This is a genomic window from Streptomyces sp. ADI95-17, assembly GCF_003846175.1.
GTDB classification, from domain to species: domain Bacteria; phylum Actinomycetota; class Actinomycetes; order Streptomycetales; family Streptomycetaceae; genus Streptomyces; species Streptomyces sanglieri.
This window is the reverse complement of record NZ_ML123051.1, coordinates 57,672-153,782: the sequence shown is the minus strand read 5'-3', so window position 1 is coordinate 153,782 and position 96,111 is coordinate 57,672. Positions and strand designations below refer to the sequence as shown.

Below are 96,111 nucleotides of genomic sequence, written 5' to 3'. Positions count from 1 at the left end.
GTCAGGTTCCACCCGGCAGCGGTCTTGGGCGACGGCGGCCGGCCTTCCGGCGCTGCGTCCCGGAAGACCAGTCGAAGTACCGCGCTGCGGCTGACGGAGACACCGAGGATGTCCGCAAGGCGCAGGAGGCGTACGCGTAGCTGAGCGGGCGGTTCTGCCTCTGCTGGCGCAGAACTACCCGCCTTCCTGCGCTGGGTAGATCAGCGGGGAATCGCAGGTAGGACCCATGAACGCGGTTCGACCACCTTCCGCAGCCCGGACACTCAGCACCGGCCGACGTATGTGTGACGCCAATCCAAATCGTCCCGGCATTGTCCTCCGCCGACACCACCGACCCTTCAGGGTCCGACGGGAACAGAAGCTCTTCCAGCCGGAGCAGCTCTTCGTTCACGGCTCTGGGCTCTGGGCTCTGGGCTCTGGGCTCTGGGCTCTGGGCTCTGGGCTCTGGGCTCTCGGGCACGACACAGCAGCCATGGACACTTCTGGACTATCGAGGAGAGCGACTCCGGAGATCAACAGTTACGGATCGTCGCTGCTCCACAGAAGTTGAGCCCGAGCCGAAACTCATCGACAACCGTTGTCGCCGAAAGCAGACCAAGCCACCCTGCTCCCCCGCCCCACTACCACCACCGACGATCCCCGGTCGCGTACCTCACCCGTATACGCCCCTCACCAGAAGACCAAGCAGGCCGACAAACACCGAGCATCACGACCCAGCCACCCGAGAACCGTCACACCGTCACACCGTCACACCGGACGATCACACGTCCAACCCTACGCGGAGCGCCCTGCTCAACAGTTGCCTTCCGGTCGCTGCTCGACGACGGCATGAAACGGCGTGAACGTGATCGCGGACGCCGCGTGGGCGTCACCGGCTCCGGCCGCGCACAGCGTTCCGCGTCGTCCCACAGCTATGTCGTCCCCTCGATCGTCCTAGCAGGTCACCGGTGTGGGAGTCCCACAATGTCCCAGGTGTACCGGCCTCGGTGGCAGGGAGACCGACCCGGCCCGCACGCTCGGGGAAGCACAGCGGACAGGGCTACCCGTCCTGCACCGCCCCGACCACCGGGAGGAGGAATCCCCATGCACAACACGACCGCTCGCACACGAATCGGTCTCTTCACCGTGACCACGGTCCTGGGCGTCAGCTCGCTGCTGGCCTCGACAGCCACGGCGGGGGCCGCACCGGCACCGGCCGGCACGTACAGCGAGGAGGGGGTGGGGGCCCAGTCCGTCGTGTACATCCCCGGCAAGGACATCACCTCCGGCTCCTGCAAGGGCTGGCTGAACCGTCGGACCTCCGACGGGTATGTGCAGGCCCTGGTCCAATCGTGGGGAGCCCGGTGCGCCATGTGGCTGGAGCGCGCGGACACCTACCCTCACTACAAGCAGATCTCCAAGGTCTACGAGGCCCAGCTCAACAAGCGGTCCACCGGCTTCCATTGGAACGGCCGCGGGGCCGGAGCGCGGGTCTGCATCGTGAACCAGACCCTTGGCCAGACCACTCCCTACTGCGGCAACATCGCCTGGTAGCAGCCGCACACCACGGGGTGCGGCTGCTACCAGGGCGGTGCAGCACGTGGAACTCCGTGGCGCGGGGCGTCCCATGCCCTCGGCGGCCGAGGCGATGACCGAAGCACGATGCGAGAAGCTCTTCACGATCTCGCCGGGCTGCTCTCTCTGATGACGAATGGGCTCGGTTGGAGCCGCATCTCCCGAGGAGTGTGGGCCGGGGCGGGCGGTGGCAGTGTCACCGCCGGGTGATCAACGGGATCCTGTTCCGGCAGCGGACCGGCCTGCCGTGGCGGGACCTGCCATCCCGCTTCGGGAAGTGACAGACGGTCTGGTGAGGGCGGGCGTCGCCCACTCGCCCTCGTCGTCACGCACGACAAATCCTATTCGTCGCGACGCAACCGTCGTTACCTGCGGCGACGCCAGATCAAGCACCCCATTCCGCAACCCCGAGGCCAACGGGCTGACTGCCAAGGCCGCGGCAGCAGGGGTGGCCGTCCGACCGGGTTCAACAGAGATGTCTACGGGCGTCGCAATGAAGTGGAACGAACGATCAACCGGCTCAAGAACCTCCGCGCGGCCGTAACCCGCTCCGACAAACGGGCCTACGTATTCTACGTATTCCCCGGCACGGTCACGATCGCCTCGATCCGGCTGTGGCTCTGCACCTGAGACAGAGCCGCTCGCTCCCAATACACCGCTCACATGAGTGGACGATTGGAAGACGCGTACTCATCCGCGATGTTGAAGACGCTGGCACAGCGTGGGCATTCCGCCCGGCCGAAGAGATGGGCGATTCCGTCGGCGAGCACAACTTCCCCATCACGGGCTGCGGTCTCGTACATCCGACGACCGAAGCCGGAGAGCCCGTCGGAGGACGCCGGCCTCAGGTCACGTCGGTCCACGTCGCCCAGGTTCCAGTCCCGGATCGCTGAATAGCGTCCGTATCCGCCGATGGCGATCGTCACCTCCACAGCACAGTGAGGGCAGGCGACTTGGTAAAAGTCGTCCGCGAAGTCCCCCAGGACCGCACTCCAGTGGTAGTGCCCTTCGACCGCGACCAAGTCGCGGAAGGACGCGAGGTAGTCGTCCGGCCGTGACCGCAGGTGCCGATCCAGCAGCGAACGAAACTCCGCGAGCACATCGGCACAGCCCGCCAGCAGATCGTCGCAGCCATGGCCCCCTGCCGCGCACCGGACGATCGCCCCAGCCAGCACGCGCGCCCGCGCGCTCCGCGATGCCAGATGCACCAGACACGGCAGTGCGGCAAAGCTGGCGGGGAACACCAGGTCGTACTCAAGGATCAACCGGTAACCCAGCTCATCCCACACCTCTGCTCCGTCCTCGCGCTCTGCCCGCGCCAGGAGCTCGGGAACGCGATCGACGTCCCCGTAGCAGTCGTACATCAGTGCCCAGTTCACCACCTGAGCATTTAACCGCCCTGAGGCCGCCGGGGACGACTCCGCATCCATGAACGCCGTTGCACGACCCGTCGTACGTCCCGTCGTACGAGTTGCCCGATCCTGTGGTCCGGGGCAACGGCGCCCCGGCCACCCGGACGGCCGACTGGTGGCGCACCCGACGCCCCGAGCTTCTCGGACTCTTCGCGGAGCACATGTACGGACGGACGCCCAGCCTGCTCCCGGACGTCGAGTACGCCGAGATGGCGACCGATGTCCGGGCCCTGGACGGCGCCGCCACCCGCAGCGAAGTCGTCTGCGCATTCCAGACGGCCACCGGCCGGCACCGGATGACACTGTTGCTGTACATCCCCAACCACCGGGCGGCGGCGGGCCGGGGTGCGGAGCGGACCCGATGGCCGGTGCGGACCGTGAGCGCCCGGGGGTACGGGCTGGCCACCGTCTACTGCGGCGACCTCGCCCCGGATCACGACGCCGGGTTCGGCAACGGCATCCACCGGCTGTTCCCGGCCGGGGACGGCGGCGAGCAGGGCGACGGACGGGCCGCGTCCCATTCGTTGGGCGCCCTGGGCGCCTGGGCCGGGCCTCTCCCGTGCCCTGGACCACTTGGAGACGCGTCCCCGAGGTGGACCACACCAAGGTGGCCGTGACCGGTCATTCCCGGCTGGGCAAGGCCGCGCTGTGGGCCGGGGCGCAGGACCGTCGGTTCGCCATGGTCGTCAGCAACAACTCCGGTTGCGGCGGCGCATTCCTGATTCATGTCCGGTCGGTGGTCGCTCGGCGCCGGTTGTGCACTGCCGTACGCCACGTCCTTCCCCGCGTCGTTCATCGCTTCGAGACCTCCCTGTCCAAGGGTCCGGTAGGTGTCGGGGCCGCGAACGACCGGCCAGGCTGCCGAGGAAGCTTTCCGGCCGGTCGCCGCTTGCGACTGGTGTTCAGACGAGCGCCAGTGCGGAAGCGGGCAGGTAGGGGGTGATGTTGCGCCAGGCGCGCTCGATGTATTCCTCCTTCTCGCCGACCGGCGCGACATAGTGCAGTGCACCGTCGGCGGCCTCCTTGCCGTCAAGGCGGGCGATGATCCAGGCGGCGAGGTAGTGCGAGGCCAGGCAGCCGCCGGCGGTGGCGATGTTGTCCTTGGCGTAGAAGGGCTGGTTGAGTACCTCGACGCCGGCGGCAACGACCCAGGGCTTGGTGATCAGGTCGGTGCAGGCTGGGATGTCGTTGAGCAGACCGAGCCTGGCCAGCACTAGCGCGCCGGAGCACTGTGCCGCGATGAGCTGGCGCGAGGGGTCCAGGTTGCGCAGGATGTTCATGATCGCCGGGTCTTCGACGACCTCGCGGGTGGCGATGCCACTGCCGACGATCACGGCGTCAGCGGCGCACGCCTCCTCAAGAGTGGACATCTGCTCGATGACCACCCCGTTCATCGACGTCACCTTGGGGCTGGGAGTGGCGATGGTGACGCGCCAGTCGTCGGTCTTGATGCGGTTGAGCACACCGAGCGCGATCAGGGAGTCGAGCTCGTTGTAGCCCTCGAAGGTGAGGATGGCGATGTGCACGGCGGCTGTCCTTCCGGGTGAGTGGGGTGGGTCTTGACGGTAAGGAGCCTCGAACAGGACAGTCAAAGAATTGTCATGCGTACAATCCGGTGCATGCCAGCCTCGCGGTACAAAACACTGGTCGACGCGTTCGCCGCCGACATTCGGACCGGACGGCTCGCCGCTGGTACACGGCTGCCGACACACCGCGGGCTCGCCGCCCGTGAGGGCATCGCCGTGGTGACCGCGACCCGGGTGTACGCCGAGCTGGAAGCGATGGGTCTGGTGAGCCGGGAGCAGGGCCGCGGCACGTTCGTGCGTGATATCGCGGTTCCCGCCGGCCACGGCATCGACCAACAGACAGTCGCCACCGACGCGGTCGACCTCAACTTCAACTATCCGTCGCTGCCCGGACAGGCCGATCTCCTCCGGCAGGCCCTGCGCGAGGTGGCCACCTCCGGCGATCTCGACTCGCTGCTGCGCTACCAACCCCATCGAGGGCGCCCCCAGGACAGAGCCTCGATCGCACGGCACCTGAAACGTCGGGGAATCACCACCGACGCGGACCGGATCCTCATCACCAACGGTGCACAGCACGGCCTGGCCATCACTGTCATGGCCGCGCTCAACGCCGGCGACGTCGTCGCGGTAGACGCACTCACCTACCCGGGTTTCAAGGTGCTCGCGCACGCCTTCCATCTCGACCTGGAGCCCATACCCGCAACCGCCGACGGACCGGATCTCGATGCCCTCGAAGAGCTGTGCGCGACCCGCCCTGTGCGTGCGATCTACACGATGCCCACCTTGCACAACCCTCTGGGCTGGGTCATGCCGGCAGCCGATCGGACCCGCCTGATCAAGATCGCTCGACAGCACGGCCCGCTCCTCATCGAAGACGCCTCCTACGCCTACCTGGTCGAGAACCCACCACCGCCTCTGGCCGCAACCGCGCCGGACATCACCGTCTACGTCTCGGGACTGTCCAAGAGCGTCGCCACCGGCCTGCGGGTCGGCTTCGTCGTCGCCCCGCCCGCTGTGGTGCCGTCGCTCGAACGCGCGACTCGGGCGACCACCTGGAACACCCCGGCCCTCACCACCGCGATCGCCTGCCGCTGGCTCGACGACGGCACAGTGGACCACTTGGAGGCGCAGAAACGAGACGACGCCAAGGCACGCCAAACACTCGCCGGACAAGAGCTGGCGGGGCTCCCACTCATCAGCCATCCCTCGTCCTACTTCACCTGGCTGCCGCTGTCCGACGACGCACGCGCCGATCGTCTGACCGCCACCCTCGCCCGTCAGCACATCTCGGTATCCACGGCCGAGCCATTCACCATCTCGGTCCACACACCGCAGGCGATCCGTCTCGCCCTGGGCTCAACCGATCTGGACAGCCTCCGGTCGACGCTGCGTACAGTGCGACGAGTCGCTGTCGAGGACGCCTACGCTTGAACTCCCCTCGATCAGCCGATCGCTGCCCGCACCGGCGTCTGCCCTCGAAAGGCCGTCGGCACTGGAGGACCGCAGAAACCTCGTGGCGGATCTCTCGAAGTGCCCCCAGGAACTGGTCCCAATCCTCGGCGGTGGGCGTCCGGTACCCCTCCGCAGGTCGCAGGGCCCGTCGGCGAGCGATGAATGCCCGATGTACTTCGAACGCGTCGTTGGGATAGACCGATAGTGGCGAAGTCGGGTACGGAACTGTCCGAATGCCCCGGGTCACTGAGGTTCTCTCAGCGAAATGATCTTCGCGAACTGGTCTGAACCGCCGGACCGGTGCAGACCAGACGCGCTGGCCCTGACTGCGGACAGGCATGAAGCCCCTGGTAGGACAGGTCTCTCTCGCAAGATCGTCCGCTGAACCAGAGGCTTCACGTTGGTCACTTATGTTGCCACGCTCGAAGTCCCGCGCCACGCGGTGGAATTCCTTTCGCGACTGCTGGTCGCCCACCGGCGACAGATCGGGACTCCGAAAGGCCCCCGGGCACTTGGACCGTTCCGCCAAGCGGTCCTGGTGCTCCGCTGGTTCCGCGAACGCGGCTGCGTGCACTGCCTGGCCCGCGACGCCGGCGTCTCCCAGGCCACCGGCTATCGCTACCTGCACGAGGGCATCGATGTCCTCGCCGACCAGGCCCCCGACCTGCACGAAGTCCTTGAGCGATGCCAGCGCGATGGCATGACGCACGCCTTCTTGGACGGCACGCTGATCGCATCGGACCGCCTGGCAGGCGTTTGCGAGAACGGCAACGACCTGTGGTTCGGCCAGAAGCACAAGGCGTTCGGCGGCAACATCCAATTCCTGGCCGCCCCGGACGGCACTCCGCTGTGGATCTCCCATGTCGAGCCCGGCTCCACCCCGGACATCACTGCTGCCCGCATCCATGCCTTGCCGGCGCTCTACAAGGCGGCGGCCGAGGGCCTGCCCACCCCGGCAGACAAGGGCTACCTCGGTGCGAGCATCGGCATCCGCATCCCGGCCGCCGCCCAAAGGGCAAATCCGAACGGGCACTTCACGCCGATACCCGCACCGAGAACATGCTGATCAGAGACCTGCGTGCACTTGGCGAGCGGACCGCCGCCGAACTGAAGGAACGCTGGCGTGCACTCAGGCACATCACGCTCAGCCCGAGCCGGATCGGCGAGATCGCCCGCGCCGCCCTCGTCCTCAACGTCCATTCGAAATGATCTTTGCTGCAAATTCTCAGTGCCTGGCCGAGCTCCTCGCGGCCCTGCCTCTGATGGGGCGCTCACCAGTCCCAGGAGGCTTCCTCGAAGGTGTCGGGGTCGGTGACCCAGCCCGCGTTGAGGACGATTCTGGAGGTGCGGTGCAGGGCAAGGAACCCGAACGGTCGGTCGAAGCAGGCGCTGATCTCGCGGGCCCGGAAGGGGTAGCGCGGGACGCCACCGGCCACCGCGCCAAAGGCAGCGACGGCCGCGGAGCGAAAGCCGTGTGCGCCGAACGTCGCCGTCATCGCCTGTGCGGCGGCCTGGACGGCAAGTGGCCTGGCGCTGATGCCGGGAAAGTGGCCTCTTGAGGCGTCCGTCGCCGTGCGCAGGCCGAACAGGTCGGGGTGGTCGAGCAGGTCGTGCTGGGCTGTGATGGTGAACGGCACGGTGGATACGTGGAGCGTGGGTTCGCCGTCGACACTGGGGACGCGAGTCACGGACAGCCCGGGGCCCGGGGTGCCGTAGGGGATGTGATCGCCTGGGACCATGGCCCGGCGGTTGTGGAGTGTGCCCACGGCGGCAGTCAGTACCTGGCCTGCCGTCGCCTCAGGTGTTCCGAGGTACAGGTGGACGTCGATGCCGTGGGTGCCGATGACTTGGAGTTCGGTGAGGGGGCCGGTTGCCGTGTCCGCGATGCCGACTCGATTCAGGAGACTGGTGGTTCGGTGCAGGCCGGCCAGGTCCCTGTTCCGCCAGGGCCCTGCCTCGGCTTCCATACCGCCTGAGGTGAAGGGCCGGATCCAGTCGGTGCGGAGGGTCAGGGCGCTGGCCAGCACCAGCAGAGTCCCATCGTTCACCGTGACCGGCATCGCGTCGATCTGCCCGTCCGTGCACTTGGCCGCCCAGGCGTCAAGGTGCAACTGGTCGTTGTTGGGGTCGCCGGTGAGCTGCCCGTGCACGTCGGCGGGCAGTTGGTCCAGCCAGGCCGGTTCGACGGGCAGGGTGCCACGGGTCCACAGTCCCAGGGCCGTGCTCAGGCCACGCGTCGCTCCGAGCGTGGAGAGCAGGTCTCGGGCTGCCGTTGCGGCGCCGTCCGCCGGGATGCCGAGTACATCCGAGAGTTCCTGCCGGGCGGGACCTGCGGCTCCGTCGGCGAGGAGGCCGAGCAACGGCCACACCCCGGCTGCGGCGAGAACCGTGCCCTTCTGGGGCAGAGTCGCGGCCCACCGTGCGGTCAGTCCGTTGATGGCTTCGACTGTGCCGTGACTGGCCATGCTTGTCCTTTCGCTGCTCCCGGATCCTCGCGAGAGTAGAGCCGGACGTGCCGACTGGCGAGCGAATTGAACGTCGCGGTCACTGAGAAAACCTCGCTGTCCCTGTGCGCGTGGTGTTGCCGCGGCGAGGAGAGCGGACAGGGCGTCCTGAAGATCTTCGATCTGGCGGTGGTGAAGTGCGGTCAGCCCTACTCCGTCGTCGGCGTCCTCGATTCCGTCCAGTTCGATCAGGAGCTGGATGACGGTGTTACACCTGCCATTGCGCTGGGTTCGGCTGCGTTTGGCGCCGAGGGCGTCCAGTTCGTCGAGGAAGACGACGCACGGCGCCTTCCGGCGGGCGGTCTCGAAAACACCATGAGTATTGTGCTCGGAGTTTCCGACCCACGTGTCGAGCACGTCGCCGATCGCCAGGGAGATGAGATTCGCGCCGCGCTCCGCGGCAACGGCCTGGGATATGGCGGCGAACAGGTGTCGTACTCCCCGTAGAGGTTGTAGGTGGCACGGCGCCGTCGGCGTGGCTCGCGGTCGGGGGCTTTGTGACTGCTTCTGCGTTCGGCTCATTGTGGTCCGGGGTGGGGCCGAGGCGCTTGTGGTGATCAAGCTCGGCACATGACCCGACGCCGACCTCGACCGACCAGGAACCCGCTGGTGAGAGCAGGGCAGCGCACGAGCGGGGCATTCACCGGGCGACGAGTTCGTCGAGCGAGGGCGTGTTGGCGTCGGCCGCAGGACGCGCGAGATGGAGCGTGGTGTGGAAATGGCCCGCCGATTCCTTGCCCTCCGGGTCCTGCCCCTGGGCGGTCACCGCGTCGATGGCGTACTGCTGCTCGGCAGCGCCGGTGAAGCGGCGTTGGACGAAGGTGTGCCCGGTGTACGTCTCGGTGGTCAGGCCATGACCGGCCAAGTGCTCGGCGATGGGCTCGTAGGAGCCGGTACGCAGGACAAAGGCGGCGACCCACGGCAGTGTGCGGGCACTGTCCAGGAGTGGCTGGAATGTGGCTCGGGACAGGAAGCTGGCACCACCCGTGATGGTGATGAGCCGGATGCTCCGGGCTGCGTCCAGCAGGTCGCGGGTCGGCGGGGCGGTCTCCAGATTCTCGGCGTATCCGTCGTCGAGCAGGCCGACCGCTCGCGCGTAGGCGATGGCGTTCGGCGCGATGTCCAGGCCGATCACCGGGACGGCGTCCCGTCTGCGGCGGGCACGGAAGAACGACCTGTCGTGCTCGGCCAGTTCCTCCGTGGTCATGGCCGCCGCCCGCGGCGATGTGTAGTGGGCGTACAGGTCGTCCAGGGTCAGGTCGTGGTTGAGCAGGGCTGCGTTGATGCCGTACGAACAGCACAGGTCCAGCACCGCATCCCCCGGAGCCCGCAGCCGGAGTGCTGCCAGGCGGCGGAAGATGCGCTGGGCGTGATGCGGTGTCCTGTAGCCGAACGTGCCGAGTTCCGTGTAGAAGGCGCGGGGATCGGTCTGATCGTAGATGTCGTCGAACGGAGTCATCGTGCGCTGAGCGGGCTTCCCCGCGTCGTTTTCCCGTACCTTGGCCATCACATGCTCCGTTCTGCCCGGCCGGGCCGCCGACTGTGGTCGCCACAGCCTCCCGCACAGGGCGGGCCGGGGAAACAGGCCGCTGACGGATCCGGCCATGCTCGACGGGACGGCGGTGAGCAGGCCTCGGGCCGTTCCGCGGTCACGGCCTCGGTGTCCTCGCCCGGCGCTCGGGCTACGTTCGGACGGTGTGTTCGGCCTTGACCGTAAGCACAATGATTGCGGCTCGACGACTGACGACGAGACGGTCTTCTGACGCTGCGCCGGTCCCCGTCCAGGGGGCTGGGATGTCGCCGGCCTCCGGGTCCGTCGGCGGTGGGAGCTCTGGACCTCACGAGGCGTCGAGTGGGGCGGCAAGGCCGCCTGCACGTCCGCCTGCAGCGAACTCACCGGGCCGCACGAGCTCGATCGGACGGCGTGGCCGGGGACCACATGCCGAACCACTGCTCGGCGCCGTAGGCCTCGTACCGCTCCACCTCGGTGAATCCCAGCTTCGCCGCGAGGCGCATCGAGCGGACGTTGGCGGTCTGGGTGGCGAGTACCACCTGCTCGCCGGGAAACGCGTCGGCGAACCAGTCGAGTGCCGCGCCGCACGCCTCGGCGGCGTACCCGCATCCCCATGCCTCGGGCAGGAACAGGTAGCCGAGCTCGGCCCTCCCGGCAGCCTGACGAAGGTGCCCTGTCTCTCTGTAGAGCGTGATCTGGCCGATCATCGCTCCGTCGAGATCGACTATGAAGCGGCCCGGGCGCCGGCTGGGTGCGCCGGGCATGGCGCGCTCAAGCTCGTCACGCGGCTGGGGGCCACCGAGGTAGGTACCCACCTCTGGTGAGGCCAGCAGTTCGATGGCCGCCGCACGGTCCCTGGCCTCGGGCTCGCGGAGCACCAGCCGCTCGGTCTTGATCGGCGCGGGTGGCCAGGCGACAGATCCCAGTTCAGTCATGGCGGGCAAGCTATCGCATGCCCGACGGACATGAGTTTCGGACGGCCGCCGACGACAGCAGTTCCCTGCCCCGCCGTCCCGCAGAGGAACTCAGGGAACCACTGAGCACAATGGGTGTCTGCCGCCGCGGCTTCGTCGACGGGCTCAGCAGGAAGGCTGCCGTGCGCCTCCGAAGCGATCAAGCATGCCCAGCCCACACCCCTACGAGAGATCGAAGGGGGCGGGGCAGCAGCCTTCCCAGATCCGGCGGGAGGCCTGTTCGGGGTAGGGCAGAGTCTCCGACTCCGCATCCAGGACGCGGGTGAGCTGCTGGTCGGGTCGGTAGGCGGCCCAGCCCGCGTCGCCAGTGGTGACGAAGCGGATCCATGCCTCCTTGATTTCGTGGGAGAGCGCAACAGCCTCGGGGGTGGGCTCGCCGCCGATGAGTTGTGCGCCGATGGGGCTGTCCAGTGTGCCGAACGCCAGTGGGACGTCGAGGCTGTGGCAGGCGCCCAGGGCACCGCCGAGTGCCGGCGCGGTCCAGCGCAGTTCGAACAGGTACGAGGTGCCGCCGGCTGCGGCGTTCGCTTCGGCCAGCTTCTGTGACGGCATACGGAAAAGGGCGTCGGAGTACACCGCCTCCACCAGCTCCTCCGGGCCGGCCTGCGGAAACGCTGCACGGTACGCCTCTGCGCCGCCCGGCTGCGGGGCGAGCAGTTCCAGGGCGGCGCAGGCATCCTGCTCGGTGAAGGTGCCCTGTCGTCCGCTCATGACGCTGAACAGCCGGAATTCGTCTCGGGTATGGCCGACGAGCAGTTCGGTGCCGCTCGCGCGCGCGCCGGCCAGCGCGGGCCAGGGCGTTTCGGGGAGGACCTCTCCGTCGACGACGGGGCACAGGGCGGTGCCGGTCTCCGTGAGCCGTCCCCAGCTCTCCCGGTGTGCGTGGAGGCCGGCGTTGAAGGAGGTCAGCTCTGCGGCCAGGTGCCACGGACCGATGTCGCGCAGGGACGCGGCGGTGGGGGCCGCAGCACCGAGCCGGTCCGCGAACGCGGCGGTGACCTGCCGGGCCAGCGCGGGGGTGTTGTACAGCCCCGGCACCGAGTGGGCGATCGCCCGGCGGAACAGGCCGCGCGCCGACTCCATCGCGAGGAGGGCGGCGACCGAACCTGCCCCGGCAGACTGTCCGCCAACGGTGACCTGGTCGGGGTCGCCCCCGAAGGCGGCGATGTTCCGCTGCACCCACTCCAGCGCCGCGATCTGGTCGAGGAATCCGCGGTTGGGCGGCGCGTCGTCGAGGAACGCGAACCCCTCCGCGCCCACGCGTCAGTTGATGGTCACCACGACGAGTCCCGCCCCGGCCAGCGCTGCCGGGTCGTACATCGGGTCGCTCGACAACGCCGAGATGTAGCCGCCCACGGGAATCCACACCAGCACCGGCAGTCCTGCCGCGCCGGGATCCGGAGTGCCGACGTTCAGCGTCAGCCAGTCCGTGCCCTGCGGCGGACCCGTGTCGACCGGCAGCGACAGCGGCACCACGGCGCCGAACTCCGCCGCGTGCCTCGTACCCTCCCAGCGCTGCGGCGGGGCCGGCGCGGCGAAGCGGAACGCTCCCACCGGGGGCCGGGCGTAGGGAATTCCGCGGAACACCACGTGTCCCTGCCGTCGGCACCCCCGCACGACACCTTCCGTGGTACGCACCCTTGGCTCTTCAGGCAGTTGTCCAGGCATGACATCAGGGTTATAGGTCACATGTATTATGTCAACCGTATTGGAAAGATTTCGGGGCACGGCAGAACACGAGGGAAGGTCCGGCGATGCCGAAACAGGTGGATCACCGCGGACGCCGCGAGGCGATCGCCCGCGCGCTGTGGCGGGTGGTGGAGCAGCGCGGCGTCGCGCACCTGACGATGCGTGTGGTGGCGCAGGAGGCGGGCATCTCCCTCGGGCAGCTGCAGCACTATTTCGCTTCCCGGGCCGCCATGCTCTCCTTCGCCATGGACTTCGCGTCCGAGCAGACGTCGCTGCGCGTCGAGCGGGGACTCAAGAAGCTCGGCGACCGTCCGCACCCTCGCGACGTGCTGCGACTGACGCTCGCGGAAATGCTCCCCCTGCATGCCGACGCCCGCGCGACCAGCCGGATGAGTGCCGCCTACGTCCTGGAGGCGCTGCACGACGAGGCCGTCCACGAGCAGGCGCGCCGCGGCCTCGCCCAAGGACGGGCCCTGGCCGAGCAGTTGGTCCGCCATGCGATCGCGGACGGACACATCGGCTCCGACCGCGACCCGGCGACCGAGACCAACCTGCTGCTCGCCCTCACCGGCTTCACCCCCCTGATCGAACTGGGCGTGATCCGGCCGCAGGACGCGCTCGTCGCGATCGATTTGCATCTGGACAGGTTGTTCAGCGGGAACGATCGGAGTGCGTGACCTGCTCCCTGCGCGCAGGCACAAAAGCCCACGGTCCACGGGTGAGCACACCTGCCGGCCGCCGGCGGCGCCGGCCTCGGCAAGCCCCAACCCCGACGACAGCCATCAGCACGTTCGGCCCCGTCCAGTTCCGGCAGCAGACCACTGCTCGTCCAGGACTTGTCCGGCCGGTCATGCAACTGCTCCGTGACCGAATCATGGATGCAGGCATGGGCAGCGAGGTCCGCCACACAGCACCGGTCCCGGCCCACTCGGCGTACGCGGGCAAGCCCGTGACCTGGGCCGAACGACACCTTGACCTCGCGAGCGAGCCGGAGCCGCCCCAAGGACGCCTCCGGCTTCACCGCTCTGCCTGACTGCTGTGTCGTCGAGAGGGCGCCGCCCTGGATGATGCACGCTCGCCACCATGTGCCCGTGACAACGAACGGCTCGTCCAGCACGTGGTGCCTCACAGCGGCTCCAGGACCGACACAGCACCGAGCCGGCCGGCCTGGTGGCCGGCAGGACGGCCGACTCGTCCGCGGATGCCGGATACAGGACGCCGTCCTGCTCGATCTCGCTCGTCGATGAATGCCCGATGCTGTGCCGATTCAGCCGGTCATGGTGTAGTGCTGCAGATAGAGGAAGATCGACTTCCAGCCCGATCCCACATTGACGATGTGCAGCTGACCGCCCGACGGACCGAAGTCCCAGGCGGCGATCCCCTGAACCTCGTCTCCGGACTCGACGTCCTGATGGAACTCGTAGGCAACCTGACCGGTGCTGACATCGATCGAGTAGACCGACTTCGCCGAGTCGTCCACCGAGGCATAGAGCTTGCCCTGCCACATCGCGGCGCCCTGGATCCTGCTCAGGGGCTGCGACAGTGTCACGGTCCTCACCACAGGAAGCGTCGAACCGGCCGGAAGGCTCAGCAGGTCATTCAGGCTGTAGGCGACCAGTTTGTTCGTGCCCTTCGCGGCATCCTGATCCCAGGGCGAGGTGTAGACCAGTCCTGCGGCAGCGTCCACCGCGACCCACGGCACACCGCCCGGCATCTGTGCCAGGGGCAGTTGCACATAGCGACCCGTGTAGCTCAGGTCACTCGCGTTGTACAGCGCCAGCAGCGGATGCTGGTAGCCATCGCCATCCTCGATCGGCGCGATCACATAGCCGCCGTAGTACTCCACGTCCCCGATGTGATCGCTGCCGTACGTCCCGCTCAGCCCCCAGGGAATCGGGGCCACCGATGATGCGACCTCCGAGTCGTTGGCGACGGTGGCCTTCACCATCCCGCCGGGCCCGGCATAGTAGAAATGCGTACCGTCCGTCGCCACACCCTGCCCGCGCTCAAGCGCATTGAGCCCTGTCCACCGCTGATAGTCGGCCGTTCGTGTCCAGGTCGCGGCCATTGCGGGAGACGCCGCACTCCCGATGAGTGTCGCGGCCGCGATTGCCACGACCGCCGAGACCCTGCCCAGCTTCATCCGATTCCACCCTCTCTTTGTTCTGCATTGCGGAACGTCGATTTTCGGGGGCGAGTGGATTACAGCAGCGGCGGACGACTACAGTCAATGAGCCCTGGATGAACGGCAGTTGGATGCCCGACGCAGGATCGGTCGTCTGCTCGGCAGGGCCACCGGGGTTGCCGGGGACAGGAGCGAGGCGGATCGGTCTGCATCCGGCCGAAGGCCTCAGGCACGGGCCGTCGTGGCGGCGGTGATCCAGTTCCTGAACTCGACGGCGTAGTGCCGAAGGTGGTGCTCCGGGACGTCGCGCGGACGTGTGGTGGGCACGTAGACCGTCAGGCTTGCGGTGAAGCCGTCAGCGGTCGCCGAACCGGGTCAGCGTCCGCCCGACGACGGTGCCGTCCGCCAGGAAGAGGTTCGAGGACGTCTTGTGCGGTATCTCGGGCTCCGGGAGGAGTTCGGCCGCGCCCGCGGCCCAGGCCGCCGCGGGTGCGGCTGTCGGCCTTCTCACCGGCTGCGAAACCTCCCATGCCGTCCTTGCCGAGTCCCGCAGGACGATCGACCGGGCCTGGTCACCCCTCGAACGTCTCCTGCCCGCGACCCGGCAAAAGGCCATGCTCCACGCCTTGGGCCGGTACGCCGCGCAGCGAATCCCCGACGAGGCCACACCCCTTCCCTAGCCCCGGACACTGTAGGGCCACGGATCGGAAGGCCAGGAAGACGTCCGGGACCGGCCGGTGAGCCGGGCCTCGCGAGGCCCCGGACTCGATGTCCCGGGGCCTCCCGCGCGGTGCTCGCTGCCGCAGCGCAGTGCAACGGCGTCGCCCGTGCACGCCTCGGTGGTGTGGTGTGCCGTGCATGACTGCGGGTCCGCGCGGAGCCGGTCTCAGTCGGCGACGGAGCTCGGATCGTCGAGTTCGTGCAGCCCGGCCGGGTCCTCGTCGATCAGCACCTCCCCGGTCGCGGTGACGAAGCGCTGGGCGTGGCCCCGGTGGATGGACAGGAGTTGGTCGCGGGTGCCGGTCCGGTCCCGGTACACGGCCAGTGCTGCACCGTATTTGCTGCTGTGGCCGGGTATTTCGGTGTCCGTGCTCCACCCGGTGCCGTCGAAGGCGGACCACCACAGCTGCTGGCGGGCGGGGTCGCGGTGGACGCACATCAGCTTGCCGTCGAAGACGGCGAGGCCGATGTTGCTCCGGGTGCGGTGCCCGGGCAGTGCGCCCTCGGAGGTCCAGGTGGTGTCACGCAGCCGGGTCCAGTGGATCGCCCCGTCCTTGGGGTTGCTGTGCAGCATGTGCAGGGCACCGTCGTACACGGCGAGCGCCGGGGACCTCGTGGTGGCGCAGCCGGGGACCGGTTCGGGGGTGTCCCAGGTGCGGCCGTCCCGGCTGGTGGTGACCATGATGCGCTGGGCGGCGTCGGCGTAGGCGAGATGGAGGGCGTCGTGGAAAACGGCGAGCGCCGGGCCGTAGACGCTCCCGGCGTCGGGGACCGGCCGGTCCGGGCTCCAGCCGTCGCCGTCGTACGAGGTCAGCGCCATTCCCCAGTCACCCGAGCCGCCCCGGTGTGCGCAGTACAGCCGGTCCTGGAACACGGCCAGAGCCGGGCTGCCCAGGGTGTGGTGGGCGGGGAAGGGCCGGTCCTCGGACCAGCTTCCGTCCGCGCGGTGCGCGGTCCACCAGAGGGCGGGATTGTCGCCCCGGCCCTGGTAGACGCAGTACAGGTCCTCGTGGAAGACGGCCAGGGCCGGGGTTTCGGAGGCGTAGCGGGCTGTGAACTGCGTGTCGGATCCCCAGCCCGTGTGCGGTTCGAACACGCTGAACCACAGGCCGGTTTCGCTCGGCGGCGCGTCGCGGGCCATGGGGGCGAGGAGGGTGGGTGCGGCCCATGGCGAGAGCAGCTCGCATCCAGTGCCCCGGGCGGTCGGCCGGATCTGTTCGACGCGGCCGGGCAGCCGCGCGCCGGCGGTCTCGGCGAGCGCTGTGGGCAGGACTCCGGCGAGCACTTCCTGAACGAGGCCGGGGAATCCGCTGACGGGCCCGCTGCCGTCGGGAGGCGCCAGGCGGTCGACCGACCGCTGGTCGAGGCTGAGGGCGAAGCCCCACTCCAGCAGGCGGACGGAGACGGCCGCTCCTGTCCCGGCGAGTTCCTCGCGAGCCCGCTCCGCGCGTTCGACGGCCTTGACCGACGGGGTGTCCGCGCCGAAGTCCGGTGCCGTGTTGTTGTTCTTCCGCCCGGAGGCGGCGCCTTCGATCGCCATGCTTCTTCCTGCCTGCAGGGCCGCGGGCCGGTCGGTCCGCTCCCCGCGCGGTGCGCGGGCGAACCGTCCGGGGCCACGGACGTGGACGCTTGGGGCCCGTTCCTGGCGAGGTGTGCGCCGGACTGCGGGCTTCTTCACGATTCACCGGGCGTGCCGGTGCGACAAGTGGCCGGTCGGTCGCCTGCCGTCGGCGAACGCGCCTCCGGGTCAGGGGGCGATGCGGAGACGAAGAGGTGGGTGGCGACCAGGTCGGCGTCGGGAGGGGGGTGGGATGGCCGGCGTCCGCCGGGATGGCGAGCAGCGCGGTGGCGGCGGCCGGGGCTGGGGTGCCCGGGGCCTCGGATCGGTGGGCGTGGGCGGAGTCCGGGTGCGGCACGGCGTACCCGTGCCGGCCCTTCAGGGATGGTCTGCCGGGACGGGTGGCAGGTGTGGCCACGCTTCGTGCAGCAGCGGGTGGACCCGGTCGTCCACCCTGATCGTCCCGCCGCGGATCACCTCCGCCCGTAGTCCGCCGCGGTGCAGCAGGCCGCGGATCAGGCCGGAGCGTACCAACTGTTCGAGGCGGGCGCAGGGTTCGCTGAGTCCGAGACCGCGCAGGATCACGGTGCCGACCTGGAACTCCTGGTCCACCAGTGGGTTCAGTCTGATGTCGCGGCAGACCAGGTTGCGGCGGCATTCGGCGGGGGTGAGGGTGATGCCGTATTCGTGGGCCAGGGCGTCGAGGGTCTCGGTCTCGATGAGGGTGACGTCGCAGACTCCGGATGCCCGTCCGGTCCCCCGGCGCCGGGGCCGGGGGCCCGGACCCGCCCAGTAGTTGCGGTCACCTGCGAGGCCGCGGCCGGTCACCGCTTGGGCCTGCGCGACGCAGAAGGTGGGCTCGCCGGTGTGCGCGGCGAGGTGCAGGGAGGTGACCCGGCCGGGTCCGGGGGGCGGTGAGGCCTGCGTCATGGGCGGTTCACCTCTTCAGGAAGTGGTCCGTGAGGGAGCGGAGGGTGCGGAACTGGTCCACGTCGATCTGGTCGAGGTGCAGTTCCCGGCCGATCACGTCTTCCAGCAGCAGGATGAACTCCATGAAGGCGAGCGAGTCGATCAGCCGGTTCTCGATCAGATCGAGGTCCTCCGGGATCTCTTCGACGGTGGGGTTGCGTTCGCGCAGCCAGTCGACGACCGGCTTGATCGCATCGTCCATGGTCACCTCTCCTGGATCCGGTGCGGCTCTTCGGACCTGCTTGTGTGTGCTGCGGTGGTGGCGTTCGGGGCGCCTTTCGCGGTCTGCCGCTCGGCCTCGTACTCCCGCCGGATCCGGGCGACGACGACGGCGGCCGGGTGCGGAGCGGTGACGCGGGTGCAGGACCGGCCGCAGTACATGGCCATCTCCTCGATGCGGCCGGTGGTGGCGTCGCCCGGTGCCGCCGCGCTGTAGCGCGGGACCGGGTGGTTTCGGCCGTCCACCCTCGTAGTGGCTATGAAGGTGGCCGGCGCGCGGTCCGTGGTGGTGGTGAGGGGGTTGCGCAGGACGCGGTGCGGGCGGTGCGGCCAGCCGATGTCGAAGAGGGAGGTGATGAGGGTGTCGTCGGCCGCCGCTTCGATCACTCGCCGCTTGAACTCGGGGTGCGCGGTGGATTCTTCGGCGGGTACGAAGAGGGTTCCGGCCATGGCGCCGTCCGCGCCCCGGGCCACGGCGTCGGCGAGGTCCTTCCCGGTGGCGATCCCGCCCGCGACGGCCAGTACCGCCCGGGGGTGGCGGGCCCGGACGGTGACCAGCAGGCGGTCCACGGGGTCCTGGCCCAGCAGGTGGCCACCGGCTTCGGTGCCTTGGAGGACCAGAGCGGCCGCGCCCTGACCGAGAGCGGCCTCGGCGTCCGCGAGGGTGCCGGTCTGGACCACCAGCGGGTGTCCGGCGGCCTGCACGGCCCGTACCGCATCGGCGTTGCCGAGGAGCCCGAAAGTGGTGACGAAGCCGCCCCTGGGCAGTTCGGGCAGGACGGCGCGCAGCTGGTCCAGGCAGCGGGCCGGGCCGGTGACCTCGGGGACCACGTTCACCCCGAACGGGCGGTCGGTGGCCGCCGCCGCCTCCCGGACCAGACGGGCGGCCCGTGCGGGCGGTTCCTTGTACAGGGCGAGGGTGCCGCCCGCTCCGGCGCGGGACACTGCCGCGCACAGAGCGGGGCCGGCGACGGCGCCCATGCCGGCTTGCAGCAGCGGCAGTTCGAGCCCCAGCAGGGCGGCCAGCCGGGTCACGAGCGCTCCCCAGCCTGCCGTACCGCGCGGTGTGCGGCGGCCAGGTCCCCGTCGAAGCGGTCGCCGAGGGCATGCACCCAGCGTTCCAGGCCGAAGGCGACGCAGCCGGTGAAGGCCGGGCGGCCCGCGTGGCGGATGGTTCGGCGTTCACCGAAGAAGTTGCGGTGGTTGTTGGTGGAGGCGACGGCGGTGCCGTCGGTGTGCAGGTACTCGTCCTTGACCGGGGCGAGCAGTTGCATGACGGTGCGGGCCCCGTCCTTCTGGAAGAACGGGTCGGTGGCGGGCCGCCGGTCCAGGGTGAGGCCGAGGGCCGTGCCGAAGGCGAGGATCCGCTGCTGGTGCCGGTCGAGATGGGCGCGTACGTCCTCGGCGGAACCGACGCACACGATCTCCCGCATGGTGAACCCCCAGAGTCTGCGCAGCCCTTCGTGGTGGTCCTCCCCGCGGAAGCACTGCGCGACGGTGGTGATCAGGACCGGGTCGTCCGCGCTGGTGCCGGTGAGGTGCAGGAAACAGCCGTAGCAGGCCGCGGAGGGCAGCAGGTGGGTGGCGTCGGCCAGGTCGGCCGCGGGCAGTGCGGTGGCTCCGGACCGGTCCGCGGCGAGCGCGGCCAGCCGGTCGGTACGGATCCGGGTGACCGGGCTGCCCAGGTGCGGGAAGTTCCGGAAATAGTCGAGGGTGCGCAGGTCGTCGGCGCGCAGCAGTGGTGGGTAGCTCTGTTGCCGGGCTCCGGCCTCGGCGCCCCAACGGGTGAACACCTCGTCGAGTGCGGCCTTCAGCAGGACTGCGGGTTCGTCGAAGGTGGCCAGGCCGTCCCTGACCGACCAGGTGGTCCCGGTGTCACCCGGGGCCGTGGGGTCAGTGACGGGCATCGAACACCCCGATCCGGTGCAGGAAGTCGGTGGTCTTGTGCAGGACCTTGGCGTGGGCGGCCTGCCGGGCGGGGTGGGCGAGCAGCCGTCGGCGCAGCGCGAAGCCGTCCGTGAGGCCGGCGTCCCGGTAGACGGCCGGACTGTAGAAGGACTCCATGCTGGTGGTGAGGTAGCGGCCGAGGTAGTCGCGCAGGTCGAGCCGGTCCGCCTCGTTCAGGCCCCGGTCGAGAAGCCGTTCCCACAGCAGTTGCACCAGCCGGCAGCCGAACGCGATGTGGCGGGACTCGTCCTGGTGGTGGAGCCGGTTGATGTGCCGGACGGTCGGGTGCAGACGCTGGTCTGCGGCCAGGTGGACGTTGTAGTGGTCCACGATCTGCTCGAAGATCAGGATCCGTGCGAAGACCAGGAAGTTCTCGACGTCCTGTGCACGCGGGGCCTCGGGCAGCTTGACCGTTCTGTCGGGGTAGATCTTGTCGGCGTACTTGAGGCAGAAGGTGGCGAAGAACCACATGTGGTCGTTCTCCTCACCTATGAAGTGGTGGAAGAACTCGGAGGGCAGCTCGAAGCCGGTCGTGTGGATGCGCCGGGTGACTTCGATGAGCAGTTCACGGATGCCGTGCACGTTGAGGCTGTAGAAGTTGACGCTCTCCCACCGGCCCAGGGCCTGGAGCTGGGCGGGGCTGAGTTCGTCCATCAGCCCGGTGCCGTGGACGGAGAGCAGTTCGGGGGACATCCAGAGCCCGTCGGCGGGGATCGTGGGAGGCCAGTCGAAGGTGGTGAACGGGTTGTAGTAGTCCGCGGTGGCCTTGTCCGAGAGCCGGTCGAGCAGAGTACGGAACTCGGTGTCGTCCCCTGCGGTGGTGCCGGCCGGTCCGGTGGACGGCGTGTTCACGGAGGGCATGGGCATCACTGCCTCCATCGCACGGCCGACAGCAGGGCCTGGTGGAGTTCGGGCGTGGACGCGGCCACGCAGGACCGCTGGTTGGTGATGCTCAGGTCGGTCAGAACGGTTTCGCCGAGCGGCTGTCCGTAGCCGTCGGTGATGACCGCCCCGGCCCGCTCGGCGAGGAAGACGGCCGCCGCGATGTCGTACGGGAACAGGTGCAGGACCCGGCCGTTGCCGACGCGTTCGAACTCGGGCAGCAGCGCCTGGTCGTCGCGCAGCAGCCGGTTGCCGATGTCCACGTAGGCGTCGAGCTGGCCGGTGAGCAGCCGGGAGATGGACCAGGTGGCGCTGTTGAAGACGAAGACGCCGCCGGTGTTGGCCGAGCGGTCGATGAGGTGGCCGTAGGCCTCGGTCATCAGCTGGGCCGGGTGGCCGTTGAACTCCAGCGACCAGAACATCCGCGCGAGATCGGTGGTGCGGGTCAGCACCGGGACGGGACGGTCGTACCCGTGCGCGGTGATGCCGGGCACCGTCAGGTCCCCGTAGAGGTAGGCGCCCGTGCGCAGTTCCATCAGCAGCGCGTACTCGACGTCGGCGATGCGGGGCCGCGGTGCCATGCGGGCGACGGCGACCGAGACGGTCGCCGACTCCAGGCCGGCGACGGCGGGCCGTGTCCCGTCGATGGGGTCGACGACCAGCAGGTGTGCCGGGTCCTCGCCGTGGTACTGGAGGCCGCGGTCCTCGGAGTAGACGGCTACGGGCAGGTCGTGGTCGACGACGTACTTCCACACGGCCGCCTCCGCGACCTCGTCGAGACCGAACTGCGCGTCCCCGCCCGGTGAATGGCCCCGGACCAGGCGACTGCCGGACGAGTGCTGAGCGGCCAGTACGGCCTCGCGGACGGCACCGGCGAGGCCGGTCACGTAATTCCGCATGGCCGCGGCCTCCGGAGGGCTGTCGTGCTCGGGTCGGGTCATGCGGCGGCCTCCGCTGCGAAGAGGGCATCGAGCCGGTCGCAGAGCAGATCGGCCTCGGCGCGGGTGAGGATGAGTGGTGGGCGGATCTTGATCACGTTGCCTCGGCCGTATCGGGAGGTACGCAGGATCAGGCCGTGGTCCATGCCGCGGCGGGCCAGGGCCTGGGCCCGCTCGCTGTGCGGGCGGCCCTCGTCGTCGCCGATCTCCATCCCGATCATCAGGCCGAGGCCGCGCACGTCCACGACGGCGGGGTGCAGGGCGGCCAGTGCGCGGAGCCGGTCCATGATGTGTGCGCCCACCTCCCGTACGTTCTCCAGGAAACCGGGGCGCCCGATCACGTCGAGGGTCACTGCCGCGGCGGCAGCGGCGAGGACGTTACCGCCGTAGGTGAAGGAGTGGTGGTCGTTGCTGAGCCCGGACATCCGCTCGTCGGCAACGATCGCCGCGACCTGGGCGCCGGAGCCTCCGAGGCCCTTGGCGGTGGTCAGGATGTCGGGCCGGACCCCGTAGTGTTCGGCGGCGAACATCCGGCCGACCCGGCCGATACCGGTCTGGATCTCGTCGAAGACGAGGACGATGCCACGTTCGTCGCACAGGGCGCGCAGGGCGGGCAGGTAGCCGTCGGGCGGCACGATGTTGCCGCCGCTGCCGGAGACCGGTTCGACGACCACGCAGGCGACACTGCCGGAGCTGGCGTGGTCCAGGAAGTCGTGGATGCGTTCGACGCAGAGCATGCCGCAGCTGTCGGGGCCGGCCTGGCGGTAGAAGCAGCGCAGGCAGTAGGGGTCGGGGACCTGGAGCACACCGGGCATGAGGTGCGGGAACGGTGCCTTGCGAAAGGACTCGCCCGACATGGTGGTCGTCATCATGGTCTGGCCGTGATGACTGCGGAACAGGGTGATGACGTCGCGGCGGCCCGTGGCGACCTGCGCCATCTTGACCGCGCCCTCGTTGGCGGTGGAGCCGCCCGACACCTTGAGGTGCACCTTGGTCAGGTTCGGCGGGGTGACCTCGACCAGACGCCGGACCAGTTCGTTGACGGGGGCGGTCTGGAAGGTCGAGGTGGTGTGCACCAGCCGTTCGGTTTGATCACGCATGGCCTTGACCACTTCGGGGTGGCCGTATCCGAGGCTCAGGTTGAAGGTGCCGGACGCGCAGTCGAGGTACTCATTGCCGTCGTTGTCGTACAGGTGGACGCCCTCGCCGTGGTCCATCTCGAATGCGCTGACCGGGTAGTACAGGTGGTTCTGTGCGTAGCTCAGGGCATCACCGCGGACGTCGCTCCGGTCACCGCTCCGCGCGGCGCTCCGGACATCTTTCTGCGAATCGTGCTGGGCGCGCATGAGGTCGGCCATGTGTCTCCTGTCGACTTCCGTCCCGCGGAATCACGGACGACGGATACCGATATCTCCGGGCGGCGAAATTACGGGTTCCCTCCGGAATTCGGGTACCAGAATTCATACGTCCAGAACGAAGGTGAACGCGGCATCCCAGCCTTCGGGCGTCTCACGCACATCCATCAGGCATTCTGGCCGAAAATACTTGTCCAGGTGGTTTCGGCGTTCGCCGGGAAAGTAAAGCATCGTGGTCAATACGGCCCCGCCGGGCGGCTGCACCTTCACATGGACGTGCCGCGTCCGTCCCGGGTACACGGCGGGCAGCACCGTCTCCAGCCGCCACTGCCCCTCGGCGTCCGCGAACTGGTGGCCACGCAGCCCGAAGCCGTCGCCGTCGTAGACTCCGGCGTCCCCGACCTGCCAGAAGTCGAGCAGCGTACCGCCGATCGGCTTACCGTCAAGAGTGCGGACGGCGCCGTGCAACAGCAGTGGGATGCCCCCGTCGACATCGCCCCGGAAGCTGGTCCTCAAGGGGGTGTCGGGCTTGTAGTACGGCCCTTCGCGCAGGGCGGGGGTGGGCGGCGTCCCGTTGCAGCGAACGGTCGGCGTGAGCGTCTTCACGGCATCTTTCGGACTTCCGCTCTCCATTGCAGAATTCTCCCCTGATCAAGGGTATTCCGGGTTCGATCCAGGCAGACTAACCGACGTGTCCGACGTTGAGAAGAAGGCCGCGTGTCACCTCTCCGCCATTAACACGACGCTTATCGCCAAGGTCTGCGCGATCGGCGCGGACAGCAGTTGCCTTTCGGGAATGGAGCGGGGCACGAGACGCATGGGAAAGCTGGGAAAGGTAGGACGTACGGATGTGGCGCGCGCTCGGCCATGGTCGGACCCGGCTGTGGTCGGACCCGGCTGTGGTCGGACCCGGCTGTGCTCGGACCCGGCTGCGACTGATGCCGGCTTGCGCCAGTACCGGATTCCCTCAGTAGCGGCTTGCGTCAGTAGCGGCTTGCGTCAGCCGGTGGGCAGCGGCTTTGTGCAAGGCGGTGCGAGCGCGGGCGAAGTAGGCCGGGTCGGGCGGTGCGGTGAGGATGTCCGCGAGGGCGAAGAGGTCCAGCGTCCGGCTGAGCTGTCGCCAGTCCCCGGGCAGTCGGCCGTTCCCGCCCCGGAATCCCTGGAGGAAGCCCGTGGTGAAGGCGGGCGGGTACTCGTGGGCGAAGCGCAGCATGTTCCCGACGTCGAAGAGCGGGGAGCCGCTGAAGGCGAGCTCCCAGTCGAGCACGGCGGCCACCGCCCACTGCCCGGCGCGCCGTTCGACCAGGACGTTCTTCGGGTTGAAGTCGCAGTGCACCAGGCTTCGTTCACCGGACACGGCGGCCAGTGCCCGGGGCCCCTGGCGGGCCAGCGCGCGTAGTGCGGCCGCGTCCGTGCCGCTCAGCGGACCGTCCGCGGCCGCGGTGGCCAGACAACGGTCGACGAAGCCCGGCAGGTCTCCCAGCGGCACCGCTTCCTCCGGGGCCGGGACCAGCGATGCATCGCCGAAGGCACCCGGGTGGGGCAGTCTGACCCGGCCGATCCGTGCCAGTACCGCGCCGACGGCCCGCCCCAGGCCCCGCGCTTCGCCGCTCACCGGTCCGTCCGCGAGCACCTGGCTGAGCGGGGTCCCGTCCACGAACCGGTAGAGCAGGGTGGGGCGGCCGGTGGCCCGGCCGTGCGGATCGGAGGCGACCACCGCGGTCACCGGGACGGTGCGGGCCGCCGCCCGGCCGAGGACGGCGACCTCCACCGCACAGGTGTTGCGCGGGACTCGGCTGTCGCTCGGCCGGTAGCGGCGCAGTACGTAGCGCTCCGGGCCCGGCGCATCGGCGGGCTGGGCCGTGAGCAGGGCCATGTCGTTGGTGAACCCGCCGGGCAGCGGATCCACCTCGTGCAGCCGGGCCCCGGGCAGGGCGTGCCGGGTCAGCCAGGTGTGGGTGGCCGGGTCGAGGAGGCCGGCCCGGTCGGGGCTCGTCACACCGGCCAGCCTGCCCGGCCCGGGGCCGTCCTCATGCATCCGGTCCCTCCGACGGCCCACTCCGGGTCTGCGGCCGTGGCCGTGCTGCGGCGGCGGCTCCGGCCGCCAGGACCAGTCCACCTGCCGGGCCGGCGAGCCGGCCGAGCCGCGCCGGGACCACGAAGTCCTCGGCCGCGTGCTCGGGGAGCCCGGGATATCCGGCCAGTGTCGCGGTCAGTTCGGCACGGAGCAGCGGGAACAGCCCGGGGAGTTCGGTGACGCCGCCGCCGATCACGATCCGCTGGGGCGCGACCGTGTAGACGATGTTGCGCAGCCCCGCGGCCAGATAGGCCGCCTCCAGCCGCAGCGCCTCGCGCAGTGTGTCGCCGGTCAGTTCTTCGGCCGGACTCCCCCAGCGGATACTCATCGCCTCGCCGCCCGCCAGCCCCTCCCAGCAGTCTTCGTGGAAGGGGCAGGAGCCGGCGAAGGCGTCACCCGCGATCCGGGGCACGGCGAGGTGGCCCATCTCCGTGTGTATCAGGCCGCTGACCACCTTTCCGCCGATCACCGCGCCGCCGCCGATACCGGTGCCGACGGTCAGGTAGACGTAGGTGTCCAGGCCGCGCGCCGCGCCCCAGCGCCCCTCGCCCAGGGCCGCGCCGTTGACGTCGGTGTCGATGCCCACCGGCACACCGAGCGCGGCGGCGACCGGGCCGGCCACGTCCACACCGGTCCAGCCGGGTTTGGGAGTGGCGGCGAGGTGACCGAACTTCGCGTGGCCCGGGCGCAGTTCGAGGGGCCCGAAGGAGGCGATGCCGATCGCGTCCAGCGGTCCGGTCGCGGCGGCCGTCTCCTGGAAGAAGGCGATGGCGCGGGCCAGGGTGGGGCCCGGTTCGCCGGTCGGGAAACGGGTCTCGGCCTCGATCCGGTCGGGGGCGGAGCCGACCAGGCAGACGAACTTGGTCCCGCCGGACTCGATCGACCCGAGCCGCTGAGCGCTCACGCGTCCACCGGCCAGCCATCGGCACCGACCGGGCCGGAGTGTGAGCGGATGACGACCTTGAGCGCGTCGTAACCCGCCCGTCCGGTGCCGCCACCCCCGTCGCCGCCGTCCCGGGTGAGCCCGCCGAGCGCGGTGAAGGCCTCCGCGTAGCGTTCGAGCGGGAACTCGTGTGTCACCAGCCGCTCCAGGCCCGGCCCGGTGTCGGTGCCGGTGCCGGGCCGTTGCGGGCCGCCGAGTTCGACGGCCAGGTCCACGGCGACCGGGAAGATGTCGGCCCGGTAGTCCCCGGCGCCGATCAGCCGGATGCCCCGGTTGGTGAGCTGGAGCGGGCGCAGCTGCACGGCGTAGGAGTCGTCGAAGCCCATCACCACCACCCGGCCGCCGTCGTCGATCAACCGTAGCGCCGCGTCCAGGCCGGTTCCCGTGGTGTCGAAGACGACGGAGGGGCGCTCGCCGCCCGAGGCCTTCACCACGGCTTCGGCCGGATCCGTTCCAGCCACGTCCACCACGTGCGCGAACCGTTCGCGGGCCAGCTCCAGTCGGTAGCCGTCCGGTTCGGCGACGGTGACCCGGCGCGCCCGGCGGGCGGCGACCAGTGCGGTCAGCATCCCGATCGGGCCCGCGCCGAGCACCACCACGGTGTCGTCGAAGGTGAGGGAAGCGGCCCCGACATTGCTCAGTACGCAGGCGAGCGGTTCGATCAGGACCGCGCTGCGGAAGGGCAGCCCGGCGGGAACACGTTCGACGAAACGTTCCGGCAGGGTCACGGATTCCGCGTACGTGCCGTCGCGGTCGACGCCGACCTCGGTTCCGGCCTTGTGGCGGCAGAAGTTGGTCGCTCCCCGGCGGCACGGGACGCACCAGCCGCAGTACAGCGTGGGGTTGACCACCACCCGGTCCCCCACCACGACCGAACGCACCTGGGGCCCGGTCTCCCGAACCACGCCCACCGACTCGTGCCCGAGCACCACGCCCGGCCGGGCCGGGAATCGCCCCAGCAGGATCTTGCGGTCCGTTCCGCAGACCCCCGTGCCGACAACCTCCACCACGACATCGTCATCGTTCACGAGCTGACCGGCGGGCCGGTCCTGCAGTTCGGCGGAGCCTGGACCGAGATAGACGAGAGCGCGCACGGAACCTCCCCATCGGTGTTTGGGGGGCGACGCTAGCCCAGCCCGACGCGGCTGGATACAACGCCTCTGAGCCACTTCTCGGCCAGGGCGGTCCTGACGGCGGTCCACAGGCTCCGGGACGGCCGGGGCTCCGCCCGGAGTGCTGGCTGGTCAGCGCCTCCTGCCGCTGTACCGGCCCAAGATCCCGTCGTACGTGTCCATGCGCCGCTTCAGTCCGAGATTCGGCGGCGGCAGACAGTTGGTGACACGAACACATTCCTCCTGCCCGGCCGTCATCCCGTCGTCGGCCAAAGGGGGCAGGCGGCACGGGCGGGAATCGGCATGGGAGGGGAAGGCGCCCCGGCCACTGCCCCGTCACGCCTTCGGCGCCCACTGGAAGTATCCGTCCGGCCGACGGTTCAACCACCGACCGGTGCGCCTCTCTTCGGGGTGAGCCCGGCCTCCGGCCGGTCCGGACACGCGCAGAGGGCGCGGACGGGACGGGCACGGATCCGAACGCAGCGCGCGGTGCCCTCCGGCGCGCGGACAGCCGGCCCACCATAGAGGCCGTACATGACCGTGCGCGTTCCGATGTGCATGGCGGGCCTCGCCGCTGGAGCGTCTTCGCGCGCGGGCGACCGGCGGTCGCCACTGGGGGCCGCTCCGTCGTCGGCCCGGTCGTCCGGCTCCTCGCCTCGCTGACCGAGGAACCGGACGAAGCCCCGGTGCTGCGCGGCAGAGGCCGCGTTTTCGCTCGTTCCCGTCCGCGGCAGCAGGTTCTCTCAGCCTTTCGTTCAGCGCTGGGAGGTCATCGGAGCGCGCTCAGCCCGGTGAGTCTGCCGGAGAGTTCCCAGAGCCGGGATGCCGCGTCGGGGTCGGTGGCCCATGGCTTGACTCCGCCGATGAGCATGTCGTCGGTGGCAGCCGGTTCCGCGATGTCGCAGTCCTGGCAGTAGGCACCTCCGTGGCCGTCGAGCAGAGGAGACGTTGCCGCCCATACGGCTGTCGCCGCGCCCTGCTCCGGGGTTTTGAAACCGGCGGCCGGTTCGCCGTCCGGGGTCACCCAGCCTTGCGCGAGCCATTCCTGACGAGGGATGTGACGCTGCAACGGCGTGAGGATGCTGCCGGGGTGCACCGCGAAGGCGCTCAGGCCCCGGTCCGCACCGAGGCTGTCGAGGTGCAGGGCGAAGAGGGCGTTGGCGGTCTTGGACTGCGCATAGGCCAGCCAGCGGTCATAGCCTGTGCGGAAGTGGATGTCGTCCCAGCGGATGCCGGACAGGAAATGCCCAGACGAGGCAACGGACACCACCCGGGCCCCTCCTGAGGTCAAGGCCGGACGGAGGCGATTGACGAGCGCGAAGTGGCCGAGGTGGTTGATCGCGAAGTGTGCCTCCCAACCGGGACCGACACGTGTTTCCGGACAGGCCATCACACCGGCGCCGTTGATGAGGATGCGGAGGGGACGGCGAGTTTCCAGGAAGCGTTCGCAGAAGGCCCGGACACTTTCCAGATCTGCCAGATCGAGTGTGTGCACCTCCGTCCCGGGGATGTCACGCAGGGCGCGTTCGGCGACGACTGGGCGGCGGGCGGGGACGATGACGTGCGCTCCTGCGCCGGCGAGAGCGCGGGTGGTCTCCAGTCCGAGGCCCGAGTAGCCACCCGTGACCAGGGCAGTCGTGCCTGTCAGATCGATCCCTGAAAGAACATCGGCGGCCGTGCTGTGAGCACCGAATCCGGTGCCGATCCTGAGCTGCTTCGTGATCATGATCATGACGCTAGAACCTAGACCGCACGCTAGGTCAAGGTACGTTGCCGTGATGAGCAAGAACATGGGTGGTCTGCCCATCGGGAAGGTCGCCGAGATGACCGGCATGAGCGTGCACGCACTGCGGTTCTTCGAACGCGAGGGCCTGTTCCTGCGCGAGATCCCGCGTTCCAGCGGCGGGCAGCGGATCTATGAACAGGCAGATGTGGACTGGCTCGTGCTGTGCGGCCGACTCCGGGATTCGGATATGCCAATTGCCATGATCAAGAAGTTTGCCGAACTTGTGCGGTCCGGGCCCGGTAATGAGCCGGACCGCCTTGCGCTGCTACGCGATCACGAACGCAACGTGCGCTCCAGGATCGATGACCTGACCGCGAGCCTGGAAGTCATCCACGGCAAGGTCTTGACGTACGAGCAGCATCTCCGTGGCGGGACGGCCGTTGGACTCTGGTCGCCGGTGCCGGCACCGGCACATTGACCTACCCACTCTTCGGGAAGTGCAGGGTCACTTCCGCGCCCAGGCGTACGTGAACGACACATGGCTTCCGCCGGTCCGCAGCGGTTCGACGATGTAGGTGCCGTGGGCCAGTCGGCGGCCGCCCGCACTGACGTTCCGCTCGACGATGCACAGCGGCGGGTCGGCCTTGACGACCTCGATAGTGACGTCGGTCTTCTTGCCGCCCAGCGTGGCTGTGACCACGGCGCACGATCCGATGCCCTGGTCGGGGCCGCTGTAGCTCCATCCGGTCAGGTAGTGGTCGGTGAATCTCTCGTGGTGAGCCATGACATCGAGGAAGTCGCTGCGGGCACGCGCTGCGGGGCCGCCCCGAGGCCGCGCTGGTCCTCGACGGGTTCGTGAACGACTGGCTGGACCCGCTCATGGCCGCCGAGGTAGCCGCGGGTACGGACCCTGCGGTGGCCCGGAACCGCGCCAGGCTGGGACTCGCCACCGTCCGCGGTCTGCTGCTCGATCTGCTCGCCACCGGTGACCGCGCCGGTGTCGACGCGGCGATGGAGGAGTTCTTCCGGCTGTACTACGGCTCGGAGTGACGCGGTCGCCGGTCGGGCCGAGCGGCTGGGCCGACGACGACCACTGTTCGAACAACGGTCGCCGAGGCAGGCGTACGCCTCGGCCTGCTTCGCAGGCCTTCCGGGGCACATTCGCACCGCAGCCCCGGAATCCAAGGCGACTCACTCCCGGACCGCATTCCGGGGGCCGGGGGGACCTGGCGCCCCGTGCATCCCGATTTCCCGTAGCCAGTCGACAGCACCGCCGGGAGGCTGCGGTCCCCGGACGGACGGCGACGGCAGGCGAGCCTGGTGTGACCTCGGAAGCGTCGACAGCCTGCCGGCCGGGGCCCGTCACGTCGGATCGGAGAGGGGCCACCGGACCGGGCCGGAACTCCGTGGCCCGTCTCTCGCGGGCCCCACATCAGCGGTGGGACCCGCGAGGGGCGGGCGTGTTCCTTATGCACGGGGCAGGTCCGGCACCCGGTTGCAGAACCACCGTCGTAAAACCCCCGGTTGTAGAGCCACCGGTTGGCGGCGGGCCGCCGACCGGCACTCAGTACGTCTGGATCTCCAGGAGATTCCCGTCCGGGTCGCGCAGGTGTGCCGCTCGCAGTCCCCAACCCGGTAGATCCCGGGCCGGTGCCACCAGGACCGCACCATGTCGTTGGCACAGTGCGACCGCCGCATCCATCGCCGCAGCGTCCGCGACAGGCACCACGAAGGTCGCACCGCCCTCATCAGGAGCCGACGGAACCTCGCCGACAAACGCATCCCGCTGGATCACGGCGAACGCGGTCGCCCCCTCAGGCGCGTCCCAACTGGCGTACCCGGACACCGCGTCACCGTGCGCGAGCGCATATCCCGCCAGCTCGGGCAGTACGGCCGTGTAGAAGGCGAAGACGGCGGGATAGTCCCCTGCGAGTACGCGCGGATACAAAGCAAACATGAGTACCAACCTAATAGCCAGGTTCTCTCGACCGGGCCGGATCCCAGTAGCTACTGCTCATCAATCCGGGCCGGCTTCGCTGGGTCACCCATGCTCCACCTGGCCGGCCGGGAAACGGCTCGTGGCGAACTGATTCGATGTTCGCGATGTGCCGAACGTTGACGGACCGGGCAGACCTGTCCTCATTCGTTGGCGGGCCGTTCGATGTGCGCACGGTGGTGGCCGCTGTACGACCCGAGGTCAAGGACGGATTCCTGCTCGACGAAGTCCCTTGGGACAGCTTCCCGCAGGGGGATCATGTCAGGGAGGCCATTCACCTGCTCCACACCGGCAGTTCGTCCGTTCGCATCGGAACGGGTGTTGTGAGCGGCATGTGCGCCAACGGCATACGGGCCGCCGACGACCTGCGCGCCGCCGTCGACGACCTCGCCACCGGCTAGCGCGCCCACGCCATGGACGACCTGCCTTGGATGGTCGCCGTCGGCGGATCCAACGAGACGGGACTGCGGCGCTGCGTCCGAGAGATGTTCCACCCCGAACTGCCTGATCCGACGGAGCAAGACGGCCCATGGGCCCCGCGATCCTGACGACGGAAGCAGAGCCTGGAACCGCGGGAGCGTGAGGCTGTCCTCGGCGGTGGTATCCATGGTGATTCCGGCGACCATGGTCCTGCGGCCGCGTCGGATCTCCACAGCCGGGGTGAACGACAGTAACTTCCCCACAGCGGGACCGCCTTGTTCGCCGCCACCGTCCCGACCTGTCGGTCCGTAAGGGTCGGATTCCAGTGCCTCGGAAGGCGGTGGAGACGGTGTCGCCGACCGCCCGGCTGAACGACTCGGTCTGGTTCAGGTCGCCACTGGTCCAGGGCTCGGACGCGTCCGCGTGCGTCCACGTGCCGTCGTAGGCGATGTGTTGTGAGGTGTTGTCGGTGATCGGGGCGATCACGCGGAACGCGTCGACGACGGCATGGGCGCCCTTCGCCCACTTCCCCTTCCCGCCGGTGCACTCGACCTTGATCGTGTGCCGGCCGTAGGACAGTGGCGCACTGCGGAAGACGAGCTGGGCGGGAGACTTCCCGGGGCCGTAGAGGTCGACGGAGCGGGTTGGCCGTGTAGCGCCAGCCGGAGGTGACGGGGTTCCGTGGCTGGTCACGCCCGAGACGATGTCGGGCAGCGGAGGGATGGGCCAGCAGCACCAACCGGCGGGCGCTCTGCAACGGAGATGGACCTGGCAGGCGGAGGCCGCCCCCGGTGGTCAGCGCCTCTGCTGCCTGCGGAAGACGGAGGGCGCGACGCCCACGTGGCGGGTGAAAAGCCTGGTGAAGTAGGCGGGGTCGAGGTATCCGACGTCCCGTCCGACGAGCGCGACGGGCCGGTCGGTGTCGGTGAGCAGGGCCTTGGCCCGGTTGATCCGGCGACGTGTCAGGTACACCGTGGGCGGGGAGCCGGTGATCCGGCGGACGGCCGTGATGAGGGTGTCACGGGACACCGCCAGTTCCTGGGCGATGGCGCCGATCCGCACCGGGCCATCGGCGGCGTCGAGCAGTCGGAGTGCACGGCGGCCGATGTCGCGTCGGGCGCGCCCCGGATCCGCGGACCTGCCCCGGCCGCTTCCCACCGCCGTGATCAGCGCATGGAGCGAGCTGGTGGCCGCCATGTGGCTGTCGAGCGATTCGGCCTCGGTGAGCAGGTCCAGGACCCGGACGCACAGGGCGCGGGTCTCGTCGGGGTCTGCGGGCACGGCGACCGGGTGCTCCGCACCGAGATGGCCTAGATCCCGGTAGCCCGCGGCGGCGGAGCCCTCGAACAGCACCCAGTACTCGTCCCAGCCGTCCGGGGACGGGCCGTAGCGATGTCTGATCCCGGGCGGCAGCCAGAAGAACGATCCCGGCCGCACGTCGTGCCGGCCGCGGCCCTGGAGCTCCAGGAACCCCGAACCCCGGAGCACGAGGACCCCGGCGTAGCAGTTCAGGGTGCGTTCGGCCTGTAGGCGACGCTGGCCGAGGATTCGTCCGGCCCCGGTTACTGCGATCCCCAGCGCCCGCACGCCGTCCGGCGGAGTGCGGTACCGCGCTACGGAGTCCGCCCTGCCCTCCCCCTCGCTGGCCGCCACCTGCCACACCTCCGTCGACAATCGTCCAAGTTTCCTCGGAATCCGTGCATTGTGCCTCGTCAGCACCGGGGACGACGATTCCGTCATGAGTACGAGACGGCTGGACCGGCCGCTACCGGCCACCCTCAGTTCCAACGGCTACCGCCTGGACGCGAGCGACCGCAGGCTCGGCCGCCTGGAACCGGTACCGGCAGCCGAGCGGGACGACCGGGACGCCCTGCGGGTCCGCCTGGCCCGTGACGGCTACCTCTACCTGCCGGGTTTCTTCGACCGCACGACCGTCGAGGGCTTCCGCCGTCACTACTTCGCCACGCTGGCCGAGACCGGCCTGACCCGCCCGGGCTCCGATCCGTTCGAAGGCCTCGCCGCGTCTGCCGGAGACCTCGACCGGGCGCGCCTGCGCTCCCTGCTCTTCCGGCAGATCGTCCCCGGCCAGGAATACGAGACCTTCTGCCGGCACCCGGACCTGGTCGCCTTCTACCGCATGCTGCTCGGCACCGACGACGTGCACCTGCACCGCAGGAAGATCATCCGCCATGTCGGCCCGGGCGAATCGGGCATCGGCACCGCCACGCAAGCCCACTACGACCTCGTCTACCTCCGCGAAGGCACCGATCGGGTCGTCTCCTCCTGGATTCCGCTGGGCGACTGCCCGATCGCCCAGGGCCCGCTCGTCTACCTCGAAGGCAGCCACCACCGCGTCCTGGCGGACGAGGCCGCCGGCCGCCTGCGCCGCCCCGCAGCGTCGATCACCGCCGACCTGCCCGCCCTGGCCGAGGAGTACGACTCCCGGTGGCTCGTCACCGACTTCGCCGCTGGCGACCTCATGGTGCACAGCGCCCACATCATCCACGCCTCCCTCGACAATCAGGACCCCGCCGGCCGGTTCCGCCTCTCCACCGACATCCGCTACCAGGCGGCCTCGGACCCGATCGACACCCGATGGCAGAACCACTGGCACGACCAGGACGGCCTGTGATGCCCCGACTGCACTGCAGCCTCCTGACCCTGCCCCGCCGACCTGACCCTGGCCGAACGCCTCACCCGCATCGCACAGGCGGGCTTCAGCGGCGGGCAGACACCCCTGACCGCCACCTCCGACCCGCCGGACCACCCGGCCGCGGCGGCCGCTCCGACCGCAGGGGTGGTCGCGCTCCCCGGCGGCATCCTGGCGTCCGCGGCCGCGGACGCCCCCCTTGGACTCGCCGTTCGGCCAGGCCGCCGCACTTTGATGTCTGGGCAGGGCACAACGAGCCCGGCGTGGGAACGACCGGGTTCACCTGGCCATCACCACCGACAGGCACCAGGCACTGGGCACCAGGCACTGGGAGAAGTCCTGCTCAACCGAACCACCGGTAGCATCGGCTACATCGTGGGCGCCGCCCACCGGGGACAGCGGCTGGCAGTGCGCGCTCTCGGAGCGATGACCGAGTACGCGCACACCACCGTCGCCCGGCCGCAGGCGATCCTGGAGATCGAACCCGCCCCCCATCGCCGTCGCGCGATCCGCCGGGTTCCGACTCTCCAACTCGGCATCCGTCGAACTCCTCTTCCTGTGATGTCCGGCGGCCCACGCTCAGTCGCCGCTGAACCCACAGTCTCGGAACAGTCCTCAGCTCGCACTTGCGAGTGGCGAGGTCTCGGTGGGCCGCCGAGCCGGTGTTGGGGTCGCTGGTGCGATGCTTCGGATCGTCCGGCGGGCCGCAGGATCACGACCGGCTGCGGCCGGGACGCCCGATGGCGGCGTTACGGTCGGGCTTGTTCGCGAATACCCATCGGTTGCCCGCCAACGCGTCGTTCGGCTCGGGCAAGGGGCCGCGTCCGTGCCGGCGGGTGAAGTCGAAGGGGGTCCGAACCGACGTGTCCCAGCCCCGGCTCGTCAGGTGACCGGCGGAGTCCGGTCGCGGCTCTCTGTCGAACAGGTTGAGCAGGTCGATGCCGATGTGGTGTGCCGTCGCGGTGTAGATCGGGCTGTCGCGGTATTCCAGCAGGTCCTTGTCGAGCTTGACCTCGTACGCCAGCGCGCTTCCCCCCGTACTCAACCGGTCCACCGTGTCGATGAGGTCCGTCTCGGCGGCGGCGGGCAGGTAGAACAACAGCCCCTCGGCCAGCCAGACGCTCGGTGCGTTCATGTCGAATCCGGCGTCTGCCAGCGGTCCGGCCCAGTCGGCGCGCAGATCGATCGGGACGGGTATGCGCGCAGCCTTCGGAGTGGCCGACAGTCCGTCGAGCACCATGTGCTTGAACGCCAGCACGCCCTCCCTGTCGATCTCGAAGACCGCGCAGCCGGGAGGCCAGTCGAGTCGGAACGCCCGCGAATCCAACCCCGCCCCGAGCAGGACCACTTGCCTGGCGTCACCCGTGTGTACAGATCGGAGGAGAAAGTCGTCGAGGACCCTCGTCCGCAGACCGAAATAGCGGGCGAACCGGCCCCACAGCGGGTTGGTGTCGCCGTCCGGAACCTGTTGTATCCGGACCGGCCAGTCGGCGGACGCCGGTGCGGCGAGCACGAAGTGCTCCGCGTAGATGTCCCGTGCCAGTGTGTCGTGGCGGTGGGTCTCGATCGCCCGTGCCGCGGCGACCAGCAGAGCGGTCAGGCCGACACCTCCTTCCACGCCCTCCACGCCGGTGTTCCGAGACGTTGTGCCGACCACGTGTTCTCCTTTGGGCAGGCTGAGACCATGAACAACGAGAAATGCGGATGATGGATCAACGGTGGACGCGCGACGCCACCGCTCCGGGCGCCCTGTGCCTCGGGGCGCGCCCGACCGCGCGCAGTTCTGCGTCCGGCGGTCGGGCAGAGCTGTCGGGTGCCGCGGTCAACGGCCTCTCCCCGTCGGAAGCAGGACGGGTTTGACCACACGGCCCGCGTCGCAGTCCCGTTCGGCTTCGTTGATGTCGGCGAGTGGGTACGTACGAATCAGCTCGTCGAAGGGAAAACGCCCGCTCTGCCACAGCCCGGTCAGCCGCGGAATCATCAGCCCCGGCACCGCGTCCCCCTCACAGATGTGGGAGACCCTCCTGCCTCGGTCCAATGCCCCCGGTTCGAGCGGCAGCACGGTACGGAGCCGTGCCACGAGACCGAGATGACCGGTCGGGCGCAGGGCCCGTAGCGCGTCGTTGATCAATTGGACGGAGGCCGTGGTGTCGAGTGCGTACTGCGCGCCGCCGTCGGTCAGTCGCCGGATTCGGCCGGGCAGGTCGGCCGATGCGGCATGCAGCGGGATCGCGCCGAACCGTTCGGCGAGCGCCAGCCGTTCGGGGTGCCGGTCGACGGCCACGGTCACCGCTCCGGAGGCGGCGGCCGCCATCACCGCGGCCAGGCCCACCGCTCCTGCGCCGAAGACTGCGATGGTTTCGCCGGGTCCGGCGCCGAAGGAGTTGAAGACCGCTCCGGCGCCGGTGAGGAATCCGCAGCCGAGTGGTCCGAGCAGTTCGATGGGCAGTGAGGGGTCGACCCGGACGGCATTGCGGGCCGGGACCACCGCGTACTCCGCGAACGAGGACTGGCCGAACCACCGGGGGGCCAGTTCGTCCCCGGCCGCGTCGCTGAGCCGCGCGGCCTTCTCCTTGCGCCCTCCGAAGAGGTTGAGCGAGGCGAAGGAGTCGCAGTAGGCGGGAGCTGCGTTCATGCAGTTCCGGCAGTGTCCGCAGGAGTCGAAGCTCAGCACGACATGGTCGCCGTTGCTCAGGCCGGTGTGCGGGCCGCCCGTCTCGGCCACGACCCCGGACCCCTCATGGCCGAGAACCGCCGGCAACGGTGAGCGGCCGTCCGAATGCCGGACCGCGAGATCGGTGCGGCACATCCCGCAGCCCGCGATCCTGACCAGGATCTCGCCATCGGCCGGTCCCGCGTTCAGGATCACCTCCTCGACGGCGAATCGGCTGTCGTACGAGCGCAGTACGGCCGCGCCGAACCTCGACGTCATACCTCCTCCGGGCGGTGCACGACGAACGGTCTGAGGTTCCCGTAGAGCCCCCAGGGCCCACCCGCGACGCCGACACCGCTCTCCTTGATGCCCGCGAAGGGCTGGGCGAGGGACAGTTCGGCGTGGTGGTTGATCCACGCCGTCCCGCACTCCAGCCGGTCGGCCACCACTTCGGCCCGGTCGAGATCGGTCCCCCACACCGAGCCGCCCAGCCCGAAGCCGGTGTCGTTGGCAGCCTCGACGGCTTCGTCGAGGCTCCGGTACGGCAGAACCGGCAGAACCGGACCGAACTGCTCATCCGTCACCACCGGACTGTGGGGCGGGACATCGGCCAGGATCGTCGGTGCGTGGAAGTAGCCCGGCCGGTCCAGCCGGTGGCCGCCGGCCGCAGCTCGGGCGCCGTCCGCCAGGGCCTGTGCTGTGTAGCGCTCGACCCGGGCCAGTTGGGGAATGTTGTTGACGGGACCCAGCTGCGTGCCCGGGTCGAGGCCGGACCCGACGACGGTGGTCTTCGCGCGCTGCGCGAGGGCCTCGACCACGTCGGAGTAGAGCCGGGCCGGAGCGTAGACGCGCTTGACGGCCATGCAGACCTGCCCGCAGTTGCGGAACGCCGCCCAGAACAGCCGGTCCGCGATCCGCTCCACATCGACGTCCTCCAGCAGGATGGCGGCATCGTTGCCACCCAGCTCCAGGGTGACGCGGCCGAGCGACGCCGCCGCGCCTGCCGCGACCGCCCGTCCGGTGGGGACGGAACCGGTGAAGGTCACGTGACGGATCCCCGGGTGGGAGGCCAGCCGTGCCCCGAGGGGCTCCTGACCAGTGACGACCGTGAGCACGTCCTCGGGGAGAGCAGTGGAGATGACGGACCCCAGCAGCCGTGTGGCGAGGGGCGTGAAGGGCGAGGGCTTGAGCACCACCGTGTTGCCTGCGGCGAGCGCGGGCGCCAGCTTCGCCGACGCCAGTTGGAGCGGAAAGTTCCACGGGACGATCGCGGCGACGGGCCCGAGCGGTCGCCAGCGGATCTCGCTGCGTACCGGGCGGCCGTCAGTGATGGGCCTCGGCCTGGGGTCGAGTTCGGCGAAGTAGCGCAGGCGGGCGGCTGTGCGGGCGACCTCCGCGTACGACTCGGACAGTGGTTTGCCCTGTTCACGGGTGAGCAGGGCAGCGAGCTCCGCCCCGGCAGCCTCCGTGGCGTCGGCTGCCGCGAGCAGGACGGTGGCGCGGGCGCTGCGGTCGGTCCGCCAGTTGAGCCAGGCTTCGTGGGCCCGGCCGACAACGGCGTCCAACTCGTCCGGCTGCAGGTCGGGGGCCTCCTCGAATGCCTCGCCCGTTGCAGGATCGAGGACGGCGAAGCGCTCGCCGACGGTGCCAGGCAACGCCTGACGGGGCCGGCCTGTCGACATGCCGCGGTCAACTCGCGGCGGTGACGGCAGCGGTGTGTTCCCGGGCATGCCGGTCCATCTCCGCCCGGAAGGCGGCCACCAACTGTGGCTGAATCCTTCCGGTGGTACGGTCGCCCCCCGCGCAGACCGCTCCGCGCACTCCCACGATGTCCGTGCCGACGCGGGTCAGCGTGCCGAGATCTCCCACCTTCACACTGCCGGCGAGCGCGGCGAGCAGCCCGGCCTCGTGGGCCCGCCGGACGAACTCCGCACAGGCCTCCGGCGGAACGTGGTCGAACAGCCGGGTGCCGTCCTTGACCGCGGTGTCGAGCATGGCCGCGTCGGAGCCGGAGCGGAAGGCGATGTCGGGCAGTGCGAGCGGGTTGACGCAACCGATCCGATGGGCGTCGGCGTAGCCCGAGGCGACGACGAACGCGTCCGGCCGATAGTCCTTCACCGCCCGGACGACGCCCCGCATGACGTCGATGGCTTGCTCGGGCGTCGTGCATCCGTAGAGGCCGACCTTGATGTACGTGGCTCCGGAGACAGCCGCACCGAGCGCCGCCTGGGCCACCGTGCCCGGCTTGTACGGGACGTCTCCCACGGTGGCGGACACCGGCTTGTCCGCCGGTACCGCGTCACGGATCTCCTTGATGACCCACGGAAAGTTCGCGCCGAGCGATCCCTCGTCGGGCTTCTTGACATCGACGATGTCGAGGTGGTCCGCCGCCTTCGCGCAGTCGAGGGCTTCCTCGACGCTGTCCGGGGAGATGAGAAGCAACAATGTGGACTCCTTCCACCGCATGTCCACCTGGCCGCGAGGCAGGTGTGCGGTGTCGCCTGGATTCCTTGCGGTCGGCTCATCATTGCCGGGGCCCATGACCACCGGTAGGGCGCGCGGAGTCGGAGCGGTGTCGCCTCGGCGTTCCAGGTGCGCCGTGCACGCCGGTTCGAACCGGCACATGCGTCGAACCAGCACATGCCCGAGCCGCGGATGTTCCGGTTGTTCACGGACAGCTCGCTGCTCGGCTCCGCTCCGGTCGGCTCGGCTGGGCTCCGGTCGGCTCCGGCCTGATCGCAGATGTCTGCCCGGCTCAAAAACCGGGGCCCCGCCACCTGCTACGCCGTGCGCAAGACCGTACGCCGTCTCCGCCCCGGCCGGACCGGTCAGGCAGCCCGTCGACCGGTCGTCGATCCGACGAGGTCCTTCCGCCGAAGGCCGACGGACATTCCGTCGATGAGCGCGGCACGCTCCCCCGTCCCGGGCACCCATCGAACGATGGACCGGGACGGCCTCATACCTGACCACCAATGCCAGGTGACGCGGCCGGGGCATGGCCCGTCAACCCCGACCACCAGGGCATCGACTGTGCCGGCGTGCCTCGCCCGGCCTGCTCCAGCCCGGCAAGCAGGTTTCGGCGACGACAAGCTCCGCCAGGTTTCCCGCGGGCAGGCGGGCAGGTAGACACCGGGGCGGACGACTGCCTCGCGGCCTCCTGCCCCGAGGCTCGGGAGGCGGACGCCGGCGGGGCGCGGGCGTCCCAGGCCGTCTCCCGCCGGGGACCGCTGTGCAGTGGTTGCCGTCTCAGCCGTGACGATCCTGGGACATTCCCGGCGAGTGAGAGCGGGCACAGATCAGAGCGACCATGGCTCCTGTGGAGAACAGCCGCAGGGCCATCGAGCAAGGCAAGGAGTGCCCATGCATGTCAACCGCAAGACCGCTATCACCCTCACCGCCATGCTGCTGGCCGCCGCGGCCCCCACAGTTGCACAGGCTTCCCCGGCAACGGAAAGCGGTGCTGCCCCCTCCGCATGCCGTCCGGCCAACCACACCGCGAAGATCACCGATGCGCCCGCCAGCGCTGGCCATCACCACTACCGCGTCACCCTGACGGCGCCGCGCGGGTACGACCCCTGCGAACTCGCCGGTTCGCCGACCGACGTGCGGTTCTCCGACCACGGCTCGCAGACCCGGCTCACCGCCGGGCGCTACGGCGACCAGCACACCGCGGTGACCTTCGGCCCCGGTCACCCGGTGCACTTCGACATCCAGGTCCCCAACGACGCCCGCCAGGTCTCCGCGGACGAGGCGTCCTTCACACTCCAGGCTCCAGACGGGCAGATCCCCGGCACGTCCTTTGCTGAGGGCACGCTGAAGGTTGCCAAGGGAACTCTCATCGGCCCGCTGCGGCAAGGGGCCTGACCTGCCCCTCCGCACACACCCGGCGCGACACATCATGGCAGGACGCGGTTGCAGTATGCCGCCCTTCCTTCCACAGACGACGCGCATACCGGTGCCGGTGCCGATGTCGGCGTCGACGCCGAGGCCAGTTCCCGTGGGCAGGGCCACCGTCGGGTTTATGAGGCCGCCGGCCTCGTGCTGAACGGGGCCGGCGGCTGTAGGAGTGGGCTGCGCCACGAACTGGCTGTGGGCCGCCACCCAGGTCTCCGGCCGGGCTAGGGCCGGCACAACGGCCAAATCCAGGTCCCGGCCAAGGGATCTACCTCATCCACGCGGTGGAGCGAAAGTTCATCAACAAGCAAGGACTTGAGGCCTTTTGGAGGAGTGACTGGAAGTCCACCGACATGCTGCGTCGCCCCGCATTCTGATCCGAGGTTCTTGTTCCGTTCGACATGCCCTTCGCCGACTCCCGACCTCCAGGCCGGTCCAGGACGAACTGGTGCAGCTCGCTTACAGTAGGTGGCCGTAGCCGCCCGGCAACGGCCAGGCGATCTCAAGGGTGCGCAGGGCGATGCCGAGGTCGGCGAGGACGTTGTTCCCCACGCCACGACAGTCTTCCCGGCCAGGAACGTACGGATCGCTTCGGCGGCCCGGTCCGGGTCGACGGCATCGTCGGGGATCTTCTTGCAGCCGACCGGAAGGTGGTACTTCGGTCGTTGCAGGTGGCGTGGAGGACGGTGAGGTGCCCGTCGAGGAGCTCGGAGGACTGGCGCTGGACGTGGGCGTCTTCGTCAGACAGTGGAAAGTCGGTCCATCCAGGCGTCGAAGAGGTCCAAGTCATAGCGTTCGCGCCTCTTGCCCGACAACGGTTCTTCGGGCCACTCCCACACGACGCGTCCTGGATCCACGCCGTTCAGGGCTTCGTACCACTCCTTCAAGGGAACAGCCAGAAGTACATGCTCCTCGAAGTTCCGGCGTGTGCGGGTAGCGTCACCGGCCCGGTGCGTGCGCAGAACCGATTCGGACGGGACGACACAGGCGACCAGGTCAGCGATGCCGAGCGTCTTGCGTTTCAGGGAGTCGCGGATGAGCGTCAGTTGGCAGGTGAACTCTTCCGCCTTGGCATCCAGGCCTGCCCTCGCAAGGGTCCATGCGTAGTGCAGCTTGAGCGGATCGGTATCGCAGACCGCGATACGTTGCGCACCCTCGTCGTGGACGGCCTCTGCCCACCTCTCTTCGTTCCGACGGACCCAGAAGCGACTCGTCTCCTCAAGAGACGCCGCATCATCCGGTCGAAGATGCCCGTCAAGTTCGCAAACCACCTTCGGAATCTGCAGTGAGCCGACGTAGCGGCTTTTGCCTGCGGCGCTGGGCCCCTCAGCAACGTAGATCATCCTGTCAGTCTCGCAGGACCAGCCTCTGCCGGTTCGGTGGACCAAGCCGGCCCTCGATCAGACGCATCGGTCCACGCCGGATTCTCACGCCGTTCCCGCCGAGCTTCCGCGGCCTGGACATCGAAGGCCAGGAGGTGGTGCTGCTCGGCACGGACGCCTACGGCTGTGCCTACGGCGTGGCCGTTGGTGTCCTCGATGACCCGCTCGATCAGCAGCGCCGCGCCGGTCCGGTCGAAGGTCCGGTGAGGTTCACAGCGGCTATCGAGACCTTGCGCAACAAGTAGGCCTCAGCGCGCAGTTGTGTGACGGCGGCGCGACTGTGGTCGCTTTCCATGTCCCTTACCTCTCAGTCCACGACACCCCACCCATACGGGAGAAACACCTGCCCCCATCGTCCTCTGCAGCACGCTTTAAGCTCTCCCTTGATTCGAACAGGAGGGGGGAAGCGTGGCAATTTGGGGACTGGTCATCGAGACGACCGTGGGCGTCGGGGAGCGCAAGCACACGGAGGCGTACGTGCTGACGCATGTGGAGGGCACGCTCGAGGAGGCTCTGGTGGAGCTGGAGCGTCGTGCCCGGAGACATACGCCGGAGCACCCTAGAAGTCCGAAGCGACGTCGGCTCTTCCGAGAATGCGATGGCTTCCTTCTGGTGATCGACGGCGCCTGGCAGTCGTTCAGCACACGGTTCACGGTGGCGGAACTGCTGGACGACAGTGCCGCACCCGCCCCGCCGCCGACGACGGAGGTGGCCCCACCGGAGGCCGAACCGGATCCGGCAGACACGGTCCCGTCTCCACCTCCGCCCTCGACGCCGCCCTCGACGCCGCCGGTGGAACGCGATGCGGACGGAGTGCCGGTGCGGCCTGCCTGGTGGGGTCGTACTGACCTTCCGTGACGAGCGGCTGCACCCCGTCGGACCCCGGTCGGACTCCTCGCAGAGGCCTTCCACACTGCCGGCGGGGTCGCCCGCCGGCAGATTCTCGATGAGGGTGGGGATGTCGGCTGCGGCGAGAGCGGTGCCGAGCTGCTCGTGCAGCAGCGTGGGACTGGCCGGCGCCGCGGTCTACGCCGTCCCTCGCAACGATCGGATCCTCCAGTCGTCCGTCCTCCCTCCGTCCTCCCGGCGTCGTGCGAGCCCCGGTGGTCGCCCGATGCCCAAGCCTCGGCGCAGCCTCCCGGCTGCCGCACACCCGTCACCAGCGCGGACAGGGAGGAAGCCCCGGCTGCGCGGCCGGTACGCTGCCTGAGTGATCGAGCACACCGAGCAGGAAGGGCGCCGACCCGCGAACGACGGGCCGAAGGCCGCCGCCCGTAACCGGGCCGCTCTGGTCATCGCTGCCCGGGAGATCTTCGCCGAGCATGGTCTGGAGGCGCCCCTGTCCGCGATCGCGCGCAGGGCCGGGGTCGGGCAGGGCGTTCTCTACCGGCACTTCCCGGACCGAACCGCCGCGGTGGCTGCGGTTCTGGAGGAGAACGTGCGGCAGGTCGAGCAGGCGGCCGACGCCGATGGGGCGACTTTCGCCGATGTTCTCGGTGTGCTGACCTGGCATCTTGCGGAATCGGCAGCTTTCATCGGTCTTTTGCATGCCGACCGGGCGGGCAGCCGCTCCGGCATCCGAGCGCATGCCCTGGTCCTGTCCGAGCGCGTCGAACGTGCCCTGCGACGTCATCTGCCCGACGGTCATCGGCTGAGTGACGCGAACGACCTCGTACTCGCGGTCGCCATGGTCTCCGCCGCCGTCATCGGCCCCACCCGCGAGGAGCGGGAACTCCGGGCGTTGGCCGCCTGGCGGCTGCTCGGTGTCGAGGTGGGACCGGTGCGGGCCTTCGGAGGATGAGTGGAGGCCGGGTGTCAGCCGCCGTTGGACTGCCGGATGCCTTTCGCGAGCGCGTCGAAGCTGTACAGGTATCCCCCGGCGGGACCACTCACGGTCATGTACGCCTTGGTTCCGCCGGGCGTGATGGCCACGTTCGTCGCCGACTCCAGCCCTTCGGCCCGTGCGGGAAGTTCGACTGTCGCCAGTCGCTCGCCGTACCGGTCGTACACGGCCATCGCGGCCCGGCCGTGCAGTCCCTGGTAGAGGTTCCCGTCCGCGTCCACGGCGATCGAGTCGGTCTGGGCGATCCCGCCGTCGACGCGGATGGCCGTGTGCCGGGAAGCCACCTTGCCGTTCGGGTCGAGGCGCAGGTAGGAGATCCGGTTCTCGGTGAGTTCGCTGAACCACAGCCCGCGGTGGTCCGCGTCGAACGAGACCCCGTTCGGCGCGGCCAGCTCCTCGGCCAGAACGGTGGCCTTCGCGCCGTCGCGGCTGATCCGCACCACCCGTCCGTGCGCCTCGCCTTCGGACAGGCCCCGTGAATCGCTGACGTACAGGTTGCCCTCCTGGTCGAAGGCGATGTCATCGGGATTCATCTGCGCTCCGTCGACCTCGCCGGAGAAGAAGGTCCGCTTGTCGCCGCCACCGGGGGCCAGGCTCACGACCTCCCCGTGGGCGAAGTCGCTGAGGTAGAGCCGTCCGTCGTACGGGCTGAACTGCGCCGAGGTGTACGCACCCCGGCCGTCGGTGTGGACCGCCCGGGACGTCTTCTTCCTGACGTCGACGCGCATGACCTTGGGCTTCCCTTCCGGCGCGGTGACGTCCACGACGAACAGTCCGCCGTCCTTGCCGAACGTCGGGCCTTCCAGCAAGGTCATCCCGGTCTCGCTGTGCACCTGGGTCAACTGCATGAACTTCTGCGCGCGGATGGTCCTGCCCGCGGAGACGGACACCGCCCCTGCCTCGGGATCTCCGCTCTCCGTTCCGCATCCGGTCAACATCAGCGTGCCGATCGTGGCGAGCGCGGCAAAAGATCGGGCCGAAATTCGCTGCATGGGGGAACACCTTTCCTGTCCACTGCGCGGGTTCCGAAGGCCAGGGGGTACGGAGCGCGCCGGAGGCGTGAACGGGCCCTGGCCGAGTTTCGCTGTACCACCGGACTTCAACCGGACACCACTGTCCGGTAGTTGCTACCGTAGCGGACGGCCGCCCGCTCGTGGTGGCTCCACCGACCAGGATCGAGGCCCCGCATGACGACCCCTCACGCGCCGGCTCCCGACGAGCTCGCCGCACTGAGGCACCGCTACCGCCTCGAACGCGAGCGGCGCGTCCGCCCCGACGGCGCCGCCCAATACTGCGACGCCGACGCCGAGTTCGGCTATTACGCCGCCGACCCGTACACAGAGGGGCCGGTCGAGCGCGGCCCTCTCCACGACACCGTCGACGTCGCCGTGATCGGCGGCGGGTTCGGCGGCATCCTCGCCGGGGCGCGGCTACGGCAGCAGGGAGTCGAGCGCGTCCGGATCGTCGACAAGGGCGGCGACGTCGGGGGCACCTGGTACTGGAACCGGTACCCGGGCGTCCACTGCGACATCGAGGCGCACGTGTACCTGCCGATGCTCGACGAGACGGGATACGTACCGGAATGGAAGTACTCCCCCGGTGATGAGATCCGCCGCCACGCGATGCGGATCGCGCACAGGTTCGACCTCTACCCGGACGCACTGTTCTCCACCGCGGTCACTGCTCTGACCTGGGACGAGGCTTCCGAGTCATGGATCGTGGCCACGGACCGCGGGGACGCCTTCCGGGCCACGTACGTCGTCACCGCCACAGGCACCCTCACCGACCCGAAGCTCCCCGGGATACCCGGCATCGAGGACTTCAAGGGCCACACCTTCCACACTTCTCGGTGGGACTACGCCTACACCGGCGGCACGCCGGAGGGCGGCATGACCGGCCTCGCGGACAAGCGGGTGGGCATCGTCGGCACCGGGGCCACCGGCATCCAGGTCATCCCGCTGCTGGCCGAGGACGCCGCACACCTCTATGTCTTCCAGCGCACCCCCTCCACAGTGGACGTGCGGGCCAATCGCCGCACCACCGCAAGCGACGTCGGCGCCGACCGCGAGGGCTGGGCCCACGAACGACGCGAGAACTACCTCCGCATCGTCTCCGGCGAACCGGAGGACCGCGATCTCGTGGCCGACCAGTGGACCGCCTCGGCGGGCCTGCTGGAAAAGCTTCTGCCGAGCTTCCGGCGCCAGGGCGACCGGAAGACCTTCGAAGCCGCCTACGAGGTGGCCGACGCCGCCAAGATGAACGAACTGCGCGCCCGCATCGAGCAGACCGTCACCGACCCGGAGACAGCCAGGAAGCTCCAGCCCTGGTACCGCTACGCCTGCAAGCGACCCACCTTCTCCGACCTGTACTATCCGGCGTTCAACCGCGACAACGTCACCCTGGTCGACACCGCGGACACCCACGGCATCGAGCGCATCACCGAACACGGCGTCGTGGTCGGCGGCATGGCGTACGAACTTGACTGTCTGATCTTCGCCACCGGATTCAACGTCGGGACCTCCGGCATTCACTCCGGCAAGCTCCCGGTCCACGGCCGGGGCGGCGTCCAACTGCTGCACACCTGGGCGCAGCAGGGCCCGCGCACGCTCCACGGCCTCACCAGCAACGGCTTCCCGAACCTGATCCAGATGGGCCCCCTCCAGAACGCCAGCAGCGTCAACTTCACCCACATCCTCGACGAGCAGGCAGTCCACGCCGCAGCCCTCATCGCGGCCGCCGAAGCCGGGGGCGCCCTCATCGAACCGTCCCGGGAGACCGAGGACGCCTGGCTCGCCGTCCTGGCCGAGGGTGCCCCCGACCACGAGTGGTTCCACGCCGAGTGCACCCCCGGCTACTACAACCGTGAAGGACGCGGCCGGCCGAACGGCCCGAACGCCTACCCGCACGGCGCCGTCGCCTTCCATCAGCTCCTGGAGCAGTGGCGCGACGAGTCCGTGGGCGAAATCCTCCAGGCCAGGACTGCCCCTCGGTGAAGAGGTGGCCTGCGTCCGGTCCGAGGAGTTCCCGCAGGAGCGCCGAGCCCCAAGGAGATCCACGGCCGTACAGCGCCCGAGGGCATTGTCCGAGGCGGTGGGTACGATCCCGGGCATGCGTCTTGAAGATCAGCTGGACAGACTGGCAGAACTGGGGTTGCCGCTCGCGACCGGCCGGACCGTGGACGAGTTGCTGTACTCGTGGCCGCGGGTGGCATACGAGCGCAAGCCGTTCGACCTGTTGTTGTTCGCGCTGGGCTGCATGGTCGAGGACGAACCGTGGGAGCGGTGGTTCTGCAACCGGGCATGGCACTTCGATACCGAGTGCGTCCGCGGCCAGGGTTCGTACGTGTCGATCGCCAGGCAACTGTGCCGGATCTCAGGCCTGCCGGACGCGTTCTCCGGGCTGCGGGACCATGTCGACCTCGGCACGGAGGAAGCGTGGATCGAGTACACGGCCGACGGCCGGCGGGTCAACTGGCCCATCGAAGTCAGGGACGACTGGGCCGATCTGATGGTGGTCGGCTACCTCATCGACGAGCTGGAACACGGGGACCGGCGCTTCTACGTCCGGCACAACGGCCAGGCCATGACGCTCTTCTTCCTTGACGACAACGCAGCCGAACGACTCAACACACTCGCCGGGGAACGGGTAATCTCCCCGTTCCCCGGGTAGCGGGCCCGCTGCGACCGCCTCACCGTGCTGGTGCGGAATTCCCGGGCGCCCGGTGGCACAGTGGCTTCGGCCACTTCGGCCACTTCGGCCATGACCACAGGACCCGGAAGAACCTCTGTGGACGGTCCCGGAATCGGAGGGACTGCGCTGTCATGAGGTGTCAGGCTGCGTTGCGGAGACGATTCGAATCGGCCTCCGCTCCGACCCGGCCCCGGCCAGCCCCGTGAAGATGGATCACGTTGCCGAACTGAGGCCTCCCAGATCCGCCGAGAAGCGCCGTTGGCCCTCTTCATGCTCGGCAGCAGCGGCTGTCGATGACCTCCAGCAGCTGTCGACGCACACTTCTACGACGAACTACTGACCAGCGACATGATCGGCCGGACAAGTCCGAGCGGTTGCGCCGGAGGGCCCGGTGATGCGCGTGACGGCGTCGAGGGTCAGCAGGCGGTCGTGTGGTTCCGCGGCCAGGGCGCGGTGGAGGGTCAACCCCTCGATGAGGGCATCGAGTTGGCGAGCCGTGTCCGGGTCGAAGTGTTTCTCCAGGTGGCCGCGGCTGCGAGCCATCCATTCATGGGTGAGTTCCCGATAGCAGGGCCGGCGGGCGGCGAGGGTGTAGAGCTCCTGGGTGAGAATGAGGTCGCGTCGGCTTCCGTCGGACAGGGCATGGATGAGGTCGGCCACCGCCTCTCGGGCCTGGTCCCGGTCGGCCGGGACAGCGAGGTGCTCGTCGAAAAGCGCGACGATGTGCCCGGTGAAGTGGCGGAACGCCTCCCGGAGAACCTCGTCGATCCCGCTGAAGTGGTAGGTCATCGAGCCCAGCGGAACGTCCGCGCGCGCAGCGATCTTCCGGTGGGAGACCCCTGCGATGCCTTCCTCCGCAATGAGGTCGAGCGTGGCCGTGAGAATGCGGTCGCGGCGCTGCGGGTCGGTGTGTCCGGTAGCCATGGTCGTCGCGGCCTCAGAGGGCGCGGACAGAGCGGGCGGGGTTGCCGACGGCTACGACGTCCGCGGGGATGTCCTTGGTGACGACAGCGCCGGCACCGATGACGGAGTTGTCCCCGATGGTCACGCCGGGGAGCACGATCGCGCCTCCGCCGATCCATACGTTGTCGCCGATGGTGATCGGCTTGGCGGCTTCCAGCTTGTCGCGACGAGGCTGCGGCTCCAGAGGGTGCGTCGGGGTGAGCAGCTGGACATTGGGGCCGATCTGGCAGTCCTCGCCGATGGTGATGGCCGCGACATCCAGGGCGGTCAAGTTGTAGTTGACGAAGGTGCGCGCCCCGATCGTGATGTTGCTCCCGTAGTCCACGTACAGGGGCGGCCGCACGTGAACCTTGTCTCCCACCGAGCCGAGAAGTTCGGCGAGGAGGGGCTGAGCCGCGTCCGAGTCTTCGGTGTAGGCGGCCTGAAAGCGGGCGGCCAGACGTACGGCTTGCTGCTGGCGGCCGGCGATTTCGGGGTCGTCGGCGATGTAGAGGTCGCCCGCCACCATGCGTTCGAGGTTGGTGCGGGGGTCCTGTGCAAAGTAGTCCGTCGGCATGCGTACGACCGTACACCCCAGAGCGTACGTTCGTACGCTCCGGCTTCCGATGCAGCTGGGACAGCGCGGCATGGTGGGGGTGCCTGAGCCCTGCGGCTAGGCGAACCACGGCCGGTCGGCGCGGAAGGATGTCACTGATCGTGCCGAGGCCCTGCGGCGGATGGTCCAGGCGCTGCGCCTTGGCGGCCGGCTGCTCCTGGAGGATGCCGACCCGGGACTGCAGCCGTTGCTGTGTCCGGACGAGTCCGGCCCCGAACAGCGGCTCGCGAACCGGCTGCGGTCCGGCTTCCGCGACTTGATGGCGGCACGCGGCGCGGACCTCGCGTACGGGCGGACTCTCCCCCGGCTGCTGCGTGAGGCCGACCTTGAGGACGTCCAGGCCGACGCGTACTTCCCGATCACTTCACCGGCCTGCGCCGCCCTTGAGGCCGCGACCGTACGGCAGATCCGCAGCCGCCTGGTGGCGGCAGAGCTTGCCACCCACGAGGAGATCGACCGCCACCTGGCGAACGTCTCCACCGGACGCCTCGACCTTGCGACCGCTCCTATGGTGTCCGCATGGGGGCGCCGTCCCTCGGGCCTCTCGTTGGAGTGAGGTGCTCAAGATGCGATGCCTGCCCTCCATCCAGCTTTCCAGCCTTCCCGCCTTCCCGCCGTCCGTCCGTCCCGCCTTCCCGCCGTCCCGCCGTCCGTCCGTCCCTCCGTCCCTCCGTCCCTCCGTCCCTCCGTCCGGCGATGATCAATGCGAAGTCGCACGGTCCTCGGACGAGTTGTCGGCTGTCGACGGGATCGCGAAGAAGGCCAGTGCTGCGAGGACCGCCACGCTCGCTGCGAGTGCGAGAGCGCCACGCAGGGACCAGGTGGCGATCGGTCCGGCAACCGCAGCTCCCAGGGCGAATCCGGTGATCTTCAAGCTGGCGCCGGTGGTGAAGATCTGGCCGCGCAGATGTTCCGGGGCCTCCCGGTGGCGGACCGCGAACAATGCGGCCAGTTGAGGTCCTTCACCGATCCCGAGCGCCAGTACGGCCACGACCAGCAGCAATGGTTGCTCCGAGGTGGCCAGGACCAGGGCGGCGGCCTGAACCAGGGCGCTGGCCCAGATGATGGTGTCCGGGGAGAGCAGGTGCGGAAACCTCGCGAGTACGGCGTTGGCGACGAGGGCGGAGACCGCCGCGCAGGAGAGCAGCATCGTGCCACGACCGGCTCCGCCAAGGACATGCTCGCCGAGGAACACCGTGCAGGCGGTCAGCATGCCTTGTGCAACGCAGGAGACGACCGAGGTGAGAGTCGCTCGGGCCAGTGGCGGTCGCCTCGCAATGACCCGGAATCCGGCAACAAGGTCGCTGACCACTGAGGTCTTCCGAAGAACATGCTCCCGGACGGGACGGGCCGGAAGCATCAACGCAGTGGGCAGCGCCAAGCCGATGAGCCCCGCAGAGACAACCACAGCCGTCGGCGCCCCCAGCAACTCCGCCGTTCCGCCTGCAAGGGCCGGAGCGGCCAGGCTCGCCGCGCCGTACGTCATGGCGTCGAGCATGTTCGCCCGGGGCAGGCCGTCATCCGGTACGACCCGGGGCAGTTGGGCCGTCCATCCGCCTGACAGCGCCGGCGCCGGCATCCCCGTCAGAACTGCGATCAGGATGGTGACGGCGAACGGGAGGTGCCCGAGCCCCGCGAGGATCACCCCCAGGCCGGCCGCGTACACGACGAGCGCTCCGGATAGCAGACGGCCCGGTCGTCTCGCTCTGTCGAGGAGCGTCCCGAGCACTGGCCCTCCCACCGCGGCGGAGATCGTGATGCTCGCGAGCAGCGACGACGCGTCGGTGGTCGATCCGGTCAGCGCGAAGCCGGCCAGCATCAACGCCGGTCCTGACGCCTCGTCCCCGGCGCGAGCCGCCACTGCTCCGACGAAGTAGACGCGGAGTGAGTAACGCGTTTTCATGAGCAGGACGTTACGGACGTAACTCAAAACTCCGCAATATGCGTTACATTGTGCAGGTGTCCTCCACCATCGACGACTGGTCCACCAGGCACTCCGTATTGGCCATGGCTCGGCGAACCGCCACTCTGGTCAATGCTCTCGATGCCGACCGCCCCGACCCGGGCGAAATCGCCGATGTGCTCCGCGCACACGGTGAAGCGGGCGGCATCGAGCTCACAACTTGCGATGTCGACGGGATGCGTGCGGCTGCCGCCCTGCTGCGGGAAGTCTTCGCCGCCGAGACCGCCGACAGTGCGGCCGGCCACCTCAATCGTCTTCTGGCAGAACACACCGGACCGCTCCGCCTGACTTCTCACGGCGGCGGCTCCCCCTGGCACCCTCATCTCGACCACGATGACGACGCCCCCTGGGACGAGTGGCTTCTCGCCTCGTCGTGCATGGCCCTGACGGTGCTCGTCTGGGAACACCAACGCCCGCCCGGCAGGATCTGCTCATCACCCAGCTGCCGGAACGTCTTCGTCACGCACGGCAGCGGCCCGGAACGCCGCTACTGCTCCCGCCGATGCGCAACCCGCGAGCGGGTCTCCGCCCACCGACGCTCCCGCTCCGTCGAGCAGTCGGGCGGTACGAGGTAGGAGCGTGTCCCACGTGCTCGTGATCTACGTGTGACGTTGTGGTTGTCCCGTCCCGCCCGATCCATACTTCGCAGGTAGTTCGTTCAGGTCTGTAGTTGGCCGGTCCGAGCGTCCCCCCGGACAGCACTTCCGCGTCATCAGCGCCGGGGACGGCCCTGCCGGTAGTGTCGCTTCGAGGAGAGTGCTGATCTGGGGGAGTCATGACGGCAGCGGATACACCGCCCATCGTCTTGGTACACGGGACACGGTTCAGCGCGGGACAGTGGAGCCCGCAGCTCACCGCGCTTCAAAAGGACTTCGCGGTAGCCGCCGTTGACCTACCGGGCCACGGCGCCCGTTCTGCTCAGTCATGGAGCCTGAACGCGGCGACGGAGATCATCGCTTCCGCGGTGGACTCGCTCGACCGCGGACCGGCTCTGGTCGTCGGGCACTCGCTCGGCGGATACGCCTCACTGGAGTTCGCGCGGCGCTGCCCGGAGCGGCTGCGCGGGCTCGTCCTGGCGGGGGCCAGCGCCTCAACTCGTGGCCCGTGGGCAACGCCGTATCGGTGGGTCGCCGGGATCGTCCCTCGCATACCGGCGGACCGGTTGGCCCGGTGGAACGACCGGTTGCTGCGCCGACGCTATCCACCCGCGGTGGTGGAAGCGACCATCCGTTCCGGCTACGCCTTCCACACTCTGCCGGCCGCCTGGGGCGAGGTGCTGGGCTGCTTCGACGCGGGTGCGATGCGTCATGTGGCGGCTCCTGTGCTCATCCTGAACGGCGAGAAGGACACCGTCTTCCGGTCCGGCGAGATGGACTTCGTCCGTGCGCATCCGCGTGCCCGCGTCGAGTTGATCCCGCGTGCAGGACATCTCGCGAACTTTGACGATCCAGATGCTTTCACCGAAGCCGTCTGCCGCTTCGCCCGGCACCTGTCTGTTCGCAGCTGAGTGCGCCGGAGTCAGGTCCGCCCTGTGGCGACGTCTTCCAGGACCCGGCAGGTCTCGCGTTCTGCGGCGGGGATGTCCTCGTCGCGGACCGGGCTATGATCCACAACGGTGGCCACTTCCAGGTCGAGGGCGGCGTAGACGGCGTCGTCGACCTGGAAGTGGGGGCCGGGGCGATGAAATCGGTCCCCTACCTTGATCAGGGCAGCCACGTTGCCGGAGGAGATCAGCTTGGAGTCGGCGATCGGCTGAAACTCCTTCGGCCCGGCTATCGCGCGCGGAGCGTTCATGGTGCCGATGATCTGGGAGATCTCCGCGGCTCCACCGTCGATGACGCGGGACAGCAGCGGGATGCCGCCGTCGCCGGTCACCCCCGGGCCCGATCCGGATCTGCTTGAGCCGAACTCGCCGATCGCCAGGACCCCGACGCTGTCGGTGAGCTTCCTCAGGTGCGGGGCGATGGCGTCCGCAGCCTGGCCCAGACGGTCGTCGTCGAGCGGCTGCGCCTCCGTCCCGAAGTCATCCTCCACGGCCCACTCCCGGGCCCAGCGATCCACCCGCCGCCAGGGCGCGGCCGACCGGTTGACCATCAGCACCTCGATGACCTGGCCGTGTGTCACATGGGCGATGTCGCGGCCCGGGCGCAGCCGGTCGACGGTCCCGGCCACATCTAAACCTCGCAGAAACCGGGCAGCAACAGACAGAGCACCAAGGTGCTTCTCCACCACGGAGGTGACCACATTCCATGCGCGGGCGCACCGTCCGCACCCACGGGGACCGGGATGACCACGTCACACCCCGGTCAACACGGCGCCCCCGACCGGACACGGTCAGACAGCAACTCCACCCGGCTCAGCCACCCGCGAAATACGGTGCCGGACGTTCTCCCTGTCGAGCCTGATCTCGATCGTTTTGCTGTCCAGGCACTTCACTATCAGGGGCGGCCGATTGTTACTCTTCCCGATCATGAGAGCCCTCTTCCCAGGATCCTTCGACCCGGTCACTCAAGGGCACAAGGACATACTCCGGCGCGCTGCCCTCCTGTTCGACGAGGTTGTCGTGTGCGTGATGTTCAATTCGAACAAGACCGGCCGCTCCCCGGTCACGGAACGGCTGGACCGGCTCTGCGCGGCAGCAACTGACTTGAGCAACGTCACGGTCGACTCCCACACGGGCGGCCTGCTGGTCGACTACTGCCGCCGAGTCGGAATCGATGTCGTCATCCGCGGAGTCCGCGGCGTTGCCGACCTGGACTACGAAATGCCGATGGCCCGCATGAACCACGAACTGGCCGGAGTCGAAACGTTCTTCATCGCTGCAGACCCCGCCCTGGCTCACATCTCCTCGACCCTCGTCACCACGATGAGTCAACAGGACCCTGTCCCCAAATGATGATTTGAGACAGTGCTGGGTCGCATGAAGCCATCCCACCACCGGCGCCCCGGAGCTCGTGCGGTGGTCCGTAAGAGACCGCCTAGAGGCGGCGTGCCCCGATAACCACTGAACTAGCCGGTGTTATCAGTACCTCGGTGGCGTCCAAGTCCGGATGAGTGAGGTAGAACATGCGGAGTTCATCCACTTGACCCTCGAAACGAGGCGGCCAATCGGGCGAGGGAGTGAAGTCGTCCAGGATGAGGAGGCCACCGGGAGCCAGCTGCTCGACGACTCGCTGAGGGTCGTCACGCTTGCCCCCGCCATCGCAGAAGAAGACGTCGAACGGGGCGTGCTGCTCAAGCAGCTGCCAGTCCCCCGTGAGAACGCTGACGCGTTGGTCGTCCGCGAAGACGCCGGCCGCTCGGCGGGCCAGTTCCTCGTCACGCTCCACGGTGAACAGACGTGCGCCTGTACCGAGGCCACTGTGCAGCCAGGCTGTGCCCACTCCGGAGCCGGTGCCACTCTCCGCGATGGCCCCGTCGGGTTTCGCGGCAGCGGCCAGTTTGAGCAGCCTGCCCACTTCACGGATGCAGCTCTTTTTGAACCCCGCCTCGGAGGCGACACGCTCTGCGGTCACCACACGAGGCGGAACGGCACGTTCTTCCATGGCCACATCCCCTCTCAATGTGAATCATGACAATATCTGCCGGCAAGGGCGTCCAGACAGCCCATCTCCTGCGGGGCCTTGGTGATGGAACTCGTTCGCGCCCACACGAATCATCTGATGTGGTGGGCGCAGCAAGGGACTTGGAGCGCAAGGGGAAGTTCATGGTGGACGACGGATGTATCTTCTGCACGATTGTTCATGGTCGGGCGGATGCCAGCATCGTCCATGAAGACGAATCGGTGATCGCCTTCATGGATCTCCGGCCCGTCAACCCCGGTCACCTACTGGTCGTTCCCAAGACGCACTCGGTGGGACTGGAGGATCTCCCGGAGGACGTCGGCGTCCAGGTCTGGAAGGTGGCGCACCGGCTCGGGCGGGCGCTGCGGCGATCAGGTCTGCGGTGTGAGGGCGTCAACCTGCTTCTTGCGGACGGCGAAGCCGCGTTCCAAGAGGTTTTCCATGTGCACCTTCACGTCATCCCTCGCTTCACAGGCGATCCGTTTCGCATTGGCTCCGACTGGCGTGTTCATGAGCGTGAGCAGCTCGACAAGGCATCCGCCGCTGTCCGCGGCGGCCTCGCAGCACTGGACGCCTTGCAGCGTTGAGAGTCGGGGGGCGACGGCTCCCAACGGTCGTGTCAGCCGTCGGGAGCACATGCCGCTCACCAGTCCCTGGCCGCGATCAGCTCCTCCGCGTCTGCGTCCGAGAAGCCGTACGCCGTCGCCACGAACCAGAAGTCCTCGCCTATCTCCTCGCGCGCGACGGTCTCGATCTCGCTCCCTGCCGCCACGAACTCGGCCTCCAGCACATTGAACTGCTCCGTTGCCGCCTCCGTGAGCACGTACAGGGCCGGCAGATCCGCCGGCTGCTCAGCCTCGATCCGCTCGCACAGATTCAGCAGGATCGCCTTGCCCTTGTCGAGGACGTGGTCCGGAAAGTAGGCGTCCGCATACAGCGGCTGCAGAAAGGCGTGCTCAGCCACCTGCTGGTTCGTGATCGGCATGGTGCCCCATCTCCTCGAAGAGTCAACGCGCCGATCATGCACCACACCACTGACAGGCCCGGCGCACACCCGGAAGCAGCACTTTCCTGACTCGCCGATGGCGGCCGGCGATTCGGCGTCTTCCCCGCCGTAGCCCCTCGTGAGCGGCTGCCGCGCCTACCGCCCGTCGGTGGCGTGCTCCTTCAGGAATGCGCCCGCGTGGGCCGCGGCCTCTTCCTTCGTCGCGTAGTGCGAGGCGCAGTCGGCCTCATCGCGTGTGCCGTCGGCCCCCTGTCCGGTCCACCGCCAGCCGCCCGATGACGGATCCCGGGACAATTCGGCGCTGCCACCGCACAGTTCGATGAAGCTGGTCTCCGCCGCCGAGGCCGACCTGTCGATGGCTTCGGGCCACTTCTTGCGGGCACCCTGCCGGGTGATCCCCCAAGCAGCGCCCAACTGTTCATAGCTCGCACCGTAGGAGCCGGCGGTCCTTGCCGCGATCGCCGTCAATCGCTTGACCTCCGCGTCCACCACCTTCCAGGTGGTGAGGATCGACAGAGTGACGTCGATGGGGTCGGCATCCCACATGCGTTCTTCGGGAAGTCCGGTCGCTCGGGCGCGCATGGCCGAGGCGAGGGGATTGAGAGCGTCCAGAAGAGCCTTGTCGAGGGCCGTCTCTTCCGCGGTAGTGATCTCAGGCGGCATCATGCCGGTAACTTTAGTTACCAGATGGCGTATGCGCAACCAAAGTTACCGAGAGAATTACGTGCAGTCGACATTGATTCACGCTACACGCATATGCATAATGGGCTTATGGATAAGCGGGTTATGGATCTGGATCCCGAGGTGTCGGCCGAGACCCTGATGATCGCCGTGGAGCGGATGGTCCGCTATGTGCGACAGAGCGCCATCGCCGGAGGTCTGAGCACGGCCGCCTCCTCCGCGCTGGGCCGTCTGGGCCGCGAGGGACCGCACCGTATGACCGAGCTCGCGCGCGCCGAAGGCGCCTCCCAGCCGAACATGACCCAGCTCATCACCCGTATGGAGCGCGCCGGCCTCGTACGCCGTGTCGCCGATCCCCACGACGGCCGGGCCGTGCTGGTGGAAGCCACGGACACCGGCCTGGAGGTCTTCCGGCAGCGCCGCGCGGAGCGTGCGGACGCCCTCCGGTCGCTGGTCGAGGAGCTGAGCGAGCCGGAACAGCAAGCGGTGAAGGCCGCACTGCCCGCCCTCGCCCGCGCCATCCAGGACCGTCAAGCCCGGCAAGCCCGTCAGGACTGCTACTGACTCACGTCATTTCCGGTCCGCAGAACCTGTCCGCTCTCCCCCGTCACCTCTTCTCAACACTTGGAGAGAAACGCACATGAGTGCACCGCGTGGAAAGGCCGCCAGTCCGTTCAGGCAACCCAAGGCCGTCTGGGCCGTGGCGTTCGCCTGCGTGATCTCGTTCATGGGCATCGGCCTGGTCGACCCGATCCTGCCCGCTCTCGGCAAGAGCCTGCACGCCTCGCCCAGCCAGGTGTCCCTGCTGTTCAGCAGCTACCTGATCGTCACCGCCGTCGCCATGCTCTTCGTCGGCTGGGTATCCAGTCACCTCGGCGCCAAGCGCACCCTCGTCATAGGCCTGGCGGTCATCGTCGTCTTCGCCGCGCTGGCAGGCACCACCAACTCCATCAACGGCATCGTCGGCTTCCGTGCCGGCTGGGGCCTGGGCAACGCGCTGTTCATCGCGACCTCCCTCGCCGTCATCGTCGCCTCCGCCAGCGGCGGCTTCGGCGGCGCGATCATCCTGTACGAGACCGCGCTCGGCCTCGGCATCGCGGTCGGCCCCCTGCTGGGCGGCGAGTTGGGCGGCATCAGCTGGCGCGGTCCGTTCTTCGGCGTCGCCGTCCTGATGGCCGTCGCGCTGGTCGCGACGCTCGCCTTCGTTCCCTCGCTACCGAAGCCGAAACACGTGGTGTCACCGATCGCCCCGCTCAAGGCTCTGCGTCACCGCGGCCTGCTGACCATGGGCATCATGGCGCTCCTGTACAACTGGGGCTTCTTCACCATGTTGGGCTACGCCCCGTACCCCATGGAGCTGAGCGCCCACGAACTCGGCCTGGTCTTCACCGGCTGGGGTCTCCTGGTGGCCGCTTTCAGTGTCTTCGTCGCCCCGCGGCTGCAGGCCCGCTACGGCACCGCCCCCGTGCTCTACGCCAACCTGCTGGGCCTCGGCATCGTGATGGCGGTCATCGCGGCCGGTGTCGGCACGCCCACCGTGGTGATCGTGGCCGTCATCGTCAGCGGCGCCTTCATCGGCATCAACAACACCCTCACCACCCAGGCCGTCATGCTCGTCTCCCCCGTCGAGCGTCCTGTCGCCTCCTCCGCCTACGGCTTCCTGCGCTTCATCGGCGGCGGTCTGGCCCCCTTCGTCGCCGGCAAGCTCGCCGACGCCACCGACCTGAGCGTCCCGTTCTGTCTCGGCGCCGCCACCTTCCTCCTCGCCATCCCCGTTCTGGCCAGCGGCCACGGCCTGCTGCGCAAGGCCGAAGCGCACACCGGCGACAGTGAACCGGTCGCGCCGTCATTCACCCCCGTCGGCAGCCCGGCCACCACAAGTGATGCGCCTCCCGTCATCGTCGCCGTAGGCTCCCATGACCGGGCCTCCGCCATAGTGGACGCTGCGGCCCGGGTGGCTCGCGACACCGGCAGTCCGCTGGAGGTCGTCCACGTCCAGCAGACCGCCGTGATCGAGGAACAGGCCGTCGACACCGAGACCGCCGACCAGGCGCGCGCCGCGGTGACCGCTCATCTCGACCGGCTCACCGCCCACGGCATCGCCGCCACCGGCCAGATCCTCACCAGTGTCGGTGACCACGCCGCCGCGGGCCGCGCCCTCGCCCGGCACGCCGCGGACGTACACGCCCGCGCGGTCGCCATCGGGCACTCGCCGCGTGGGCCCGTCATGCAGTTCGCCGACGGCAGTTTCACCACCGCGCTCACCCATGCCGCCGCCTGTACCGTCATTCTCGTCGAACCGGACAGCACACCGCGTCCCCTCACGACGGATGCCCTGACAGAGCTGCGCAACAGCGCGGCTTGAGTCGCGCCCCTCGCACTGCCCCGATCGCGGGCTGCGGCGCCTGTCCGATGAGGCCGCCGCCGCCCGCGATGCTGGACGTGGAAGGGGCGGCCGCTCGGCCGGTCCGGAAGCGAACGCTGGAGGGTTGCGCGGATCAGTGGCAGGACCTGCGCGTCGGTCTCAACCGCTCGTCCTGCCGTCAGGTTGTGCCGCGATGTTCACAGGTCGGTCCAGACGTGCCCCGGGCAGTAGTTGGACTCGCCGCGGAAGAACCAGTCAGCGAGGTCGCCGATACGTTCGAGGCAATCCTCGTAGTAGGCGTCCGGGGCCGGTCTCGGAAACGAAGGGGCGGCTTCATGTCCCTCCGCGCGCAGGCTCCCGGCTATGCGCGATCGACGAGCAACTCGGCCAGGGAATCGGCAAATTGCGTGAGCCAGTCCAGTTGCTTCCCAGCCCGCGCTCTACGAAATCCGTGGCGGCGGCCCCAGAACGACGACTGGACAGCGTGGAACTGGGCCCAGCGTCGGGCGCGTTCACGATCGACTTCGGCTGCCTCGGCGAAGACGTGCAGAGTGTGGAACAGAGCTTTCCGCAGGTCGTCGGCCTCGATGAGCGTCAGTGCCTGCGACCTGAGCAGCGTGCCGCCGTCGTACGCGGGGTCGCCCGCGTACCCCTTGGGGTCGACGGCCAGCCATGGCTCACGGTCGGCTCGCAGGATGTTACGAGCATGCAGGTCGCCGTGGATGAGGCTGTCCGGCTGGTCGTGGCCCAGCTCCTCGGCGGTTGCCACGGCCGCGTCCACCGCGTACCCGGGCAGCGTATGCGTCAGCTCCTGGGCGTCCCGGCGGAGTTGGGCCGCCCAGGAGTCTGCCTGCTCCTGGAGCCGGGGAAGTCCAGGAGGTGCGGGGACGGCCAGCTGACAGCTGATCCGCCCTGCGACCCTCACCACCTCGTCGCCGTCCTTGAGTTCCGCGAGCGTCGACGGCCGTGCTCGCTCCAGCAGCATCGCGAAGCGCTCGTCGTCGCGCTCGTGCAACCGGACGGCCCCGCGCCCGCCCCAGGCCGCGAACGCGTCCGGCTCATGGACGTTGCCCGGGTGGGGGAAGGACACCTTCATCACGGCCGCTCCCTCCGCCGGCCGCAGCACCGGAACGATGATCCCGACGCCTCCGTGCATGACCTCGCCGTCCGGCACGCATTTCCAGCGCCCCAACAGCTCTTCCACGATCCCGGGCAGTTCGTCGAGCCAAGCCGCTCCGGGCTCGCCCTCGCGCTCGATCGTGCTCCTCGCGAACGTCTCAGGTACCTCGATCATCCCCGCACCCTACGCACCGGCCGAGCACCGAACCAGGCCGATGCCCCTCCCTGGTCTTCCCGATCCCGGCACGGGTGCTGTAGAAGTCCGCTCACATCACGGGGAACGCGTGCGGTGCGGGGCTCCCCGGAGGCAACTGCCAGCCCGTTGCCGCCGCCCAGCGCTCGGCCGCGATCATCAGGATCTCGGTGGCCGGGGCCTTGATCTGCCCGTTGTCCAGAAGGTCCGGCACGCTGTGGGCCAGCCGTCGTTTGAACGCCCCCCACTGCTGTCGGGCAGCCTCGTCGGCCCGCAGGTAGTCGCGGAACAGGAGCGCGTAACGGCAGTTCGGGTCGCCTTCCCGGCGCAGGTGTACGTTGCACATCCGCGCACCCGCCGGTGGGGCGAACACCAACTTGCGGCATTCCTGTCCGGCCGAGACCTCGGCTCGATTCCACGGCTCGGGCCGGCAACGGAAGCCGATCGCGGCGAGGAGCCCGACCTGCCGGGCTTCCTGGATCGCGGCGACGCGCACCTGGATGTCCACGCAGTCCTTGGCCGCCAGGCCCGGCACCGATGTGGATCCGATGTGGTCGATCGCGTGCGCCTCGCTTCCCAGAGCGTTGTACAACCCCCCGGCCGGCCGCTCGAAGTCCACCGGCCACCGCGGTTGATACTCCAGCACGGCCACCGGGGCCACTTCATCGGCAAAAGGCATGCTTCCAGCCTGGCCCCTCACGGGTGTTCCGGGCACCGGAAGGGCGAACAGAGTCGGAACGAACGAACAGAATCGGGCTGCTTCCCGGGGAGGAGTCAGCCCGTCGCACCGGAGGCTTCCGTACCAGGAGCTCCCACACCGGGGGCGCCCGCCCGCAGCCCGTCCATCACGAGGTCCAGGAGGCGCGTCGCGCGCGGCTGCCAGTCGGTGTGCGGGTCGATCTGCCAGAGCCCGGCGATGGCGAGTACGAAGTCGTCGGGGGTCACGCCCGGGCGGATGGTGCCGGCCTGCTCGTTCGCGGTCAGCAGCAGTGTGACCGCTCTGGTCACCGGACCGTGCCCCAGTTTGGCCAGGGTGCTGCCGGAGTTGCTGGTGGACTTGCGCAACGCGTCGGCCAGGCCGGCCTTGGCCATGGCGTACTGGGCCAGCCGGTCCATCCACTCCCTCAGGGCCCGGTCGGGTGCACGGGTGCTGAGCAGCTGGGCCGCGGTGTCTGCGACCTGCTGCATCTCGAAGCGGTAGACCTCCAGGACGAGGGCCTCGCGGTTGGGGAAGTTGCGGTAGAACGTCCCCTGCCCGACGCCGGCCTTCTTCGCGATGGTACTCAACGGCGCGTCCGCCGCCCGCGTCAGCTCGGCCAGTGCCACTTCCAGAATGCGTTCACGGTTCCGTTGCGCGTCCGGGCGCAGAGGCGTGCCCTGCCCGTCGCGCGTCTCGCCCCGTACCTCGTCCCGCATTCTTCCTCCTCGCGGAAAGGGCAGCCGAGCTCACCGAAAGGGCAACCGAGTCCGGCCTTGCTGAGCGGACAGCTGTCCGCTAGGTTCGACAACAAGTGGACAGCTGTCCGCTTGGACTCACCTTAGCGGCAGACCCGGCCGGTGTGGCTGACCTGCGCCCACCGCCATCGGTTCATTCATTCTCATCGCCCTCTCCCTCCCGTAATGTCCACCGGGATCGTCTCGCTCGACGCGCATCAGCAATGCGAAAGAAGGCTGATCATGACTCCATCGACGTCCAGTGCCATCACCCTGAACATCAATGGCGAAAAGTACACACTGCCCGTCGACCATCGCACCACCCTGCTCGACGCCCTGCGTGAGCATCTCGATCTGACGGGGTCCAAGAAGGGCTGTGACCTGGGTCAATGCGGCGCCTGCACGGTGCTGCTCGATGGGCGCCGAGCGGTTTCCTGCCTCCAGTTGGCGGTCGCGGCCGAGGGACGCGCGATCACCACCATCGAAGGTGTGGCCGATGGCGAGCGGCTTCATCCGGTCCAGCAGGCCTTTCTCGATCTCGACGGCTATCAGTGCGGTTACTGCACTCCCGGGCAGATCTGTTCGGCCATCGCGGTGATCGAGGAACACGCGGCGGGCTGGCCGAGCGCGGCGACCGACGATGTGCGGCCGGAGGCCGGGGTGCCCGCGCTCAGTGCCGAGGAGATCCGCGAGCGGATGAGCGGCAACCTGTGCCGCTGCGGTGCCTATGTGTCGATCGTGCAGGCAGTGGCACAGGCGGCCGAGGTCCAGGGCAAGGAGGCAGTGGCGTGAGGGAATTCGGCTACGAACGGGCCTTTGATGTTTCCGGAGCGGTCGCCCTGATCGGTTCCGACCCCGACGCCCGCTTCCTCGGCGGCGGCACCAACCTCGTGGACCTGATGAAGACCGGTGTGGAACGGCCCGCGCTCCTGGTCGACGTGCGCGAACTCCCGCTCGACAGGATCGAGTTGGAACGCGACGGAGGACTGCGGATCGGGGCGACCGTCACCAACAGCGACCTCGCGGCCCATCCCGACGTACGGCGTCACTACCCGGCACTGGCACAGGCCGTGCTGGCAGGAGCCTCGGGGCAGCTGCGCAACATGGCCACGGTCGGCGGGAATCTGCTCCAGCGGACCCGCTGCGGCTACTTCACCGACATCAGCAGGCCGTGCAACAGGCGTTCTCCCGGCAGTGGTTGTCCCGCCGTGGGCGGCGAGCACCACAACCACGCGATCCTCGGCGCGTCCGAACACTGCATCGCCACCCATCCCTCGGACATGGCGGTCGCGCTCGCCGCCTTCGACGCGGTCATCTCGTACGAAACGGCAGACGGGCCGGGCGAGTTGCCGATCGACGGGTTCTATCCGCCCGTGGGCGACACACCGCACATCGAGACCACGCTCCCGCCGGGCGCTCTGATCACCGGCGTCACGCTGCCGCCCGCCCCGGTCGCCGCCCGCTCGCGGTACCGGAAGGTGCGCGAGCGCGCCTCGTTCGCCTTCGCGATCGGGTCGATCGCCGGCGCGCTCGACGTCGAGGACGGAGTCGTACGCGAAGTCCGTCTCGCTCTCGGGGCTGTCGCCTCGATGCCGTGGCGGGCCCGTGCGGCCGAGCGCTTGCTGGTCGGCGGGCCGGCGAGCGCGGAGGCGTTCGCCGCCGCGGCGGATGCCGAGCTGGCGGCCGCCGAGGCCCTTCCCGACAACGGATACAAGGTGACGCTGATGCGCAACCTCATCGTGGCCGTGCTGACCGAGCTCACCGAGGAGGTCTCCCGATGACCACGACGACCGGGATCACCAGCGTGGCCGGAGCCATCGGCTCCGGCCGCACCCGGGTGGAGGGCCGTGACAAGGTCACCGGGGCGGCCCGCTACGCAGGAGAGGTCCCCTTCGCCGAACTCGCCCACGGGTGGCTGATGTTGTCCACCGTGGCCCGTGGCCGGATCCGCTCGGTGGAGGACGGTCCGGTCCTGGCCATGCCCGGGGTCCTGACCGTGCTGCACCACGGAAACGCACCTCGCGTCGACATCGATTACATGGGCATGCTGGGACGGCCGAACCCGATCGTCGGGATCTTCCAGCACGACCGCGTACCCTTCGCGGGCTGGCCGGTGGCGCTGGTGGTGGCCGAGACGTCGGAGCAGGCCAGGGAGGCCGCCGAGGCTCTGGTGGTCGAGTACGACGTGGAGCCGCACGATGTCGCGTTCCGCGCCGGCCGTCAGGATGCCTACACGCCGGAGAGCACTCCGATGGTGCAGCCGGAGACGGAGAAGGGGGATGTGGAGGCTCAACTCGACGCGTCCGCCGTCGTCGTGGATGCGGAGTACACCACTCCGGAGGAGCACCACAACCCGATGGAGCCGCATGCGGCCACGGCCCGCTGGGACGGCGGCCGGCTCGACGTCGTCGACTCCAACCAGGGCAGCAGCTGGGTGGCGAACGAGCTGGCGCAGCTCTTCTCCCTCGATCCGGCATCCGTGCGGGTGCGGTCGGAGCACGTCGGTGGCGCCTTCGGGTCGAAGGGGCTGAGCCCGCATCAAGTGGCGGCCGTGATGGCCACGACCGTCCTCCAACGCCCGGTCCGTGTCGTGCTGACCCGCCGCCAGATGTTCTCTCTCATCGGCTACCGCAGCCCCACGGCGCAGCGGATCAGGCTCGGTGCCGACGCCGACGGCCGGTTGCGTGCGCTCGACCACCAGGCGCAGAGCCTGACATCGACCGTGTACGAATTCATCGAGTCGAGCGCCGTCCTGGGGCGTGTGCTGTACGACGCCGACGCGCATCACACCCTTCACCGCCTCGTACGGCTCGACGTTCCGACCCCGACGTGGATGCGCGCGCCCGGCGAGGCACCCGGGTCCTTCGCCCTGGAGTCGGCGCTCGACGAACTGGCCGAGAAGTGCGGCGTGGACCCGATCGCCCTCCGCGTGCGCAACGAACCCGAGACCGGCCCCGTGTCCGGGTTGCCGTTCAGCAGCCGCAATGTGCTCGCCTGTTTCGAGGAGGGCGCCCGCAGGTTCGGCTGGGCGGACCGTGATCCTCGTCCCGGCCTGCGCCGCGAGGGGCGCTGGCTGATCGGGACGGGTACGGCGGCGGCCACCTACCCCTCGGGGGTCGGTCCCTCCACAGCGGCCGTGACCGCGGAGCCGGACGGCACCTTCACCGTGCGGATCAACGCGGCGGACGTCGGGACCGGGGCGCGGACCGCGATGCTCCTGGTCGCCGCGGACACGCTGGGGGTGGATCCGGACTCCGTACGGGTGCGTATCGCGGACAGCGATATCGGCCCGGCGATGATCGCCGGCGGCTCGATGGGAACGCGCTCCTGGGCGTGGGCCGTGACGATCGCCGCGAACGAGCTGCGGGAGCGTCTGGCACTGGGAGGCGGCATTCCGCCGGAGGGGATCACCGCCCGGTCGGACACGGCGGAGGCGATCGGCGCGCTCTCCAAGAAGGAGCGCCATTCCTTCGGTGCGCAGTTCGCCGAGGTCGCGGTGGACGTGGACACCGGTGAGGTGCGCGTACGACGGCTGCTCGGCATCTACGCGGCGGGCACGATCGTCAACCCGCTCACCGCGCGCAGCCAGTTCATCGGCGGAATGATCTGGGGCCTGTCCATGGCCCTCCACGAGGAGGCGGTCAGGGATCAGGTCTCGGGCGGCCACGTCGGCCCGGACCTCGCCGGCTACCACTTCGCCGCGCACGCCGATGTCCCGCTCATCGAGGCCGACTGGGTGGACGACCCCGTCCCGGGCGATCCGGTCGCGATCAAGGGCATCGGCGAGATCGGCATCGTGGGCGTCGCCGCCGCGATCGCCAACGCGGTGTGGCATGCGACCGGCGTACGTCACCGGGAGCTGCCGATCCGTCCGGACCGTGTCCTGCGTGCGGCGGACGAGGCCCGTCGCCGGGCGACGGATGGAATTCCGGTTGGCATGGAAGAGGGAGGAACCCGAGGTGGCCCGGCGGAGGGCGGAGCCCGGGGCGGCGGGGCGGAAGGAGGAGCGCCGGGTGCTTGACATCGCCGAGGAGCTGAGCCGGTGGTTCGAGGAGGGCCGGGACTTCGCCGTCGCCACCGTCGTGGCCGTCGGCGGCAGCGCACCGCGCGGTCCGGGCGCTGCCCTGGCCGTCGACGGTGACGGCACCGTCATCGGCTCCGTTTCCGGCGGATGCGTGGAGGGCGCGGTGTACGACCTGTGCGTCCGGGCGCTTCGGGACGGGCGACCGGTACGCGAACGGTTCGGCTACGACGACGAGGACGCCTTCGCGGTGGGGCTCACCTGTGGCGGCGTCATCGACATCCTGGTCACGCCGGTGCGCACGGACGCGCCGGTGTTCCGGGCGGGAGTGTCGGCCGCGGGCCGGAAAGAGGCTGCGGCGCTCGCCCGGGTGGCCAGGGGCCCGGTGGAACTGCTCGGCCGGGCGCTGCTCGTCCGCCCGGACGGATCGTACGAGGGCAGCTTCGACGGACCGCCGGAACTGGACCGCACTGCGGTGGCGGAAGCCCGCGCGATGCTGGACATCGGCCGCACCGGCACCGTGGAGATCGCGGAGGACGGGGCGCGCTGTCCGGGCGGTGTGGCGCTGTTCGTGGAGTCGAGGGTGCCGCCGCCCCGGATGATCGTGTTCGGTGCGGTGGACTTCGCGACGGCGTTGGTCCGGGCGGGCAAGTTCCTGGGCTATCACGTGACCGTGTGCGACGCCCGGCCGGTCTTCGCCACTCGCCTCCGCTTCCCGGAGGCCGACGACCTGGTGGTCGACTGGCCGCACCGCTACCTCCGGCGTACCGCGACCGATGCACGAACGGTCCTGTGTGTGCTCACCCATGACGCCAAGTTCGACATTCCCCTCCTGGAGGCGGCCCTGCGGCTGCCGGTCGCGTTCGTCGGCGCGATGGGCTCGCGCCGCACCCACGAGGACCGCAACCGCCGCCTGCGCGAAGTCGGCGTGACGAACCAGGAGTTGGCCCGTCTGCATTCCCCGATCGGCCTCGACCTCGGTGCCCGTACCCCCGAGGAGACCGCACTGTCGATCGCGGCGGAGATCGTCGCGGCGCGGCGCGGCGGGACAGGTGCTCCGCTGACCGGATCCGGGACGCCGATCCACCATGACACCGACGACGGGGAGGCCGGAGACACCCGCTCCCGGGCGGCGGCCTGATTCGGCGGGCCGGGCGGGCTCGGCAGGAGTTCACTCAGGGCAGGTCCGGCCGCCCTCCTCTGAGGCAGCGCGCCCGAGAGGCCCTCAGTGGTCGCGCCCGCTCAGCCCGACGCCGAGTTCCGCCAGGCCGTCGAGGACCAGGTCGATGCTGACCGCGGCGAGCAGAAGCCCCAGAAGCCGGCCGAGCAGTTCGATGGTCGCGTGATGCGTGGCGCGCAGTACACGTTCCAGGAGCAGGATGCAGACGAGGTCGAGCAGAATCACCGCCACGTACGCACCGGCCACCGTGGAGCGCCAGGTCCAGGACGAACGTGCTGTGGCCTCGATGAGCAGTGCTGTCATGGCCAGCGGGCTGACGACGAACGGTACGAGGAGCTCACGCAGGCCGCTGGTCACATCGGGGGCGTCCTGGTCCGGCGCGTCCATTCCGGTCGGAATCCCCAGGACGAGACCGACGGCGTAGAGAAAGAAGATGATGCCGCCGGCGAGCAGGAGCGCGGGTGTACTGATGTGGAAGAGGTCCAGGAGCAAAGGAGCGGTCAGGCTGGCCACCAGACCGATGAAGACCGCCGCGCCACAGGAAATGAAGGCGATGGTGCGCAGTTGGCGAGTCGGGTGGAGCTCGGCGAGGTGGGCAAAGGAGATCAGAACCTTGGGCGGCCCGACGACCGAGACGAAGGTGATCAGAGCGGCGGAGAAGGTGAGCGCGTTCACCTGCGAAATCTAGGCTGCGAGGACCGGATGCTCGTGGCAGGGCGGGGCTGGTGTCGCTCACTTCCTGGGCGGGATCCGCTTCGCAGCCGACGCACACCGCTGCCGGTGAGACCGGGTTCAATTGTCTCGGCTCCGCTCGGCCCGGATCGGTTCGGGTTGCCGAAAGCGTCGCGAGGGACACACGGCGTTCCACTCCTATGGGCCGCAGAGCCGGGCGGCGACCGGCGGATGGCCCGTGCCACCCGCCCGCAGGCGGGGACACGGGCCGACCGTACCTCGGACGCGGCCCAGACCTCGACCGCGACCTCGGCCTCGGTCGCAGCCGATGCTTCGCTCGGCGCGCGGAGGCCGGCTCAGAACACGAACGGTCCGGGCGACTGCGTGGATGTCGCGTTGCAGGTCGCCGTGATGCCGAAGACCACGACCTTGAGGGACGTGGCCACCAGGCTGTCGCCCGAGGCCACAGTCCCCTTGAGCGGCCCCGTCGAAACAGGGCTTCCGGCGGGTATGGCGGGGTTGGAGTTACCGGTGAACGTGACGGCTCCCGAGCCGTTGTTGGTGAGTGTGAGCGTCGACTTGACCGAGTTGGCCCCGACGCTGATCGGTGCCGTGATGGCAGATGTCGAGACATCGATGGTCGCGGTCGTGCCGCTCTGGGAGGCGGTGAGGGTCGCGCTGCCCGAACCGTAGGATCCACAGTCGAAGGAAATGGTCGCGGTGGTGGGGGTGACCGCGTCGGCCGTGGGTGCCAGTGCGAGCGTGCCTGCGGCGAGAGCGGAACAGAAGGCGAGTCGCCGTATGCCATGCCTCATGGTGATTGCCCTTCATGTGGGGGGACTGCCGACGCGTCGAATCGGGGAGCCGCGCCGGAATGCAGCAATTCTCTGACGAACCGTCAGCCTGGATTGCCTTCCTCATTGAGGCACGACGACCTTGAAGCAACAAGGCACGTCGCCATGATTCTTGACATGCTACGGCCAAATTCGGTCACGCTGGGCAGGCCTCCCTGGCATGGGACGTCCGGGCACGGGGCGCCCGGCGCGCGTCCAGAGCTCGCCGGGAATGCGAACCGCCGGCCGTCAGTCCCTACTGTCAGGAGGGCAGCTTCAGGTCGGTGCACCCATGGCGCTGCGCCGCCCGTTCGGCAAAGGCACGCAGGGCGGTACGGAGGTAGCCGCGCGGCGGGGCCGCGTACTCCGTGTCGTTGACGGTGAAGAGGGCGCGCGGGCCCTTGCCGCATGCGGCGCTCGCCCAGGCGCTGTGGCGGTCGGTGCCCGCGTCGCCTCGGTAGCCACCGGAGTCGCCGTCGTCGGAGGTCCGCAGGCGCTGCGCGTACGGTCCGAACGCGGCACCGAACCAGTAGAGTTCCTCGTCCCGCGCCTTGGTCTCGCCGAGTGCGCAGGTCTCCAGGAGCGCGGTGCCGGGGGCGGTGGTCTCACGGTGCCAGTCGACGGAGTCGTCGCCGGGGACGGGTACTCCCGCGCAGGTACCGGTGGCGTTCCCGGGCACCGGGCTGTCGGGTCGTACGGGGACGGTCGGCACCCGGGAGCCGTGCGGGGCGTCGCACGACCACCGTTCGGCGGCCCGCTCGGCGGTGGCCGTGGCCAGTCGGGCGATCCGCCGGGTCTCCTCGGCGTTCTCGTGCGACTCGTCGGCACTCACGGTCACCACGAGGGAGGCGGGCCGGTTGGTGCAGTTGAGCACGATGCCCGTGTCGCGGAAGTCGGTGTGGCCCTGCCAGCCACCGCCGACGGCAACGGGCAGATGGTCGGAACTCCCGTCGCGCAGCATCGAGAGCGGCTCCCCGGAGATGCGGCGGTTGCGGACGGCGTCGTGCGGGATCAGGGCGACCAGCAGCCGGGTGTCGGCCACGCCGCACTCGTCCCAGCGGTTGTCGTCCGCACCGCCCGTGCGGTCCCCCGGCAGTCCGGGGTCGATGGAGTACGAGGTCAGGGCGGCGGATTCGGCGGCCGGAATCAGACCCTCGCAGTACGTGGCGAGCCTGTCCTCGTACCGCCACCGTTTGCCGGTGTCGCTCATCCGGTACCAGCTGTAGCCGGCCGAGAGCAGCAGGACCAGTGGCAGCGCCACGTACAGCGCGATCCGGCGCATCGTCCTCATCGGGCGTCGCCCTCCCCGTATCGATCAGGCGCCCTGCCTATCATCCGCGCCCCGGGGTCCGGCAACCGCCGTAACCGAATTGAGCACTGCTGCGGGCTTTGAGCAGCGCAGATCACACCGCCCGTCCGTGCGGTCCGCCCGGGAGCTCGCAAGGCCCGGGGCACAGTACGGGCGCGGAGGGTCAGCAATTGGCCAGGGGGCGCCTGGCAAGGAAGACGAACTCGCGGCCGGGGCGGTCAGGAGCGTCGCGGACGTCGTCCACCACGAACCCCTGAGCGACCAGCTCCGCCTCGACCTCCCGCCGCTCGCGGAAACGCAACGTCGAATCCACTGTCAGCACCTGTCCATCCGCGGTGAACTCGATGGTCCCGCGGAAGGTCACCAACGGCCCACGCACTTCGAGCAGTTGGACCCAGCTCACGACCCCGCCGGCTCCCGGGATCTCCGTCACGCGGTACGAGGCCTCACGCTTCCACTCCTCCCAGGCGCGCCGGGCCGGATCCCGTGTCTCGAACGCAAGGATTCCGCCGGGTCGCAGTGCTTCGTACGCCGCCCGAAGAGTCATCCGCCACACCTGCGGGTCGACGATGGCCTGGGCCACGTTCGCCGTCATGGTCACGAGGTCCACCTGCAGAGGCGGCAGTGCCCCCGCATCACCGTAGATCCAGCGCACCCGTTCGCTGCCCGGTTTGCCCCGGGCCACATCGACGGACGCCGTGGCCGGATCCACGCCCACCACCTCGATCCCACGATCGGCCAGCAGAAGGGCGAACACTCCTGTCCCACAGCCGATGTCCAGGACCTGGCGTGCTCCCAGCTCCTCGGCCAGGCGGACATAGGGGTCGAGATCACTCCGATCGGATTCGAGCACGTCGTAGATCGCGGCCAGCCGGGGATGTGCGAAGCTCTCGTCGGCCATGCGGCCGAAGCTACGCAAGACCGGCAACGGGTGGCTACCCGTTTGCACCGTCGGCGAGCGGTGGACGTACGACCGACGACTTGCCGTCGCTCGCGAGCAGCGCCCCCGGTCCAGGCGGGACGCCGGCAGGGGAACCCGCTAGGCCGGCCACGTGATCCGCCCGTTCGCCACCTCGATCACTTCCGGCGTCAAGGATTCATGGAACCTCAAGTGGCCGATCGAAACGACATCGTCCCCGTGCCGGTGGGTGTCGTGGACGCGCTCCGCCAGCCAGCAGAGCAGTTCGCCGACCCTGTCGAAATCATCGGGGTGGATCTCCTGCCGGGAGGTCAGCGACCATCCCTTCCACGGCAGGTCCGCGCGCCCGGCCAGCGCCGAGCCGAGCACACCACCGATCCGCCGGGCCGCACCACTGCCGGCCAGCAGTGGGCGAGGCTCGTTCTCGATCACCGGCTCGCCCGCCTCGTCCTCCACCACGATCGGGAACTCGGTCACGACGGACAGGCGCTCCGGCTGCGGCCCGATTCCCAGGTGCCAGCGCAGCTCGGCCGACTCCGTCTCGGAGAGCTCGTCCCGCAGATCGACCGATACCGCCAGCTCATACACATCACTCATGCGCCGCACCCTACAAAGGACGACTGACATGGCGATCCGGGTCCGGGGCAGGGGAGCCGTCACATGTCACTCCTGGACCTGCACCTGCACCAGCGCCGCCATCCGCCCGGTTCTGCACCCCCGCCCCCCGCTCCGGCGCTGCCGGCAGGGACGGCCCGGCCCCGGCGTTACGTGTCCGTTCAGGCCTGCGAATGCCCGAATCTGTTTACATCCCCGATCCGCGGGCGTAACCTGACGGCGAAACCACACACTCGGGCACGGAACGGATTCAAACCAACATGTATGCACCGGAGCGGCAGCAAGCGATCCTCCGTCTCGCCCGCGAGAGCGGCCGGGTCGATGTGCTGTCCCTGGCAGAGGAATTCCAGGTCACGGCCGAGACCGTGCGGCGTGACCTGAAGAGCCTCGACCGGGCCGGACTGCTGCGCCGTGTCCATGGCGGTGCGATCCCGGCCGGGCGGCTCGACTTCGAGCCCGATCTCGCCGAGCGCGACGCCGTCGCCATCGACGAGAAGGAACGCATCGCGACGGCCGCGATCGGTGAGCTCCCCACCGACGGCAGCGTGATCATCGACGCGGGCAGTACGGCCGCCCGGCTGGCCGCGGTCATTCCGCTCGACGCCCACCTCACCGTGGTCACCCATGCGCTTCCGGTGGCCGCCCGACTCGCCGACCACCCGGGCATCGCACTGCATCTCGTCGGCGGCCGGGTCCGACCCCGAACCCGCGCCGCGGTCGATGCCTGGGCGTTGAACGCCTACCGTGAGATCAACGCCGATGTCGTCTTCCTCGCCACCAACGGCTTCTCGCCGAAGGGCGGTCTCACCACACCGGACCTGGCCGAGGCCGCCGTCAAGCGGGCCATGATCTCCGCCGCCCGGCGGGTCGTGCTCCTGGCCGACTCCGCCAAGTTCGGCCAGGAGCACTTCGCCCGGTTCGGCGATCTCGCCCAGGTCGACCTGCTCATCACCGACACCGGCCTCGGCTCCGACGACGCCCTCGCCATCGAGGGCCAGGGCACGGAAGTAGTACGCGCATGATCCTCACCGTCACCCCCAACCCGAGCCTCGACCGCACGTACGAGCTGCCCCGGCTGACCCGCGGCTCCGTGCTGCGGGCCACGGACGACCGGGTGGACCCCGGTGGCAAGGGCATCAACGTCTCGCGTGCGGTCGCGGCGGCCGGCCATCCTACGATCGCTGTCGCACCGATCGGCGGCCCCGAGGGCGCGCTGCTCGCCCGGCTGCTGGGCGACCACGGCATCGAGGCGGCCGGTGTGCCGATCGCCGGCAGCACCCGGATCAATGTCACCCTTGTCGAGCCCGACGGCACGCTCACCAAGGTCAACGCGGTGGGCCCGGAGATCACCGAGGCCGAGGCCGAAGCCCTGCTGGATGCCGTGCAGAGCCGGTCGGCGGCCACCGACTGGATCGCCTGCTGCGGCAGCCTGCCGCGCGGACTGCCCCCGCAGTGGTACGCCGAACTGGTCGCCCGGAGCCACCGTGCCGGGGCCCTGATCGCCCTCGACACCTCCGGCGCCGCCCTGACCGCTGCGCTGCCGGAGCACCCCGATGTGATCAAGCCGAACGCGGAGGAGCTCGCCGGAGCCGTGGGTCGCCCGTTGGCCACGGTGGGCGATGCCGTGAAAGCGGCGGAGGAGCTCCGCGAGCGAGGCGCCAGGTCCGTGCTGGCCAGCCTCGGGGCCGACGGGCAGTTGCTGGTCGACGGCACGGGGGCGTACTTCGGGAGCGCGCGGGTGGATGTGGTCCGCAGCAACGTCGGAGCGGGCGACGCCTCGCTCGCCGGCTTCCTCGCCGCCGGCGGAAGCGGGCAGGGCGCGTTCGCCGTGGCGGTCGCCCACGGCGCGGCGGCCGTGCAACTACCGGGCAGCGTCATGCCGACGCCCGCCGATCTCGATCTGTCGGCGGTCACCACGACCACCGAAATCCCTCTGGACCGGCCCCTGACGGAGCCGACGTCATGACCGCCGCGTATCGGAGCCGACGTCCTGACGGCCGCGCATCCGCGTCCTCATCCGCATCAGCGCCCGCGCCTGCACCCGCACCCGCGGCACCGAATGTCCCCCGAGCCGCCCACCGGACGGTCCACGAGCAAGGAGCCCCGCGATGAGTGAACTGATCACCGCGGCACTGGTCGATCTCGATCTGTCCGCCGAGACGAAGCAGGACGCCGCCCGGTCGCTCGCCGAGCGCATGGTCGCCGAGGGCCGGGTGACCGACCTCGACGGCTTCCTCGCCGATGTCGCGGCCCGTGAGGCACAGATGCCGACCGGTCTGGACGGCGGCATCGGCATCCCGCACTGCCGCAGCGAGCATGTCACCGCGCCCACGCTCGCGTTCGGCCGCAGCGGCCCGGGAATCGATTTCGGTGCGGCGGACGGCCCCGCCGATCTGGTCTTTCTGATAGCCGCGCCGGCCGGGGCCGACGACGATCACCTCACCATTCTGTCCGCCCTGGCACGACGGCTGATGGACCCGGAATTCACGGAAGCACTGCGCGCGGAGCGCGACCCCGGTGCGGCCGCGGCCCTGATCCGTGGCGAGGAGGCCGAGCCGGCCGGCTCGGCTCCAAAGGCCCCGACACCCGAGGCGTCCGCACCGCAGGCCTCGGCCGCGGGTGACGGCACACCGGTGGACGGTCCTGTCCCCGGCAGTGTCGCCCCAGCCACCGGACCCCTCCGGATCGTGGCCGTCACATCATGTCCGACCGGGATCGCACACACCTACATGGCCGCCGAGTCACTGGCAGCCGCGGCCCGCGCCGGGGGCGTGGTGCTCGATGTCGAGACGCAGGGCTCGGCCGGGTTCGAGCGGCTCGATCCGGCGCTGATCGCCGCCGCCGACGCGGTCATCTGGGCACATGACGTCGAGGTGCGCGAGAAGTCGCGGTTCGACGGCAAGCCGATCGTCGACACCGGGGTCAAGGCGGGGATCAACCGCCCTGCCGAGCTGATCGCCGAAGCCAGGCAGAAGGCGGAACGCGGCGAGACCACCACCCTGGCGACCGGCGCCGCCGCTCGTCAGGACGGTGGAGCCACGGCCGGTGGTGACCACGCGCACTTCGGGGTCCGGCTGCGGACGTACCTGATGTCCGGCGTGAGTTACATGGTGCCGTTCGTAGCGGCCGGCGGGCTGCTCATCGCGCTGTCGTTCGCCATCGGCGGCTACGAGATAGCCGGCGCGAAGTCCGTCGCGGACCACTTCGTCTGGGGCGAGGCCGCGAGCTGGGCCGCTCTGCTGAATCAGATCGGCACCGCCGCGTTCGCCTTCCTGGTACCGGTGCTGGCCGGGTACATCGCGTACGGCATGGCGGACCGGCCCGCGCTCGTACCCGGCTTCGTGGGCGGAGCCATCGCGCTCACCATCAACGCGGGCTTCCTCGGCGGCCTGGTGGCGGGTCTGCTGGCCGGTGCGGTGGTGATGGCGATCCAACGTGTGAAGGTCCATCCCACGCTGCGGGGCATCATGCCTGTGCTGGTGATTCCCCTGATCGCCTCGGCGGTCGTCGGCTTCCTCATGTTCATCGTCGTCGGCAAGCCGATCGCGTCCCTCCAACGCGCCCTGACCGACGGCCTCAACGGGCTTTCGGGCTCCAACGCGATCATTCTCGGCATCGTGCTCGGCCTGATGATGTGTTTCGACATGGGCGGCCCGCTCAACAAGGTGGCGTACGCCTTCGCGGTCGGCGGTCTCGCCGACCCGACGCCCGGCAGCCTCAAGGTGATGGCCGCGGTGATGGCGGCCGGCATGGTGCCGCCGCTGGCCATGGCGCTCGCAACCACCGTACGAGGCAGGCTGTTCAGCAGGACCGAGCGGGAGAACGGCCGGGCGGCCTGGGTCCTGGGCGCATCCTTCATCAGCGAGGGCGCGATCCCGTTCGCGGCGGCCGATCCCCTCCGGGTGATCCCGTCGGTGATGGCGGGCGGCGCGGTGACCGGTGCGCTGTCGATGGCCTTCGACTGCACCCTGCGTGCCCCGCACGGTGGCATCTTCGTGGTGCCGCTCATCGGGAATCCGTTCCTCTACCTGCTGGCCATCGCCGCCGGTACGACGGTTGCGACCACCCTGGTCGTCCTGCTCAAGAGCTTGGGCCAGAACACGGAGGCACCCGCCCCGGCGGCCGAGACGCCCAAAATCTCCGTCGCGGCCTGACGGAAATCCTGATCCCCCGCTCCGTCGCCACCTCACGGATCCCGCCGTGTCCCCGTCCCTGCTCCCCCATCCACACACAGGAGAGTCCCCCATGCATCAGCGCACAGTCGCCGTCGGTTCCCGCAGCGGTCTTCACGCCCGCCCGGCCTCGTTGTTCGTCAAGGCGGCCACCCAGCAGCCGGTGAAGGTGACGATCGGCCGCGACGGTGAGAGCGCGGTCGACGCCCGGAGCCTGCTCTCGGTACTGGCCCTGGGAGCCCTGCACGGAGAATCAGTGGTACTGACTGCCGAGGGCGACGGCGCGGAGGCCGCGGTCGAGGAACTGGCCACGCTCCTCCTTCGTGACCTCGACGCAACGCCGTAACCTCAGCCTGCCCCGCGACTGCTCTTCGACTGCCCGGCGGCCGACCGCCCGCCGGGCAGCGGACAGTTGACCGGCACCTCACCGGCACCTCACCGCCATCCCAACACTTCCCACCCGCTCACAGCGTTCGGGCGAGCCGGAACCCCAGGTCATCGATACGGAAGGTCGGGTGGCTCTTGCGCCGGCACGACGCCCGGCAACTCCGGGGCCGGTCGAAACCGCCCCCACCGCGGAACACGCGGTACGGGCCGTAGACCGCCGGGTCGTACAGGTCCCAGCACCACTCCCACACGTTGCCGATCATGTCGTGGAGGCCCCATGCGTTGGGGGCCCTGGTCGCGACATCGTGCAGCGCACCACCGGAGTTCCCGTAGTGCCAGGCGATCTCGTCCAGGTCCCCGTAACGAACCCCGGAGGTCCCGGCTCTGCATGCGTACTCCCACTCCGCCTCGGACGGGAGGCGATAGCCGTCGGCCCGCCAGTCGCAGACCACGTCCAGGCCGTCGGGCTCATCGCCCGTCGAGTAGCAGGGCTGGAGCCCCGTCGCCTGCGAGAGCAGGTTGCAGAACCGGACAGCCCCGATCCACGAGATCTCGGTCACCGGTGTACGCGGTCCGGCCTCACTCGCGGGCGCCTCACCTCGAACCGCGCGGTACAGCTCGCGGGTCACGGGATACGGCGCCAGCCCGAAGGCACCCACCTCCACCTTCCACTCCGTCCGCGTGCCCTCGTCGCGCAGGACGATCTCTCCGGCGGGAATGCTCCTCATGCTCTCGACGTCAACCTGGCGAAGTACGGATTCCAACCCCATCACCGCTCCTCATGTGCACCGGCGCACCAGACCGGCACGCCGGACTCAGGACATGATCTACGGGATTTGGGTTGCGGGTTACGGGTTACGGGTTACGGGTTACGGGTGAGCAGATCGGCGACCCGAGCGACCATCTGAGTCTCCTCGCCGTTGCGCGGGGACGTCGGATGGTGAGCGAGCACGAAGCGGCGCCGCTGATCACGGGTGGAGAACGCGGCGTTCTTGTAGCCGTACGTCTCCCCGGTCTTGCCCCAGAGCGTGATGCCGTTGACGATGGCCTGCTGAAGCCCTGAGCTGTAGCGGGCGGGAGATCCGTCGAGCATCCGTACATCGGCCGGTGGCAGGGTGAACATCAGCCGGAGCAGCTCCGGCTGGAGCAGTTCGCCGGAGAACAGCGCGACGAGCATTCGGTCGACATCGCTCGTGGTGGAGATCATGTCTCCCTCGCCCCGGGTGGACGACTGGTCGTAGGTCGTGATGTCCCGCAGTCGGCCGTCGGTCATGGTCAGGTACCCGTGCACGCGGGGTCCGTGGATGCGCGGATCGTCGCCGGGCACGACGGACTGCTCCAGGCCGAGCGGACGCAGGACGCGGGCCTCGACCCCCTCCCCGTACGGACGGCCCGTCACCTTTTCGATGATGAGAGCGACCAGTACGTAGTTGATGCCGCGGTACTCCTGACGGGATCCCGGGGTGAACTTCAGCGGCCCGTGCGTCGCCGTCGCCACCCACTCCCGCGGCGTCCAGTGGTCGAAGCGGTGGCGGAACACCTCCTCCGCGGTCTCCGGATCCGGGATGCCGACGTGGTCGGGCAGCCCGCTGGTGTGGTTCAGCAGGTGGGCCACGGTGACGGAGGAGAAGCCGCCCGGCAGCCACCCGGGCAGGACATGCGTGATGGGCGCGTCCAGCTCGACCCGGCCCTCCCCCACCATCTGGAGCAGCACCGTGGCGACGAAGACCTTGGTGATGCTGCCGATCCGGACCTTGTCCCCTGCCCTCACCGGCCGCCGCGTGACCACATCGGCCACACCCGAAGTGCCGTACCAGTGCCCGGCCGTGCCACCGACTCGCAACTGGGCCGCGGTTGACGGCGGGTGCTCCAGGTCGCCGATCGCCGCCTGCAGGGCGGTGGGGTCCAGCGGCGGGAGCGATGGGGATGAGGCGGTGGCGCGCGGCGTGGGCAGCGCCACGGTGGCGAGCAGCGCCGCCGTCCCCGACAGTGTTGCGCCCACAATGGCCCTTCGTGTCAAGCCTGTTGAGGTCATGTCCGCATGCTGTCAGCGGGCTGCAGTCCCGGACATCAGGTACATCCCGGAGCACTCCCCGAGCGTCCACTGAATTCTCCCTATGCCGACCCTGCTTGTCGTAGCGGGTGGAGACCGCGCACACAGACTTGAGATCGAGTTCTGCCGCCTGATCGGCCCGGCCTGAACTTCCGCGACCGGCGGCACCGCATATCCGACGTGGCAGAGTTGTTGACATGGGTGTGAACAACAGCAATGACCTCGCATCGCTGGAACGGTTGCCCGGCTACGCCTTCCGGCCGTACCACGGCCACGGCGACCATGGCGCGATGGCCGCCGTGCGACTGGGCTGTGCGCAGCGGGACCGGATCGACGCCCGCTCGATCGTGGAGGGAATCCCGACGGCAGCCGAGCTCGCCGAAGGCTCCGCCAAGCTCGACGACCCGTCCGAGAACCAGGTCCTGGTGGAGTACGGCGGTGGTGTCGTCGGCTACTCGACGATCAGGTGGTGGCAGGAGCGGGACGGGACGTGGTTGTACTTGCATCGTGGGTATCTGCTGCCCGAGCACCGCGGCCGGGGCGTGGGCTCGACCATGCTCAACTGGTCGGAAAGCCGTATCCGCCGGCTCGTGCAGCAGCACGGAACCACACCGACGGCCGTGTTCGGCGCGAATGCCCTGGCTTCAGAACAGGATGCAACGGCGCTACTGCTCGACAAGGGATATCGGCGTGTCTTCAGCCTGGTGGAGTTGGAGCTGACCGACCTCCGGCAACTGCCCGACGCCAAGCCGTTGCCGGCAGGCATCCGAGTCGGTGCGGTCGATCCAAGCAGCTACCGCACGGTTTGGAAGACGGTGGTCGATTCGTATGCGGATGCCGCCTTCACAGAGAGGTGGACGTTCGAGAGCTTTCTCGCCACGGCCGAGCCAACCTGCTGGCGGGCCGCTTGGGAGGGAGATCGGGTCGCGGCTGTCGCTCTGTGTTCCGTGCGTCGTCACGACCCCGCTCTCGGCGAAGTCGAAGAACTGAGCGTCCGGGCAGAGTCGAGACGTCGTGGCCTTGGACGAGCCGTGTTGCTCGACGGGTTGCGATGTCTTCGCGAGCACGGCGCGAAGACCGCCCGGTTGTACACCGGGACGGCAAATCCGTACCGCTCCTACGACCTCTACGAGAGCGTAGGGTTCCGACGCCAGAACGAACACGTCCGCTACCGCAAGCCAGTCGCTGTCTGATCCGGCAAAGGTGGCACCGCGACATTTTGCCGGAGCGGACGAATACGAGCGCGGTCGGGTTCGGGCGCAGGTTCAGTCAGCTCCTGTGTCACAGCCCACGAGTCCTCGGCCGGCCATCGGGACGGGTCGCATCGCCCCTGTCGGACGACTCGGGCGTGGCCCAAAGAGGGTCGATGCGGCCCAGCCAGGCGTCTTGTTCATCCGCAAGCGGATGCTTCAGAGGGAGGGAGAGGAAGCGGCATGCGAAGGTGAGGTCGGCGTCCTCGCCATCTCCGCTGACCCTGTGCTCCCACGCGTCAGGGGTGTCGGTTGATGTTCGGAGGAAGAAGAAGGTGGTCCTGCGTGGCTGCCCCGATTCAGGGTGCGGCTTGTCCTCCACCGCAACCTGCCGGACCACGGCAACGTCCGACAGCCCGGTTTCTTCGGCGACTTCTCGTAGAACAGCCAGTTCTGGTTCCTCGTCCGGCCCGACGCCGCCTGCGGGCACCTGGGTGCCGGCGGCCGGAGTCCCGACGTGGTCGAACACCAGCAATTCGGGTACGGAACGGTGCCGGATCACGTAAGCGGCGACACGGATTCTGGGGTGAGTCATACGCTTATTGTCTGTCGCCCGCGGCCGAACTCCGTCGCGGGCTGGACGGACCAGCGCCTCAGTGGGTGCACAAAGCCAGCGACCAAGCTGGTTGTTGACGACGAAGTAGTGAACGCTGACACGTCCGCGGGCTTTGTCGATGAGGGCGGGCGCCTCCTCTCGACAGGCATGCCGGAGCCAGCGGCGGCGAATCGGTGCTCCTGCCACCAGCAGCAATGGCGAAGCGATGACGATCGCCAATGTGACGGCGAACCTGATCAAAGTGATCTTGCCCGTCTGATCGATGCGCATGGGGTCAGTGTGGATGCCACGGCTGCACACTGCGAGGTGTACGGCGAAGCTGTCCACGTACGCTGTGCACTGCTTGCACGACACAGACCGCCAGAGGTGTCGCGTCCCGAGAACGTCGAGGTGATGCGCGTCACTGACCGGGTACTTGAGGTCGGGCGTGCGCGATCATGACCGGATGGACCCTCGCTTCCTTGGCATCACTGAGCTGGTCGAAACCCCGCGTGTGGCGGTGGTGGTCGACGTCATGCGTGCTTTCACCGTGACTGCCTGGGCGTTCGCCCAAGGGGCGGAAAAGGTCGTCCTTGCCGAGTCGCTGGACGAAGCCCTGGCGCTCAAGGCTCGCCACCCGGATTGGGTGGCGATCAAGGACGGTCCGTCCGCGCCCGGGTTCGACACCGTCAATTCGCCGGGCCTGCTGCGGTCCATTGACCTTGGCGGACGGACCGTTGTGCAGAAGACCACGGCAGGGACAGTCGGCGCCCTTGCGGTCAAGGAGGCGTCGCTGGTGCTGTGCGCCAGCTTCGTAGTGGCAGAGGCAACGGCCCGGCTCTTGCGGACACGTGAGGGTGACGGTGTCACCTTCGTGATCACTGGCGAAGACGGGCGCGCCGATGAGGATCTGGCGTGCGCTCAGTACATCGCTCGGAGGGCTACCGAGGCTGGGACGGATGCAACTGAGTTCCTACGCCGCGCCGGCGAGTCGCGCGCCGCCGCCGAACTGGCGCAGGGGGTACGCCAAGGAGTCCACCCTGATGACGTCGCGCTCTGTCTTGAGCTCGACCGGTTTCCCTTTGCCATGGTGGCAGCGTTGGAAGACTCGCTCATGGTCCTTCGTCCGCGCGCTGTGCCTTCGCCGGCCGACGAGGCTTCGATCTGACCGCCGGCAAGGCCCGGCCCGGCTCCCGACATGCGAGCCGGCATCCTCCAGACGGAACAAGATCTCATTCAAAGCCACGAGCTGTCGTCCCGGTCACTCACCGCGCCCTGCACGAATCGCCTCAGGTGCGCACGCACAACGTCGGGCTGCTCCAACCAGGGCTCGTGCCCTGCGTCCTCGATCCTGGTCAGCGGAAGATCCAGCCGGAGCGCGAGCGATTCAAGCGCCGAGATCGGACGGGGATCGTTGGCTCCGCCGAGGAGTTCCGCCCTCGCGGGCATGCACGCACGCAGCTCGGCAAGATGCTCATCGAGCGGGTCCACGCGCCCTTCCTTGCCGAGTTCACTGTTCATCGTCCAGTTGACGGGACGGCGGTGCCGGGCACCCTGCGCGGCCCAGTGCCATCCGCGCTCGGGGTCGGCGTGGTCGGTGAACCAGGCCAACGTGAGCAGTTCGGCTTCCTGCTCGTCCGTCCGGTGCGGCGCCTCTTCCAGTTCGCGGAGCCGCTCCTGCTGTGCTGCGGTCATCCGGCGAGCGCGCTCCGCTCGGTCCCCAATGCGCCAATCACCCACGAACGGCCCGCACATCAGCAGCATCGCGGCGACCCGGTCGGAGTGCCTCAGGCAGAACCGGCTCGCCAGGGTGCTGCCGTAGGAGTGCCCGATCAGCACGGCCTCGGACACATACCATGCGTCGAGCACTTCGGCTAGATCGTCGAGGTGCCGGGCGAAGGAGTGGCGGCCCCGCCACGGGGATCGGCCCGTGCCGCGCTGGTCGTACCGGTACACGGGCGCAAGGTCCGCGACCATGGGGGCGAGGCCGTCCAGATAGTCCGGCAGGCCCGGACCGCCGTGCAGCATCACCACGGCCGGCCGCCGGGACGTGTCTCCCAGCGCCCTCCAACGTATCTGTGCCCCGTCAGTCATCGACGCGAGGCCCTGCGTCTCCGTCAAGGTCATCTCGGAGAACCTACAGCGGGACCGGGGGTCCTGCGCGGAGGAGCTGCCCGGGGACATGGTCGGCAGGTGTGGCGAGCACCGGCTCGGACGTGTCCGAGGCGCGTTGACCATCGAGTTCCACCTTGCTGTCCAACGGAACGGGGCACAGAAGCCACTCTGGTCGAGCCCGCCCCGGCGCGATGGCGCGTGATCACCGGAACCCATCAGGTATCCCCGGTCCGCGCCGGGGCACGATGCGAGGACGGAATCCTGGTCGAGGGCAGGGAGGAGCAGGCCGCATGAGCGTCCGCTACATCCCGCAGACCCCCGGACGAGCACGCCCGCTTCGTGGCCCACCTCGACAAGCTGGGGCACGTTGCAGCCCCGGACGAGGCCGACCTGATCAGCCGTGTGCTCACCGATCCGGAGCAGATGTCGGCGCACAGGCCCCGGCTTACGTTCCCGTCTCCGCGGCTTCCTTCGAGGGCAGACTACTCACCACGATCACAGCAGCTTTCGCGGGCGTCACCGCCTCACCCGGGCGGGCGGCGTGGCCGGTTGCACTGACCTGGTACGACGGTCCGCCGCAGACGATGAGCGGGCGTCATGATCCGTCCCACGGAAGGGTAGGGCGCTGCACAGGAAGCGCAGTGTGCCGTGTGCCGGAAAGGGACAGGTGCCACGCAGGCAGTCACGGTGTCAAGGGCTTCGGCCACGGGCAAGTCGTCGGAGCTCTCGCCTCCAGCCGCAGGCCGATCCTCCATGTCCGCGACGGCAGTCCGCCGGGGCTCAGCCCGGAGGACAGGCGTGACTCGCCATGCGATGGAATACCAAGGCCCCCGCCCACCAACCGCCGTCACATGCTGGGATCCACGTTCCACACATCAGGCAGGTCGCCACCGCAGAAGACGCACACGAAGTCGTCCTCTCGCACGATGTTGTGCTCCCGGCAACCAGGGCAGCGCCGGAACACCACCTCATGGGTGAAGCCTGACGGACGCCCGAGCCCCGCCCGGTCCAGAGCCGGCGCCACCGCCGACCACGAGGCGGCATCCGGGCAGTACCCGGTTGAGTGGTTACTGACGTCCCCCACGACCCATCGATCTGCTTCGTGGATGAAGCTGATCTCTCCGGCGCTCAGGACCGGCCCTCCGCCGGCGCAAACCACATGCTCGCTTCGTCGCGGCGCCAGCCGAAGCACGCCGTCCGTGCCGACCACAAAGGTGAATGGCTCGGCCAGAGCCGTCGCCGGTCGTTCGGCGATCCAGCTCTCGAAGTCGGCTGCCGAACCGATCCGGCAGCCACCGTTGTCCGCCCGGACCGCCGCTTTCAGCTCGGCCGGTCCCACGTACCGGTATCTCCGCTCCCGCATGATCACGTGACCCCACCCAAGGCGTTATTTCAGAAGTGGATCTTACTGCGGCGTGCACGCCAGCGGCGGTGGCCCTTCGCGCTGCATCGCCGATGTCCGGGGTCCGCGACAGAACGGGGTGTGGGGTGCTGTTCATCGAGGATCCGTCCGACAAGTGGGGTGCCGCGAGCGCAAGCCGGGAAGATCGGATGGCGCGAGTTTGCCGGGAGGCGGTGAGGAGCGCAGGGCCTTGTGGGCCGTCAGGCCGTCCGGCATCATCGCGGGCATGATGACCAACCGAAAGGCCCATGCCGCGTAGACGGCCCGGCGCGCTTCGCGCCGAAAATCCGGTCCCGCCCGTCTGGAGCCCTTGGACCTGTCGAATTCCCGGGTTGTCCGAGCGCACCTGCGCCGAGATCCAGCGCACGGAGCGTGAGCACGGTGACTCCTGGGCCGGGTTGCGGGACGGCTTGTGGGACGGGGCGGTGGAAGCCGCGCTCAGGCACTACCGGGCGTTCCTGCGACAGCCCGGCCGCTACCTGGACCTGTGCTTCCCGGTCTCTCCCCATCCGGAGTCCTCGCTCGTCGACGTGGCGAACGCCCGGGACGTTCTGCAAGAGGCGTTGTGCTCGCTTCCCCAGCCGTCCCGCGCCGAACTCGGGCGAGTGGTGGCGTGTCTGGACGCAGAGTTCCGCCGCCGGACCTTGCCCGACCCACACGCCTACCGGCGCCTGCGGTGGCATGGCGAATGGTGGCACCGACGCCTCTACGACGGTGAATTCCGGTGGTGAGGGGCTGCAGCCCGACCTCTTGTTGCCTCAACTCCGATGAGGCAGGGCGGCCGGAGGGCTGATCAATCAGGTCGTTCCGGCGACGGTGCACGGCCACTTCGAGTACTTCACCACCGACTACCCGCGCGGCGCCGGGCACGGCATGCTCCCGGTCCGGCTGCACGGCGTCGGCGCTGGGCAACCGTGGGCGCCGGTGACGAGTGGCGTGCTCGTCCGGAAACCTGAACACGTTCCCCCTGATTTCGGGCTCATCGACCGGTGCTCTCGTCGGTGACACGGAGCTCGACAGCCGTGGTGGTACAGCCTCGTGGTTCCGGTCGACCGGTGGTACCGCATGAAGGGCCTGCCGCATTCGAGCGATCGCACTCGTGCCGCGGCAGGCCCTCGCCATGGGATTCGGGCGGACCGGGTTCAGCCGGACCTGCGTTCCGTCAGGCCGTGTGCAGTGTCAGCCCGTAGCGGTTCAGAATCTCGTTGATGGGCTGGTGCCAGGTCTCCCCGCCGCTGGTGCAGTTGCCCCAGCCGCCGGAAGTGACTCCCTGGGCCTGGTCCCCGCTGATGAACGAGCCACCGGAATCCCCCGGCTCGGCGCAGACGCTCGTCTTGGTCATCTGGTGAACCGCGCCCTGGCTGTAGTTCACGGTTTCGTTCGTGGCCAGCACATTGCCGCAGTGCCAGTGGCTCGTGGAGCCGGAGCGGCATATCGAGGCGCCGATGGGCGCCTCTGCGGAGCCCCGCACCAGTTGGTCCGAGATGGTGCCCCAGCCGAGTACGACGGGGACGGTCCACCAGCCATTGCCGACACTGACCCAGGCGTAGTCGTCACCGGGGAACGACGAACCCTGGAAGTTGCCGATGGCCGAACGGTCCCAGCCGCTGACCGCCGCGCCGGCCTGTCCGCAGTGGCCCGCCGTGACGAAGCCGCCGTACACGGAGAAGCCGATGGAGCATCGCACGTTGCCCGTGTAGTAGGGGTCGCCGCCCACGGTTCCGGCAGCGAAGGTCCTGGGCCCTTCGGGAGTCTGCTTCACCGTTACGGGGCCGGTCTTGCGGGCCCGTTCGACGAAGGTTCGGACATCGTTGTCATTCGCTGCCGAAGCGACAACGTCGACGACGACCCGGTTGACCTTCGGGTCCACGTGCCAGCTGCTGACACCCGCCGGTGCCGTCAGCCCGTCGATCCGCGCCTTGGCCGCGTCGAGCTGCCGCGCAGTGTGACGCACCAGCCGGACGGACGCGCCGGAGGCGCGCACGGCGGCCGACTTCCGGCTGTCGGTGACTGCCACGGTGAGCCGGTTCGTGGCCGGGTCGAACCAGGCACCGGCATAGGAAGATCCGGCGACCCGTCGCGCCTTGCCCTGCACGGCTGTTGCCGTCTTCTCCGCAGCCAGCCTCGCCTTGGCCTGGCCTTCCGTCAGACCGAAGTCCTTCCGCATCGCGGAGAGCAGCCCTTCGGACGCCGGTGCCTCACCGGTCGTGGAGCGGGGTGTCCCGGGCGGCAGATCCACGGCGGCGGCGGATGCCGGGCCGGAGGCAAGACCCACGGTGGCCCAGGCTCCGACGACAAGTGCGGCAGCCAGGCTCGTACGCAGCGCATTGATACATCTCAAGGCAATGGCCCTTCTGTTGTTCCGGCATCGTGGGGGAGGAACAGCAGGCGTCCGAGAGCTCCGACCTGAGAGCGCTCTCAGAGCGTGCCGCAAACGGACTGTAACGCAGCATGCCTATCAGGTCCATGCCAATGGATGGACATATCCCGGCCGTTGGCGACAGGCTCGTCCTGCCCCGGCCGCGCCTGCCCATTCCGGCCGCCGGACCCGTCTCCCGTCGCTCGGCGCGGACACCTATGCTCGCGGCGGACGGTCGCGCGTGCCCGACACACCGCCCCCGTCACCTGCGTCGCGAACAGCTGCGCACTCCCCCAACAGGAGCCTCACCATGACATCTTCCGCCGACGGATCCGCCTCCTGGCGCAGGTTGTGGGCGGGGACACCACATGTTCCGCATGTGCCCCTCGACGAGGAGACACGGCGCAGTTCCGAACTCCCGGGAACCTTGCTGCCCGCACCGGCCGGGATGAATCACCCTCTGATCTTCGAGCCCGCCCTGAAGCAGTTCGCCAATGCCTACCGGGCCGGAGAGCCAGTCTTCGGCGATGGCCGGGAAGACGTGGGTCGGGCCTGGCACCGGGCGCGACGTACCGTACTGGACACGGTGCTCGCGTCCATCGCGGGCGGCCCCTGGGGCGGCCATCTGGTGCTGCGCGGCAGCGTGTTGATGGCCACGTGGTTCGGGGAGGCTGCCCGTGACCCGGGAGATCTGGACTTTCTCTTCGTGCCCCGGGACTGGGCCATGGACGACCCCAGGTCCGCCGGGCTCTTCGAAACGATCGCCCGGGACGCGGCGGAGGCCGCGTCCGCCGCCCGTGGTTCGGTCCGGATCAACGCGGCAGGACTGGTGACGGAGGACATCTGGACGTACGACCGGGTTCCGGGCCGGCGCATGCTGCTGCCGTGGACGGCGGACGGGGTGCCCGGCGGCACCGTACAGCTCGACATGGTGTTCAACGAGACCCTGCCCTCCCCCGCCGTGCTCACCGAACTCCAGCCGCTCGGGGACGGACCGGGCTGCCGGGTGCAGGCGGTGTCGCCCGAGCTGTCACTGGCCTGGAAGTTGCTGTGGCTGGTGACCGACGCCTACCCGCAGGGCAAGGATCTGTACGATGCCGTGCTGCTCGCGGAACGCACTCCTCCGGGTTACGAACTGGTGCGGGAAGCCTTCGTTCTCGGCGGCACCGAGGGCCTTCGGCCCCCGGGCGCCTGGTGGCTGTACGAATTCGGGGTACCGACCGACTGGGAGCACTTCACCGCCGAATACCCTTGGGTCACGAAGAGTGCGGCGAGTTACTGCGGGCGTCTGGCGCAGGCGCTGGCGCCGCTGCTGGAGGCTGCGGAACGCCCGTACGGGGCCGACGCGACGCACGCGACGCATGTCACGGACGAGGCCGATGCCGTCGATGCGGCATACGGGATCGACGAGGTTGACTCCGAGGTGTCGGGCCGGTATCGGCTGTGGGCCCGCTGGCTGGAGCCGCTGGTGAAATCCACCCTCACGGCAGCCCCGGAAGACCCCGCTGCCGCTCTCGGGTTTCTCGCCGAAGGCGGGCAGGACGGGCTGACGGCCGCCGTCGTGGTCGTACGGGAGATCGCGGGGCCCCGGCATCTCGGACTGGCGGATGCGCTCGCCGCCGTCCTGTCCCATGAGGGAGGTTGGGGGTACTGGCGGGAGCACCCCGAGGCATGTGAGCGGGCCCTGGACGAGCTGCGCTGATCCACTCCCCCGGGGCCGCAGCTGATCGGGCTGCCCGATCGCCTGACCGGTCGGCCGGTCAGGATCAGCCGGCCCGGCCGATCGCGCTGCGCAGCATGGCGACCGTCGTCGCGGCGGCCGCGCGTTCCGCGTCGTCCTGCGTCGCGCGCACTCGTTCCTCCAGGAGGACCACGGCCGCCTGGAGGACGCCCACGCGTACCGGAACGCTCTGCATCGCCGTCAGTACGGCCGCGGCCTGTTCGGCCGGTCTGGCCGTGGCGGCCTGCGGAATGAGGGTGGTGATTCCGCGCCCGAGCGCGCGGTCGCGAGGCGGCTGAGCCGCGGCTGTGGTCACCCGAGAAGTGTGCCGCACCGGCCCCGGGGATTCGGTCAGCGACCTGGCCCCGACGCTGCGGGACTGCCGTGGACATTCGATCCTGCGGGGCTGTCGTGAACATGGGCGTGGACACGCTTCAACAGTGCTGCCAGCTGGCCTTGTTCGCGCGCGTTCAGGGGGGCGAGCATTGCCGCCTGCACGCTCCGCGCATCGTCCTGGAGCTCGGCGAGCACGGCACGGCCGGCCGGGGTGGGCGTGACCGTCACCCGTCGGCGGTCGGCGGTGTCCCGGGCCCGGCCGACGAGACCGGCCAGCGCGAGATCGTCCACGATCTTGACGATGTCGCTCCGGTCGATCCCGAGCCTCGATGCCAGTTCCCGTTGCACATGGGGGCCGAAGTCGATGAGCGCCGACAGTACGGCCATGTGCCAGAGCCGGAGGTCGCGCTCGGCCAGTCGCGCCGCGAGTCGGCTCCGCGCCGCCTTGCCGGTCTTGGACAGCAGATAGGTCGTGAGTCCCAGGAGGCTGGGCGGGGTCTCGCTCATCGACCCAATCTTAGGCACTCACCAATCATAGGTATTCACCCACCAATGAGAGAGCGCCCCGCCCAGCACGGTCCGGGCCGCACCGCCCGTGTGCACGGTCCTGCGGCGTCTACCCCTTGGCCCAGTCACGCATGGCCGTCCGCGAGGAGAAGGCGGCGACGTCCTTGTCGAGCGGGTGGTCGGTGTACTGGTGGATACGCCAGGACGCCTTGATCCTGGGCTTTCCCGCGGTCACATAGTCGGCGATCCACAGGCCGTCCCCCGCGTACGACGTGGTGTCGTGGTTCAGCCAGAAATAGCGGTTGCAGTACAGCAGAACCTTGTGGTGCGGCCGCAGGCGTTTGACCTCGCGGATGAAGCGGTCCTTCTCGGCGTTGCCGGCCCGCGTGCCTTCGCCGTTCTCCTCCCAGTCGACGGCGAGCAGATCACCCGCCTTCTCCGGGGCCTTGCTCACGAAGTACTCGGCCTGGGCCGTGATGTTCCCCGGCCAGAGGAAGTGGTAGAAGCCGAGCACGCACTCCGCGTCCCTGGCCCTTTTCACCTGCGCCGAGAGGTGTGGATTGACGTACGAGCGGCCCTCGGTGGCCTTGATGAAGACGAAGTCCAGTCCGTCCGTGTCGAAGGACGACTGATGGGAACTGACATCGACGCCATGGAGCATGGGCACCGCCTTCAAGTGGGATGAGCGCTTCCGTTCTTTTTCTGTACGTGCCCGCAGTCGGTCGTTCCCATCCTTCGGATGAACGGGCGAATCGTTTTGCCATTGCCAGGAATATGGACCGGAAACGGGTAGTTGATGAACCGGCGAGACCACATCACGTACCGCAGTCGCCATCGGAAGGTCGGATCCATGAAGATCGGCATCATCGGAGCGGGCAACATCGGCGGAAACCTCGCCCGGCGCCTCACCGCACTGGGTCACGAGGTGTCCATTGCCAATTCGCGCGGACCGCAGACGCTCTCCGCACTCGCCGAGGAGACCGGAGCCACCGCGGTCAACGCGTCGGAAGCTGCTCGGGGAGCCAGGATCGTTGTCGTCACCGTCCCGCTCAAGGCCGTCCCCGATCTGCCCACCGGGTTGATCGACGGCGCCGCGGACGGGGCCGCGGTCATCGACACGGGCAACTACTACCCGCAGCAACGCGACGGCCGCATCGCCGAGATCGAGGACGGCAAGCCCGAGAGCCGGTGGACCGAGGAGCAGATCGGCCACCCGGTGATCAAGGCGTTCAACGGGACGTACGCACAGGACATCCTCTCCAACGGGCTCCCCAAGGGCAGCCCCGGCCGTCAGGCACTGCCGGTGGCCGGTGACGACGCGGCGGCCAAGCAGGTCGTGCGCGATCTCATCGACGAACTCGGCTTCGACACCGTGGACGCCGGGGGCCTCGACGAGTCCTGGCGTCAGCAGCCCGGCACACCTGTCTACGGCCATCAGGGCGACGTGGAGGCCGTCCGCAAGGCACTCGCCGAGGCGTCCCCCGAGCGCACGGCCGAGTGGCGCGCCTGACGTTCCCCGGCGCCGGGGACGACGGGCCTCCCTCGTCGTCCCCGGCCCGTCGTCCCCGGGGCTCCGCCGCGGCGCCCTGTCGTCGTCGGGCGTGTCGGCGCCCGTGGGACGGGCCGCACTCCTCAGTCGTCGAAGGCGGTGCTGCGGCTGATCTTTTCCCACAGGAGTGTCTCGGCACGGGCCGCTTCGAGATGGGCCTGGATCGCGTCGGTCGCATCGTTGCCGAGCGGAAGTCGCAGTGGCGTCCTCTCTGCGGCGAGGGCGGTGAGAATGGCCGCCGCGGCCTTGTCGGGGTCGCCCTCCTGCTTGCCGTCCGAGCCGGGGAGGTCCGTCCGGACGGGGCCGACCGTCGCCTCGTACGCGGGCATCGCGGCTGTCTGCCGGAGCGCGCCTCCCCCGGCGAACCCGGTCCGGAACGATCCGGGTTCGACGATGAGTACCTTGATTCCGTGCGGGGCCACCTCGGCCGCGAGTGCCTCGGACAGGCCTTCCAGGGCGAATTTGGTGGCCGAATAAGCACCGACTCCGGGGAATGTGAAGCGGCCGCCCATGCTGCTCATCTGCACGATGGCGCCGGACTGCTGCCGGCGCATGTGCGGCAGCACCGCGCGGACCAATGCCGCGGGGCCGAAGAAGTGCAGGTCCATCAGGTCCCGTAGTTCCTGGTCGCTGGTCTCCTCGACGGCCCCGACCATACCGAGACCCGCGTTGTTGACGACGACGTCGATGCGTCCGTGCCAGAGCACCGTGTCGGCGACGACGGCGGCGATGCGGGCGGTGTCGGTGACGTCCAGTTGGGCCGCGACGGCCCGGTCGGGATAAGCGGCGACCAGATCGTCGAGCGCCTCGGGCCTGCGAGCCGTGGCCACGACCGTGTCCCCGGCGGCCAGTGCGGCGGCGGCGATCGAACGGCCGAAGCCGGAGGACGCTCCCGTGATCAGCCAGACGCGACCCGTCGTCCCGTCGCGGTCGGCGGCTCCGGTCTCTGCTTTCATCAGTAACTCCACTTGTTCAAAGGGGTTGTTGAGCTGACTCATTTATTGCAGCCGGTGCCGGGTGCGGTCCAAGACAGAGCTCCTCTCGCTCCATAAAGAAGATTTATGATCGCTGCATGGAGCTGCGTCAGCTGCACTACCTCACCGTGATCGCCGACGAGGAGAACCTCGGAAGGGCCGCACAGCGGCTGTACGTCAGCCAGCCGGCCCTGTCCTACGCGTTGAAGAGCCTCGAATCCGAACTGGGCGTTCGGCTCTTCGACCGGCACGCCGGGGGTGTGTCCGCGACCGACGCCGGCCGGGAGGTCATCGCCGAGGCTCTGCTCACGGTCCGCCAGTCGGAACGGGTGTCCGCCGCCGCCGAGCGGCACCGGCGCGGTGAGACGGGCGTGCTGCGGGTCGGGTTCGAGGCGAGCGGTGCGGGTGAACTCACCACCCGGGCACGGGCCGAGTTCGCGCGACGTAATCCCGGAGTGCGAGTGGTGCCCAGGCGGTATGACTGGGGTCAGGAGGCTGCCGCGCTGCGTGAAGGACTGGTCGACGTGGCCTTCGTCTGGCTGCCCAACGATCTGACCGGCCTCCGCTCCGAACTGGTGCATACGGAGCCACGCGTCGTGGGGTTGCCGTCGGGACATGTGCTTGCGGGACGCGACGAGGTCTCCGTACTCGATGTGGGTGACGAGCCGCTGATGTGGACCGAGCGCGCGCCGCGCGAATGGGTGGACTGGTGGGCGGTCAACCCCCGGCCGGACGGTTCGAGTCCGAGATGGGGGCCGACCAACGACAACGTCGAGGAGATGCTGGAGCAGGTGGCGGAGGGCTCCGCCATCTGCTTCGCGCCGATGAGCATGGCCAGGTACTACGCCCGGCCCGATCTCACCTGGGTGCCGCTGTCCGACGCCGAGCCGCTGCGGACCGTGCTCGCCTGGGCCGACGGCACGGACAGCAGCCTCGTGCGGGGGTTCGCACGTGTCGTGCGTGAACTGGCGGCCGCCGCACCCGACGGCCCGGACCAGCGCTAGACGGAGTCGTCCGGACGGGCCGGAAGGCTGTCCATGAACGAGCTGACGGAGAAGACGGCGCGGCCGGCGCCCGGCGGGCCGTAGCCGGGGGGCGAGCTGAGACCGTACTCCTCCATGGTCGCCCGGTAGGCGTCCAGCAGGCGGATGTGGTACTCCAGCGGCGCCCCGTCCGGGTTGGTCTTCCCGAGCGGGGTGGTGGGCTCCGGGCACCAGGTGGTGAACCGCGGGGTGATGCCGTGCGACATGAAGAAGCGCAGGCCCTCGGTGGTCGAGGCGATGGCTTCGTCCACCGTGGTGAAGCCGAAGGGCTCGGCCATCTCCACGCCCGCCACGAAGTTGGGGATGACATTGCGGGGGCCGAAGACCTCGGCGGAGTCCAGGATCCGGCGGTGCCACTCGTCACGGCCGACGTAGCGTTCCTTGCCCGGGCAGTAGAGCTCGAACAGCCGTCGGTCCCACACCTCGTAGTTCGGGTGGTAGATCTGCACGCCGTAGTCGTGGAACCGCTGCACGTCGGCCTTGGGCAGGGCCTGGGCCACGACCTTGCCGATCCAGCGGCCGGGGAAGCGCTCCTCGATGGCCTTGGCGTACTGGCCGTAGAAGTCGGCCTCGTCGCGGCCGCCGATGTGGGAGGTGATGGCCCCACCGGTGAGGGTGTAGGCGGTGGAGGTCTTCGCCGTGTCGTACTTGTCGATGATGGCGAGCGCCTCCAGGACCTCCTCGACCGGCTTCACTCCGGTGTACGGGCGTCCCGCCGCCTTGTGCTGGCGCCAGTTGTGGTTGATGTCGCAGTACTGGCACTCCTCCTTCGCCCCGAAGTACTGGCAGACCCGGAAGACCGTGAGATAGACGAGGTACCCCCACTGGATGGTGGGCGCCACCTCCATCACGGACTTGCCGTTCTCCAGCGTGTGCCGGTAGTAGTCCGGCATGGGCGGCAGGCCCACATCGGAGATCCGCCGGCCGTCGAGATACAGCCCGAGCACTCCGTCGTCGTCGGCCGCGACACGGTACGGGGACGCCGGGTTGACCCGGACCGACACGACGGTCCTGCGCAGGCCGTACGGTCCGCCGGTGAGGACGATCTCCTCCGGCGGGCGGCGCAGGGCGGCGGCGCCGAGCTCGGGGAGGGTGCCGTGGTCGAAGGAGAAGATGAAGTAGGACTTCGGCTTGACGTCACCGCCCTCGTTGTCGCTCAGCGCGGACTCGTCGAAGGCCAGTCCACCGCGCAGCAGGTCTTCCTTGATGACGGCTTCCCGGGGCACGTGCGGGAACTGCTCCATGAGGCGCTCGACCAGACGGGTGCGGTTCGCGTCCGTGCGATGCGGTTCGGTGCGGCTGCGGTCGGTACTGCGGGCCATGTGCGGGACTCCTCGGTCCGGTCGTCTGCGGCGTTCCGGGTACGCCACACTGTGCAACGAACCGGACACGTCCGCAGTGCCCCGACGCACCGGCCGATTCCCCAGGGTGCGTCGGGGCCGGTCCGCGGCCGTCGGCGGCACGGCCCGGGTCGTCGGTCTGTGGCCACCTCCGGGCCGGAGTTCAACGGGTCCAGTGCGTGGGGCGGCCGAGGGACGGCGGGAGTTTCGTCGACGCGTCTCCCCCGGCCGCGTTGAGCTGGGACTGGGTGAGGAAGAGGCTCGTCGTGAGGTCGGCGCCGGACAGGTCCGCGTCCCGGAAGTCAGCACCTATCAGGTCGGCCAGGCGCAGATCGGCACCGGTGAGGTCCGCTGCGATCAGGTACGCGCCGCGCAGGTCGGCGCCCCGCAGATCGGCGCCCCTGAGCCGGGCTCCGATGAGGTCGGCGCCCCGGTGGTCGCGCTTCTTCTTTCGCGGCGCCGTAGCTCGTACCAGCGCGCCGGCACGGCGCAGCAGCTCGGCCACGACGTCGCGGTGCCCGGCCACGTCCAGTTCACGGAACGCGTCCGCCGGAAGGTGGGTGAGGCGCTCCGTCTCGTCGAGGGCGCGCCGGATCTCGTGGTGGAGGGAGCGCGCCGCTTCCAGGGACAGCGCCTCCGTGAGGTACCAGAGCAGCTCATGGAGCTGCCGCATGACCGGGAACACCTGGAACATCTGCTGGGCGGTCCGCGGGGCGCTGCGCCAGTCCTGTCCGCGGAAGGTCTCGCCGGAGACCTTCTGGCCCGCCCCGAAGCAGTCGTACACGGTGCAACCGGGGAAGCCCCGGGTCCGCAGCTCGGTGTGGATGCCGCAGCGGAAGTCCTCCTGGAGGTTCCGGCAGGGCTTCCCGGCGTCCTTGTCGACCGCGAAGTCCGCGGACCGTGTCAGGGTCAGCGCTACGCAGCACAGCCCGAAGCAGTTCGCGCAGTCGGCGCTCAGCGCGGCACGGTCGGTGCCGGGTCCTTGGACGTTGTCGGGCACGGTGCGTGGATCCTCTGGGTACGGAATTGTCGGACGGCCGACCCTATCCGGATCCGCCACCGGCTCGCGTCAATTTAATGATCATCGCAATATCCGCCGGTGCTGAGTCACTCGCCGCGGGGCACCCTTCGGCCACCTGTCCCGCGCGTCGGAGCGGGGGGTTCCGGTCCGGTCCGGGACTCCACGCGCAATGATGATGGGTAGTACATCTTTGTAGTGGGAGGTGGCCACGGACGTGGCGAACGCAGCAGTCGACGACATCCCTGCCCGGCGGGTACTGACCGATCCGGCCGGCCTCGCCCGGTATCAGCACGACGAGGCCGAGTGGGCCCCGTACGGAACGCCCCTGGCCGTGGTGCGTCCACAGAGCACCGAAGAGGTCCGGGATGTGGTCCGGCACTGTCTGGCCCACCGCATTGCGCTGGTGCCGCGCGGCGCGGGCACCGGCCTTTCGGGTGGCGCGAACGCCGTGGACGGGGCGATCGTCGTGTCCTTCGAGGACATGAACCGCATCGTCCGCATCGACCCGGCGGAGCGGCTGGCCGTCGTCCAGCCGGGAGTGGTCAACGACGATCTGCGGGCGGCGAGCGCGGAGCACGGGCTCTGGTATCCGCCGGATCCGGCCAGCTCGCCCTGGTCGACGATCGGCGGGAACGTCGCGACCAACGCCGGGGGCATGTGCTGCGTCAAGTACGGAGTGACGCGCGACTATGTGCTCGGCCTCGAAGTGGTCAACGGGCTCGGCGAGGTCGTCCCGCTCGGCCGGCGCACCGCGAAGGGCGTGGCGGGATACGACCTGGCCGGGCTGATGGTCGGCTCCGAGGGCACCCTCGGCGTGATCACGGAGATCACGGTGCGGCTGCGTCCGGCACGGCCGCAGGAACGGACCGTGGCCGGATACTTCTCGTCGGTGGTGGCCGCCGGTGAGGCGGTGAGCGCCGTGACCGCGTCGGGCGTGATCCCCTCGGCTCTCGAACTGGTCGACCGTCATTGTCTGGCGGCCGTCGACGCCTGGAAGAAGATGGGGCTCTCCGCCGACGCGGACGTGGTGCTGCTGGGGCGGGTCGACACACCGGGAGCCGAGGGCGACGCCGAGGCCGAGCTGGTACGGGAGTGCTTCGAGCGGTCGGGGGCCACCTGGGCCGCGGTCTCCACGGACCAGCAGGAGGCCGATGCGCTGTTCCAGGCACGCCGACTCGCCTACCCGGCGCTGGAGCGGCTCGGTCCGGTCCTGACCGAGGACGTGTGCGTGCCCAGGACCGCGGTGCCCGAGATGCTGGCCCGGATCGAGAGGACGGCGGCCCGGCACGACATCCTGGTGGCCAACATCGCCCATGCCGGGGACGGGAACCTGCACCCGCTGATCATCACGGCGCCCGGCGACGAAGCCGCGCGCGCCCACGCCCAGTCGGCCTTCGAGGACATCCTCGACGACGCGATCGACCTCGGTGGCACGGTCACGGGTGAGCACGGGGTGGGGCTGCTGAAGATGCGCGGCATGAACAAGGAGCTGGGCTCCGCGGTGCTGGGCATGCATCACGCGGTGAAGGCGGCGCTGGACCCGCACGGCATCCTGAACCCGGGCAAGGTGCTCGGCGGCTGAAGCGGCTTCCCGTGCCCCGCGCCCGAGCCGCTGTCAGTGGCGCCACGCACACTGGCAGCAGCACGGCACGGCCGAAGGGGGACACTGATGGACACCGAGGACGGGGCCGGTTTCGAACCGGCGACCGGGGACGGTCCGGGGGCTCCGGAGCCTGACGCGAGACGCTCCGCTTCCGTGCGGACGGCGTTCGAGGGAATGCTCCAGATCCGTCGGCTGACGAACACCGGGCACGCCGATCCTCAGGGTGTACCTGCGCGCTGGGAAGTAATCCGGCCGGTACGGGCGGTCGCCATCGCCCTGGAGGCATCGGGCCTGGCCCCCTCGGCCGTCGACGGATCGGGGCTGCGGACGGCGGCCGGATATCGCTTGCAGCGGGGCGAGGCACCGGGCGGTGTCCGTGTCGACTGGCTCGGTCCGCCCGGCAGCGGGGCGTCCCATTCGGAGGAGGCCGGGCTGACCCGGTGCTCGGAGGTGCTGCGGGAGTTGGGCTGGACGGTGCTGATGTACCGAGGAGCGCGGCGCCGAAGATTCCTGGAGGTCGAACCGCCGGCCGGTGCACGGGGACCGGACGGCGGATGACGGGCCGCCCCGCGCCGCCGTCTACCGGCGTTG

92 protein-coding genes and 7 pseudogenes are annotated in these 96,111 nt (G+C 69.3%); 40 read left to right on the top strand and 59 right to left on the bottom strand.

The window, feature by feature from the left end; translation table 11 throughout:
• Positions 1–166: 166 nt before the first annotated feature.
• Positions 167–268 (bottom strand): annotated as a pseudogene (locus tag EES42_RS46690) (transposase family protein); the annotation flags it as partial.
• Positions 269–1,083: 815 nt separating this feature from the next.
• Here EES42_RS46690 and EES42_RS35400 point away from each other — a divergent pair.
• Both EES42_RS35400 and EES42_RS35395 read left to right on the top strand, forming a co-directional pair.
• Positions 1,084–1,533 carry a hypothetical protein gene (locus EES42_RS35400; protein WP_124722358.1) on the top strand — a complete coding sequence of 150 codons (450 nt, stop codon included), beginning with the start codon at positions 1,084–1,086 and terminating at the stop codon, positions 1,531–1,533.
• 167 nt (positions 1,534–1,700) lie between these two features.
• Positions 1,701–2,184, top strand: a pseudogene (locus tag EES42_RS35395) (transposase).
• A gap of 29 nt (positions 2,185–2,213) precedes the next feature.
• Here EES42_RS35395 and EES42_RS35390 read toward each other — a convergent pair.
• Positions 2,214–2,933 (bottom strand): hypothetical protein, encoded by a 720-nt coding sequence (locus tag EES42_RS35390; RefSeq protein WP_124722357.1) that lies wholly within the window; start codon positions 2,931–2,933, stop codon positions 2,214–2,216.
• Between the two features lie 59 nt (positions 2,934–2,992).
• Between EES42_RS35390 and EES42_RS35385 the strand changes: the two genes are divergently transcribed.
• Positions 2,993–3,583, top strand: a complete 591-nt coding sequence (locus tag EES42_RS35385; protein WP_124722356.1) for a hypothetical protein — start codon at positions 2,993–2,995, stop codon at positions 3,581–3,583.
• 285 nt (positions 3,584–3,868) lie between these two features.
• Here the strand turns inward: EES42_RS35385 and EES42_RS35380 are convergent, their stop codons facing one another.
• The gene (locus EES42_RS35380; RefSeq protein WP_124722355.1) at positions 3,869–4,492 is read right to left on the bottom strand and encodes a DJ-1/PfpI family protein; all 624 of its coding nucleotides are present in this window, start codon (positions 4,490–4,492) and stop codon (positions 3,869–3,871) included.
• Between the two features lie 75 nt (positions 4,493–4,567).
• Between EES42_RS35380 and EES42_RS35375 the strand changes: the two genes are divergently transcribed.
• Both EES42_RS35375 and EES42_RS35365 read left to right on the top strand, forming a co-directional pair.
• Positions 4,568–5,923, top strand: a complete 1,356-nt coding sequence (locus EES42_RS35375; RefSeq protein WP_346775438.1) for an aminotransferase-like domain-containing protein — start codon at positions 4,568–4,570, stop codon at positions 5,921–5,923.
• A gap of 421 nt (positions 5,924–6,344) precedes the next feature.
• Positions 6,345–7,153 (top strand): annotated as a pseudogene (locus EES42_RS35365) (transposase family protein).
• A 62-nt stretch (positions 7,154–7,215) separates the two neighbouring features.
• Here EES42_RS35365 and EES42_RS35360 read toward each other — a convergent pair.
• The 5 genes and pseudogenes from EES42_RS35360 to EES42_RS35340 form a co-directional block, all read right to left on the bottom strand.
• Positions 7,216–8,409, bottom strand: coding sequence for a serpin family protein (locus EES42_RS35360; protein WP_124722598.1), 1,194 nt, complete (start codon positions 8,407–8,409; stop codon positions 7,216–7,218).
• Between the two features lie 177 nt (positions 8,410–8,586).
• A pseudogene (locus EES42_RS35355) lies at positions 8,587–8,987 on the bottom strand (ATP-binding protein); the annotation flags it as partial.
• A gap of 101 nt (positions 8,988–9,088) precedes the next feature.
• On the bottom strand, positions 9,089–9,955 hold the full coding sequence (locus EES42_RS35350; protein ID WP_124722353.1) for a hypothetical protein: 867 nt from the start codon (positions 9,953–9,955) through the stop codon (positions 9,089–9,091).
• 386 nt (positions 9,956–10,341) lie between these two features.
• Entirely contained in the window at positions 10,342–10,896 is a 555-nt protein-coding gene (locus EES42_RS35345) for a GNAT family N-acetyltransferase (RefSeq protein WP_124722352.1), read from the bottom strand.
• A gap of 201 nt (positions 10,897–11,097) precedes the next feature.
• Positions 11,098–12,573 (bottom strand): annotated as a pseudogene (locus tag EES42_RS35340) (carboxylesterase family protein).
• 116 nt (positions 12,574–12,689) lie between these two features.
• Between EES42_RS35340 and EES42_RS35335 the strand changes: the two are divergent.
• Together EES42_RS35335 and EES42_RS46685 are read left to right on the top strand one after the other, a co-directional pair.
• The gene (locus EES42_RS35335; protein ID WP_124722351.1) at positions 12,690–13,301 is read left to right on the top strand and encodes a TetR/AcrR family transcriptional regulator; all 612 of its coding nucleotides are present in this window, start codon (positions 12,690–12,692) and stop codon (positions 13,299–13,301) included.
• Positions 13,302–13,540: 239 nt separating this feature from the next.
• Positions 13,541–13,741, top strand: a pseudogene (locus EES42_RS46685) (IS5/IS1182 family transposase); the annotation flags it as partial.
• A 150-nt stretch (positions 13,742–13,891) separates the two neighbouring features.
• Here the strand turns inward: EES42_RS46685 and EES42_RS35330 are convergent.
• From EES42_RS35330 to EES42_RS35260, 15 genes are all read right to left on the bottom strand, one after another.
• Positions 13,892–14,767, bottom strand: a complete 876-nt coding sequence (locus EES42_RS35330; RefSeq protein ID WP_124722350.1) for a hypothetical protein — start codon at positions 14,765–14,767, stop codon at positions 13,892–13,894.
• A 337-nt stretch (positions 14,768–15,104) separates the two neighbouring features.
• Positions 15,105–15,260 carry a hypothetical protein gene (locus EES42_RS46680; RefSeq protein WP_241196799.1) on the bottom strand — a complete coding sequence of 52 codons (156 nt, stop codon included), beginning with the start codon at positions 15,258–15,260 and terminating at the stop codon, positions 15,105–15,107.
• Between the two features lie 375 nt (positions 15,261–15,635).
• The gene (locus tag EES42_RS35320) at positions 15,636–17,009 is read right to left on the bottom strand and encodes a hypothetical protein (protein ID WP_124722349.1); all 1,374 of its coding nucleotides are present in this window, start codon (positions 17,007–17,009) and stop codon (positions 15,636–15,638) included.
• Between the two features lie 396 nt (positions 17,010–17,405).
• Positions 17,406–17,957, bottom strand: a complete 552-nt coding sequence (locus tag EES42_RS35315; protein ID WP_124722348.1) for an MOSC domain-containing protein — start codon at positions 17,955–17,957, stop codon at positions 17,406–17,408.
• A 7-nt stretch (positions 17,958–17,964) separates the two neighbouring features.
• Positions 17,965–18,198 carry a phosphopantetheine-binding protein gene (locus tag EES42_RS35310; RefSeq protein ID WP_124722347.1) on the bottom strand — a complete coding sequence of 78 codons (234 nt, stop codon included), beginning with the start codon at positions 18,196–18,198 and terminating at the stop codon, positions 17,965–17,967.
• 2 nt (positions 18,199–18,200) lie between these two features.
• Entirely contained in the window at positions 18,201–19,250 is a 1,050-nt protein-coding gene (locus EES42_RS35305; RefSeq protein WP_164495451.1) for an NAD(P)H-dependent flavin oxidoreductase, read from the bottom strand.
• Positions 19,247–20,122: a class-II aminoacyl-tRNA synthetase family protein gene (locus EES42_RS35300; protein WP_124722345.1), complete on the bottom strand. Its 876-nt coding sequence runs from the start codon at positions 20,120–20,122 to the stop codon at positions 19,247–19,249. The genes EES42_RS35305 and EES42_RS35300 overlap by 4 nt, the downstream gene beginning before the upstream one ends.
• Entirely contained in the window at positions 20,109–21,029 is a 921-nt protein-coding gene (locus EES42_RS35295) for a diiron oxygenase (protein WP_241196798.1), read from the bottom strand. The genes EES42_RS35300 and EES42_RS35295 overlap by 14 nt, the downstream gene beginning before the upstream one ends.
• A complete protein-coding gene (locus EES42_RS35290) occupies positions 21,029–21,985 on the bottom strand; it encodes an inositol monophosphatase family protein (protein WP_241196797.1) in 957 nt (318 codons plus the stop codon). The genes EES42_RS35295 and EES42_RS35290 overlap by 1 nt, the downstream gene beginning before the upstream one ends.
• On the bottom strand, positions 21,982–23,340 hold the full coding sequence (locus EES42_RS35285) for an aspartate aminotransferase family protein (protein WP_241196796.1): 1,359 nt from the start codon (positions 23,338–23,340) through the stop codon (positions 21,982–21,984). The genes EES42_RS35290 and EES42_RS35285 overlap by 4 nt, the downstream gene beginning before the upstream one ends.
• Positions 23,341–23,442: 102 nt before the next feature.
• Complete coding sequence (locus EES42_RS35280; RefSeq protein ID WP_206433761.1) at positions 23,443–23,943, bottom strand: dioxygenase family protein; 501 nt, start codon at positions 23,941–23,943, stop codon at positions 23,443–23,445.
• Between the two features lie 361 nt (positions 23,944–24,304).
• Positions 24,305–25,336, bottom strand: a complete 1,032-nt coding sequence (locus tag EES42_RS35275) for a phosphotransferase (RefSeq protein WP_206433759.1) — start codon at positions 25,334–25,336, stop codon at positions 24,305–24,307.
• 31 nt (positions 25,337–25,367) lie between these two features.
• Positions 25,368–26,318, bottom strand: coding sequence for an ROK family protein (locus EES42_RS35270; RefSeq protein WP_124722342.1), 951 nt, complete (start codon positions 26,316–26,318; stop codon positions 25,368–25,370).
• A complete protein-coding gene (locus tag EES42_RS35265) occupies positions 26,315–27,451 on the bottom strand; it encodes a zinc-dependent alcohol dehydrogenase (RefSeq protein ID WP_164495450.1) in 1,137 nt (378 codons plus the stop codon). The genes EES42_RS35270 and EES42_RS35265 overlap by 4 nt, the downstream gene beginning before the upstream one ends.
• Before the next feature lie 787 nt (positions 27,452–28,238).
• Complete coding sequence (locus EES42_RS35260) at positions 28,239–29,195, bottom strand: SDR family NAD(P)-dependent oxidoreductase (protein ID WP_124722594.1); 957 nt, start codon at positions 29,193–29,195, stop codon at positions 28,239–28,241.
• Positions 29,196–29,247: 52 nt separating this feature from the next.
• Between EES42_RS35260 and EES42_RS35255 the strand changes: the two genes are divergently transcribed.
• Complete coding sequence (locus EES42_RS35255; RefSeq protein WP_241196795.1) at positions 29,248–29,673, top strand: MerR family transcriptional regulator; 426 nt, start codon at positions 29,248–29,250, stop codon at positions 29,671–29,673.
• Positions 29,674–29,700: 27 nt separating this feature from the next.
• Here the strand turns inward: EES42_RS35255 and EES42_RS35250 are convergent, their stop codons facing one another.
• On the bottom strand, positions 29,701–29,979 hold the full coding sequence (locus EES42_RS35250) for a hypothetical protein (protein WP_323138473.1): 279 nt from the start codon (positions 29,977–29,979) through the stop codon (positions 29,701–29,703).
• Positions 29,980–30,050: 71 nt separating this feature from the next.
• Here EES42_RS35250 and EES42_RS35245 point away from each other — a divergent pair, with 71 nt between their 5' ends.
• Positions 30,051–30,245, top strand: a complete 195-nt coding sequence (locus EES42_RS35245; RefSeq protein WP_241196847.1) for a hypothetical protein — start codon at positions 30,051–30,053, stop codon at positions 30,243–30,245.
• Between the two features lie 514 nt (positions 30,246–30,759).
• Here EES42_RS35245 and EES42_RS35240 read toward each other — a convergent pair.
• Positions 30,760–31,152, bottom strand: a complete 393-nt coding sequence (locus tag EES42_RS35240) for a VOC family protein (RefSeq protein ID WP_124722340.1) — start codon at positions 31,150–31,152, stop codon at positions 30,760–30,762.
• Between the two features lie 218 nt (positions 31,153–31,370).
• Between EES42_RS35240 and EES42_RS35235 the strand changes: the two genes are divergently transcribed.
• Entirely contained in the window at positions 31,371–31,592 is a 222-nt protein-coding gene (locus EES42_RS35235) for a hypothetical protein (protein ID WP_124722339.1), read from the top strand.
• 814 nt (positions 31,593–32,406) lie between these two features.
• Here EES42_RS35235 and EES42_RS35230 read toward each other — a convergent pair.
• A complete protein-coding gene (locus EES42_RS35230; protein WP_164495449.1) occupies positions 32,407–33,264 on the bottom strand; it encodes a helix-turn-helix domain-containing protein in 858 nt (285 codons plus the stop codon).
• A gap of 85 nt (positions 33,265–33,349) precedes the next feature.
• On the opposite strand from EES42_RS35230, the gene EES42_RS35225 reads away from it, so the two are divergent.
• Positions 33,350–34,243, top strand: a complete 894-nt coding sequence (locus EES42_RS35225) for a phytanoyl-CoA dioxygenase family protein (RefSeq protein ID WP_124722337.1) — start codon at positions 33,350–33,352, stop codon at positions 34,241–34,243.
• 730 nt (positions 34,244–34,973) lie between these two features.
• On the opposite strand, the gene EES42_RS35220 is transcribed toward EES42_RS35225, so the two are convergent.
• The 4 genes from EES42_RS35220 to EES42_RS35205 all read right to left on the bottom strand — a co-directional run bounded on the left by EES42_RS35220 (position 34,974) and on the right by EES42_RS35205 (position 39,380).
• Complete coding sequence (locus EES42_RS35220) at positions 34,974–35,918, bottom strand: class I SAM-dependent methyltransferase (protein ID WP_124722336.1); 945 nt, start codon at positions 35,916–35,918, stop codon at positions 34,974–34,976.
• A 165-nt stretch (positions 35,919–36,083) separates the two neighbouring features.
• Complete coding sequence (locus EES42_RS35215) at positions 36,084–37,193, bottom strand: NAD(P)-dependent alcohol dehydrogenase (RefSeq protein ID WP_124722335.1); 1,110 nt, start codon at positions 37,191–37,193, stop codon at positions 36,084–36,086.
• Positions 37,190–38,596, bottom strand: coding sequence for an aldehyde dehydrogenase family protein (locus EES42_RS35210; RefSeq protein WP_124722334.1), 1,407 nt, complete (start codon positions 38,594–38,596; stop codon positions 37,190–37,192). The genes EES42_RS35215 and EES42_RS35210 overlap by 4 nt, the downstream gene beginning before the upstream one ends.
• A 7-nt stretch (positions 38,597–38,603) precedes the next feature.
• Positions 38,604–39,380, bottom strand: coding sequence for a (5-formylfuran-3-yl)methyl phosphate synthase (locus tag EES42_RS35205; RefSeq protein WP_124722333.1), 777 nt, complete (start codon positions 39,378–39,380; stop codon positions 38,604–38,606).
• Between the two features lie 894 nt (positions 39,381–40,274).
• Here EES42_RS35205 and EES42_RS35200 point away from each other — a divergent pair.
• A complete protein-coding gene (locus EES42_RS35200) occupies positions 40,275–40,778 on the top strand; it encodes a DUF4232 domain-containing protein (protein ID WP_124722332.1) in 504 nt (167 codons plus the stop codon).
• Positions 40,779–41,548: 770 nt separating this feature from the next.
• On the opposite strand, the gene EES42_RS35190 is transcribed toward EES42_RS35200, so the two are convergent.
• Positions 41,549–42,151, bottom strand: a complete 603-nt coding sequence (locus tag EES42_RS35190) for a hypothetical protein (RefSeq protein ID WP_164495444.1) — start codon at positions 42,149–42,151, stop codon at positions 41,549–41,551.
• Between the two features lie 137 nt (positions 42,152–42,288).
• Between EES42_RS35190 and EES42_RS45165 the strand changes: the two genes are divergently transcribed.
• From EES42_RS45165 to EES42_RS35175, 3 genes are all read left to right on the top strand, one after another.
• A complete protein-coding gene (locus EES42_RS45165) occupies positions 42,289–42,435 on the top strand; it encodes a hypothetical protein (protein WP_164495443.1) in 147 nt (48 codons plus the stop codon).
• A 163-nt stretch (positions 42,436–42,598) separates the two neighbouring features.
• Entirely contained in the window at positions 42,599–43,048 is a 450-nt protein-coding gene (locus EES42_RS35180) for a hypothetical protein (RefSeq protein ID WP_164495448.1), read from the top strand.
• Positions 43,049–43,400: 352 nt separating this feature from the next.
• Complete coding sequence (locus tag EES42_RS35175) at positions 43,401–43,991, top strand: TetR/AcrR family transcriptional regulator (protein ID WP_124722329.1); 591 nt, start codon at positions 43,401–43,403, stop codon at positions 43,989–43,991.
• A 14-nt stretch (positions 43,992–44,005) separates the two neighbouring features.
• On the opposite strand, the gene EES42_RS35170 is transcribed toward EES42_RS35175, so the two are convergent.
• Positions 44,006–45,025 carry an SMP-30/gluconolactonase/LRE family protein gene (locus EES42_RS35170; RefSeq protein WP_124722328.1) on the bottom strand — a complete coding sequence of 340 codons (1,020 nt, stop codon included), beginning with the start codon at positions 45,023–45,025 and terminating at the stop codon, positions 44,006–44,008.
• A gap of 195 nt (positions 45,026–45,220) precedes the next feature.
• On the opposite strand from EES42_RS35170, the gene EES42_RS35165 reads away from it, so the two are divergent.
• Together EES42_RS35165 and EES42_RS35160 are read left to right on the top strand one after the other, a co-directional pair.
• Positions 45,221–47,026, top strand: coding sequence for a flavin-containing monooxygenase (locus EES42_RS35165; RefSeq protein WP_124722327.1), 1,806 nt, complete (start codon positions 45,221–45,223; stop codon positions 47,024–47,026).
• A 115-nt stretch (positions 47,027–47,141) separates the two neighbouring features.
• Positions 47,142–47,702, top strand: coding sequence for a hypothetical protein (locus EES42_RS35160; RefSeq protein ID WP_124722326.1), 561 nt, complete (start codon positions 47,142–47,144; stop codon positions 47,700–47,702).
• Positions 47,703–48,056: 354 nt separating this feature from the next.
• On the opposite strand, the gene EES42_RS35155 is transcribed toward EES42_RS35160, so the two are convergent.
• Both EES42_RS35155 and EES42_RS35150 read right to left on the bottom strand, forming a co-directional pair.
• Complete coding sequence (locus EES42_RS35155; RefSeq protein ID WP_124722325.1) at positions 48,057–48,647, bottom strand: TetR/AcrR family transcriptional regulator; 591 nt, start codon at positions 48,645–48,647, stop codon at positions 48,057–48,059.
• Positions 48,648–48,660: 13 nt separating this feature from the next.
• Entirely contained in the window at positions 48,661–49,242 is a 582-nt protein-coding gene (locus EES42_RS35150) for a sugar O-acetyltransferase (RefSeq protein WP_124722324.1), read from the bottom strand.
• A gap of 130 nt (positions 49,243–49,372) precedes the next feature.
• Between EES42_RS35150 and EES42_RS35145 the strand changes: the two are divergent.
• Positions 49,373–49,837: pseudogene (locus EES42_RS35145) on the top strand (SAM-dependent methyltransferase); the annotation flags it as partial.
• Positions 49,838–49,981: 144 nt separating this feature from the next.
• Here EES42_RS35145 and EES42_RS35140 read toward each other — a convergent pair.
• Entirely contained in the window at positions 49,982–51,184 is a 1,203-nt protein-coding gene (locus EES42_RS35140) for an MFS transporter (protein WP_124722323.1), read from the bottom strand.
• A 38-nt stretch (positions 51,185–51,222) separates the two neighbouring features.
• On the opposite strand from EES42_RS35140, the gene EES42_RS35135 reads away from it, so the two are divergent.
• Together EES42_RS35135 and EES42_RS35130 are read left to right on the top strand one after the other, a co-directional pair.
• Positions 51,223–51,819 carry a CGNR zinc finger domain-containing protein gene (locus EES42_RS35135; protein WP_124722322.1) on the top strand — a complete coding sequence of 199 codons (597 nt, stop codon included), beginning with the start codon at positions 51,223–51,225 and terminating at the stop codon, positions 51,817–51,819.
• 200 nt (positions 51,820–52,019) lie between these two features.
• Complete coding sequence (locus EES42_RS35130; RefSeq protein ID WP_124722321.1) at positions 52,020–52,751, top strand: alpha/beta fold hydrolase; 732 nt, start codon at positions 52,020–52,022, stop codon at positions 52,749–52,751.
• Between the two features lie 11 nt (positions 52,752–52,762).
• Here EES42_RS35130 and EES42_RS46675 read toward each other — a convergent pair whose 3' ends face one another.
• Positions 52,763–53,476 carry a DUF4277 domain-containing protein gene (locus EES42_RS46675; protein ID WP_241196794.1) on the bottom strand — a complete coding sequence of 238 codons (714 nt, stop codon included), beginning with the start codon at positions 53,474–53,476 and terminating at the stop codon, positions 52,763–52,765.
• A gap of 238 nt (positions 53,477–53,714) precedes the next feature.
• On the opposite strand from EES42_RS46675, the gene coaD reads away from it, so the two are divergent.
• Positions 53,715–54,140 carry a pantetheine-phosphate adenylyltransferase gene (gene coaD, locus EES42_RS35120; RefSeq protein WP_124722320.1) on the top strand — a complete coding sequence of 142 codons (426 nt, stop codon included), beginning with the start codon at positions 53,715–53,717 and terminating at the stop codon, positions 54,138–54,140.
• An 82-nt stretch (positions 54,141–54,222) separates the two neighbouring features.
• On the opposite strand, the gene EES42_RS35115 is transcribed toward coaD, so the two are convergent.
• Positions 54,223–54,795, bottom strand: coding sequence for an O-methyltransferase (locus EES42_RS35115; RefSeq protein ID WP_241196793.1), 573 nt, complete (start codon positions 54,793–54,795; stop codon positions 54,223–54,225).
• Positions 54,796–54,950: 155 nt separating this feature from the next.
• Between EES42_RS35115 and EES42_RS35110 the strand changes: the two genes are divergently transcribed.
• Complete coding sequence (locus EES42_RS35110; RefSeq protein ID WP_124722318.1) at positions 54,951–55,394, top strand: HIT family protein; 444 nt, start codon at positions 54,951–54,953, stop codon at positions 55,392–55,394.
• A gap of 56 nt (positions 55,395–55,450) precedes the next feature.
• Here EES42_RS35110 and EES42_RS35105 read toward each other — a convergent pair whose 3' ends face one another.
• On the bottom strand, positions 55,451–55,792 hold the full coding sequence (locus EES42_RS35105; protein WP_124722317.1) for a DUF5713 family protein: 342 nt from the start codon (positions 55,790–55,792) through the stop codon (positions 55,451–55,453).
• Positions 55,793–55,948: 156 nt separating this feature from the next.
• Entirely contained in the window at positions 55,949–56,479 is a 531-nt protein-coding gene (locus tag EES42_RS35100) for a hypothetical protein (RefSeq protein ID WP_124722316.1), read from the bottom strand.
• 105 nt (positions 56,480–56,584) lie between these two features.
• Here EES42_RS35100 and EES42_RS35095 point away from each other — a divergent pair, with 105 nt between their 5' ends.
• Both EES42_RS35095 and EES42_RS35090 read left to right on the top strand, forming a co-directional pair.
• Positions 56,585–57,058, top strand: a complete 474-nt coding sequence (locus EES42_RS35095) for a MarR family winged helix-turn-helix transcriptional regulator (protein WP_124722315.1) — start codon at positions 56,585–56,587, stop codon at positions 57,056–57,058.
• 76 nt (positions 57,059–57,134) lie between these two features.
• Positions 57,135–58,859 carry an MFS transporter gene (locus tag EES42_RS35090; RefSeq protein ID WP_124722314.1) on the top strand — a complete coding sequence of 575 codons (1,725 nt, stop codon included), beginning with the start codon at positions 57,135–57,137 and terminating at the stop codon, positions 58,857–58,859.
• Positions 58,860–59,220: 361 nt separating this feature from the next.
• Here EES42_RS35090 and EES42_RS35085 read toward each other — a convergent pair whose 3' ends face one another.
• The 3 genes from EES42_RS35085 to EES42_RS35075 form a co-directional block, all read right to left on the bottom strand.
• A complete protein-coding gene (locus EES42_RS35085) occupies positions 59,221–60,153 on the bottom strand; it encodes an aminoglycoside phosphotransferase family protein (RefSeq protein WP_124722313.1) in 933 nt (310 codons plus the stop codon).
• Positions 60,154–60,244: 91 nt separating this feature from the next.
• Positions 60,245–60,850, bottom strand: a complete 606-nt coding sequence (locus EES42_RS35080; RefSeq protein WP_124722312.1) for a GrpB family protein — start codon at positions 60,848–60,850, stop codon at positions 60,245–60,247.
• 95 nt (positions 60,851–60,945) lie between these two features.
• Positions 60,946–61,587: a TetR/AcrR family transcriptional regulator gene (locus tag EES42_RS35075; RefSeq protein WP_124722311.1), complete on the bottom strand. Its 642-nt coding sequence runs from the start codon at positions 61,585–61,587 to the stop codon at positions 60,946–60,948.
• Between the two features lie 261 nt (positions 61,588–61,848).
• Between EES42_RS35075 and EES42_RS35070 the strand changes: the two genes are divergently transcribed.
• From EES42_RS35070 to EES42_RS35055, 4 genes are read left to right on the top strand one after another with little or no spacing between them, the layout of a single operon-like run.
• Positions 61,849–62,397, top strand: a complete 549-nt coding sequence (locus EES42_RS35070) for a (2Fe-2S)-binding protein (protein WP_124722591.1) — start codon at positions 61,849–61,851, stop codon at positions 62,395–62,397.
• Entirely contained in the window at positions 62,394–63,386 is a 993-nt protein-coding gene (locus EES42_RS35065; protein WP_124722310.1) for an FAD binding domain-containing protein, read from the top strand. The genes EES42_RS35070 and EES42_RS35065 overlap by 4 nt, the downstream gene beginning before the upstream one ends.
• A complete protein-coding gene (locus tag EES42_RS35060) occupies positions 63,383–65,626 on the top strand; it encodes a xanthine dehydrogenase family protein molybdopterin-binding subunit (RefSeq protein ID WP_124722309.1) in 2,244 nt (747 codons plus the stop codon). The genes EES42_RS35065 and EES42_RS35060 overlap by 4 nt, the downstream gene beginning before the upstream one ends.
• A complete protein-coding gene (locus tag EES42_RS35055; protein WP_124722308.1) occupies positions 65,619–66,767 on the top strand; it encodes an XdhC family protein in 1,149 nt (382 codons plus the stop codon). Before EES42_RS35060 ends, EES42_RS35055 begins: the two co-directional genes overlap by 8 nt.
• 84 nt (positions 66,768–66,851) lie before the next feature.
• Here EES42_RS35055 and EES42_RS35050 read toward each other — a convergent pair whose 3' ends face one another.
• From EES42_RS35050 to EES42_RS35030, 5 genes are all read right to left on the bottom strand, one after another.
• Positions 66,852–67,481 carry a MarC family protein gene (locus tag EES42_RS35050; protein WP_124722307.1) on the bottom strand — a complete coding sequence of 210 codons (630 nt, stop codon included), beginning with the start codon at positions 67,479–67,481 and terminating at the stop codon, positions 66,852–66,854.
• Positions 67,482–67,834: 353 nt separating this feature from the next.
• Complete coding sequence (locus EES42_RS35045) at positions 67,835–68,293, bottom strand: hypothetical protein (RefSeq protein WP_124722306.1); 459 nt, start codon at positions 68,291–68,293, stop codon at positions 67,835–67,837.
• Positions 68,294–68,573: 280 nt separating this feature from the next.
• Positions 68,574–69,602 (bottom strand): hypothetical protein, encoded by a 1,029-nt coding sequence (locus tag EES42_RS35040; protein ID WP_124722305.1) that lies wholly within the window; start codon positions 69,600–69,602, stop codon positions 68,574–68,576.
• 181 nt (positions 69,603–69,783) lie between these two features.
• Positions 69,784–70,521, bottom strand: a complete 738-nt coding sequence (locus tag EES42_RS35035; RefSeq protein ID WP_124722304.1) for a class I SAM-dependent methyltransferase — start codon at positions 70,519–70,521, stop codon at positions 69,784–69,786.
• Positions 70,522–70,659: 138 nt separating this feature from the next.
• Complete coding sequence (locus EES42_RS35030; protein WP_124722303.1) at positions 70,660–71,136, bottom strand: hypothetical protein; 477 nt, start codon at positions 71,134–71,136, stop codon at positions 70,660–70,662.
• A gap of 278 nt (positions 71,137–71,414) precedes the next feature.
• Between EES42_RS35030 and EES42_RS35025 the strand changes: the two genes are divergently transcribed.
• The 4 genes from EES42_RS35025 to EES42_RS35010 all read left to right on the top strand — a co-directional run bounded on the left by EES42_RS35025 (position 71,415) and on the right by EES42_RS35010 (position 75,672).
• Positions 71,415–72,176, top strand: coding sequence for a DeoR/GlpR family DNA-binding transcription regulator (locus EES42_RS35025; RefSeq protein ID WP_124722302.1), 762 nt, complete (start codon positions 71,415–71,417; stop codon positions 72,174–72,176).
• Positions 72,173–73,120, top strand: coding sequence for a 1-phosphofructokinase (gene pfkB, locus EES42_RS35020; RefSeq protein ID WP_124722301.1), 948 nt, complete (start codon positions 72,173–72,175; stop codon positions 73,118–73,120). Before EES42_RS35025 ends, pfkB begins: the two co-directional genes overlap by 4 nt.
• A 142-nt stretch (positions 73,121–73,262) precedes the next feature.
• Positions 73,263–75,308 (top strand): PTS fructose transporter subunit IIABC, encoded by a 2,046-nt coding sequence (locus tag EES42_RS35015; protein WP_124722300.1) that lies wholly within the window; start codon positions 73,263–73,265, stop codon positions 75,306–75,308.
• A 91-nt stretch (positions 75,309–75,399) separates the two neighbouring features.
• On the top strand, positions 75,400–75,672 hold the full coding sequence (locus EES42_RS35010) for an HPr family phosphocarrier protein (RefSeq protein ID WP_124722299.1): 273 nt from the start codon (positions 75,400–75,402) through the stop codon (positions 75,670–75,672).
• Between the two features lie 118 nt (positions 75,673–75,790).
• Here the strand turns inward: EES42_RS35010 and EES42_RS35005 are convergent, their stop codons facing one another.
• Together EES42_RS35005 and EES42_RS35000 are read right to left on the bottom strand one after the other, a co-directional pair.
• Positions 75,791–76,441: a formylglycine-generating enzyme family protein gene (locus tag EES42_RS35005; RefSeq protein ID WP_124722298.1), complete on the bottom strand. Its 651-nt coding sequence runs from the start codon at positions 76,439–76,441 to the stop codon at positions 75,791–75,793.
• A gap of 134 nt (positions 76,442–76,575) precedes the next feature.
• On the bottom strand, positions 76,576–77,748 hold the full coding sequence (locus EES42_RS35000) for a serine hydrolase domain-containing protein (protein WP_124722297.1): 1,173 nt from the start codon (positions 77,746–77,748) through the stop codon (positions 76,576–76,578).
• Positions 77,749–77,963: 215 nt separating this feature from the next.
• Between EES42_RS35000 and EES42_RS34995 the strand changes: the two genes are divergently transcribed.
• Positions 77,964–78,959 carry a GNAT family N-acetyltransferase gene (locus EES42_RS34995; protein ID WP_124722296.1) on the top strand — a complete coding sequence of 332 codons (996 nt, stop codon included), beginning with the start codon at positions 77,964–77,966 and terminating at the stop codon, positions 78,957–78,959.
• A gap of 88 nt (positions 78,960–79,047) precedes the next feature.
• Here EES42_RS34995 and EES42_RS34990 read toward each other — a convergent pair whose 3' ends face one another.
• The gene (locus tag EES42_RS34990) at positions 79,048–79,551 is read right to left on the bottom strand and encodes an NUDIX hydrolase (RefSeq protein WP_124722590.1); all 504 of its coding nucleotides are present in this window, start codon (positions 79,549–79,551) and stop codon (positions 79,048–79,050) included.
• A 466-nt stretch (positions 79,552–80,017) separates the two neighbouring features.
• Here EES42_RS34990 and EES42_RS34980 point away from each other — a divergent pair, with 466 nt between their 5' ends.
• Positions 80,018–80,719 carry a 2-phosphosulfolactate phosphatase gene (locus EES42_RS34980; RefSeq protein ID WP_124722295.1) on the top strand — a complete coding sequence of 234 codons (702 nt, stop codon included), beginning with the start codon at positions 80,018–80,020 and terminating at the stop codon, positions 80,717–80,719.
• Positions 80,720–80,787: 68 nt separating this feature from the next.
• Here EES42_RS34980 and EES42_RS34975 read toward each other — a convergent pair whose 3' ends face one another.
• Both EES42_RS34975 and EES42_RS34970 read right to left on the bottom strand, forming a co-directional pair.
• Complete coding sequence (locus tag EES42_RS34975; protein ID WP_241196841.1) at positions 80,788–81,579, bottom strand: alpha/beta fold hydrolase; 792 nt, start codon at positions 81,577–81,579, stop codon at positions 80,788–80,790.
• 934 nt (positions 81,580–82,513) lie between these two features.
• On the bottom strand, positions 82,514–83,029 hold the full coding sequence (locus tag EES42_RS34970) for a hypothetical protein (RefSeq protein ID WP_124722588.1): 516 nt from the start codon (positions 83,027–83,029) through the stop codon (positions 82,514–82,516).
• A gap of 371 nt (positions 83,030–83,400) precedes the next feature.
• Here EES42_RS34970 and EES42_RS34965 point away from each other — a divergent pair, with 371 nt between their 5' ends.
• A complete protein-coding gene (locus tag EES42_RS34965; RefSeq protein ID WP_124722294.1) occupies positions 83,401–83,799 on the top strand; it encodes a hypothetical protein in 399 nt (132 codons plus the stop codon).
• 431 nt (positions 83,800–84,230) lie between these two features.
• Here EES42_RS34965 and EES42_RS34955 read toward each other — a convergent pair whose 3' ends face one another.
• A complete protein-coding gene (locus EES42_RS34955; protein WP_241196792.1) occupies positions 84,231–85,409 on the bottom strand; it encodes a S1 family peptidase in 1,179 nt (392 codons plus the stop codon).
• A gap of 328 nt (positions 85,410–85,737) precedes the next feature.
• On the opposite strand from EES42_RS34955, the gene EES42_RS34950 reads away from it, so the two are divergent.
• The gene (locus EES42_RS34950; protein WP_164495446.1) at positions 85,738–87,129 is read left to right on the top strand and encodes a nucleotidyl transferase AbiEii/AbiGii toxin family protein; all 1,392 of its coding nucleotides are present in this window, start codon (positions 85,738–85,740) and stop codon (positions 87,127–87,129) included.
• 64 nt (positions 87,130–87,193) lie between these two features.
• Here EES42_RS34950 and EES42_RS34945 read toward each other — a convergent pair whose 3' ends face one another.
• The 3 genes from EES42_RS34945 to EES42_RS34935 all read right to left on the bottom strand — a co-directional run bounded on the left by EES42_RS34945 (position 87,194) and on the right by EES42_RS34935 (position 88,651).
• On the bottom strand, positions 87,194–87,463 hold the full coding sequence (locus EES42_RS34945) for a hypothetical protein (RefSeq protein WP_124722292.1): 270 nt from the start codon (positions 87,461–87,463) through the stop codon (positions 87,194–87,196).
• 35 nt (positions 87,464–87,498) lie between these two features.
• Entirely contained in the window at positions 87,499–87,990 is a 492-nt protein-coding gene (locus EES42_RS34940; RefSeq protein WP_124722291.1) for a MarR family winged helix-turn-helix transcriptional regulator, read from the bottom strand.
• A gap of 109 nt (positions 87,991–88,099) precedes the next feature.
• Positions 88,100–88,651: a glycoside hydrolase family 25 protein gene (locus EES42_RS34935; protein WP_124722290.1), complete on the bottom strand. Its 552-nt coding sequence runs from the start codon at positions 88,649–88,651 to the stop codon at positions 88,100–88,102.
• Positions 88,652–88,786: 135 nt separating this feature from the next.
• On the opposite strand from EES42_RS34935, the gene EES42_RS34930 reads away from it, so the two are divergent.
• The gene (locus EES42_RS34930) at positions 88,787–89,500 is read left to right on the top strand and encodes an NADPH-dependent F420 reductase (protein ID WP_124722289.1); all 714 of its coding nucleotides are present in this window, start codon (positions 88,787–88,789) and stop codon (positions 89,498–89,500) included.
• Between the two features lie 122 nt (positions 89,501–89,622).
• Here EES42_RS34930 and EES42_RS34925 read toward each other — a convergent pair whose 3' ends face one another.
• Positions 89,623–90,495, bottom strand: coding sequence for an oxidoreductase (locus tag EES42_RS34925; protein ID WP_124722288.1), 873 nt, complete (start codon positions 90,493–90,495; stop codon positions 89,623–89,625).
• A gap of 116 nt (positions 90,496–90,611) precedes the next feature.
• Between EES42_RS34925 and EES42_RS34920 the strand changes: the two genes are divergently transcribed.
• Positions 90,612–91,517 (top strand): LysR family transcriptional regulator, encoded by a 906-nt coding sequence (locus EES42_RS34920; RefSeq protein WP_124722287.1) that lies wholly within the window; start codon positions 90,612–90,614, stop codon positions 91,515–91,517.
• Here the strand turns inward: EES42_RS34920 and EES42_RS34915 are convergent.
• Together EES42_RS34915 and EES42_RS34910 are read right to left on the bottom strand one after the other, a co-directional pair.
• Positions 91,514–92,878 (bottom strand): radical SAM protein, encoded by a 1,365-nt coding sequence (locus EES42_RS34915; RefSeq protein ID WP_124722286.1) that lies wholly within the window; start codon positions 92,876–92,878, stop codon positions 91,514–91,516. The two genes, EES42_RS34920 and EES42_RS34915, sit on opposite strands and share 4 nt — an antisense overlap.
• 181 nt (positions 92,879–93,059) lie before the next feature.
• On the bottom strand, positions 93,060–93,896 hold the full coding sequence (locus EES42_RS34910; RefSeq protein ID WP_124722285.1) for a pentapeptide repeat-containing protein: 837 nt from the start codon (positions 93,894–93,896) through the stop codon (positions 93,060–93,062).
• Positions 93,897–94,131: 235 nt separating this feature from the next.
• Here EES42_RS34910 and EES42_RS34905 point away from each other — a divergent pair, with 235 nt between their 5' ends.
• Together EES42_RS34905 and EES42_RS34900 are read left to right on the top strand one after the other, a co-directional pair.
• Complete coding sequence (locus EES42_RS34905) at positions 94,132–95,499, top strand: FAD-binding oxidoreductase (protein ID WP_124722284.1); 1,368 nt, start codon at positions 94,132–94,134, stop codon at positions 95,497–95,499.
• Between the two features lie 87 nt (positions 95,500–95,586).
• On the top strand, positions 95,587–96,078 hold the full coding sequence (locus EES42_RS34900) for a hypothetical protein (protein WP_124722283.1): 492 nt from the start codon (positions 95,587–95,589) through the stop codon (positions 96,076–96,078).
• The last annotated feature ends 33 nt before the right edge of the window (positions 96,079–96,111 follow it).

Bases quoted from the DNA above. Each gene is read 5' to 3' on its own strand.
- EES42_RS35345 (WP_124722352.1), bottom strand. From the start codon at position 10,896: ATGACTGAACTGGGATCTGTCGCCTGGCCACCCGCGCCGATCAAGACC.
- EES42_RS35165 (WP_124722327.1), top strand. From the start codon at position 45,221: ATGACGACCCCTCACGCGCCGGCTCCCGACGAGCTCGCCGCACTGAGG.
- EES42_RS35060 (WP_124722309.1), top strand. From the start codon at position 63,383: ATGACCACGACGACCGGGATCACCAGCGTGGCCGGAGCCATCGGCTCC.
- EES42_RS35290 (WP_241196797.1), bottom strand. From the start codon at position 21,985: ATGACCCGACCCGAGCACGACAGCCCTCCGGAGGCCGCGGCCATGCGG.
- EES42_RS35010 (WP_124722299.1), top strand. From the start codon at position 75,400: ATGCATCAGCGCACAGTCGCCGTCGGTTCCCGCAGCGGTCTTCACGCC.
- EES42_RS34950 (WP_164495446.1), top strand. From the start codon at position 85,738: ATGACATCTTCCGCCGACGGATCCGCCTCCTGGCGCAGGTTGTGGGCG.
- EES42_RS35320 (WP_124722349.1), bottom strand. From the start codon at position 17,009: ATGGCGATCGAAGGCGCCGCCTCCGGGCGGAAGAACAACAACACGGCA.
- EES42_RS35295 (WP_241196798.1), bottom strand. From the start codon at position 21,029: ATGCCCATGCCCTCCGTGAACACGCCGTCCACCGGACCGGCCGGCACC.
- EES42_RS34940 (WP_124722291.1), bottom strand. From the start codon at position 87,990: ATGAGCGAGACCCCGCCCAGCCTCCTGGGACTCACGACCTATCTGCTG.
- EES42_RS35140 (WP_124722323.1), bottom strand. From the start codon at position 51,184: ATGAAAACGCGTTACTCACTCCGCGTCTACTTCGTCGGAGCAGTGGCG.
- EES42_RS35155 (WP_124722325.1), bottom strand. From the start codon at position 48,647: ATGGCTACCGGACACACCGACCCGCAGCGCCGCGACCGCATTCTCACG.
- EES42_RS35160 (WP_124722326.1), top strand. From the start codon at position 47,142: ATGCGTCTTGAAGATCAGCTGGACAGACTGGCAGAACTGGGGTTGCCG.
- EES42_RS35210 (WP_124722334.1), bottom strand. From the start codon at position 38,596: ATGTCGACAGGCCGGCCCCGTCAGGCGTTGCCTGGCACCGTCGGCGAG.
- EES42_RS35240 (WP_124722340.1), bottom strand. From the start codon at position 31,152: ATGTTTGCTTTGTATCCGCGCGTACTCGCAGGGGACTATCCCGCCGTC.
- EES42_RS35360 (WP_124722598.1), bottom strand. From the start codon at position 8,409: ATGGCCAGTCACGGCACAGTCGAAGCCATCAACGGACTGACCGCACGG.
- EES42_RS34970 (WP_124722588.1), bottom strand. From the start codon at position 83,029: ATGCGGGAGCGGAGATACCGGTACGTGGGACCGGCCGAGCTGAAAGCG.
- EES42_RS35035 (WP_124722304.1), bottom strand. From the start codon at position 70,521: ATGGCCGACGAGAGCTTCGCACATCCCCGGCTGGCCGCGATCTACGAC.
- EES42_RS34915 (WP_124722286.1), bottom strand. From the start codon at position 92,878: ATGGCCCGCAGTACCGACCGCAGCCGCACCGAACCGCATCGCACGGAC.
- EES42_RS35045 (WP_124722306.1), bottom strand. From the start codon at position 68,293: ATGAGGCATGGCATACGGCGACTCGCCTTCTGTTCCGCTCTCGCCGCA.
- EES42_RS35190 (WP_164495444.1), bottom strand. From the start codon at position 42,151: ATGATCTACGTTGCTGAGGGGCCCAGCGCCGCAGGCAAAAGCCGCTAC.
- EES42_RS34900 (WP_124722283.1), top strand. From the start codon at position 95,587: ATGGACACCGAGGACGGGGCCGGTTTCGAACCGGCGACCGGGGACGGT.
- EES42_RS35095 (WP_124722315.1), top strand. From the start codon at position 56,585: ATGGATAAGCGGGTTATGGATCTGGATCCCGAGGTGTCGGCCGAGACC.
- EES42_RS35070 (WP_124722591.1), top strand. From the start codon at position 61,849: ATGACTCCATCGACGTCCAGTGCCATCACCCTGAACATCAATGGCGAA.
- EES42_RS35100 (WP_124722316.1), bottom strand. From the start codon at position 56,479: ATGATGCCGCCTGAGATCACTACCGCGGAAGAGACGGCCCTCGACAAG.
- EES42_RS35130 (WP_124722321.1), top strand. From the start codon at position 52,020: ATGACGGCAGCGGATACACCGCCCATCGTCTTGGTACACGGGACACGG.
- EES42_RS34995 (WP_124722296.1), top strand. From the start codon at position 77,964: ATGGGTGTGAACAACAGCAATGACCTCGCATCGCTGGAACGGTTGCCC.
- EES42_RS35225 (WP_124722337.1), top strand. From the start codon at position 33,350: ATGAGTACGAGACGGCTGGACCGGCCGCTACCGGCCACCCTCAGTTCC.
- EES42_RS35285 (WP_241196796.1), bottom strand. From the start codon at position 23,340: ATGGCCGACCTCATGCGCGCCCAGCACGATTCGCAGAAAGATGTCCGG.
- EES42_RS35215 (WP_124722335.1), bottom strand. From the start codon at position 37,193: ATGACGTCGAGGTTCGGCGCGGCCGTACTGCGCTCGTACGACAGCCGA.
- EES42_RS35080 (WP_124722312.1), bottom strand. From the start codon at position 60,850: ATGCCTTTTGCCGATGAAGTGGCCCCGGTGGCCGTGCTGGAGTATCAA.
- EES42_RS35205 (WP_124722333.1), bottom strand. From the start codon at position 39,380: ATGCGGTGGAAGGAGTCCACATTGTTGCTTCTCATCTCCCCGGACAGC.
- EES42_RS35030 (WP_124722303.1), bottom strand. From the start codon at position 71,136: ATGAGTGATGTGTATGAGCTGGCGGTATCGGTCGATCTGCGGGACGAG.
- EES42_RS34975 (WP_241196841.1), bottom strand. From the start codon at position 81,579: ATGCTGCACGGCGGTCCGGGCCTGCCGGACTATCTGGACGGCCTCGCC.
- EES42_RS34930 (WP_124722289.1), top strand. From the start codon at position 88,787: ATGAACCGGCGAGACCACATCACGTACCGCAGTCGCCATCGGAAGGTC.
- EES42_RS35255 (WP_241196795.1), top strand. From the start codon at position 29,248: ATGAGCAAGAACATGGGTGGTCTGCCCATCGGGAAGGTCGCCGAGATG.
- EES42_RS35000 (WP_124722297.1), bottom strand. From the start codon at position 77,748: ATGACCTCAACAGGCTTGACACGAAGGGCCATTGTGGGCGCAACACTG.
- EES42_RS35150 (WP_124722324.1), bottom strand. From the start codon at position 49,242: ATGCCGACGGACTACTTTGCACAGGACCCCCGCACCAACCTCGAACGC.
- pfkB (WP_124722301.1), top strand. From the start codon at position 72,173: ATGATCCTCACCGTCACCCCCAACCCGAGCCTCGACCGCACGTACGAG.
- EES42_RS35300 (WP_124722345.1), bottom strand. From the start codon at position 20,122: ATGCCCGTCACTGACCCCACGGCCCCGGGTGACACCGGGACCACCTGG.
- EES42_RS34920 (WP_124722287.1), top strand. From the start codon at position 90,612: ATGGAGCTGCGTCAGCTGCACTACCTCACCGTGATCGCCGACGAGGAG.
- EES42_RS35250 (WP_323138473.1), bottom strand. From the start codon at position 29,979: ATGGCTCACCACGAGAGATTCACCGACCACTACCTGACCGGATGGAGC.
- EES42_RS34935 (WP_124722290.1), bottom strand. From the start codon at position 88,651: ATGCTCCATGGCGTCGATGTCAGTTCCCATCAGTCGTCCTTCGACACG.
- EES42_RS35260 (WP_124722594.1), bottom strand. From the start codon at position 29,195: ATGATCACGAAGCAGCTCAGGATCGGCACCGGATTCGGTGCTCACAGC.
- EES42_RS35375 (WP_346775438.1), top strand. From the start codon at position 4,568: ATGCGTACAATCCGGTGCATGCCAGCCTCGCGGTACAAAACACTGGTC.
- EES42_RS35335 (WP_124722351.1), top strand. From the start codon at position 12,690: ATGCCGAAACAGGTGGATCACCGCGGACGCCGCGAGGCGATCGCCCGC.
- coaD (WP_124722320.1), top strand. From the start codon at position 53,715: ATGAGAGCCCTCTTCCCAGGATCCTTCGACCCGGTCACTCAAGGGCAC.
- EES42_RS35310 (WP_124722347.1), bottom strand. From the start codon at position 18,198: ATGGACGATGCGATCAAGCCGGTCGTCGACTGGCTGCGCGAACGCAAC.
- EES42_RS35040 (WP_124722305.1), bottom strand. From the start codon at position 69,602: ATGAGGACGATGCGCCGGATCGCGCTGTACGTGGCGCTGCCACTGGTC.
- EES42_RS35135 (WP_124722322.1), top strand. From the start codon at position 51,223: ATGCGTTACATTGTGCAGGTGTCCTCCACCATCGACGACTGGTCCACC.
- EES42_RS35105 (WP_124722317.1), bottom strand. From the start codon at position 55,792: ATGCCGATCACGAACCAGCAGGTGGCTGAGCACGCCTTTCTGCAGCCG.
- EES42_RS35330 (WP_124722350.1), bottom strand. From the start codon at position 14,767: ATGAAGCTGGGCAGGGTCTCGGCGGTCGTGGCAATCGCGGCCGCGACA.
- EES42_RS35085 (WP_124722313.1), bottom strand. From the start codon at position 60,153: ATGATCGAGGTACCTGAGACGTTCGCGAGGAGCACGATCGAGCGCGAG.
- EES42_RS35090 (WP_124722314.1), top strand. From the start codon at position 57,135: ATGAGTGCACCGCGTGGAAAGGCCGCCAGTCCGTTCAGGCAACCCAAG.
- EES42_RS35350 (WP_124722353.1), bottom strand. From the start codon at position 9,955: ATGGCCAAGGTACGGGAAAACGACGCGGGGAAGCCCGCTCAGCGCACG.
- EES42_RS35400 (WP_124722358.1), top strand. From the start codon at position 1,084: ATGCACAACACGACCGCTCGCACACGAATCGGTCTCTTCACCGTGACC.
- EES42_RS35110 (WP_124722318.1), top strand. From the start codon at position 54,951: ATGGTGGACGACGGATGTATCTTCTGCACGATTGTTCATGGTCGGGCG.
- EES42_RS34925 (WP_124722288.1), bottom strand. From the start codon at position 90,495: ATGAAAGCAGAGACCGGAGCCGCCGACCGCGACGGGACGACGGGTCGC.
- EES42_RS35075 (WP_124722311.1), bottom strand. From the start codon at position 61,587: ATGCGGGACGAGGTACGGGGCGAGACGCGCGACGGGCAGGGCACGCCT.
- EES42_RS35170 (WP_124722328.1), bottom strand. From the start codon at position 45,025: ATGCAGCGAATTTCGGCCCGATCTTTTGCCGCGCTCGCCACGATCGGC.
- EES42_RS34980 (WP_124722295.1), top strand. From the start codon at position 80,018: ATGGACCCTCGCTTCCTTGGCATCACTGAGCTGGTCGAAACCCCGCGT.
- EES42_RS34990 (WP_124722590.1), bottom strand. From the start codon at position 79,551: ATGACTCACCCCAGAATCCGTGTCGCCGCTTACGTGATCCGGCACCGT.
- EES42_RS35200 (WP_124722332.1), top strand. From the start codon at position 40,275: ATGCATGTCAACCGCAAGACCGCTATCACCCTCACCGCCATGCTGCTG.
- EES42_RS35315 (WP_124722348.1), bottom strand. From the start codon at position 17,957: ATGACGCAGGCCTCACCGCCCCCCGGACCCGGCCGGGTCACCTCCCTG.
- EES42_RS35015 (WP_124722300.1), top strand. From the start codon at position 73,263: ATGAGTGAACTGATCACCGCGGCACTGGTCGATCTCGATCTGTCCGCC.
- EES42_RS35025 (WP_124722302.1), top strand. From the start codon at position 71,415: ATGTATGCACCGGAGCGGCAGCAAGCGATCCTCCGTCTCGCCCGCGAG.
- EES42_RS35005 (WP_124722298.1), bottom strand. From the start codon at position 76,441: ATGAGGAGCATTCCCGCCGGAGAGATCGTCCTGCGCGACGAGGGCACG.